The organism is Amycolatopsis sp. NBC_00348 (assembly GCF_036114655.1).
In the GTDB taxonomy this organism is placed as follows: Bacteria; Actinomycetota; Actinomycetes; order Mycobacteriales; family Pseudonocardiaceae; genus Amycolatopsis.
Genome location: NZ_CP107994.1, coordinates 9,789,591 through 9,899,035, shown reverse-complemented (window position 1 = coordinate 9,899,035; position 109,445 = coordinate 9,789,591). Strand labels below are relative to the sequence as shown.

Here is a 109,445-nt window from a genome sequence, read left to right as displayed (position 1 = left end):
CGTGTTGCCTTCGACCGCGTTGCACCAGCCGGCGTAGGCCCGCAGGCGCTCGCCGGCCGGCAGCGCCTGCGGGACGAACCGGCCGGGCCACGCCTTGTGGGTCCACATCGCGCAGCCGACATGTAGACGTGCCACTCCGTCCGCTCCCCTCGCTCGTGCGGGAAACCACTGCCCGGGCAGCAGTTTTCCACTCACGGCAACGGGAGCGGCCGGCGGCTGCGTCAGTTCCACCTCTGGTCTACGTGGTAGTGGCAGTCCCACAGCACCAGCCGGGTCCCGTTCGCGGTGCTGCCGTTGTCGGCCAGGCCGACGCACTTGCCGGAGGGCGTGTTCTTCAACGCCCACCCGCCGGCCGGCACGTCGACCCAGCTCCACTGCTGGTCGGGATTTCCGTGGCAGTCCCACAAAACCAGCTCGGTCCCGTTCGCCGTGCTGCCGTTGTTCGCCAGGCCGACGCACTTGCCGGACGGCGTGCTGCGCAACAACGGGTTACCGCCCCAGAACCAGTACTGGTCGGGGTTGAGGTGGCAGTCCCACAGGACCAGCCGCGTCCCGTTGGCGGCGCTGCCGTTGTCGGCCAGGCCGACGCACTTGGCGGGCGACACGGCCAAGCTGTGGATGGGGCGGCTGTCGGTGGCGCTCGCCGGGAGGGTGACACCGGCCGTCAACGCCAGCGCCCCGGCAAGCGCCATTATCACTCGGCTGAATCCGCGCATGGTGAGACCTTTCGCCGTTCCTGGTGGACAGGGCTTCGCACCGGAAAGCATCACCGGATCGGCCGGTGTGGCAGCCCGTCCAAGGGGCAGCACAAAGGGCGGCACCACGGGCGGGAACTCAGCGGAACGCGGCGACGTTGCGCGCGGCCCAGCCGGCGAACGGGCGCGGGGCGCGACCGAGGACCCGCTGGACGTCCGGGCTGACGCGCAGCTCGTCCGGGTTCGGGGCACCGAGGATGTCCAGCGTGTCGTCGGCGAGCTCCGCCGGCATGCTCCGGGCCATCCCGGCCTTCGCCTCCGCCCGGGTCAGCTCGTGGAACCGCACCGGTGAGCCCAACGCGGTGGCGATGGCGTCCGCCTGCCCCCGCGGTGTGATCACCTCCGGGCCGGTCAGCGCGTACACGCCGCCGGTGTGCCGGTCGTCCAGCAGGCAGGCCGCCGCGACCTCGGCGATGTCCGCGGGGTCGATGATCGGCACCCCGACGTCACCGAAGGGCGCGGCGACGACCCGTCGCTCGCGGACGGACTCGGCCCACCACAAGGCGTTCGAGGCGAACCCGCCCGGCCGCAGCACAGTCCAGTCCACATCGGACTCCCGCAGCACGTCCTCCACCGCGCGCAACGCGATCCGCGTCGCGCCGAACGGCCTGGTCGCCACGCCCAGCGAGGAGAGCAGGACGATCCGCCGGACCCCACCGGCCACGGCCTGGTGGATGACGTCGGCAGGGCTCGCTCCGGTGGCGTGCAGGTCGCCGGACAGCAGCAGGAACAACGCCTTCGCCCCGGCCAGCGCGGGCTCGAGGCCGGCCGGCTCGGCCAGGTCGGCCACCACGTGCCGGCCACCGGCCGGCGCCGGCGCCGCGTGCCGCGACACCGCCGTCACCTGCTCGCCCGCCTCGCTCAGCGCCCGCGTCAGCGGCTTGCCCACGTTCCCGGTGGCTCCGGTCACCACGATCATCTTCAGCTCCTCGGTTCGACGTCTTCTACGGCCGAACGCTAGGAGCCGGGCTAACTTTTGGTAAGGACATACCTGGAGGTAAGCTCCGGACATGACCGGAGGCGCGCAGCTCACCCCCGCCGAGGCGGGCAAGCGGTATGAGGTGTTTCACACCGACTGCCTGGCGCGTGACGTGGTCGACCACGTCACCAGCAGGTGGGGCATCTGGGTGCTGATCTGCTTGCGCAGCAACGACCTTCGGTTCTACGAGCTGCGCGAGAGCATCCAGGGCATCAGCGAGAAGATGCTTTCCCAGACCCTGCGCACCCTGGTCCAGGACGGCCTGGTCTGGCGGAAGGTCGAGCCGACGACGCCACCGCAGGTCACCTACGGGCTGAGCGAGTTCGGCCGGTACGCCAGCGAGCCGCTGACCGAGCTGTTCGACCGGATCACCGAGCGGCTGGCACCGCGCGGCACGGACTAGCGTCGACGGGAAAGGGACTCCCGGTCAGCGACGGCGGCCGGTGGCCAGGATGACGAGGAACTGACCGCCGCCCGGCTCGATGTTCGCCGTCACCGGCAGGTCCGGCACCAGCCGGGAAAACCGGTCCACGAGCCAGTCCGCCGCTTCCTGGGCGTCCTGTTTCGTCGGGCAGCGGCCCACCATCTCGCGGCCGCCCTTGCGCTCCAGCCGCCCCGCCACGGTGATCAGCGGCGCGGGCTCGGCCACGTGCAAGCGATCCGGCCAGGCGATGACCACCTTGACCGCGCCCTTGCGGGTGTTGCACCCGCGGTGCGCGAGCCGCTCGGCGATCTTGGCCTTGCGGTCGGCGGTCCGGCTGTCGACGCTGGGTCCCCGCGGGTCGTTCACCGACATGTCGGGGTCGACCGGCTCGTCGCACACCCAGCACCGCCAGCCGTCGCGCTCGGCCACGTCATCGAGGAGACTCATCCTGGCAAACTAGCCTGCGCGGCCACCGTCGTGCGCACCGCACTCGGGTGCGGCTCAGCCGATCCGGAAGCTGCCCGCGCAGGGGTAGCCCGGCACGCCGGCCGTCGCCGGCTTGGCCGGCTGCGGGTAGCCCAGCAACCACAGCTGCCCGGTCATCGCCACGTTCGCGGCCAGTGAGGTGTCGGCGAACAGGCGGAACCGCGTCTGCCGGCCGTCCGGGTGCAGCGCCCAGCCGGTCAGCTTGGCCACGCCGCGGACGCGCGGCGCGAACGGCGTGTCGAGCGCGACCCGCAGCTCCACCCAGACGTCCTCGGTGATCGGCCGGCGGATCCGCAGGACACCGGCGACCATCAGCAACCCCAGCAGCACCAGCACCGCGCTGCCGCCGGCGATGCCGCCCAGCGCGGCCGGGCCGGTGATGCCGTCGGGGTCGAACCGCACGGTCGCCACGGCGACGAAACCCGCCGCGCCCAGCACCAGGAACGTGCTCGCGGAGACGACCGTCCGCCGGATCCTGGCCGCCCGGTGCGCGGCCAGCACCGGATCGTGCCGCGGCGGCATCGGGTGGCGTGAGACGGGCTCCACGGGCGTCGCCCCGGATGTCGCGGTGTCTTCGATCCGCCCGGCCCGCAACCACATCGCGCCCGGCAGGCGGACGAACACCCGCCGGCCGCCGCCGAGCACCCACAGCCGTCGCTCGCCGGCCAGCTGCACCCGCGCCCCGCCGGGCAGCCGGGACCGCAGCCACCGCCCGTCCGGCAGCCGCACGAACACCCGCGATCCCTTCGCGAGCAACCCGTCCGGGGCGACGTCGAGCCGGTGGTAGGGCTCCCCGAACAGGCGCCGGACCCGCTGGTAGACGCTCAGGACGTAGCTCCACAGCGCCAGCGAGCCGCCGAAGACGGCGAAGTAGTAGTACGGCAGGGCGCTCCCCGGCCGTTCGAGCAGCGCGAGCAGGACGCCGAAGAGCAGGAGCGCGCCGCTGAGCCCCATGCGGACGGTGGTCGCGTTCGTCAGCTGCCGGACGTACCCGGGGAACAGCGGTTCGGCCCCCGACGGCACGAAGGGCACAGGCTCGTGGACGCGGACCCGGCCGACGTCGGAAGCGATGTCCATGGCTCGTCGTCCCCCGTCGGTCCGTGTGCTCGGCCGCGGCAGCGTACCGGGCCGGATCCGGGCTATCCCAGCTGGTCGCGGCGGCGGGTCAGGTAGGCGGTCTCGGCGGTGTTGCCCGCCAGCCCGATGGCCCTGTCGTACGCCTCGCGCGCCGGCCCGCCGCGGCCCAGCCGGCGCAGCAGGTCGGCGCGGGTCACGTGGAAGGCGTGGTAGCCGGCCAGCTTGTCCGCCAGGCGGTCGACGGCCGCGAGAGCCACCTCCGGGCCGTCCAGCTCGGCGACGGCGATGGCCCGGTTGAGGGCGACGATCGGCGACGGATCGAGCCGGACGAGCCGGTCGTAGAGGGCCAGGACCTGCGACCAGTCGGTGTCGCGCATGTCGCGGGCGGAGGTGTGCACGGCGTTGATCGCGGCGAGGATCTGGTAGCGACCCGGAGCCACCCCGGCGGCGGCCGCGGCGAGGCGTTCGCGCACCAGCCCGTGCCCCTCGGCGATCAGCACCGCGTCCCAGGCCCCGCGGTCCTGCTCGGCGAGCGCGACCAGCTCGCCGCTCGCCGAGACGCGGGCAGGGCGGCGGGCCTCGGTGAGCAGCATCAGCGCCAGCAGGCCGGCCACCTCGCCGTCGGCCGGCAGGAGCGCGCGGATCAGCCGGGCGAGCCGGATCGCCTCGGCCGTCAGGTCGTGCCGCACCGGATCGGTGTCCGGGCCGGTGGCCAGGTAGCCCTCGTTGAAGACGAGGAACAGGACGGCGAGCACGCCGGAGACGCGGGCCGGGAGGTCCTCGGCCGCGGGCACCCGGTAGGGGATGCGGGCCGCTTTGATCTTGGCCTTCGCGCGGGTGATCCGCTGCCCCATGGTGGTCTCGGCCACCAGGAAGGCGCGGGCGATCTCCGGCATGGTCAGGCCGCCGACCATCCGCAGCGTCAGCGCCATCCGGGTCTCCATCGCCAGCGCCGGGTGGCAGCAGGTGAAGATCAGCCGGAGCCGGTCGTCGTCGATGGCACCGAGAGGCTCGGGTGAGGCGTCGTCGGACATCATCTGTACCTCCTTCTGGGCCTCCTTGTGCTTGTCGTCGCGCTTGTTCTCGCGCCGGATCCGGTCGATGGCCTTGCGCTGGGCGGTGGTGGTCAGCCAGGCGCCGGGGTTGGGCGGCACGCCGTCGGCCGGCCACCGCTCGACGGCGGTCGCGAACGCCTCGGCCGCGGCCTCCTCGGCGACGTCGAGGTCACCGAAACGCCTGGTCAGCGCGGCGACCACCCGGGCCCACTCCGCGTGGTGCACCCGGGTGATCGCCTCCTCGACGTCGCTCATCGGAACGGCCGCACCTCGATCTTGCGGTCACACGCCTTCGACGCCTCCGTGGCGAGCTTGAGCGCCACGTCCAGGTCGGGGGCCTCCCACACCCAGACGCCGGCGAGGTACTCCTTCGACTCCACGAACGGGCCGTCGCTGAACACCGCCTGCTCGCCGCGGCTGTCGACGACGGTGGCCGTGTCGGTGTCCGCGAGCCCGCCCGCGAAGACCCAGTAGCCCTCGGCGATCAGGCGTTCGTTGAACGCGCTGATGGCGGGCTGCCGATCCGTGCGGCCGGGATCGTCCTTGTCGTCGATGACGGAAACCAGGTACTGCATCCGAAGCTCCTCTCCTGCGGGGTCGAGACAGTGTGGTCCGGCGGTCAGGCCTTCGAGCCGGTGGCGTACCGCGGGCGCCCGGCCGGCCGCAGGACCTGGATCGTCACGCCGTTCGAGTCCACTCGCGACTCGACCACTTCGAGCGCGAGGTCCGGACCGGTCTCCGGGAACAACCGCGTGCCCTGGCCGACGACCACGGGCACGACGATCAGCGTCAGCTCGTCGACCAGGTCGTGCGCCAGCAGCCACCGGACCAGGGTGCCGCTGCCGTGCACCTGCAGGTCGTCGCCCGGCTTGGCCTTCAGCTCGCGGACGGCCGCCTCCAGGTCACCGTCGAGCACGGTCGTGTCCGCCCAGCCCGGCGCGGTGAGCGTGGCCGAGGCGACGTACTTGGGGGCCTCGCTCAACGCCACGCCGACGGGGTGGGCGCGCATCCCGTCGACCGCTCCCCAGGAGCCGGCGAACAGCTCGTAGGTCCGGCGGCCGAACAGGAACGCCCCGGCGCGCTGGTAGGTCCGCGTGATGAACGCCCGGGTCTCGTCGTCACCCGCGCCCAGGGCCCACCCGCCGCGCTCGAACCCGTTGCGGCGGTCCTCGTCCGACGCACCGCCGTTGCCCTGCACCACGCCGTCGAGGGTGATCTGGGTGATGGTCGTCAGCTTCATGGTGGTGGTTCCTCACCTCGGCGCCGCCCCTCGTGGGCGGCCTCACCCCTGCCACGAACACCACCGGCCCGATCCGACAACCCCGCCAGGATTTCTTCGGGGAAGTTCCCGGACGCGCGCCGCCACCGCATTTTTCCCCACACGGGAGTCCGGCAACCCGCCCACCGAGGAAATTCCGGGCGATTACCCCGGCATTTCACCTGCCCTTGCCTAATGGACGTGAATTGATCACGCCGAATTCCGTCACTACGTACACTCGAAAGCGGCGAAGTCAACACGGGTGGTCTATGCTCATTTCCGGGCACACTCCGTAGATTCGTCCGCATGTCCCGCATCGGTCCCGTTTTAGCTGCCGCAGTACTGGCCGTCCTGTTGATTCCCCCCACCGCCGCCACCGCGGCGAAGTCGCCGACGCCGGGGCCGGTGTGCGACCACCAGCCGGTCGCCAACACCACCGCGCCCGCCGGGGCCGTGGTAATCGACCCCGCCGTTTCCGCCGACCTGTACCACAAAACGCAGGATTCGCCGGCCGGCACCACTTTCTGGCTCGCGCCGGGAACGCACACGCTCGCGTCGGATCCGTTCGGCCAGGTCATCCCGAAAGACGGGGACGTCTACCTCGGCGCGCCCGGCGCGGTGCTCGACGGGCAGCGGATCAACCTGGCCGCGTTCACCCAGCAGGCCAAGGACGTCGTCATCCGCGGCCTGACCGTGCAGAACTTCGTCCCGCCGCAGGACCAGGGCGTCGTCAACCACGATTCCGGGGAACACTGGACCATCGAAAACTCCACGCTGCAGAACAACGCCGGCGCCGGGTTGATGGCCGGCGCGCGGCAAGTGGTGCGGCACAGTTGCCTGCGGAACAACGGGCAGTACGGCATGAACGCCTACCGCTCGGACAACACGATCACCGGACTAGTCGTCGAAGGCAATGAAATCGCCGGGAACAACACCGACGACTGGGAAACCCGCGTTCCCGGCTGCGGGTGCAGCGGCGGGATCAAGTTCTGGTCCGTCAACCGGGCCGACATCCGCGGAAACTGGGTCCACGACAACCACGGCGCCGGCCTGTGGGCCGACACCAACAACAACGACTTCCTCATCGAACACAACCTCATCGAGGGCAACGAGGCCGAAGGCCTGTTCTACGAGATCAGCTACAACCTCGTCTTCCGCGACAACACCCTGCGGCGCAACGCCCTCGTTTCCGGCAAGTACAAAGCCGATCGCGGCGACAACTTCCCGGTGGCCAGCGTGTACATCTCGGAGTCGGGCGGCGACCGCCGGGTGCCGGCCCGGACCCACCTGATCGACATCTACGACAACACCTTCGAGGACAACTGGTCCGGGATCACCGCGTGGGAGAACGCCGACCGGTTCTGCAACAGCCCCGCCAACACCTCCAGCAACACCTGCACCAAGCTGGTCCCCGACCGGACGTCGTGCGCGGCCCCGGCGATCGCCACCCGGCCGCTCTACGACGACTGCCGGTGGAAGACGCAGCTGGTCGAGGTGCACGACAACACGTTCCGGATCGACCCCGCCCACATCGGCTGCACCAGCGCGCTGTGCGGCCGGATGGCGCTGCTGGCCAACTACGGCACCTACCCGGACTGGTCGCCCTACCGCGGCACCGTCGTGCAGGACGCGATCACGCACGACCAGGGCAACTACTGGTTCAGCAACGCCTACTACGGCCCGTGGAGCTTCGTCGCCGGCGACACCTCGCGCACGCTCACCGCGCAGCAGTGGCAGTCGACGCCGTGGGACCAGGACGACTGCGCCTCCTTCGACGGCGTGGCCGGCCCCTGCTGAGCGGGACGGCGGCTGACGGGGCCCGTCAGCCGCCGTCGCCCTGATCCGGGCGGCGGGCCAGCGACGCGAGGATGATCTCCCGCGCCGCGCGGTCGGTGGCCGCGAAGGCGGCCGGGTCCCGGCCGATGCGTTCGGCGCCCGAGCGCATGACCCCGGACAGCAGCTCCACCGCCAGCTGGACGTCACCGACGTCGCGGAACTCCCCACGCTCGATGCCGGCCCGGACGACGTTCTCCACCGCGACGACGATCGCGTGGAACGGGCTGTCCGGGCCCTTCGGCGTCCCGGCGAACGGCAGGCCGGCGCCCGGCCGGAACATCAGCTGCACGACCTGGTCGGTGAACGCGTCCAGGACGGCGACGACGATCTCGCGCAGCCGCTGCGCGGCCGGGTCCGCGGACCGCGCGGCGATCGCGGCCACCCGCTCGACCGCCGGCTGGGCCAGCCGCTGCGTCAGCGCCAGGACCAGCGCGCTCTTGTCGCTGGCGTAGTTGTAGAGGGTGTTGCGCGCGAGCCCCGCCCGGGCCGCGATGTGGCCCATGGTGATCGAGTCGTAGTCGCGTTCGAGCAGCAGCTGCCGCGTCGCCGCGGCGAGCTCGGCCCACACCACCTCGTGGTGCTCCTCGATGCTGGCTCCGCGGATCCGTGGCATCGGATCATCTTCCCATCGCCGCGCGTCAGCTCGCCTGCGCCGCGGCCAGTGCGACGCTCGACAGGTGCGGGTTGTCCTGGTGCGCCGAGGTGAGCTTGACGCGATCGAGGCGCCAGCCGGCCGCCGTCCGGACCGCCTCGTTGTCGTAGAAGCCGACCACCAGCCAGTGGTTCGGTCCCCCACCGGCTAGCTCGTCCGAGACCCAGTGGTCGGCCCGGACGTGCGCGTGGATCTTCGCCCGGTCGCCGTCGACGTCGACGACGTGGCCGGTGATGGCGTGGTGCGTCGCCGTGTAGAAGGCGAAGGCACCGCGGAGGTTCTCGACGTAGTCGGCGAGCGGCACGGTCATCGGCGGGATGTCGGCGACCGACCCGAAGTCGAGCGTCACCGGATCGGTGAAGACGCGGCCGGGCAGCTCGGTGAACTCCTTCAGGTCCGCGATGTCGGCGTAGTGGCCGAGCAGCTCGACGAGTTCGGCACGATCGCTGAGCGCGTTCATGGGGATCCCTCTCCGGTCGGTGCGGCGTCGCCTTGATGCGACAACCTGTCGTAAAGATTACGACAGGTTGTCGCGAAAAGCCAGCAGCCCGAGCTCGCGTAGGAGCTCGGCATGGCCAAGAACGCCCTCAGCGGCCTCGTGGACCGGATGGAGCGCCGCGGGCCCATGCAGCAGACCCGCTCGCAGGACCGGCGCGCGATCACGCTCAGCACCATCGATCTCGCGAAGGAGATCGTCGAGGTGCTCTACGCGGATGTTTCCGAGCGCATGCCCGGCCTCGATCGCCGAGACGCGCTAGCAGCCCGGGCCTATCGCGGGCGTATCGGAATCCGCGTACCCCCTCGCAACGGGCCCGCGGCTTCAGTGGGCGCGTGGACCACACCGAACGGAGGCCGTGTGCTCGACGGGTGGCACGGCTGGACCGGGACGTTCACGGGCGTCGCCGTCATCACGGTGGCCGCACTACCCCTGGCCGCGCTGGCCGTGTGGGTGTCGGCCCGCCGCCGGGCGTGGCGGCCGGCGCTGGCCGAGGTCGCCATCGGGTACGGGACGGTGCCGTGGGTGTGGCTGATCATGCTGCCGGGCAGTCACGCCGGCACCGTGCCCGGGCGGGTGAGCCTGGTGCCGCCGCGCGACCTGCTCACGATGCCGGTGGGCCAGATCGCCGGCAACCTGCTCGTGTTCGCGGCGCTGGGGTTCTTCGTCCCGGTGCGGTTCGCGACGTCGGTGCCGCGGGTCCTGGCGCTCGCGGCGGGGCTGTCGATCCTGCTCGAGACCGCGCAGTACGTCCTGCGGCTGGACCGGGTGTCCTCTGTGGACGATGTGCTGCTCAACGCGGCCGGCGCGGGCCTGGCCGCGTTGGCGTCACGGCGCTGGTGGGCGGCCCGCTGAGTGCGCGTGCCGGCTAGGCGTCCGGGACCGAGCGCCCGCCTGAAGCTCACCCTCAGCTACGCCGGGCTCCTCCTGCTCACCGGCGCCGTCCTGCTGGTCGTGGTGTGGGTGTTCCTGCTGCGCTACGTCCCCGACAACGACCGGGGCCTGCTCGGCGTCGCCCCCAACCGCTACCTCCTGGTGCGCGTCTTCTTCCCCGCCGCGGCCACCGCGATGGGCGTCCTGGTCGTGGTCGGGCTCGTCGGCGGGTGGGTGCTCGCCGGCCGGATGCTCGCGCCGCTCACCCGGATCGCGGACGCGGCGCGGCTGGCCTCGCGGGGCTCGCTCTCGCACCGGATCCGCCTGGAGGGCCGCAAAGACGAGTTCCGCGACCTCGCCGACGTCGTCGACGTCATGCTCGGGCAGCTCGAAGCCCACGTCGCCGAGCAGCGGCGGTTCGCCGCCAACGCCTCGCACGAGCTGCGCACCCCGCTGGCGATCTCGAAGACGCTCCTCGACGTCGCCCGCACCGACCCCACCCGGGACCGGAGCGAGCTCGTCGAACGCCTCCACGCCGTCAACGCGCGGGCGATCGACCTCACCGAGGCCCTCCTGCTGCTCAGCCGCGGCGAGCGCGGGAGCTTCACCCGCGAGGCCGTCGACCTCTCGCTCATCGCCGAAGAAGCCGCCGAGACGCTGCTTCCGCTCGCCGAACAGCGCGGGATCACGCTCGACGTCACCGGCGAGCCGACCCGGAGCGTCGGCTCCGCAGAGCTGTTGCTGCGGATGCTGACGAACCTCGTGCAGAACGCCATCGTCCACAACCTCCCCGACGGCGGCGCCGTGACGGTCCGCACCGAGGCGAGGCGCTACGCGAGTGTGCTGCGGGTCGAGAACACGGGCCGGGTGCTGCCCGCGGACCTGGTGCCGACGCTCACCGAGCCGTTCCAGCGCGGCACCCAGCGCACCCGCACCGACGAGCACGCGGGCGTCGGCCTCGGGCTGGCGATCGTGCACAGCATCGTCCGGGCCCACGACGGGCACCTGGAGCTGACCCCCCGCGCGGACGGCGGCCTGCTGGTCACGGTCCGCCTCCCCGAGACCGGCCGGGGACGCGGCTGACGCAGCCGTGTCAGGGCGGTGTCAGGTGCGTGTCAGCTCCGGCCGTGATCGTGGCTTCACCAGCCCGCCACGAAAGGCACTTCGATGACCAAGACCGCAGGCCTGCCCATGGACCGCGACGCCGGCCCCTTCGACCCGCCCCGTGAGATCACCCGGCTGCGGGAGACGCGGCCCGTCAGCCCGCTGCTCTTCCCCGACGGCCACGAAGGCTGGCTCGTCACCGGGTACGACGCCGTCCGGGCGCTCATGGCCGATCCGCGCTTCAGCTCGCGGCAGGACATCGGTGTGCTCCACGTGCCGTACGAGACGCCCGGGATGCCCGTCGCCACCGAGCCGTCTCCGCCGCTTCCCGGCGTCTTCATCGCGATGGACCCGCCGGATCACAGCCGGCTGCGGAAAAGGCTCACCGGGGCCTTCACCGTCAAGCGGATGAAGCAGCTCGAAGCGCACATCGTCGACGTCGTCGAGCGGCAGCTGGACGTGCTGGCGAAGCTGACGCCGCCGATCGACCTCGTCGCGGAGTTCGCTCTCCCGGTGCCGTCGCTGGTGATCTGCGAACTGCTCGGCGTCCCCTACGCCGACCGCGCGGAGTTCCAGGCGAACTCGGCCCAGTTCATGGTCAAGGAGCAGCCGCTCGAACAGAAGATGGGCGCCTACATCGCGCTGAACACCTTTCTCGCCGAGCTGGTCACGCGCAAACGCGCCGAGCCCGGTGACGACATCCTGTCCGATCTGGCCGGCCAGGACGACCTCAGCATCGAAGAACTGACCGGCGTCGCCTTCCTGCTGCTGCTCGCGGGCCACGAAACCACCGCGAACATGCTGTCGCTGGGCACTTTCGCGCTGCTGGAGCACCCCGCGCAGCGAGCCGAGCTGGCCGCCGACCCGGCGCTGCTGCCCGGGGCCGTCGAGGAGCTGCTGCGCTACCTGTCCGTCGCCGACATCTTCTACCGCTACGCCACCGAGGACATCGAGCTCGGCGGCGAGACCATCCCCGAGGGCTCGACCGTCGTCGTCTCGCTGCTGGCCGCCAACCGCGACCCGAAACGCTTCGAGAACCCCGACGTCCTGGACGTCCACCGCACGGCCCGCGGGCACCTGTCCTTCGGTCACGGCGTCCACCAGTGCCTCGGCCAGCAGCTGGCCCGGATCGAGATGCGCGCCGGGTTCGAGGCGCTGCTGCGCCGCTTCCCGACGCTGGAACTGGCCGTCCCCGCGAGCGAGGTGAAGCTGCGGACCGACATGAACATCTACGGCGTCCACGAGCTGCCGGTGACCTGGACGGCGGCGGACCAGTGACGGCGATCGAGGTTTCCGGGCTGCGCAAGGCGTTCAAGGACAAGGTCGTGCTCGACGGCGTCGGCTTCGACGTCCCCGAAGGCACGGTCTTCTCCCTGCTCGGCCCGAACGGCGCGGGCAAGACGACCACGGTGAACGTGCTGACCACGCTGATGCAGGCCGACGGCGGGACGGTCCGCGTCGGCGGGCACGACGTCGGGACCGCGGCCAAGGCCGTGCGCGCCCAGATCGGCGTCACCGGGCAGTTCGCGGCGGTCGACGAGCTGCTGACGGGCCGGGAGAACCTGCAGCTGATGGTGGACCTGAAGCGGGCGGACGGCCGGGTCGTCCCCGAGCTGCTCGAGCGGTTCGACCTGACGGACTCGGCGGGCGAGCTCGCGTCGGCCTACTCCGGCGGCATGCGCCGGAAGCTGGACCTGGCGATGACGCTCGTCGGCGACCCGCGGATCATCTTCCTGGACGAGCCGACGACCGGCCTGGACCCGCGCAGCCGCCGGACGATGTGGACGATCATCCGCGAGCTGGTCGACGGCGGCGTCACCATCTTCCTCACCACGCAGTACCTCGAGGAAGCCGATCGGCTCGCCGACCGGATCGCGGTGCTGGACCGGGGAAAGCTCGTCGCCCAGGGCACGCCCGACGAGCTCAAGCACCGGCTCCCCGGCACGCACGTCCGGCTCCGGTTCACCACCGCCGCCGAACTCGACGCCGCCGCGCGGATCTTCCCCGGCGCCACGCGCGACGACGAAGCCCTGGCCCTGCGGGTGCCCAGTGACGGCGGGACGCACTCGCTGCGGGCCCTGCTCGACCGGCTCGACGAGTACGCGGTCGGTGCCGAGGGGTTCTCCGTCCACACGCCGGACCTCGACGACGTCTTCCTCGCCCTGACGGGCCACAACACGAAGGTGACCGTGAAATGAGCACGCAGGTCATGGTGCGCCGCAACTTCAAGCACATCGCCCGGAACCCGACGTCGGTGTTCAACGCGGTGCTGATGCCGATCGTGATCATGCTGATGTTCGTGTACATGCTCGGCGACGCGTTCAGCGTCGGCGTCGACTACGTGGACTACGCGACGCCGGGGCTGATGCTGCTGGCCGTCTGCTACGGCCTGGGCGCGACCGCGACGTCGGTGAACTCCGACATGACGAAGGGCATCATCAACCGCTTCAAGGTCATGGACGTCTCCCGCGGCGCGGTGCTGACCGGGCACGTCGTCGCCAGCCTGCTGACGAACCTGGTCGCCATCGCCGCGCTCGTCGGGGTGGCGTTCCTGCTGGGGTTCCGCACGTCGGCGAGCCTGCTCGGCTGGCTCGGCGTGGCCGGGATCGTCGTGCTGCTGGGGGTCGCGGCCGGCTGGTTCACCGTCGCGCTGGGCCTGGCGGCGAAGTCCCCGGAGACGGCCGGGCTGGCCACCGTGCCGCTGGTCATGCTGCCGTTCTTCAGCAGCGCGATCGTCCCGGCCGAGAAGATGGGCCCGGGCCTGCGGCAGTTCGCGGAGTACCAGCCGTTCACGCCGATCATCGAGACCCTGCGCGGCCTGCTCGACGGCGCCCCGGCGGCGGCCGACGTGATCCCGGCCCTGGCCTGGTGCGCCGGGATCGCGGCGGTCGGCTACCTCTGGGCGCGGGCGACGTTCAAGAAGCGGGCGTGACCACCTCGCCTGGACCTCGGTGCCGGTGGTCGTGAGTGGTCAGGGCGGTTAGAACCGCCCTGACCACTCACGAGGGCTTGACCAGCTCGCTCCACGCCGTTTCCGTGCCCTCGCGAACCGCCTCGGCGAACCCCTCGCCGCCGAGGCGGTCTCGTGCGGCCTGCTCGAGCCGGGCCACGTCCGGGTGGGAACAGTCCTGCAGGCCGCGCAGGCCGGCGCTCGCCGTGAGCAGCCGCACGGCCTGCGCGGGGCGGTCTTCACGCAGGGCCACGTCCGCGAACCCGACGAGGACCTGGGCGATCGTCAGCGGGTGTCCCGCCTCGGTCGCCGCGCGCAGGGCCGCGGCGCGGTGGTCGCGGGACTCGGCGACGTCGTCGGCGAGGTAGCCCAGCAGGTCCCGCGTCATCGCGCGGACGCCGGGCAGCTCGGCGGCCTCGCCCAGCAACGCCTTCGCGGCGTCGAGCTGGTGGCGGGCCTGCTCGGCGTCGCCGCTCCAGCGGGCGAGCTCCGCCTTCGCCAGGGCCAGCTCGGCCAGCGCGCTCGGCCAGGCGACGCGTTCCGCGTGCCGCTGCGCCTCCGCCATGGCCGCTTCGCTCGCCTCCGCGTCGCCCGAGAGCCAGAACAGCTGGGCCTGCCTCGACCGCATCGGCACGACGTCGTCGAGCGCGCCGACCTCGGTGACGACGGCGATCGCGGCTTCGTAGTGCTCGCACGCCTGCGCGAACTCGCCGCGGGTGGCGATCCGGTTCGCCAGCTCCATCAGGGCGAACGCGATCCCCCACCGTTCGCCGAGCGCGCGGAACTCGGCCAGCGCCAGCTCGAGGTACTCGTCCGCGGCCCGCCCCTCCCGGCCGAGCTCGATCCGCATCTTGCCCAGGTGCAGCCGGGCGAGGGCGCGGACCCACGGATCTTCGTCGGCGAGCAGCGGTTCCCACGCGGGCAGGGGCTCCTCCGGCGCCTGCAGCAGCCGTTCCAGCGCGCCGACGACGCCCCAGATCGGGTGGTGGCGCGGGCTGCGCTGAGTGAACGCGTACGCCTTGTGGATCCACTCCTCGGCCCGGTACTGGTCCCCGCCCCGCCCGGAGCTCAGGAACATCGTGGCGTAGCCGTACACCGTGGCGCGGACGTCGTCGGTCACCTCGCCGGGCACGGCGGTGGCCGCCATGATCAGCTCGTTGCTCTCGGCCTTGTGCCCGCCGAGCCACCAGTACCAGGCGGCGCCCGCCGCGAGCCGCATCGCGCCTTGGGCCTCGCCGGCCGCGAGCGCGCCGCGCATCGCGGCCCCGATGTTGTCGTGCTCGGCCGCGAGCGTGGCCAGCCAGTCCAGCTGCTCGACGCGGCGAAGGTGCGGCTCCGCGGTTTCGGCGAGCTCGGTGAAGTACGCGAGGTGAGCGTGCCGCGCCTGCTCCGCCTCCCCCGCCTCGGCGAGCCGCTCGGCGGCGTACTCCTTGATCGTGCCGAGCATCCGGTAGCGCGGCGCCGCATCGTTTCCCGTGACCACCAACGACTTCTCCGTCAACGCGGTCAGCAGTTCCAACACCTGCCACGCCTCGACGGCGGCACCGGCGCAGACGCGCTCGGCCGCGTCCAGGCTCGCCCCGCCGGAGAACACCGCGAGCCGGCGCAGGACCGTCCGTTCGGCGCCGGTCAGCAGTTCCCAGCTCCAGTCGACCATCGCGCGCAGCGTGCGGTGCCGCGGCAGTGCGGTACGGCTCCCGCCGGTCAGCAGGCGGAACCGGTCGTCGAGCCGGTGGGCGAGCTGGCCGGGGGACATCGTGCGCAGCCGGGCCGCGGCGAGCTCGATGGCCAGCGGCATCCCGTCCAGCGCCCGGCAGATGCGGGCCAGCGTCGACGCCGTGGCGGCGTCGGTCGCGAGGTCCGTGCGCACCGCGCCGGCCCGGTCCCGCAGCAGCCGGACGGCCGGCGCGGCCTCGATCTCGCCGGGTCCGGCGTCGGCCGCGGGCAGGACCAGCGGCACGACCTGCCAGAGCGCCTCGCCGGTGATGCCGAGGGGTTCCCGGCTCGTCGCGAGGATCCGGAGCCGGCGGCACTCGCCGAGCACGCGGTGGGCGAACGCCGCCGCCGACTCGATCACGTGCTCGCAGTTGTCCAGGACCAGCAGCACGTCCCGGTCGCGGACCGCGGCGACGACCCGGTCCGTCGCTTCCGCGTCCGTCGCCTCGGCGAGCAGCGCGTCCCGCAGCCGCAGCGCCGACAGCGTCGCCTGGGCGACATCGCCGTTCGCGCCGAGGGCCGCGAGTTCCACCACCCAGGCGCCGTCCGGGAAGCCGCCGAGCAGCGTGCGGGCGGTTTCCGTGGCCAGCCGGGTCTTTCCCGAACCACCGGGCCCGATCAGGGTGACGAGCCGGTGCGCGGCGACGAGGTCGCGGACCGTCTCCACATCGGCGTCCTTGCCGACGAAGCTGGTCAGCTCGGCGCGCAGGTTCGTCTGCCGGGTCTCCTCCCGCCGCGCCAGCTCGCCGCGCAGCAGCGCGACGTGCACCGCGGCCAGCTCCGGTGACGGGTCGACGCCCAGCGCGTCGGCCAGGGCTTCCCGCGTGCGCTGGTAGACGAGCAGGGCTTCGGTGTCGCGGCCGGCCGCGGCGAGGGCGCGCATCAACGCGGCGACGAGCCGTTCGCGCACCGGGTGCGCGGCCACCAGGTCGGTCAGTTCCGCGACGAGGTCCGCGCCGCGGCCGGCGCCGATCTCCGCGTCCAACCGGTCCTCCACGGCGGTCAGGCGCAACGCCTCGAGCCGGGTGACGGCCGCGTCGAAGGCCTCGCTCTCCGCGAGACCGACGTCCTGCATGGCCGCGCCACGCCACAACCCGACGGCCTCGCGCAGCAGCCGCGGGTCGTCCTCGGTGCGGGCGCGGGTGACCAGCCGCTCGAACCGGACGGCGTCGACGGCGTCGGGGTCCACCTTCAGCCGGTAGCCGTCCGGCTGCCCCTCGACCGAGCCGTCCGGCAGTGCTTTCCGCAGCCGGGAAACCAGGCGCTGCAAGGCGTTCGCCGCTTCCGCGGGCGGGTGCTCACCCCAGATCCAGTCGACGAGCGTCGTCTTCGGGACCACGTGCCCCGGTTCGAGCGCGAGGGCGATCAGCAGCCCGCGCAGCCGGGCGCCCGGCACGTCGGCGGTGCCGCCGTCGTCCGTGCGCACCTCGAACGGTCCCAGCATCCCGATCTGCACCCGGCCGATCTTGCCACGGGCGCCCGGCTACGGGTGGTCCGGCAAGATTTCCGCCGGCCGGGGGTCACGAACAGTGGTGAGCCGGGTTCGCTGCGCAGCGGTCGCCGTGCACGGCGGGCCACAAGCCGGCCGCCCACGCGGTCTCCCGTTCGACGGCCGTGAAGACGCGCCCGCGAATGTCCTCATAGGACTCCAGGAACGCCGCGGAACTCCCGATCGGCGCTGATTCCGGTCGTCGAGGAAGCCGATCGACGGCCACCGGCCCATCAGCCGGGTGAGAAGGCGAAGCCGGCCCCGGCGAGTCAGTCCACTGTGGACGCCCGCGGCGTCACCGGCGCGGCTCCCAGCGGAAGAGGCGGGTGGCCAGCGCGATCGCGACGATCACCCAGGCCAGCGTGGGCGCGAGCAGGATCAGCGAGTCGCCCAGTGCGACGCCGCCGTTCCAGGCGTCGAGGATCAGTTCGGTGGCCGAGCCGCCGGGGAGCAGGCGCTTGAGCAGCGTGAGCTGCTCGGTGCCGGTGGCGCCGACCCACCCGGCCACGGCGACGACGCCGACGGTGACCGGCAGCGTGGTGACCTGGGCGTGCTCCGGGGAGTTGGTCAGGCCGGCCGTGGCCAGGCCCAGCGCGAGCATCATGACGATCGTCGAGACGACCGCCGCCACCAGCAGGAGCGGGTGGGCGGGCCGGTCGGTGACCGCGGCCAGCACCCCCAGGATCACGGTGACCTGCACCAGCGTGAGCACGGTGATCGGCACCAGCAGCCCGGCGAGGATGCCGACGTCACCGGCCGCGGTGGAGCGCAGGCGCTTGAGGAAGAGGTTCTGGCGGCGGGACGCGAGCGTCGTCACCGACGTCGTGTAGAGCCCGATGCTCACCACGAAGAACAGGGCCAGCGCCGCGATGTAACCGAGGCTGCCCACCTTGGTGAACAGCTCGTGCTGGTTGATGAGGAACGCGCTGAACGCGACCGGCAGGAGCAGGGCGGTGACCAGGACCAGCCGGTTGCGGAAGATCTGGATCAGCTCGCCGCGAGCGATCGAAAGCATGGGAAAGGCCCCTTTCTCAGGAGTTGCTGATGGCGCGGAAGACGTCGTCGAGGCGGGTCGGGCCGGCTTCGAGCCCGCGCAGCTCGACCGCGTGGTCCTGCGCCCAGGCGAGCACGGTGTGGAGGTCCTTCTGCAGGCCGAAGGTCTCGATGAGGAACCGGCCGTCCGGCTCGCGCGTGGCCTGCAGCGGCGGCGCCGGCGCGTGCGGCGGGAGGGCGAAGTGGATGGTCGAGGGCAGCGTCCGCGTCAGTTCGGCGACGGTGCCCTCGCGGTGGAAGGTGCCCTCGTGCATCAGGCCGATGCGGTCGGCGCGCTGCTGGGCCTCTTCGAGGTAGTGCGTGGTGAGCACGATGGTCGAGCCGTCCTCGCGCAGCCGGTCGACGGCGTCCCAGAGCGCGTCGCGGGACTGGATGTCCAGGCCGGTGGTGGGCTCGTCGAGGAAGATCAGCTCCGGCGTCCCGTAGACGGCGGTGGCGAAGTCCAGCCGCCGCTTCTCGCCGCCGGACAGCTGCGACACCTTCGTGCCCGCTTTGCGCGTGAGGTCGACGATGCCGAGCACGCGCTCGACGTTGTCGGCCCGCTCGGTGAGGCTGCCGATCAGCCGGACCGACTCGCGCACGGTCAGGTCCGGGGAGAACCCGCTCTCCTGCAGCATGATCCCCATCCGCGGCCGCACCGCGGCGCGGTCGCGCGGGCTCTTCCCGAACACCCGCACGGCGCCCGAGGTGGGCGCGCGGTGGCCCTCGACGGTCTCGAGGGTCGAGGTCTTGCCGGCGCCGTTCGTCCCGAGCAGCGCGTACAGCTCGCCGCGCTCGACCTGGAACGAGAGGTCCCGCACGGCGTGGAAGCCGCCGTAGGTGAGGTTCAGGTGGTCGACGTCGATGACTGGTGTCGTGGACATGCTCCGATTCCAGCCCCGTTCGCGCCCCGGCGGCAGTGTGGCCACGTCACCACAGGACATGACGTGGTGTCACTGGTGGGGCCCGCCGTGGCCGTTACGCTCGGGATATGGAGGTGACCACGCTCGCGCGCCGGGCGACCTGGACGGGCGGGGCGGTGCAGGAACGGCTGCGCCGGCTCAACCTCATCACGACGGTGCCGCCGCTGGCGTTCGTCGGGGTGCTGCTGGTGGTGCTCACCGCCCGCACCTGGTGGCACGTCGTGCTGCAGGTCATCGGCCTGGCCGCCGCGCTGGCGACCGCGGAGCGCTGGACCGCGGGCGACTTCATCCGCGTCGCGCGGCCCTGCGTGGCCATCACCGCGGCGGTCTGGCTCGCCGGGGCGATCAACGACGACTCCTCCTCGTTCTACGGCCTGTGCGTCGTCGGCTCGTTCACCATCCCGCCGCTGCCCCGCCACCGCATCGCGGCCCTGCTGGGGCTGGGCGTGCTGGTCGCCGCGCTGGGCTCAACGAACCTGTTCGTGCACCCCGGCCCCGGCCACGGCATCGGACGGCTGATGCAGTTCGTCGTCATCCCGGCCGTGTCCGTCGTGGTGTCGACCGCGTTCACGTTCGTCAGCCAGCGGTTCTACGACCTGGTGGCCGAGCTGGAGCAGTCCCGCGACCGCGAGGCGGAGCTGGCCGTCATCCGCGAACGCATGCGCTTCGCCAGCGACCTGCACGACATCCAGGGCCACACGCTGCACGTCGTCAAGCTGAAGGTCGCGCTGGCCGAAAAGCTGCTGCGCAGCGACGTCGACCGGGCCCAAGAGGAGCTACAGGAAGTGCACACCCTGGTCGGCGACACGATCGTCCAGACCAAGGAGCTCGCCTACGCCCAGCGGCGGCTCAACCTGTCCGCGGAGCTGGAGAACGCGAAGAACCTCTTCGAGGCCGCGGGCATCCACGTGCGCGTCGACCGCGAGGCCGAGGTCGACGCGCGGGCGGGCGAGCTGCTCGGCCAGGTCCTGCGCGAGACGACAACGAACATCCTGCGCCACGCCCAGGCCGAGCAGGTGCGGATCACGCTCACGGAGTCCGGGATCAGCATCGTCAACGACGGCGCGCAGGAGAGCGGACCGCCCGAGCTGAACGGCCTCGCCACGCTGCGGCAGCGGCTGGCGGAGGGCGGGGGCGAGCTGAAGGTGGAACAGCAGGACGGCCGGTTCCTGACGGCGGCCGTTTTCCCGCGACGGGGGGACGTCCGATGACGACCGTGGTGCTCGCCGACGACGAGGCGTTGCTGCGCAAGGCGTTGGCGGCGTTGCTGCCCCTCGAGGGCGAGATCACCGTGCTCGCCGAGGCCGAAGACGGCGAACAAGCCGTGAAGGCCACCCTGGAACACCGGCCGGACGTGCTCGTGATCGACCTCGAAATGCCCCACGTGGACGGGCTCGGCGCCGTCGCCGAGATCCGCCGCACGCGGCCGGACCAGGTGATCCTCATGCTCACCCGGCACGCCCGGCCCGGAGTGCTGCGCAAGGCGCTGAAGCTCGGTGTCCAGGGGTTCGTCAGCAAGTCGGCGGAACCGGCGCACATCACGTCGGTGATCAAGACCCTGCACGAGGGCAAGCGCTGGATCGACCCGGACGTCTCCGCGCTCGCCGTCGTCGACGACTGCCCGCTCACCGACCGCGAAGTCGACGTCCTGCGCGCGACCCGCGAAGGGTTCGCGGTCGCCGACATCGCGGGTCAGCTGCACCTCGCGGAGGGCACGGTCCGCAACTACCTCTCGAACGCGATGCAGAAGACCCAGACCCGCACGCGTCACGAAGCGGCCCGCTACGCCCGCGAGCACGACTGGCTCTAGACCAGCTTTTCCGTCCACGCCAGCAGTTCCGCGACGACGTCGGCGCGGTTCGTCTCGTTGAGGATCTCGTGCCGGGCGCCCGGGTAGACCTTGACCGTCAGGTCCTTGATGCCCGCGTCGCGGTAGCGCTGGACCAGGACGTCGAACAGCGCGAGGTTGCCGTTGACCGGGTCCTGCTCACCGACGGCCAGGTACATCGGCAGGTCCTCGCGCATCCCGCCGACTGCTTCGGGATCGGCCAGCCGACGGGCACCGGCGAACATCGCCTTCGTGTTCGCCGGGTCGATCCCGAAGCCGCACAACGGGTCCGCGACGTAGGCGTCCACTTCGGACTCGTCGCGGCTGAGCCAGTCGTAGTCCGTGCGCGGCGGCTGGAACGGCGCGTTGAACATCGCCAGGTCCAGCGGCTGGTCGAGGTCCAGCGCCGGCTCCAGGACGTCGAGCGCGGCCGTGCCGGTGAGGACGGCCGCGTCGACGTCCGCCGAGTGGTCGAGCAGGTACTGCTGGGCCGCGAACGAGCCCATGCTGTGCGCGAGCAGGACGACCGGCAGGCCCGGCTGTTCGTCGCGGATGTGCGCGGTGAGCACGCCGATGTCGGCGACCAGCGCCGGCCAGCCGTCCGGGCCGAGGTCGCCGGGTGTGTCCCGGATGGACGCGCCGTGGCCGCGGTGGTCCTGGCCGTAGACGGCGAACCCGCGATCGGTGAACGCGCGGGCGACCCGGTCGTAGCGGAGCACGTGCTCCCCCATGCCGTGGGTCAGCTGCAGCACGCCGACCGGCGGCCCCACCGGGTCCCAGCGGTACGCGGTCACGCTTCCGGGCAGGGTGAACGTCTCATCGGGCATCGTTGCCTCCTCGTTCCGCCCACCCTGCCTCATGCGCCCCGCCGGTTCCAGTCCTCAGCCGGCCGGGATGTAGGCCAGGCCGTGCGCGCCGGGCTCGCCGGCGCGCGGCACGGCGAGCGTGTCGACGACGGTGGGCTTCGCGGGATCCGCCAGGTCGACCACGGTGACCGTGGAACCGACCACCGCCGAGACGTACGCGCGGTCGCCGTCGGGGGACGACGTCAGCGTCAGCGGCATCGTGCCGACCTCCGCCGTCCCGACCAGCTCCAGCGCCTCGGGCGACGTGCCCTTCCAGACGGACAGGCGGCCGTCGGGGCGGTGCTGCTCGCCGGCCAGCAGCAGGCCGGTGGCCGTCCAGTGCACCGGGATGACGGCGTGGGCGGCGGGCAGGGTCCGCACGACCGTGCCGCTCCGGGTGTCGATCAGCGCGACGCCGGGCTCGGCGTCCCGCACGGCCACCGCGACGGTCGCGCCGTCCGGGCTGACGGCGATGCCCTCGCTGCCGGCCACGGCGATCTTGTCGAGCAGCTCGCCGGTGGCCAGGTCGACCACCGTGACGAACGGCGCTTCCTTGTTCGCCGCGTACCCGCGCAGGCCGTCCGGGTCGATGGCGAACCAGTGCGGGCCGGGCGCGAGGGTGTCGATGCGGCGCAGCACGCGGCGCGTGGTCGTGTCCACGACGACGACCCCGCCGGGGCCCGCCGGACCGGCCTCGACGCTGACGTAGAGCAGCCGCCGGGCCGGGTCGAGGGCCAGGCCGTGCGGCCCGTGCTCGGGCGACAGGTCGAGCACCTCGACGATCTCACCGTCGTCCGGGTCGATGACGGTGACCTGGTGGTTGTGGCCGTCGTGGGCGCCGTAGTAGCCGCGGACGTAGGCGCTGGTGCAGTAGAGCAGCCGGTGTTCGGCGTCGAAACACAGCTCGTGCGGCTCGGCCGGCACGGTCAGGACGGCGCCGGCCTCGTGGGTGACGGCGTCGAACAGGGTGACGGTGGGACCGCTCTGGCTGACGACGGCGATCCGGTCGCCGGGGCGGGGGTAGGTGGACATCTTGGTTTCTCCTTCGTTCGTTCTGGTCCCACCTTGCGTCGTGCGGCGGGATTGCCACAATAGGAATGTCGGCACGGGATAGTTGCTCAGATCGGAACGATGCTGGTGAACATCGATGCGAACCTGCTGGTGGCGCTGGACGCGTTGCTGGCCGAACACAGCGTCACGCGCGCGGCGGAGCGGCTGCGCACGTCCCCGGCGGCGATGAGCCGCACCCTGGCCCGGCTGCGGCGGCTGCTGGGCGACCCGCTGCTGGTGCGCGCGGGGCAGGCGATGGTGCCGACGCCGCGAGCGGAGGCGATGCGCGACGAGGTGGCGGCGGTGGTCCGCCGCTGCGGGGCGCTGCTCTCCCCCGGCGAGGACGTCGACCCGCTGACGCTGCACCGGACGTTCACGGTCCAGGCGGCCGACATCGTCGCCGCGGCGCTGGCCCCGGGCCTGCTGGACCTCGCGGCTGCGGAGGCACCCGGGGTGTCGGTGCGGTTCCGGGCCGAGGAGCTGGAGGGCGGCCCGGCCCTGCGCGACGGCCAGGTCGACCTCGAGGTCGGGGCCCTGGACCACGCGGACCCGGAAACCCGCACGGAACCCCTGGTCACCCTGCACATGGCGGCGGGGGTCCGCGCGGGCCACCCGCTGACCGAGGGGCGCCTGACACCGGCCCGCTTCGCGGCGGCGTCGCACGTGGTGGTGAGCCGCCGGGGCCGCTTCACGGGCCCGGCGGACGCGGCCCTGGCGGACGTCGACCTGCGACGGCGGGTGGTGGCGGTGCTGCCCAGCCACCTGACGGCGATGACGCTGGCGGCGCGGACGGACCTGGTGTGCCTGGTGCCGGGCGGCGAGACCGGCCCGATGACGGAGGCGGCCCGCGCACTGGGGCTGCGGCTGCTGGAGGTGCCGCTGCCGCTGCCACCGGTGGTGATCGGCATGGCGTGGCACCCACGGAACTCCGCAGACGGCGGGCACTCCTGGCTGCGCTCGGCGGTACGGCGGGCGCTCGGTGAGGAACTCCGCTAGGCAGCGCGCTGCCCCATCGGCACAGGCGCCGGGATAATCACCCGGTGACCGACTCCGGGGTAGCCGAACCGATCACCGTGCCGTCGTGGCTGGGTCGGCACTGGTGGCGGATCGCACTGGTCGTCGCCGCCGGCGTCGTCGCCGCGTTCTCCTGGGAGCACCCCTTCGCGGCCTTCTTCGGGATGCTCCCGATCATCGCCTGGTGCTTCCTCGCGACGGCACCGCGAACCGGCGTGCTCTTCGGGCTGGTGCTGCTGCTCCTGCTGGCCTGGTTCACGGTGCCGCGCGGGCTCGAGCTGGCCGGGCCGTGGGTGCCCGCGGCGATCGAGGTCTACTGGTTCCACACCGCTCTCGCGGCCGTCGTCGGCGCCGTCGGGATGCTCGTCGAACGGCAGCGTCCCAGCTCGCTGCTGCTCACCATGGTGGTCGTCGGGTTCGTGGCGGCCGGCGTCGTCGTGTTCTCGGAGTGGGAGGCGCCGCCCGGGGACGAAGGCGTCGCGCCCGGGCCGTCGCAGCTGACGGTCGTGCGGACCGTCGGCTGCGGGTCCGGCGGGTGCTGGGGTGTCCTGGACGCCACCGGCGACCGCGCCACCGACGTGATGCGCGGCTACCTGGTGCCGCACGGTTTCACGCCGGCGAGCGAGATCGACGGGGTGCCCCGGCTCTGCCGGCGCACGGGCGTGCTCGTGACGCACGAGGTGTGCGCGGAGCTGCGGACCCGGTCGGCGACGGCCGTCCGGGTCGAGTGGTACGTGAACTGACGCGCGGCGGCTCGCCGGGGAGCCACCGCGCGTCCGGTTCAGGCCGGCGCGACCGCGCGGCCCGTCTGCGGGGAGATCATCCCCGCGCACAGGCCGCGGGAGGCCAGCCCCTGCGCGATGCGCGGGATCGCCGTCCGGGTGTTGGCCGGCCACTCGTGCATCAGGATGATCTGGCCGTTCTGCAGCCGGGCGTTGGCCGCGACGATCGCGTCCACGCTCGCGCCGTTCCAGTCCTGCGAATCGACGTCCCAGATGATCTGGGTGAGACCGTACTTCGCTTCGACCGTCCGGAGGGTCGTGTTGGTCTCGCCGTACGGCGGCCGGAACAGGCGCGGGGTGCCGCCGCCCGCGCCGGCGATCGCCTGCTGCGTCCGGGAGACCTCCGAGTCCACTTGGGACTGGCTCTGCTGGATCAGGTGCGGGTGCGTGTAACTGTGGTTGCCGACCCACATCCCGGCGCTCACCTCCGCCCGCACCTGCGCCGGGTACGCGGCCGCGTACTGGCCCTCGTTGAACATCGTCGCGCGCAAGCCGTTCTGCCGCAACGCGTTCAGCAGTGCAGGAGTGTTGCCGTTGGACGGACCGTCGTCGAAGGTGAGCCCGACGTACCCGGAACAGGCGGCCGCGTGGGCCGGGGTGACGGAGATCGTGCTCGCCGCGGCCAGCATGGCGGCGGCCACCAGGGATTTGCGCATGATCAGCCCACCGTCAGGTTCGAGTTGCCGCTGCTCTGGTAACCCTCGGTCGCGAGGATCATGTAGTAGCTGAAGTTGCCGAGCCGCATGCCGTAGCGCGCCCACGCGTCGAAGTGGTTGCCGGTGGTGATGGTGCCACCGGTCCGCTTCTGCTGCCGCACGCTCCAGTACTGGTTGAAGGTCTTGGTCCCTTCGACGGACGGCGCGTTGTACCGCGTCGTCTGGTAGACGTCGTAGGTGCCGCCGTCGCTGGTGACGGTGCCCTTGTAGGTACCGGTCGGCCGGTAGGTGCCCCAGTTGTCGACGATGTAGTACTCGACGAGCGGGTTCGACGTCCAGCCGTAGAGCGCGAGGTAGCCGTTGCCGGAGGGGTTGAAGCTGCCGGAGTAGTTCACGGTCCGCCGGCTCCCGTTGCTCCACCCCTTGCCGGCGACGAAGTTCCCGGTGTTGCTCCAGGAGGTGCGGTAGTTGCCACCGGAGCCGAGCGTCATCGAAACCGAGCCACCACCATCGGTCCAGAAGGAGTAGTAGTAGCCGTTGCTGGTCCCGGTCTGGTTGGTGGTGACAACGGTGTCGGCGTGGGCGACACCCGGCGTCAACGCGGCGATCAGCGCCAGGGCGACCCCGCCGGTCAACGCCCTGAAGCGGCCGTGGTTCTTGGTGCGCATGCTTCCTCCTCATTGAGGCTGGCAGGCAAGCCAGGATGACGGAAGCATGATTTCCGCACGGTTGGTTGGGCAATAACTTTCGAAGATTTTCGAGAGTTTCGAGCCGCGCGCAGCGGCTATTGCGAACGCCGTTGACTGCGCAGGTTGTGTGGCCGTACCGCGGGCTGGGCCGCGAGGATGCCGGCGGTCCCTCGCCGACCACGCTCGGGTCGCTCGCGCGCTGGTGGCGTTGGTCCGGTCCCTGGCGGCGACCGGGAAGCACACCGAAGCGGCGACCGAATCCCGTCAGACGATCGCGCTCGTCGCCGAGCTGGACGAGAAGGTCCGTGCCCATGTCCGCGAACACTTCTCCAGGCTGGGTCTGTGGCCGGCGGCCGATCCCGGAAGCGGCTGAGGCCGTGCGGCGGCCCGCGAATCTCCGCCCTGCTGCGGTACTGACTGCAGCAGGGCGGATCCGCGGCTACTCCCGCAGCCCGATGGCGTCGATCGGCTTGGCTCGCAGCGCTACCCGGGTCGACAGGCCCATCGACAGCAACCCCAGCAACACCGCACCCGCGATGATTCCCAAGTAGACGGTCGGCGAGCCCGACGGCACCACGGTCCCCCTCAGGCCCATGTTCAGCAACGCCAGCGGTACCAACGGAACCAGCGTTCCCACGACCACCGCGACCCCGACCGTGGCCAGTGCCTCCAGGCGCATCATCCGGATCACCTGGCCGCGCGTTGTGCCCACCAAGCGCATCAACGCGAACTCTCGGCCGCGCTGGGCGGTGCTCATCACCAGGGTGTTGGCCACCGAAATCGCGACGTAGCCGATCAGCACGCCGACCGCCACCAGGTTCAAGTAGAACTGGGCCTGACGCTGGCCGCCCGTTTCCGGGGACGCCGCGGTGAAACCCAAACCCGGGTAGCGCTCGGCGACCGCGCCCAAAGCCGCGGACACGGCCGAGGGATCCGCGGTGGGCGAACGGCGGACCAGGACCGAGTCGTCCAGCTGGTCGCCGGTGTGCGCACGAGCCAGCGACGCAGGCAATACGAAGTCGCCGAAGGCCAAGTCGTGTGTGTACGTCGCTACCAGGCGGAGGGTGGCCGGAACCCCGTCTCCGTAATAGAACTCCACCTGGTCGCCGATCTTCTTGCCCAGCCAGCTCGCCTCCGACTCGCTCAGTGCCACCGTGTCGCCCCGCAGGTCCGCCAGGCGGCCGGCCGAGATGCCCAGGTCCAGGGTCGCGCCGGCCTGGTCGCCCAGCAGGCCCTGCGCCGGCAGGCTCTGGACGTCGATGTCTTCGCCCGTGGGCGTCGCCACGATCACCTGGGTGCGCACCACCGGCGTCGCCGCCGCCACGCCCGGGACGCGCCGGACCGCCTCGGCCACCTCCGGGGAGATGCCGCCCGCCGGGCTCGTGAGCACGTAGTCCGCCGTGGTCGATCGCGCCGTCTGCTGCTCGGCGGCCGCCGAGGCCGACGTCTGGCTGTAGAACATCGACAGCGCGAACGCGACCGCCAGCATCAGCGGGGTCACCGCCGCCGCCAGCCGGCGCGTGTTGGCCTGGCTGTTCGCCGCGGCCAGGTAACCGCTGATCCGCGACACCCGCGACAGCACCGGCGCGAGCACCCGCACCATCAGCCCGACCACCTGCGGCCCCACGACCGCCAGCCCGATGACGGTCACGAGCGTCGCCATCGACGACGCCGCCGTGCCCGCGTCGCCGTGCACGAACAGCGGGACCGCCGCGCCGCCGAGGCCGATCAGCACCAGCGCCCAGCCCGTGACGAGCCGGACCTTGCCGAGCTCACGCCGCTCCACCGCGGCCTCGCCGAGCGCTTCGACCGGCTTGATCGTCGACGGCCGCCGCGACGCCGTCCAGGCCGCCAGCCGCGCCGCGCCCAGGCCGAGAACCACCGCCGCCACCAGCGGGAGCGGGCCGATCACCAGGCCGAAGTCCGCCGGGATGACGCCGATCGCGGCGAACGCGTCGCGCATCCCGGCGGCGACCGCCAGCCCCAGCAGGCTGCCGAGCACGCCGGCGACCAGCGCGATGAGCGTCGTCTCGACGCCGATGAGCTTGCGGATCTGCTTCGGCGTCGCCGCGACGGCCCGCAGCAACGCGAACTCGCGCCGCCGCTGGTTGATCGTGAGCGCGAGGGTGCTCGCCACCACGAACACCGCCACCATCAGCGCGAACCCGCCGAACGAGCCGGCGATCGCGAGCAGCAGCGTGCGGGTCTGGCTGACGTCGAGGAACTCGACGGTGCTGCGCTCGACGCCGCTGGTCACCTCGACCGGCGCCCCGGCCGTCGCGGCCCGCACGCGGTCGGCGAGCGCGTCCGGAGCGACGCCCGGGCCGGCCAGGACGCCGATCGCGTTCACCTGGCCCGGCCGAGCGGCCAGGTGAGCGGCCTGGGACGTCGTGAAGAACAGCGCCGACTGCCGCGACAGGCCGGCGGCGGTGGCGACGCCGGACACCCGGAACGGCACCGGCGTCGACCGCGTCATGACGCGCACCTGGTCGCCGACGACGACGCCGGCGCGCTGGGCCAGGTCGGCGTCGAGCACGACCTCGCCGTCGGTCGCCGGCGCCCGGCCGGCGCTCAGCGTGAACGGCGCCAGGACCGCCGCGTCCCAGTTGTGCCCGAGCGACGGGACGCCGGTCAGCACCTGCCCGTCGCGGGTCACCACCTGCGCCGGGAAGCTCTGCTCCGCCACCGCGGCGCGGACGCCGGGGACCGCGGCGAGCCGGCCGGCCAGGTCCGCGGGCACGGTGGCCTGCTCGCCGACCTGCTCGGACGACAGCGCGTCGGCGCCGGGCGGCCGCACCGACTGGGTGCCGCCGACGACGACGGCCGTGGCCGCGTACCGCTGCGTCGGCACGCCGGCGCGCAGGCCGGACTCCATGAGGATCCCGCACGCGGCCACCAGGGCCGCGCCGCACAGGATCGCGATGAACGCGCCGGCGAAGCCGCCGATGCGCGTCCGGATCGTCTGCAGGGCCAGGGTCAGCACGGTCACCACTCCCCGAGGTGCGTCATGCGCTCCGCGACCCGCTCGGGCGTGGGCTGCGTGAGGTGGCCGGCGAGCTTGCCGTCGGCGAGGAACAGGACGCCGTGCGCCGCCGAGGCCGCGACCGGGTCGTGCGTGACCATCAGGACGGTCTGGCCCATGCCTTCGACGACGGCGCGGAGCAGGTCGAGCACCTGCCGTCCGGTGCGGGTGTCGAGGGCGCCGGTCGGCTCGTCGGCCAGCACGACCTCGGGCCGGGTGACGAGCGCCCGCGCGATCGCGACACGCTGCTGCTGCCCGCCGGACAGCTCCGAAGGCCGGTGTTCGAGCTTCTTCGCGATGCCGACGCCTTCGACGATTTCGCGCAGCCAGCGCGGGTCCGGCTTGCTGCCGGCCAGCCGCGTCGGCAGCGTGATGTTCTGCAGCACGTTCAGCGACGGCAGCAGGTTGTAGGCCTGGAAGACGAACCCGATCCGGCTGCGCCGCAGCTGCGTGAGCGCGGTTTCCTTCAGCTTGCCGATCTCGGTGTCGCCCAGCAGCACCCGGCCCGACGTCGGCCGGTCGAGCCCGGCCGCGCAGTGCAGGAACGTGCTCTTGCCGGAACCGGACGGCCCCATCACGGCGGTGAACGTCCCTCGCGGCACCCCCACGGACACCCCGTCGAGCGCGGTGACGGCGCCGTCGCCGCGGCCGTATACCTTCCGCACCTCGGCCAGCTCCAGCGCATACCCTGTGCTCATCACGATCCCTTTCGTTCTGTAGCACCAAAACTAGGTTCGTGGCGGTGTCCGTTCGATCCCGTGGGGAGGTGGATCGGGGGTAGCGCCTGCACCACCACGGCGGTGGGGTGTGCCTCGGTGGGACACTGGCGGCGTGACGACCCGCTTGCGTGCCTGCTGGTCGGCGGTGCGCTACCTGCTGGCCGGGGCGGCGACGTCGCTGTTGTCGATCTTCGCCCTCGTCGGCCTGTTCGTCGTGCTCGTGCTGTGCCCGTTCGGCATCGGGATCCCGTCGGTGGCGCCCGCGATCCGGCTGTCGCGCAAGGTCGTCCGGCTCGATCGCCGCCGCGCCGCCCGCGCGCTCGGCGAGCCGATCCCCGAGCCCTACCGCGACGGCAACCCCGTGACCGACCCGGCGACGCGCCGTGACGTCGCGTGGCTCGCGCTCCACGCGGCGACCGGGATGCTCATCGGCGCGCTGGCGATCGGCCTGCCGCTCGGCGCGGTCCAGCAGGTCGTCACGGCCGCCGTCTGGCCGGCAGTGCCCGGCGGGATCGAGGCGTCGATGGGGATCCTCGTGCACTCGTGGCCGACCGCCGGGCTGGCCGTGCTCAGCGGCGTCGTGATGGCCGCGGTGACGCTGTTCCTCGCGCCGCCGGTCGCGCGCTGGCAGGCCCGCACCGCGCGGTCGCTGCTCAAGCCCGGCGCGGGCGTCGTCCTGGCCGACCGCGTCGCCGAACTGACGGCGACCCGGGCCGCCGCCCTGGAGGCGCACGGTGCCGAACTGCGCCGCATCGAGCGTGACCTGCACGACGGGACGCAGGCGCGGATCGCCGCCGTCGTGCTCCAGCTGGGCATCGCGGGCCAGCTGTACGAGCGTGACCCGGACACCGTGCGGGACCTGCTGGTCAAGGCGCAGGACACCGCGACCGACGCACTGGCCGAGCTGCGGACGGTCGTGCGCAGCATCTACCCGCCGCTGCTGAGCGAACGCGGGCTGGCCGGCGCGGTGCGCGCCCTCGGCGAGCGCAGCCCGGTGCCGGTCGCGCTCACCGTCGAGAACGACGCCGGACGGCCGGCGGCGGTCGAGGCCGCCGCGTACTTCGTCGTGGCCGAGGCGCTGGCCAACGTGACCAAGCACGCCGACGCGTCGAAGGTCGAGATCACCCTCGGCGGCGCCGCGGGCCTGCTGTCCATCGACATCCGCGACGACGGCCGCGGCGGCGCCGTGGAGACCGGCGGCAGCGGGCTCGCCGGGATCCGGCGGCGCGCCGAGGCCTTCGACGGGACCCTCACCCTGACCAGCCCACCCGGTGGGCCGACCGAGCTGCGAGTGGAGCTGCCATGCGGGTCGTGATCGCCGAGGACGACGCCCTGTTGCGCGAAGGACTTTCGCTGCTGCTGAAGACGTCGGGCATCGAGGTGGCCGCGACGTTCGACAACGCCGAGGACTTCCTCGAGTTCGTCGGGACGGACCGGCCGGACGCCGTCGTGATGGACGTCCGCATGCCGCCGACGCACCGCGACGAGGGGTTGCGCGCCGCCGTCCGGGCCCGCGAGATCCACCCGGGCCTGCCGGTGCTGGTGCTCTCGGCCCACGTCGAGACGAGCTACGCGGTCGAGCTGCTGGCCGACGGCGTCGGCGGGGTCGGCTACCTGCTCAAGGAGCGGGTCGGCAAGGTCGAGCGGTTCCTCGACGCGCTGCAGCGGGTCGCGAAGGGCGGCACCGCGATGGACCCCGAGGTGATCGGCCAGCTGATGGCCCGCAGCCGCGCGAAGGACCCCCTGGACGCGCTCACCGCGCGCGAGCGCGAGGTGCTGGCGCTGATGGCCGAGGGCTACAACAACGGCACCATCGCCGAACTGCTGGTCGTCAGCGACGGCGCGGTGCTCAAGCACATCCGCAACATCTTCCAGAAGCTCGACCTGCCCTCGGACGAAGGTGGCCACCGGCGCGTGCTGGCCGTGCTCGCCTACCTCGGCCGCGACAGCTGACGCGCAGCGGTAGTGCAGGCGCTACCCGGATCCCGGGTGCTGAACCCATCGAGCCGGCCGTCGCGCCGCTTTAGCGTTCTGGTCATGGAAAACAACACCATCACCCCCGCCCGCACGATCGCCCCGATCCTCTGGGTCGTCCTCGTCATCAGCGCCGGAGTCAACGGCATCGGTTCCGCGACGGGACTGGATTTCACCCTCCGCATGGTCGCCGGCTCGGTCGCCCTGGTCTGCACCATCCTGCTGATCACCCATTACGTCCGCCGCCGCAAGGCCAGGTAGTCGCCGAGGCGCGCCGACGCGTCGAGCATGGCGACACCCTGGGCCGTGAGCCTCGTCTGCCAGCCGGCCAGCGCGCGGGACAGCTCCTCGGTGCCGCCGGCCGTCCGGATCTGCTCGACCACCGTGGCGATGTGCCCCAGCGGGTAGCCGCCGCGGCGCAGGAGGTGGGCGAGGTCGGCGTCGCGGACGTCCTCCGCGCGGTAGACGCGGTAGCCCGCGGCGTCGCGCGCGGGCGTCAGGATGCCGGCCTGCTCCCAGTTCCGCAGGGTCGCCGGCGTGACGCGCAGCCGGTGCGCCAGCTCGCCGATCGTCCGGGCGCCGGGGTCCGGCGCGGGTTCCGCCGTCAAGTCGCCCACCGCGCGGCGCACCGAGCCGAGGGTTTCGCGGTCCCGCAGCAGCCGGGCGTGGCCGCGGTCGATGGCCAGCAGGGCGTCGTCGAGGTGGCCGTCGTGGAGCGCGAGCATCACGCGACCGGCCGTCGGGTGGCCGTATCCCCTGATCAGGGCCAGGTAGGCGCGCAACGCGGCCGCGTGCGTCCCGGTGTAGATCCGGTAGCCGCTCGGCGTGCGGTCCGCGGGCGGGAGGAAGCCGTCCGCCTCGTAGTTGCGGACGGCCTGGGTCGAGAGGCCGTGCTCGCGGGCCAGGTCGGCGGGTCTCATCGGGTTGAGACTTTACCGGGTCCGGCTCCGGCCAAGTCTCAACTGTTCTTTCAACGATACGCTTGAGCCTCATGAGTCAGGACATCCGAGACTTCGCCCCTGCGTCGTGCACCCTGCTGGGTTACGGCGAGCCGTCGCACCAGGAACCGGCGTTTCCCTTGCGGCGCAACGCACTCTTCGCCCAGCTGGCCGGGCACGGCTTCCGTTCGATCGCCCTCGAGACCGACCGGGTGGCCGCGCTCGCCGTGGACGGTTTCGTCCGCGACGGCGCCGGCACCCTCGACACCGCGATGAAGGAAGGCTTCTCGCACAGCTTCGGGGAGCTGGACGCCAACCGGCGCCTGGTCGCCTGGATGCGCGAGCACAACGAGCCCCTCCCGGCCGCGGAACGCCTGGCGTTCCACGGTTTCGACGCGTCCACCGAGATGATGAGCGCGCCCAGCCCGCGGCGCTACCTCGAACACGCCCGCGACTACCTGGGCCTCGACGTCGACGTCGCGAGCCTGGCCGGCGACGACGACCGGTGGAGCCGCACGGAAGCCGTCATGGACGCGGCGGCCTCCCCCGGCGCCACGCCGGCGGCCGACGCCCTGCGCGCGCTCGCCGACGACCTGCTGACCACGCTCTACAGCCGCGCGCCGGAGCGGATCGCGGCGACGTCACGCGCCGAGTGGGTCCGCGCGCGGACGCACCTCACCGCCGGGCTCGGCCTGCTGCGCTACCACAAGCAGGCGGCGATCGACGGCGCCGAACGGTATTCGCGCCTCAGCGGCACCCGCGACGCGATCATGGCGCAGAACCTGCTCGACATCCGCGACCTCGAAGCCCAGCGGGGGCCGACGATGGTCTTCGCCCACAACAGCCACCTGCAGCGCGGCACGAGCACCTGGAACTCGGCGGTGGCGAACCTCGTGTGGTCCGGCGCCGGCGCCATCGTGGGGTCGTTGCTGGGCGAGCGGTACGTCTTCGTCGCCGGGAGCGTCGGGCGCAGCGAGGCGCTCCGGCTCGGGGAGCCCGAGCCGGAGACCTACGAGGCTTCGCTGCAGCACCGCGTCGACGGCTGGGGCCTGGTGCGCGCGGTCGAGCCCGGCCGCACCCGCACGGACGCCATCCCGGAGACGGGTTACTTCCCGCTCACCCCCGAGGTCCTCGACGGCGCCGACGCGATCCTGCACATCAGCGCGACCACCTGAGCGATCGCGATCAGGACGACCGCCGTCCGGACCGGCGCCGCCACCGCCCCGAGCACCGGGCCGGCGGCGGCGCCGACGTTCAGCGCCGCCGTCGCGTACGAGCCCGCCATCGTCGGCGCGCCCGCGGCCAGCCGCAGGATCCGCGCGATCACCGTGCTCCCGACGGCGAACGACAACGCGCCCTGCGTGAAGGCCAGGACGGGCAACGCGGCCGGGACCAGCGCCAGCACGACCCAGCCCGCGAGCAGCAGGAACCCGCCGATCGTGACGACCCGGCCGGGCCACCGGTCGGCGAGCCGGCCCGCCGCGGTCACGCCGGCGAAGCAGCCGGCGCCGAAGATCGCGAGGACCAGCGGCACCGGCGCGATCCCGGCGGACAGCTGCGCCAAGGCCGTGAAGACGCCGAACGTGGCCGCGTTGACCAGGGCACCGAGCAGGAGCGTCCCGGCGAGCGTCGGTCGTCGCAGCTCGGCGAGTTCCTTACGCAGCCCGGACGGCTTCGCGGTCGCGGAAGTGCCGGGGATCCGCGCGACTCCCGCGACCGCGGGCACGCACAGCAGCGCGACGGCCCAGAACGCCGCGCGCCAGCCGAACGCGGCGCTCAGCAGCGCGCCGCCGGGAATGCCGGCGACGCAGGCGAGCGTCGTGCCGCCGAGCAGGACGGCCAGCGCGCGACCCGTCCGGTCCGGCGGCACGAGACCGGCCGCCGCGGTCAGCGCGACGGCCAGGAAGCCCGCGTAAGCCACCGCGGCCACCGCCCGCGTCACCAGCAGTACGGCGAACGATCCGGTGAGGCCGCCGACGACGTGCGTCGCGACGAACACCGCGAGGAAGCCCAGCAACGCCGTGCGACGCCGCCACGAACGGGCCACGGCGGCCATCAGCGGCGCGCCGGCGACCAGGCCGACGGCGAACGCGGACGTCAGGAATCCGGCCTGCGCCGGGGAAACCCCCAGCGCGCCGGCGATGTCGGGCACCAGCCCGGCGAGCATGAACTCGGACGTGCCCATGGCGAACACGGCCAGGGCGAGGAAGTAGACAGGAATGGGCACAACAGGCTCCAGGGATCACGAGATCGGCAGACGACTTCGTGGTCACCCGGGGACCCGGGCACGCGGGTGGTGAAAGGAGCGAGCTACCGGGCTGCCGGGGCGACCGACAGCCCGGTCCTGGACGCTTCGGGGCTCGACACGCGTCCGACGATACCGTGGGCCCATGTTCGAGCAGGAAGTCGCACGCGTGGACGCCGTCCTGGAACCGATCGCGAACAGCCCGTACGACGGGAAGCCGTTCGAGGTGGTCCTTCCGCCCGGCGCGCGGGAAGTGCTGCGCGCCCTGCTGGACCACTACGCGACCGGCGACGACGACGCCCGGGCCGAGGTCCGCGCGTTGTTCGAGCGGTACCCGTCGTTCCGCTGGGCGGTGTCCCTGCCCGACGCGGACTTCCGCACCCGGCTGCTGCACATCTCGGCCTGCGACCAGGGCGCCGACCCGCGCGACGAACTCGTGGCGCTCAACGCCCTCTGCACCGCGGCCCGCGCCGACGGCGTCGACATCCGGCCGGTGCTGCGGGAGGTAGCGGCACTGTCGAGCCCGGTGGACAAGTACGGCATGGGCTCGACCCGGGATTTCCTCTTGCGCAGCGCAGGTTAGCTACGCCGTCCTCGCGCCGGGTGGTCTGCCGCGGCTTGTCGTGAGTGTTTAGGGCGGTTAGAACCGCCCTAAACACTCACGACCGGAAGCTGGCCCGGTAAGCGTTCGGGCTTGTTCCGACGACTCGCTTGAACCGCTCCCGGAACGCCGTCGGTGAGCCGAAGCCCACCTCGCCCGCTATCCGGTCCACCGCGTGGCCCGTCGCCTCCAGCAGGTGCTGCGCGCGCCGGACGCGGACCCGTAGCAGCCACTGCAGCGGCGTCGTGCCCGTCTGCTCGCGGAAGCGGCGGTTGAGCGTCCTCGTGCTCATCCCGGCGTACGCGGCGACGTCCTCGAGGGTCAGCTCCTTCGCGCAGTTCTCCTCCATCCACGTCAGCACCGGCTCCAGCGCCGAGCCGCGCGGGGTCGGGGGCTGGTCGTGGACGATGAACTGGGCCTGGCCGCCTTCGCGCTCCAACGGCATCACCGACAGCCGGGCCGCGTCGGCCGCCACCGCCGAGCCGTGGTCGCGGCGGATCAGGTGCAGGCACAGGTCCAGGCCGGCCGCCGCGCCCGCCGACGTCAGGAACTGACCGTTGTCGACGTAGAGGACGTCCGGGTCGACGTCGATCGCCGGGTGCCGCCGGGCCAGCTCGGCCGCGCCGACCCAGTGCGTGGTCGCGCGGAGGCCGTCGAGCAGGCCGGTCTCGGCCAGGATGAACGCGCCCGAGCAGATCGACGCGATCCGCGCGCCCCTCGCAGCGGCCCGCCGCAGCGCGTCGAGCACTTCGGGAGCCACCGGCGGGTTCGCGTCGCGGCCCGGCACGATGACCGTGTCCGCGTCGTCGAGCCCGTCGAGGCCGAACGGCGGCCGCAGGGTGAACGCGCCCGCGTCGACCTCGGAGCTCGCGCCGCAGATCCGGACCTCGTACCCGGGACGCCCGCTCGGCAGCAGCGTCCGGGAGAACACCTCGATCGGCGTCGCCAGGTCGAAGGGGACGACCCGGTCCGGCGCGAGGACGGCCACGATGTGCATGCCGTCCACGATAGGCCCGGCCTACCCGGCCGCCGGCGGCTCCGGGCGGAGGCTGCGCAGCATCAGGTTGGCGAAGTGCTCGCCCACCTGCTCACCCGACAGCTCACCCTCGGCGTGGTACCACATGCCGAGGCGGTGGATCGCGCCGTAGTGGTAGTTGATGACCAGGTCGGCCGGGACGTCTTCGCGGAAGGCGCCCGCTCGCTGGCCTTCCTCGACGAGGTCGCGCACCCGCTCGTGGTAAAGCCGGCGTTCGGCACGCACCTGGACCTGTTTGGACTTTTCGAGCAGCGGGAACGACTGGAAGAACACGGTCGCCGCGTCGAGGTCCGCAATGGACGTCACCACGACGTCGGCGATGATGGCGTGCAACCGTTCCGGCAGCGGCATGTCCGATTCGGCGATGGTCCGCATCCGCTGGGTCTGCATCCGCAGCATCGCGCTGTAGATCTCGAACAGCAGGTCGTCTTTGGACTCGAAGTAGTGGTACAGGCCACCTTTGGTGACGCCGGCCGTCTCGACGATCTCGCGGACCGTCGTGGCCTCGAACCCCTTCTCGGCGAACAACCGCACCGCGGCCCGCATGACCTTTTCCCTGACCGCCATGTCTTCACCTTAAGTGAGGGGGTGGGCCGGCTCGCGCGGCGCCGCGAGCCGGCCCACGTTCCTCTACTTCCCCAGCAGGTTCACCTGGTCGGGGGTGGCGCGTTCGCCGCTGTACGGCGTGATCGCGCCGGTGCCCCGGTCGGTGACGGCCGGTTGCTGGATCACCGTCGTGGTCGTGTCCGGGTTGATCTTGAACACGTACCCGCCGGTGTACCCCGAGTGCGAGTCCTTCGAGAATCCGAACGGCGTCAGGCCCGGTCCTTTGAGGGAACCGGAACTCATGGCTTCGACGATCTTCTGCCGCGTCGGGTCGGGCCCGGAGGCCTTGAGCGCCTGCGCGAACGTGTAGGCCAGCACCATGCCGTAGAACAGCGTGTTGGTGAGCTGCTCCTTGGGGATGTACTTGTCGTGGATGCCCTTGAAGTAGGCGACCCACGGGTCGGACGTCTGCGCGACGTCGGGCAGGTAACCGGTGCCGATCAGCCCGTTCAGCAGCTGCGCGCTCGACACGCTCGCGCCGCCGCGCTTGGCGAAGTCCTGCAGCAGCCCGGAAAGCGTCGCCGGGTCGGCGCCGATGCTGCTGACGACGAACTGCGGCTTGTAGCCGATCTTCGCCGCGGCCAGGATGGACAGCGCGGTGAACGCCGGGATGCACTCGCACACGACGACCTCCGCGCCGGCCGCCTTGAGCGCGGACAGCTGCGGTGTGACGTCGGTGTTGGCGCTGTCGTAACCCTGCTTGGCGACCGTCTGGTCCTTGATGAACTGGTCGAGGCCGGCCTGGGTGTCGCGGCCGACGTCGTCGTTCTGGGTGAAGTAGCCGACCTTCTTGCCCGCGAAGGTGTCCTTGATGTACTTGCCCTGGATCTTGCCCTCCCGGGTGTAGTCCAGTTGGTACCCGAAGGTCATCGGCGCCTTCTGCGGGTTGTCCCAGGCGAGCGCGCCCGACGACACCAGCAGGTCCGGCACGCCTTCGGTGTTCAGGTAGTCGACGACCTTGGAGTGCGTCGGCGTGCCGAGGCCGCCGACGATCGCGAACACCTTGTCCTGCAGCACGAGCTTCTTGACGACCTCGACGGTCTTGGTCGGGTTGTAACCGTCGTCCTCGACCTTGTAGTCGATCTTGCGGCCGTTGATCCCGCCGCCGTCGTTGATCGACTGGAACACCGCGCGGGCGCCGACGGAGATCTTGCTGTAGCCCGGCGCGGCCGGCCCGGTGAGCGGCTGGTGGGTGCCGATCACCACGGAGTCCTTGGTGACGCCGACCGCCGAGTCCGCGGCCTGCGTGCCGCTGGTGTCGGACTCCCCCGCACCGCCGCACGCGCTCAGCGCCAAGGCCAGGACCGCGATTCCCGCGACGGTTCTAGTGCTTCTCATGGGTCTCCTTTTGCTCGGCGGATCGACGGAGAAGTCCTCGCAGCCGGCTGAAACCGCCCTGGATGCCGCGCGGGAAAGCGAGCACGACGACGATGAGGATCACGCCGTACACCGCGAGCGGGAGGTTGTTGGCCACGTCGGTGTTCAGGTGCAGGGCGTCGGCGAGATCTTCGGACCACGCCTGGAAGTAGACGAGCGCGATCGCGCCCCACAGCGCGCCCCAGAGCGACCCGAGCCCGCCGAGGACCACGGCGGCCAGCAGGCTCAGCGACAGCGCGGGGGTGAACGAGCCGGGCGCGGCGGTGCCGAGCAGGAACGCCTGCAGGCCACCGGCGAGCCCGCCGCACACGGCGCTGATGAGGAACGCCAGGATCTTCGTGCGCCCGACGTGGATCCCGCTCAGCGAAGCGGCGACCTCGTCGTCGCGGACGGCGCGGAAGGTGCGGCCGAGCTTGCCGCGCACGATGTTCACCACGAACACCAGCGCGATGAGCACGCTGAGCCAGACGATCCAGGTCTGCCAGCGCAGTTCCGGCACGACGCCGACCAGGCCGGCCGGTCTGCTGTGGACGGTGAAGCTCAAGCCGTTGCTGCCGCCCAGGAAGTCCTGGAACCGGCGGGTCAGCGCGGGCAGGCCGACGGCCAGCGCGAGCGTCGCCCCGGCGAGGTAGGGCCCGCGCAGCCGGGCCGCGGCGGCCCCGGCCAGCAGCCCGCCGAGACCACCGGCGACCGCCGCGAGCAGCAGGTCGGCCCACAGCGGGAACGCCGGGACCCGGCGCACCAGCAGCGCGACGGTGTACGCGCCGATGAACATGAACGCGCCGTGACCCAGGGAAACCTGGCCGGTGAGGCCGGTCAGCAGCGTCAGCCCGGCCACCGCGATCAGGTAGTAGCCCACGGTCGCGATCCGCAGGTTGGTGAACTCGTCGGTGACCAGGGAGAGCACCACGACGACGGCGAGCGCGCCCAGCGCGGCCAGGATGTGCAGGACCAGGGGCGGCAGCCGGCGCTTGCCCGCGCGGGCGGGCGAACCGGCCGGGGCCTCCGGGAGACTCGTGCGCACGCTCACACCCGCCTCGCCTTCGCGCGGCCGAACAGGCCGGCCGGCCGCAGCGTCAGCACGATCACCAGGATGGCCAGTGCGGCGATCGTCACCGTCTCCGGTCCGAAGTAACCGGACACGTAGGACAGTCCGACGCCGAGCACGAACCCGCCGGCGATGGTGCCCAGCGGGTTGTCGAGCCCGCCGAGCACGGCCGCGGTGAGCGCGTAGACGAAGACGCCGTCCAGGACGTTCGGGAACAGGAACGGCGGGGTGGCCAGCAGCCCGGCCAGCGAGCCGACGGCCGCCGCCATCCCCCAGCCGACGGTGAGCATCACCCCGACCCGCACGCCGAGGGTGCGCGCGACGTCGGGGGCGAACGCGGCCGCCCGCATCCGCAGGCCGAGCGGGGTGTACTTGAACACCACCAGCACGAGCGCGGCGATCGCGAGCACCACCAGCACCACGAAGAGGTCGTTGGCGGAGAACCGGCCGACGAAGTCGAAGGCGTACGGGTACGCCAGCGGCTCGTTGGACCAGATCATCCCGGCGACCGCCTGCAGCACCAGCAGCAGCCCGAGGGTGACGATGATCGAGCTGAGCTCGGAGCGGTGGCGCAGCGGGCGGATCAGCAGCCGTTCGGTCACGACGCCCAGCAGCGTCCCGGCCACGATCGCGACGGCGAAGCCGAGCCAGTAGCTGCCCGTCCCCTTGGTCACCGAGTACGCGAGGTACGTCGAGATCAGGGCGAGCGCGGGCTGCGCGAAGTTCACCACCCGAGTGGCCCGGTAGATGATGACCAGCGCGAGCCCGAGGGCCGCGTAGACCGCACCGGCGGAGATCCCGCCGAGGGTCAGGTCGAGGAATTCCTGCATACCGGACCGTTCACCTCCCGTTTGATGGTCAGCAGCGTCAGAAGCCGAGATAGGCGTGGCGGAGGCCGTCGTCGGCCAGCAGCTCCGCCGCGGTGTCGACCGCCACGACGCTGCCGAGCGCGAGGACGTACCCGTTGTCCGCGATGGACAGCGCGCTGTGCGCGTTCTGCTCGACGAGCACCACGGTGAGCCCGGTCGAGGCCCGCAGGTCACGCAGGATCCGCATGATCCGCGCGGTGATCAGCGGCGCGAGGCCGAGCGACGGCTCGTCCAGCAGCAGCAGCTGGGGCCGGCTCATCAGCGCCCGGCCGATGGCCAGCATCTGCCGCTCGCCGCCGGAGAGCGTCGCGGCGAGCTTGGCCGAACGTTCTTCCAGCGGCGGGAAAAGCTCGAACACCTCGCGTTTCGCGGCCGCGCGGTCGGCGCGGTCCCGCCGCCACAACGCACCGAGGCGCAGGTTCTCCTCGACGGTCAGCTCGGTGATCACGCCACCGCCTTCGGGCACGTGCGCGACGCCGCCACGCGCGATGCGGTCCGGCGCCCGGCCCCGCAGTTCCGTGCCGTCCCAGGTGATCCGGCCTTCGCGGGCCGGTTGCAGGCCGCTGATCGTGCGCAGCAACGTCGTCTTGCCCGCGCCGTTCGCGCCGAGCACGGCGGTGATGCCGCCGCGGTCGACGGTCAGGCTGACGCCGTCGAGCGCGCGGACGGCGCCGTAGGCCACGGAAAGGCCTTCGATCTCAAGCACCGGTCGCCTCCTCGGCGGGGAACGCGTCGACGTCGAGCACCGGACGCCGTCGCGGCCGGATCGCGGGGGCCCTTCGCGGCCACCCGGGGTCGGCCAGGCCGGCCGCCAGGCCGTCGAGCACCCGGCCGCTCCCCGGCCGAGCCGCCGTGCCTTTCGGGACTGCGTTGTGCGCCAAGGAAAAGCCCTGCACCTCAAGCACCGGTCGCCTCCTCGGCGGGGTCGCCGAGGTAGGCCTCGGCCACGCGGGGGTCGGCCTGGATCTCGGCCGGGGTGCCCGCGGCGATCACCTCGCCGAAGTTGAGGACCACGACGCGGTCGCAGACCTGCATCACCAGGTCCATGTGATGCTCGACGAGCACCACCGCCATGTGCCGCCGCAGCGACAGGATCAACGTCGTGAGCTCGACCAGCTCGGCGGCCGAGAGCCCGCTCGCCGGTTCGTCGAGCAGCAGCAGGTCCGGTTCGGCGACCAGCGCGCGGGCCAGCGCGACGCGCTTGCGCACGCCGTAGGGCAGCACACCGGGCAGCCGGTCGGCGAGGTTGGCGATGCCCAGCTCCGCCAGGGTCGCCCGGGCCCGGTGGGCGAGGTCGGCCTCGTCGCGGGCCGAGCGGCCGATACCGGCGAGGGCCGGGAGCACGCCGGAGCGAGCGTGCCGGCCCGCGCCGGCCATCACGTTCTCCAGCACGGTCAGCCCGGCGAAGAGGCCGAGGCCCTGCAGCGTGCGGACGATCCCGAGCCCGGCGAGGTGCTCGGGGCGGTGCCGGACCAGCGGCGTCCCCCGCCAGAGGACGCGCCCGGACTGGGGGCGGACGAAGCCGCAGATGACGTTGAACAGCGTCGTCTTGCCGGCACCGTTGGGGCCGATGACGCCGACGACCGTGCCCTCGTCGACGCTCAGCCGGACGTCGCGCAGCGCGGTGAGACCACCGAACCGCACGGTGAGGCCGTCGACCACGAGCAGGCCCTCGCCGGGAAGTGTCATCGATGACCCCTCTAGTTCTCACCATGTGGACCAGTCCGTACCGCGCGGTCGGTATGAAGAGGGTGGGGCGCGGCGCCAGCCGTGTCAAGGTACGAACCGGCAACATCCGGATCTTCCGGGCCGGTCCGAAAATTTCGCGAAGCACGGCCTCGACGGGAAGCGGCGACGTCCGCGAAACGACCGAAGGCGGGTGCGCAGAGTGCGCACCCGCCTTCAGCGGTGGAAACCCCCGGGATCAGCCGGTACCGGACTGCGGCGCGATCATCTCCGAGGCGTCGACCTTCGTCTGGATGATGCCCAGCTGCTGCAGCAGGTCCGGCACGCGCTGGATGCGGCGGGCGTCGAGCGTGGAGCCGAACGTGGGCATCACCATCAGGCTCGCGACGTCCTGGTCCACCCGGGCGTTGCGGACGACCAGCGGCTCGATCCGGCCGCGGTCCACCGAGTCGCGGGTGGCCTTGAGCATCGCGCGCTGGAACGCCGCCATCGTCCTGGGGTGCTCCTGGACCCACTTGCCGGTGGCACCGAAGCCGGTCAGCGGGAACGACTGGGTGCTCCCGCTGGCGGCGTCGACGACCGGGTACGCGCCGGCCACCTTTGCGGCCTGGGTGAGGAACGGCTCCGGCTGGTACGCGGCGTCGACCTTGCCCTGGGCCAGCGCGGCGCCCATCTCCGGCAGCGGCATCGGGACCCACTGCACCTTGCTGAAGTCGATGCCGTGGTCGCGCATCACCGACCGGGTCAGGATGTCCGACGCGGCGTTCTTCGAGCTGATCGCGATCCGCTTGCCACCCAGGTCGTTCACGGTCTTCACCGGCGAGTTCGGCACGGTGACGACCTCGTTGCTGAGCGGGCTCGCCGAAGTCGCGTCGGCCACCAGCCGGACGTCGGCGGAACCACTGCTCTTCGCCAGGAAGAACAACGTGTACGTGGACAACGCGATGTCGTCCTGGCCCTTCGTCATGCGCGTCAGCGATTCCTGGCCGCTGGCGGCGAGGTCGGTCTGCACGTCGAGACCTTCGGCCTTGAAGTAGCCGCCTTGCTGGGCCAGCCACAGCGTCGCGAGGTCGACGGCGGTGAAGATGGCGACCCGGATGGCCGGTTTCTCGACGTCGCCACCCGCGGAACCGCTTCCGCCCGCCTGGTTGCAGCCGGCCAGCAAAAGCCCGGCGGAAAAGAGCACAGCGAACCGCCGTAACGAGGCGCGTCGGAACATGACACTCCCGGAAAACACTGGACAGATCAGGGAAACCGGCCGGTATGGCCGTGATCTGCCGGACTGTAGATGACGCTTTCCACAGTCGCAAACGTGTTGCCGACAAAAGAGAACACGTTATTTCCGGAAAAGGATCACCGGACATCGTTCAGTGCGGAGCACGCAAGCAACCCACCAATACACCGCCACGGAAATGAGCAACGGCAAATTGCAATCGGCGTTTTCCCGTCGAGGACGATCCCGGTGTGCGCGCGGTCGGTCATCGGCTGACCCGCGCCCGGCGCAGGCGGCGCGTCCACCGGGCGACCAGCCGGCCGAGGCGCTCCTCGGCCCGGCGGCGGTCCCGCTCGTTCTGGCAGGTGACGGTCCACAGCTGGCTGACCGGGATCATGACGGCTCCTCTCGCCGGGGGCTTCCGGCAGGACGACGCCGTGGTCCGCCCGGATCGACAGGTCGCCGAGAAAGTTTCCGGGACCCTGTCGATTCCGGCCCGCGGCCGCGTCGGGTGGGTGAGAAGCTGCACCGGACGATCAGGAGGAGCCTTGCGGTACATGCTGATGATCTGCGACGACGGCGCGGAGCTGTTCAGCCCGCCCGAGATCGACGCCCAGCCCGAGTTCGTCGCTTGGCTGCGCGACGTCGAAGCCCGCGGCGCCACCCACAAAGGGACGCTGCTGCGGCCGCCCGCCGAAGCCGTCACCGTGCGGGTGCGCGACGGGCAGCGGCTGACGTCGGACGGCCCGTTCGCCGAGACGAAGGAATGGGTCGCCGGCTGCGAGGTCGTCGAGTGCGAGGACCTCGACGAGGCCATCGCGATCGCGTCCGCCCACCCGTCCGCCGGGCGGTTTCCCATCGAGATCCGGCCGTTCTGGGAGGACGAGCGATGAAGTTCCTGATGTGGGTGTGCGTCGACCCCGAGCTCGTCGGCACCGCGGAAGAAGACCCGGGCGACTGGGTCGCCGAAGCCGGCGCGCGGCGGCTCGAAGGCAACCAGCTGCGGCCGGTCGGCGACGCGACGACGCTGTGGCCGCGCGACGGCGGCACGTTCGTCTCGGACGGCCCGTTCGCCGAGACGAAGGAGCAGATCGCCGGGTACGACATCCTCGAGTGCGCCGACCTGGCCGAGGCGATCGACGTCGCCGCGGCGCACCCGGTCGCGAAGTTCGGCGCGATCGAGCTGCGGCCCGTGTGGGAGTGACCGAGCCCGTCGCCACGGCGGTCGACGAGGCCTTCCGCACCGAGTGGGGCCGCGTCGTCGCCACCCTGATCCGGGTCACCGGCGACTGGGACCTGGCCGAGGAGTGCGCCCAGGAGGCGTTCGCCAAGGCACTGGCCACCTGGCCCCGGGACGGCGTGCCGCGCCGTCCCGGGGCGTGGCTGACGACGGCCGCCCGCAACCGGGCCCTGGACAAGCTGCGGCGCGGCACCGCCGAGGCGAACCGGCTGCGCGAGCTGGCCGTCACCGCACCCGTCGACGACGCGCCACCGGAACCCGACGACGTCCCCGACGACCGGCTGCGGCTGATGTTCACCTGCTGCCACCCGGCGCTGCCGCTGGAAGCGCAGGTCGCGCTGACGCTGCGGACCCTCGCCGGCCTGACGACCCCGGAGATCGCCCGCGCGTTCCTGGTGCCCGAACCGGCGATGGCGCAGCGGATCGTGCGGGCCAAGCGGAAGATCCGCAACGCCCGGATCCCCTACCGCGTCCCGCCCGCCGAGCTGCTGCCCGAGCGGACGGCGGGTGTGCTCGGCGTGCTCTACCTGCTGTTCAACGAGGGCTACTCGGCCAGCGCGGGCGCCGACCTGGTCCGCCAGGCCCTGACGGCGGAGGCGATCCGGCTCGCGCGCGTCGTCCTCCGCCTGCTGCCGGACGCGCCGGAAGCCGGCGGACTGCTGGCGTTGATGCTGTTCCACGACGCCCGCCGCGCGACCCGCACCGACGACGACGGCGACCTGATCACCCTCGCCGACCAGGACCGCACCCGCTGGGACCGCACGCTGATCGACGAAGGCGTCGCCGTCCTGGACGAGGCGCTGGCGCTCGGCCGGCCGGGCCCGTACCAGCTGCAGGCGGCGATCGCGGCGTGCCACGCGACGGCGTCACGCGCGGCGGACACGGACTGGGCCCGGATCGCCCGGCTGTACGAGCTGGTGGCGAAGCTGAACCCGTCCCCGGTGGTCGAGCTGAACCGTGCGGTGGCGGTGGCCATGGCCGACGGGCCGTCCGCCGGCCTGACTCTGGTCGACGCGCTCGCGGACGGCGGGCAGCTGGCGGGTTACCACCTGCTCCCGGCCACGCGCGCGGACTTCCTGCGTCGCCTGGGCCGGGCCGGCGAAGCGGCCGAGGCGTACCGGGCGGCGCTGGAGCTGGCGCCGACCGACGCGGAGCGCCGTTACCTGGCCCGGCGAATCGGCGAATTGCAGTAACAAACCACCCGGCCGCGGAGACTCTGGCCGCGAATCGCGACGCGCGAAGAGGGTGGGGAACGATGAACGACTCCTGGAAGTACCGGCCGCCGCTGCTGTCTCCCAGGTTCGGCCACGAGGTGGCGCGCGCCGGCGACGACATCTTCGTCATCGGCGGCACCGACGGGAGCACCGGCCACAGCTCCGTGGAGACCCGCAAGGTGACGGGCCGCGGCGAGTGGCGCCACGTCAGCCCGCTGCCGGCCCCGCGCCGCGACCACGCCGTCGGGGTGGCCCGCGGCCGGGTCTACGTCGCCGGCGGCACCGTCGGCGACCGCCCCACCGACGCCGTCGACCGCTACGACCCGCAGCTCGACGAGTGGAGCCCGGCGCCGCCCCTGCCCGTCCCGCTCGCCGGGGCTTCGGCCGCCGGTCTCGGCGACCTGCTCTACGTCGCGGGTGGCAGCGCCGGGGACAGCGCCTCGGACGCGGTCCTCGTCTTCGACCCGGAGGAGAAGCGCTGGGACCCGGTGGCCCCGATGCGCACCCCCCGAACCCGGTTCCGGCTGCTCGCGACGGAAACCCACCTGTACGCCATCGGCGGGCTGGCCGGCGGGCCGCAGGACATGCTCGACTCGGTGGAGCGGTACTCGGCCGAGACGGACACGTGGGAAGCCGTGGCCCCGATGCACAAGCGGCGCGTGCTCCCCGGCGTCGCGCTGCTGGGCGACCGGATCGTGGTCGTCGGCAGCGAACCGGCGGCCGAGGACCCGATCGCGCGCGACCGCACGACCGAGGTCCTCGACCTGGGCACGGGTGCGTGGCACCTGCTCGCCACGCTCCTGCCCCACGGCCGGTCGTCGGTGGTCTGCACCGCCGGCGCACCGCACCGGGTCCTGGCGATCGGCGGCCGCGCGAACCCCTACGGCCAGCGGATCACGGTGCCCGGCGTGCTCTCGCTGAAGGTGCTGTGACTCAGCAGAACCAGCCGGACTGGACCCAGCCTCTCTTGTTGACGTTGCCCATGGCGTAACCCTCGGCCCAGTCGCCGCTGGGCGAGTACCGCGACAGCTCGAAGTGGTCGCCGCGGTAGAGCGTCCCGACGATGACGCCGGCGGGCTGCGTCCGGACGTACAGGTCGGTGGCGCAGATCTCGTGGACGGTCCCCGCCGAGGCGGCGGGGGCGAGGGTGATCGCCGCGGACACGGCGAGCGTCGCGGCCGCGAGACCGCCGGCGATGCGTGCTGTGGTCATGTCTTTCTCCCGTCAGTCCAGTGAAAAGCAGCTGCGGAGCAGGAAGCCCCACTTGCTCGCGCCGTGCCAGAAGACGTCGGCCGAGTTGTGGTCCGACGTGATGTACCGGACGCCGATGTAGTTGCCCTGCACGAGCGTGTCGATCGGGTCGGAGTGGCCCTGCCCGGCGGTGTAGTTGCCGAAGAGCGTGGCGGACGAGCACGTGATGTGGGCGGCGCGCGTCGGCACCCACGGGTCGCTGATGGTGCCGCTTCCACTTTGGACGGTCGTGGTCCCGGCTTCCGCGGGGGCGACGGCGAGGCCGCCCGCCGCCGCGGCCAGTGCGACCACCGCGCAGACGCGTTTGACGCTGGTGAACGTCATCATCGGTCCTTTCCTCAGCGGTTTCTCCGCTGCTCGGAAAAGAACTACCGAGTCGGCCGTCCCGGCGGAAGCCCACGTCGTGACCGTGCGTGCACACTTCGGGTCTCACCGTGCAACCGCGCAGGTCAGCGCGGCTCGCCCGACGGCAGGCGCGGCCCGCCGGGCCGGACACCGGCGGCCGGTCCGGCTCCGGCGGATGTGCCTCCGCCGGGACGGGACGACATACTGGTGCCATGCCCCGTCCGAAGCACGTCCCCGCGAGCGATCTCCGGCTCCCGGACGCACTGGAGCCGGGGCGGCCGAAAGGCGACCAGCTCCGCGAGATCATCGAAGGCGTCGCGACGGAGGCGGGCCCCGGCAGGCTGATGCCGTCCGAGCGGTTCCTCGCCGAGCACTTCCAGGTCGCCCGCGGCACCGTCCGCCAGGAGATCAACCGCCTGGTCGCCGACGGCGTCCTCTACCGCCAGCACGGCACGGCGACCTTCACCGCCCAGCGCCAGGCCGCGCACATCGACATGCTGACGTCGTTCACCGAGGACATGAGCGCCCGGGGCGTCGTCCCGAAGACGAAGGTGCTGCACGCCGAGATCGAGAGCGCGGGCCCGCGCATCGCCGGCCGCCTGAACGTCCCCCCGGGCGCGCGGGTGTTCCGCCTGGAGCGGCTGCGTTACGTCGAGGACGAGCCGTTCGCGGTCGAGCGCACCAACCTGTCGGTCGACCGGTTCCCGGACATCGAGCTTTTCGACTGGGAGACGCAGTCCCTGCACCGCACGCTGGAGGAGCGCTGGGGCGTCCGCGCGGACTGGAACGACACGGCGATCTCCGCGGTCCTCCCGAACACCCACGACGCGGGCCTGCTGGGCATCGAGGCCACCCAGCCGTGCCTGATCATCGAGGGCACGCTCCACGACCAGAGCGGCGGCGTCATCGAGGCGGGCCGGTCGCTCTACCGCGCGGACCGCTACACGGTCTTCACCCAGGCCCGCCGCAGCGGTTAGGCGCTGTCCTGCAAGCGGTTGACCTGGGTATCCGGTAATCGTGTGCGGTGGCCGGCCGAGGAGAACCGGCAGACCGGGCGTGGGCAGTGATCGAACCGCTGCCGCCGCCCGCGGCAAAGCGGTGGCCGAAGTCGGCGGGATCACCGTCAGGTGATCAACGCGATCCTGTGGAAACTCCGCACCAGTGCTCCGTGGCGTGACCTGCCAGAACGCCACGGCCATTGGAAAACCGCGCATGAACGACTGCGGTTGTGGACCAAGGACGGCACCTGGGATCGGATCCTTGACCACGTCATCGTCAAAGACGACGCCGTCGGTGACCTCGAATGGGTCGTCTCGGTGGACTCGAGCGTGGTCAGGGCGCATCAGCACTCCGCCGGGGCCCGGAAAAGCAGCATCGCCCGGACCGGGCCAGGCCGGCCACGATGTCAGCCGAACGCGATGACCAGATCGCCCGCCCCGCAGCCAAAGGCTCCAGCGGCAGGCGACCATCCGCCTTCGATGCCGAGGACTGCAAGCAGCCCGACGTCGTGGAGCGGTGCTCCAACCGGCTCGAACAGTTCCGTGACCCGGCTCCGATGACTTACAGGACAGTGGCTAGGCGTAGTGGCTCTTGAGCGCCTTCGCGCAGTGCGCCACCAGCACCTCCGCCGCGTCCGGGCCGAAGAGCGTCACGTACGACTCGTAGATCCCGTCGCGGTGCCCGTTCGCGTCCGGCAGGTACCCCAGGTAGCCGTCGGTGTAGCCGATCACCCGCGTGTGCCGGAACGGGCTGCCCTCGCGAATCCGCAGGCCCAGTGACGCGAACAGCTCGAACGGCGTGTGCAGCCAGGCGATCTCCCCCACCGACACCACGCTGACCGGCACCTCCGCGCACCCCGTCGGCCGGTCGCTGGCCGCCATCACGGCGAGCATCGCGCAGCCCTCGTAGCGGGTCTGGGCGATCCGGACGGCCGGGTGGTCCGAGCCGTGGCGGGACAGTTCGCGCTGCCACTCGCCTTCGGCCGACTCGCGCAGCTCCAGACTGTCCTCAATGGACGGTACGTCGCGGTAGGGCAGGTACAGCGACGAGCGGGTCAGCCGGACCGGGCCGGTGGCCGGGGCCGACGACGTGGCCGCGAGCGTCCGGGCGATCGACGTCGCCAGGTGGCCGCCCAGCGTGCGGACCTCGTCGTGGTCGCGGCCGCGGCGGACGAAGCGGGAGCTGGCGTCGCCCGCCGCTCCCTGGAGGAACGCCGCGACCGGGCGGCCCATCAACGCCGCCAGCTCGCGGCGGGTCGCGCCCGGCCAGTCCGCGGACCAGCGCAGGTTCTCCGGGCCCAGCACCGTGGGGTGGCTCGCGTAGTCGAACAGCAACGCGGCCGGGGTGTCGTCGTCGCGCCGCAGTTCGAGCACACCGAACGACGTGTCGTGCGGGCCGTCGGGGTCGTAGCGGTTGCTGCCGACCGCTTCCGTCTCGCCCGCGTGCCACCGGGCCCGGACCCGTCTTCGGCAGGCGCGCAGCAGGGCCGCGGCGCCGGTGACCTTCTCCGTCATGCGCTCGACCAAGCCGGTGTCCCGCTGCCCCGGCAGCCCGGGGTGCAGCGGCCCGGTCCAGCCCTCGGGCCCGGAGTGCGTGTGCGACGCGCAGACGAGCACGCGCTCGGCGTCGATGCCGACCACGTCGGCGACGGCGTCGGCCAGGGTGCGGGTGAGCCCGGCGTCCACGGCCAGCGCGTCCAGCGCCACCCACAGCACGCCGGGGTCGTCGTCGGTGGACAGCCAGATCAGCGACGCCTCGAGGTCGTCGTGGGTGCCGGTCGCGACGCCGTTGCGGGCCAGGTAGCCGCCCAGCGGGTGCCCGGGTCCCGGGGTGATCCGCACGTCCTGCGCGGCGAGCAGGAGCGAGGCGGTCACCAGGTGGATTCCAGGACGTCGACGACGCCGTCCCGGCCGGCGGCGCGTGCCACCCCGGCCAGCTCGGTGACGTCGGCGGCGGGGTGCAGCAGGACCTCCAGCAGCATCGGCAGGTTCAGCCCGGACACCAGCTCGACGCGGGCCGGCCCCTGCGCGGAAAGGGTGCGGACGGCGTTGAACGGCGAGCCGCCGTGCAGGTCGGCGAGCACGAGCAGCTCGGTGGCAGCGCCGGCCAGCTCCCGCAGCCGGGCGCCGAAGTCCTCCGGGCGGTCGCTCGGGTTCAGCTCGCAGACCTTCAGCCGCGCCTGCGGGCCGAGGATCATCTCGGCCGCTTCGCCGACGCCCGAAGGCAAGCTGCCGTGCCCCGCGAGGATGATCGGGATCGACATGACGGGCTCCTAACTCTTCGCAGGCCCGGCGGGTGCGAACCAGCCGAGCCACCCCAGTGCGACGCCGACGACCATGACGACCGCGATGATCCAGATCGGCCGCATCCGGGCCTTCGCCGCGAGCAGGTACACCCCCGCCGTGACCAGCACCGGCAGCAGGAACGGCACCAGCTCGTCGAGCCGGTCCTGGATCGCCACCGCCTGCGTCACCGCCTGCCCCTGCACGGTGGTGGTCTGCCGGTAGGTCAGCGTGGTGACGACCTTGACGATCGACGGGATGAACCCGCCGAGCACCACGAACCCGAGCACCGTCGCACCCTGCGCGACGCGGGCCAGCGCGCCGGCCGCGAGGTGCCCGGCCAGCCGCTTCCCTTCACGGTACGCGAACCCGAACTGCCACCGCCGGATGAGCGCGTAGGGCACGAGCACCATGACGGCGGCGAACGCCGGGCCGAGCCAGTTGCCCTGCAGCGCCCACGACGCGCCCATCGTGAAGATGATGCTGTTGTACAGCGCGAAAACGAGGGTGTCGCCGATGCCGGCGAGCGGGCCCATCAACGCGACCTTGGTGCTGGTCGCGGAAGTCGGTGTGCCCGCTTCCTCGAGCGCGACGGCGGAGCCGAGGATCAGCGGCCCGCCGACGAGCACAGAGGTGTTGAAGAACTGCATGTGCCGCTGCAGCCCGGCGGCGTAGTCGGCTTTGTCCGGGTAGAGCCGGCGCAGCACCGGTTCCATCGAGTACGCGAAGCCGAGCGCCTGCATCCGCTCGTAGTTCCAGGAGATCTGGCTCGACCAGAAGTACCGGCGGTAGGCGCGGCGCAGATCCTGCTTCGTCAGCCGAGGGTCCACAGTGGACTCTTCGGCTTCCGAAGCGGTCTCCGGCACGGCCGCCGGCTCTTCGCGCTTGAACGTCACGAACAGCATGGCCACCGCGACGCCGACCAGCGCGACGCCCAGCACCGGCAGGTGCAGGTAGGCGAACGCGACGAAGCCGATGAGCAGCAGGTACCAGTACTTCCGCAGCTCCATCATGCCGAGCAGCAGCGCGAACCCGACCGCGGGCAGCAGCGAGCCGGCCAGCGTCATGCCGTTCACGAAGCCGGTGGGGATGCCCGCCGTGATGTCCTTGACCAGCCCGCCGGACGCGGCGAGCGCGGCGAGGAACGTCGGGATGGCGCGCACCGCGACCCACGGGATGAGACTGACCCAGTGGATCATCGCCATCCCGCGCGCGTTGCCGTCGGCGGCGTAGGCGTCGGCGCGGTGCACCAGCCCGGTGGTCACCATCTTGCCGACGGGGTCCAGCGCGGAGAGCAGGACCGCCGCCGGCAGCCCCACACCGAGACCGACCGCGACCTGCGCGGACGTGCCCCCGGCGGCGCCCGCGGCCAGCGCGGTGCCGACGATCGCGCCGGTCTGGTAGTCCGGGATCGTCGCGCCGCCGTAGGTGTAGACACCGAGCGCGGCCAGCTCCAGCGTCGCGCCGATCAGCAGGCCGAGCAGCGGGTTGCCGGTGATCAGGCCGGCGACCGAACCGGCGATCAGCGGGCGCTGGGCGTAGATGAGGAACGGGCCGAGCCCGTCGTAGGTGCAGTAGACGGCCCAGACGGTCAAGGCCAGCGCGACGAGCATGCCGGGCTCACAGCCCCTTTCGATCGAGCAGCGCGACGAAGTCGGCGGGTTTGTCCTGGGGCATGAGCTGGGTGACGAGCGGGACGCCGGCCGCGGCCAGCTTCCGGTAGCCGGCGGCCTCGTCCGCGGTGACCGCGATCGAGCGGGTGACCATGGTGTAGCCGTCGCCGGGGCGGGGCGCGGCGTTGCCGACGTTGACGACCTCGGGCCGCAGCCCGCCCTCGACGAGGCGGAAGACGTCTTCGGGGTGCTTGGCGATGATCATCACGTCGGCGGCGGCGGGCGCGAGCAGCGTGTCGGCCACCGAGAGCACCTCGGTGGGCAGGCCGCGCGCGGCCTGCGGGAGCAGCATCCGCTGCAGGTCGTCGGCGGCGACGTCGTCGTTGCAGACGAGCAGCCGGCGCACGCCGAGACGACGGGTCCAGGCGACGGTGACCTGCCCGTGGACCAGCCGGTTGTCGATGCGAACGTGCGCCCCCGCCATGTTTCTCCTCCCAGATGGCAGGAGACATCCTGGTTCGTCGCAGTAGTGAAGTCAATACTCCGGGTGACCGGCCGCGGGTGACCGGGAAGCGCGTGTGACCGAGAAAACAGCCTCGCGCGGGCCGACGGCAGGACCCCTCAGACCTCCCGTCGGCCCCGAGCGCGCGAAGCCCTCTTTACGTATCCCGGTGTGAAATCCCCGGACCCTCCCATAAAGGTATATACCAGTATGGACCGTCTAGATCGACTGTCAAGACCCGTACCGCTCAGCGGACCGGGTCCGCCGGGCCGGCCAGCGTCGATCGGTGACCGGTTCACCCCAAGCTGTCCGTTCTTGTCAGTGACAGCCATCGGGCCCGCTTCTATCATTCCGAGTGGTCTAGACCGCCTGCGTACTTCTCGTCCACTGCCGCATCGGGAAGGCGGAATCCTCGTGACCGCAAGAACCTGGCGCCTCGCCGCACTCAGCACCGCCTTCGTGTTCGCCACCGCGTTGCTGCCATCGGCCGGGGCCGCCGGCAACGACGGCACCGAACAGCTCCCCGATCACCTCCGGACGCCGGCGGCCACCGCCGCGGCGCCGCTGTCGACCGTCTGCGACGGCGACGGCACCAGCGGAAAGCGCGTTCAGGCGCTCTACGTCCGCGGAAATGGGCAGACCGACCGGTATTCGCAGTTCGCCGCCCAGTTCCAGACGTTCGCGAGCCAGATCGACGACGCCTTCGTCGAGGCCGCGGGCCGGCTCGGCGGCGGCGTCCGGCACCTGCGGTACGTCACCGACACGAGCTGCCGCGCCACCGTCGCGAACGTGACGATCGCGCAGGCCGACATGGCCACCGTCGACACGATCACCAACGCGATCAAGGCACAGGGCTACAACCGCGCCGACCGCAAGTACATCGTCTGGTACGACAAGGACGGCTGCGGCCTGGCGTTCGGCAACGGCGGCAACGACAGCCCGGGCGCGAGCAACCCGTACAACGCCGGCCCGCACTACGCGACGGTCGGCACCGGCTGCTGGACGTGGCAGGCGACCGGCCACGAACTGCTGCACACGCTCGGCGCCGTCCAGGGCAGCGCGCCGCACTCGACGCCGTACGGCCATTGCTGGGACGACGAGGACATCATGTGTTACGACGACGGCGGCATCCCGAACCCGCCGGGCGGCCTGGTGAAGGTCTGCCCCGGCGCGCCGGAGAACCAGATCGACTGCGGCGGCGACGACTACTTCACCACCAACCCGCCGGCCGGCAGCTACCTGGCGACCCACTGGAACGTCGCGAACAGCGCGTACCTGATCACCAGCGGCACCGCCGGCCCGGCGGGCGCGATCACCGGGATCGGCGGCAAGTGCGTCGACGTCAGCGCGTCGAACACCGCCAACGGCACGGCGATCCAGCTGTGGACCTGCAACGGCACGGGCGCGCAGCGCTGGACGTCGCAGAGCGGGACGCTGCGGGCGCTCGGCAAGTGCCTGGACGTCGCGTCGAGCGGCACCGCGGACGGCACGCTCACGCAGCTCTGGGACTGCAACGGCACCGGGGCGCAGACGTGGCAGGCCCGCTCCGACGGCACGCTGCTGAACCCGCAGTCGGGCAAGTGCCTCGACGCGACGGGCGGCTCGTCGGCCGACGGCACCCGGCTGCAGATCCGGACCTGCGCGGCGACGGCGAACCAGCGGTGGCAGGTGCCGGCCTGATCTTTCCGTGATTTTCTCGCGAAGAGGTTCCCATTCGGACGGAAACTGGCAGAATGCGGATTGACCTGCCGGTTTCCGTCCTTACCGAGAACCCGCCGAGAAGTCGTCGGGAACTCGTCGAAATCCCGGCGGAAAGCGCGCAACCTGGCCGCGCCCTCGTCGTTAAGCGCAACGCCGGTCAGAACCCGCTCACGTGGGAGACCGACACGCTGCGAAGCCGGGCCGTTACGGCTTCGCTCAGGGAGGGAAAGCAATGCCGGCCGTTACCGCGAACATCGTCCCGCTCCGGCACGCGCGCCCGGGGGTCGTGGCGTACGTGAAGAGCCCGGACGAATGGTTCGTCGCCAACAGTGGCTGGATCCAGGGCAGCGAAGGCGTCGTGTTGATCGACACGTGCGGCACCGAGCAGGCCACTTTGGAACTGGTCCGCGACGTCCGCAAGTACGCGCCCGAAAGCGCGCAGCAACTCACCGTGGTCGTCACGCACGCGCACGGTGAGCACCACAACGGTGTCGGGGTCGCGCTGCGCGACGGCGGGACCGTGCTCGCCGCGCCCGCGAGCGTCGAGGTCGTCAAGGCCGGGCCGCAGACCTACGGCAACGTCTTCACCTGCACCCAGTGGGGCGTGCTGGAGCCGCCGGAGCCCGCTGCGGTCCACCCCGTCATGGGCTGGAAGCGGCTCGACCTCGGGGGCGCGGCCGCCGACGTCGTGGCCGTGCCGGGCACCGCGCACACCGCCGGTGACCTGGTGGTGCACGAACCGCGCTCGGGCACGCTGTTCACCGGCGACCTGGTGTTCATCGGCAGCACGCCGATGGCGGTGCACGGCTCGATCCCGGGCTGGCTCGACGCGCTCGACTGGCTGCAGGACACGTTCCGCCCGCGGACGCTCGTGCCCGGCCACGGGCCGGTCGCGAACCCGGGCCACAGCGCCGTGCACGCGATGCGCGTCTACCTGGAGTGGCTCCTGGACGCGACCGCGCGCAGCCGGGACTTCTCGAAGCTGGCGACCCAGGCGTCGCTGCGCTGGCCGACGTGGACCAACCCGGAGCGCCACATCGGCAACCTGATGCGCGCGTACGCCGACCAGCACGGCCTCAAGCTCGACGTGGACCTCGCGGTCGACGCGGTGATCGCCGCCGCGGGCGGCCGCATCGACCTGGACTACCTGCTGGGCGCCGAGCCGGTCCGCCGGATCTCCTAAGCGGGCCCGAGGCTTTCGAGGAGCTTCCGCAGCATCTCCGCCAAGTCCTCCCGCTCGTCGTCTTCGAGCGCAGCGAGGACGCGGTGTTCCGTCGCGACGTGATCCGGCAGCGCGCGATCGATCAGCTCACCGCCGGCGTCGGTCAGCTCGACCCGCACACCCCGGCCGTCGGCTTCGTCGGGCGTGCGGCGGACCAAGCCCCGCGCTTCCAGCTTGTCGAGGCGCTGGGTGATCGCGCCGGAGGTGACCATCGCCGAGCGCATCAGCTCCGTCGGCGTCAGCCGGTACGGCGGGCCGGTGCGGCGCAGGGTCGCCAGGACGTCGAAGGTCGCGTGGTCCAGGCCGTGCCGGGCGAAGGTCCGCCGCAGCTCGGCGTCGACCAGCACACCCAGCCGGGACAGCCGGCCGATCACGGCCATCGGGGAGACGTCGAGGTCGGGACGTTCGGCGTGCCACTGCTCCAGCACCCGGTCCACGTGGTCGGCCATCGGCCCAGCGTAACCGATGTCTTAGCGGTAAGTGAGCGGTAGCGATTTACCTTAGCGCTGAGCTATATTGCCTTAGTGCTCAACAATCGACTTCTGGTGGTCACCGCCCTCGCCCCGGTCATCTGGGGCTCCACCTACCTGGTCACGACCGAGCTGCTCCCGCCCGGCCGGCCGCTGCTGGCCGCCGTCGTCCGGGCGCTGCCCGCCGGGCTCCTGCTGGTCGCGCTCACCCGGCAGCTGCCCCGCGGCAGCTGGTGGTGGCGATCGCTCGTGCTCGGCACCCTGAACATCGGCGCGTTCTTCGCGCTGCTGTTCGTCGCCGCCTACCGGCTGCCCGGCGGCGTCGCCGCAACCCTCGGCGCCCTGCAGCCGCTGCTCGTCGCGGGCCTGTCCACCGGCCTGCTCGGCGAACGGCTGACCCGGCGCACGCTGCTCGCCGGCGTCGCGGGCGTCGCCGGCGTCAGCCTGCTCGTGCTGCGGTCGGACGCCCGGCTCGACGCGCTCGGTGTCGCCGCGGCGGTCGGCGGCGCGGTCGTGATGGCCACCGGCGTCGTGCTGAGCAAGCGCTGGACGTCGCCCGCTCCCCTGCTGGCGACCACGGGCTGGCAGCTCGTCGCGGGCGGGCTGGTGCTCGTGCCGCTCGCGCTCGCCGTCGAAGGGCCGCCGCCGTCGACGCTGTCCGCGGCGAACTACGCGGGTTACGGCTACCTCGCGCTGATCGGCGCCGCGCTGGCGTACACGCTGTGGTTCCGCGGGATCCGCGCGTTGTCGCCGACGCACGTGACGTTCCTCGGGCTGCTCAGCCCGGTGGTCGCGACTCTGCTCGGCTGGCTCGTGCTCGGCCAACGTCTCGGCGGGTGGCAGCTGCTCGGCGGCGCGGTCGTGCTCGCCGCCGTCGTGACCGCTCAGCGACGGACGCTGGGCCGGACGGCTGCTAATAATTATCAGCCTTTGACAACGTCTCCGCGTGCCACCGACTCTGAAGTGGTCTGAACAACTCGTGATCACCGGCCTCGACGAGGAGGCGCCCCGTGCGTCCGAGATCCCCCTTCCGACGGCGGTTTTCCGCTCTGGCCGCGACGCTCGCCGTCGCCGCCGGGCTCACGACCGCCGTCGCCCCGGCCGCCGACGCGGTCCCGGCCACCATCCCGTTGAAGATCACCAACAACTCCGGTCGCGGTGATCAGGTCTACGTCTACGACCTGGGCACGAACCTGGCGACCGGACAGCAGGGCTGGGCCGACGCCAACGGCACGTTCCACGCCTGGCCGGCCGGCGGCAACCCGCCCACCCCGGCGCCCGACGCGTCGATCCCCGGGCCCGCGAACGGCGGCTCGAGCACCATCCGGATCCCGAAGTTCTCCGGCCGGATCTACTTCTCCTACGGGCAGAAGCTGGTGTTCAAGCTGACGACCGGCGGCCTGGTGCAGCCCGCGGTGCAGAACCCCTCCGACCCGAACGTCAACATCCTGTTCAACTGGTCGGAGTACACGCTCAACGACGCCGGCCTCTGGATCAACAGCACCCAGGTGGACATGTTCTCCGCGCCGTACGCGGTCGGCGTGCAGCCGACCGGCGGCACGACGAAGACCACCGGGCACCTGAAAGCGGGCGGCTACAACGGTTTCTACACCGCACTGCGCGGCCAGCCCGGCGGCTGGGCGAACCTGATCCGGACCCGCTCGGACGGCACGGTGCTGCGCGCGCTGGCGCCGAGCCACGGCATCGAGGCCGGCGCGCTGCCCGCGACCGTGCTGCAGGACTACATCAACCGCGTCTGGACGAAGTACAGCTCGTCGGCGCTGACGGTGACGCCGGTCGCGGACCAGCCGAGCGTGAAGTACACCGGCCGCGTCTCGGGCAACGTCATGAACTTCACGAACACCTCGGGCGGGTTCGTGACGGCGTTCCAGAAGCCGGACTCCGACAGCATCTTCGGCTGCTACAAGAACCTCGACGCCCCGAACGACGTCCGCGGGCAGATCTCGCGCACGCTCTGCGCGGGCTTCAACCGCTCGACGCTGCTGACGAACGCCAACCAGCCGGACACCAGCTCGGCGGGCTTCTACCTGGACAGCGTCACGAACCACTACGCGCGCAAGATCCACGCGCAGATGGCGGACGGCAAGGCGTACGCGTTCGCCTTCGACGACGTCGGCAACTACGAGTCCCTGGTCAACGACGGCAACCCGGCGACGGCCTACCTCACGCTGGACCCCTTCAACTGAGGACGCCCCAGCCCTCGTGAGTGGTTAGGGCGGTTAGAACCGCCCTAACCACTCACGACAAGCCGCGGCAGGACGTCAAGACCCGACGTAGGCCGCCAGGTGCTCGCCGGTCAGCGTGGACCGCGCCTCCACCAGCTCCCGCGGGGTGCCTTCGAAGACGACCGTGCCGCCGTCGTGGCCGGCGCCGGGGCCGAGGTCGATCAGCCAGTCCGCGTGGGCCATCACGGCCTGGTGGTGCTCGATCACGATCACCGACTTGCCCGAGTCCACCAGCCGGTCGAGCAGGCCGAGCAGGTTCTCGACATCGGCCAGGTGCAGGCCGGTGGTCGGCTCGTCCAGGACGTAGACGTCACCCGCGGAACCCAGGTGCGTGGCCAGCTTGATCCGCTGCCGCTCACCGCCGGACAACGTCGTGAGCGGCTGGCCCAGGGTCAGGTAACCGAGGCCGACGTCGCCGAGCCGCTCGAGGATCTTGTGCGCCGCGGGCAGCTTGCCGCTGAAGAACTCCGTCGCCGCGGCCACCGACATCGACAGGACCTCGCTGATGTCCTTGCCGCCGAACTTGTAGTCCAGCACCTCGGCCTGGAACCGCTTGCCCTCGCACACTTCGCACGGCGTCGCGACGCCGGCCATCATGCCCAGGTCGCTGTAGATCACGCCGGCGCCGTTGCAGTTCGGGCAGGCGCCTTCGGAGTTGGCGCTGAACAACGCCGGCTTGACGCCGTTCTCCTTCGCGAAAGCCTTGCGGATCGGCTCGAGCAGCCCGGTGTAGGTCGCCGGGTTGCTGCGCCGCGAGCCGCGGATCGCGCCCTGGTCGATCGAGACGACGCCCTCGGCGCCCGCGACCGAACCGTGGATCAGCGACGACTTCCCGGACCCCGCCACGCCGGTGATGACGGCGAGCACGCCGAGCGGGATGTCGACGTCGACGTCACGCAGGTTGTGCGTCGACGCGCCCCGGACCTCCAGCGCCCCTTCGGGCTTCCGCACTTCGTCCTTGAGCTTGGCCCGGTCGTCGAGGTGACGGCCGGTCATCGTGTCGCTCTTCCGCAGTCCCGCGACGGTGCCCTCGAAGACGACCTCGCCGCCTTCCGAACCGGCCTTGGGCCCGAGGTCGACGACGTGGTCGGCGATCGCGATCGCCTCCGGCTTGTGCTCCACGACGAGCACCGTGTTGCCCTTGTTCCGCAGCTGCAGCAGCAGTTCGTTCATCCGCTGGATGTCGTGCGGGTGCAGCCCGATCGTCGGCTCGTCGAAGACGTAGGTGACGTCGGTGAGCGACGACCCGAGGTGCCGGATCATCTTGGTCCGCTGCGCCTCGCCGCCCGAGAGCGTGCCCGACGGCCGATCCAGCGAGAGGTAACCGAGGCCGATCTCGACGAACGAGTCGAGCGTGTGGCCCAGCGCTTCCAGCAGCGGCGCCACCGACGGTGCCTTCAGGCCGCGGACCCAGCCGGCCAGGTCGCTGATCTGCATCGCGCACGCGTCCGCGATGTTCACCTTCCCGATCTTCGACGACCGGGCCTCCGGGCTCAGCCGCGTGCCGTCGCACTCCGGGCAGGTGGTGAACGTGACCGCCCGCTCCACGAACGCGCGGATGTGCGGCTGCATCGCGTCGACGTCCTTGGCGAGCATCGACTTCTGGATCGACGGCACCAGGCCCGTGTACGTCAGGTTGATGCCCTCGACCTTGATCTTGGTCGGCTCCTTGTAGAGCAGGTCGTCGAGCTGGCGCTTGGTGAACTTCTTGATCGGCTTGTCCGCGTCGAAGAAGCCGCAGCCGCGGAAGATGCGGCCGTGCCAGCCCTCCATGCTGTAGCCGGGGATGGTGATCGCGCCCTCGTTGATCGACTTCGTCTCGTCGTAGAGCTGGGTGAGGTCCATGTCGTTGACCGCGCCCCGGCCCTCGCACCGCGGGCACATGCCGCCGAGGACGCTGAAGCTGCGACGCTCCTTCGTGGTGCGGCCGCCCTTCTCGAGGGTGACCGCACCGGCGCCGCTGATCGACGCGACGTTGAAGGAGAACGCCTGGGGCGAGCCGATGTACGGCTTCCCGAGCCGGCTGAACAGGATCCGCAGCATCGCGTTGGCGTCGGTCGCCGTGCCGACCGTGGAGCGCGGGTCGCTGCCCATCCGTTCCTGGTCGACGATGATCGCCGTCGTCAGCCCGTCGAGGACGTCGACGTCGGGGCGCGCCAGCGTCGGCATGAACCCCTGCACGAACGCGCTGTAGGTCTCGTTGATCAGCCGCTGCGACTCCGCGGCGATCGTGCCGAACACCAGCGAGCTCTTGCCCGAACCGGAGACCCCGGTGAACACGGTCAGCCGGCGCTTCGGCAGCTCGACCGTGACGTCCTTGAGGTTGTTGACGCGCGCGCCGTGCACCCGGATCAGGTCGTGGCTGTCGGCTTCGTGGCTGGCCTTGCTCATCGTGTCTCCATCTTGTCCGGGCGGGCCTGAGAGCGATCCAACCAGGTCAGCTGTCCTGCAGCACACCCAGAACGTTGCCGTCGGCGTCGGCGAAGGTGGCCACCAGCCGGCCGCCGCCGACGTCCTTCGGGGCGTCCTTCACGGTGCCGCCGGCCGCGGTGACCTCGGCGAGCTTCGCCTCGATGTCGTCGACGTGCCAGTAGCTCACCGGGCCGGTGCCCGGTGCGGCGCCACCCGGCACCAGCCCGATGTGCTGGCCCTCGACGTCGTAGCCGACGTAGTAGGCCGAGTCGGCGGTCGGCTCGGCGCCGAGCAGCGCGGTGTAGACGGCCTTGGCCTTCTCCAGGTCGGAGACGGGGTGCAGCACGGTCTTGATCCCCTGGGTGCTCATGGTCACTCCTCGTTGTCGTCTTCTGTGCCACCGACGCTACGACCGGGGCGATGACCTGCGCTTCTCGATTCCTGATCGGTCTCGCGCGTGCATGATGGAGGTATGCGGATCACGGCTTGGTGGCGCGGCATCAGCCCGCGACGGCGCCTGATGCTGAGCGGCGTGGCGGTCGTCGTGGTGGCCGTGGTCGTCGCGGCGGTCGTCGTCACCTCCGGTACCAGCGCCGCGCCGCAGGCCGGGACACCCGACCAGGACAAGCCGGGCCCGGTGCTGCTCGTGCCCGGTTACGGCGGCGGCCAGGGCGCGCTCAACGAGCTGGCCGCGCACATCCGGCAGACCACCGGACGCACCACCGAGGTGCTCACCCTGGCCGGCGACGGCACCGGTGACCTGCTCGAACAGGTCGCCGTGCTCTCGGCGGCGGTCGAACGCGCGTACGCGGCCGGCGCGCCCTCGGTGGACGTCGTCGGCTACTCCGCGGGCGGCGTCGTGGCGCGGCTGTGGGTCGGCCGCGAGGGCGGCGAGCACCAGGCCCGCCGGGTGGTGACGCTCGGCGCGCCCATGCACGGCACCGGCCTGGCCGCGGCGGGCGGCGCGCTCGTGCCGGGTGCCTGCCCGACGGCGTGCGTCCAGCTGGCACCGGGCAGCGCGCTGCTGCAGGAGATGGCGAAGGACCCGATCCCGTCGACCCTGCCGTGGCTGTCGGTGTGGACCGAGCGCGACGAGACGGTCACCCCACCGGACTCGGCCCAGGTGGACGGCGCGGTCAACGTGGCGCTGCAGCAGGTCTGCCCCGGCAACCAGGCCGGCCACGGCGACCTGCCCACCGATCCCGCCGTCACGGAGCTGGTGCTGCAGGCGCTGGGCACCACGCCGCTGGAAGCGCCCGCGGAGTGCCTCAGCTCGTGACGTCCTTGGTCGCGAAGTTCGCCCAGGCCGCGCCGAAGAACACCACGATGTAGCCGGCCTGCAGCAGCAGGCCGTGGTCGATGTTGCGCCACAGCACGGGATCGCGGAAGAAGTCGATCCACGACAGCCAGTAGTGCGTCGGCAGGTACGGCTTCACCGACGCGGCCGCGTCCAGCGTCTCCAGCACCGAGCTGGTGATCAGCACGGCCAGCCCGCCCAGCGCGGCGCCGAGCGAGGAGACGGTGACCGTCGAGAGGAACATCGTGATCGCGGCGAACCCCAGCATCGACACCACGATGTAGGACACCGCGCCGAGCAGCCGCAGGCCCAGCCCGGACGAGCTGAGCGACTGCCCCGACAACGACGTCACCCCGGCGGGCTGCCCGCCGGGACCCGCGACGCCGGGGTTGCCGCCGGTGCCGAACAGGATCACGCCGAGCACCAGCGACGTCAGCACCACGATCACGATCGCCGCGGTGACGTAGACGGCGATGGCGACCATCTTGGCGCTGAGCAGGCGCGTCCGGCCGACCGGGCGCACCAGCAGGTACCGCAGGGTGCCGCCGGACGCCTCGCCCGCGATCGCGTCACCCGCGACGACGGCGACCGCGATCGGCAGGAACAGCGGCAGCACCAGGGCGAGCGCGGCCGCCGGGTAGAGCGCGCCGTCGTTCACCACGGCCGACAGGAACGCCCCGCCCTGCCCGGGCGGCGGCGCGAAGTCGGCCGTCGCCAGGAAGATCCCGACGATCGCGGGCAGCAGGCAGAGCAGCAGGATGCTGACCCAGATCCGCGGCCGCAGCACGAGTTTCCGCAGCTCGACGCCGATCATCCGGCCGCCACCTCCCCGAAGCGGTCCGAGCCGGGGCCGGTGAACTCGAGGACCACCTGTTCGAGGGTCCGCCGCTCGGCGTCGATGGACGACACGCGCACGCCGGCCTGGACGAGCATCGCGTTCAGCGCCGCCGGGTCTTCGTGCCGGATCACCAGCCGGTCACCGTCGCGGGACTCGAGCTGCCCGTCGAGGACCGCGGCGGCCGCGGCCGGGTCCGGCGTGCCGACGAGCACCCGGCCGGTCAGCGCGCGCAGCGACGTCAAGTCTTCCTCCAGCACCAGCCGGCCGCGGTCGACGACGCCGACGCGGGTGCACAGCTGCTCGACCTCGGCCAGCAGGTGACTCGACAGGAACACCGTGGTCCCGCCCGCGTTCAGCTCGACCAGCAGCTCGCGGATCTCCTTGATGCCCTGCGGGTCGAGGCCGTTGGTCGGCTCGTCGAGGATCAGCAGCCGCGGCTTGCGCAACAGCGCGCCGGCCAGCCCGAGCCGCTGCCGCATGCCCAGCGAGTACGCCTTGATCGGCCGCTGGTCGACCGCGCCCAGCCCGACCTGCTCCAGGGCGTCGTCGATGCGACGCCGCCGGGTGCGCCGGCCGCCGCCGCGCCCGGCGGCGTCGAGCAGCGAGAGGTTCCGGCGGCCGGACAGGTGCGGGTAGGCGGCCGGGCCCTCGACGAGCGCGCCGACCTCCGGCAGCACCTCGGCGACCCGTTTCGGCACCGGCTTCCCGAGGACCTCGATCTCGCCGCTGGTCGCGTAGACGAGCCCGAGCAGCATCCGGACCAGCGTGGTCTTGCCCGAGCCGTTCGGGCCGAGGAAGCCGTAGCGGTCGCCTTCGCGCACGTCCAGGTCGACGGCGTCGACGGCGAGCACCCGGCCGTAGCGCTTGGTCAGGCCGCGGGTGACGATCATCGGCCGCTCCGGCGCAGCCGCGACAGCTCGTCCGCGACCGTGCGCAGCACGTCCGGCGTCACCGTCCCGGCCAGCAGGTACGAGCGCCGGGAGAACGACGACCGCACGATCGCCAGCGACAACGGCGTGAGCGACAGCTGCACCACGCTCCCGGCCGTCAGCTTGACCTCCACACCGCCTGCCTTCCCGGCCGCGTCGCTCGCGGCGTTCCCGACGTTGCGCGGCACGGCGATGACGGCGAAGGCCGCCAGCCCGGTGCCGTAGAGCGCGGCGCCGGTGACCCCGCCGAAGTTCGACGACGCCACCGGCCGCCCGCCGAGCGTGTTCGGCAGCACGGCCTGGCCCAGCGCCCCGAGGGCGTCGGTGACGTCCGGGGCGCTCGTGACGGAGAAGCCGGAGCCGAGCACCGGCCGCGGCGCCTCGACCACCGGCGTCGTCTGCTCGACCTGCTGGAACGCGGTGCTGAGGATCGGTGCCTGCTGGCCCCGCGCGGTGACCTCGACGCGAACCGGCAGCCCGGTCGCCGGGTCGGCCCACAGGTCCACCTGACCGATCGTGGTGTCCGGGTCGGCCGGGACCAGTCGCAGCCCGGACGCGTCGACGTCGGCGACGCGCCGCGCGGGCAGCGTGCTCACCGAGTCGTTCTTCGCCGCCTGCAGGACCCGCCGCGCGAGCTCCGGCGGCAGCAGATCCCCTGCTCGCGGCAGCCGGACGCTCGGTTCGCCGATCAGCTCGGTCAGCGTGTTGGTGCCGTAGTCCCAGGTGTACTCGCCGTCGGGCAGCCGGTAGACGTCGTGCTCGCCCGCGGTGCCGAGGGTGTCGACGCGGTAGCGGTCGGGCCCGGCGTACCAGGCGCGCATCCGCGTCGTCCCGGCGAAGAGCGCGGCGACGTCGGCGAGGTTCGGCAGCTCCGGCAGGGCGAGCGAGCCGGAGCTCTCGGCGTACCCCTGGTACGGCCGGCCGGCGGAGGCCAGCACCAGCGTGCGCAGGCGCGCCGGGTCGATCGACTCCCCCGCGGACGGCAGGGCGGCGACGACGGCGGGCACCGACACGAGGACAAGGGTCACCGCGGCGACCACCGCCCACCGGCGCCGCGTTTCGTGCCGCACCACCGAGGGCGTCATCCGGCATCACCTCTGTCGTCCTTTGTACGCCATGGCACCCGGAAGATCAGCCGCCGAGTTCTTACGAATCCTGTGGATCGCGGCGGTACGCTCGCCCGGTGACGACCCCCGTTCATGCTGCTGTCTTGAGCTAGTTCCGGCTGCTCCGGCAGTCCCGAACCCCTCACCCCGCGCCGCGCGCGGGCACTCCGCCACGCGCGCGGCCGCAGCAGAACGGAATTCCGTGCCTCACCTCGTCATGCCCGGCGAACCCGGCCGCATGCTCTTCGCCCCGCCCTCCCGCTCCGACGTCCCTGCCGTTCCCGCCGACGAAGCGCTCTCGGCGGACGCGGCACTGCGCAGCTTCTCCGCCGGCGTCGCCCTGCTCTGGAGCGGCGGCTACCCGGCCGCGCGGCAGCTCCTCGACGCCGTGTCCCGGCGGCTCCCGCCCCCGCCGACGGACGACTACCCGGCCCACCGGGCGCACCGCGCGCACCGGGCGCGGCTGCTCTCGCTGCTGTACGTGCCCCTGGACCCCGGGCACGTCGTCCCGCTGCGCCGGGCGCCGGACGTCCGGGAGGCGTGCACCGGCGTCTACGGCACGCTCGAAGTCGCGGCCGCGGTCCCGCTGCGGGAGCTGCTCGGCGTCCTCGGCGCGGCCGGGTGGCGCCGGACCGGGATCGCCGTCCCCGCGCTCGGCGCGCGGATCCACCCGTACTACGGCGTTTTCGCGCCGGTGCGCCAGGAGTACGTCCGGCTGGTCGCGGAAACGCCGTTGCCCGCCACGGATGTCGCGTTCGACGTCGGCACCGGGACCGGCGTGCTCGCCGCCGTGCTCGCCCACCGCGGGGTGGCGCGGGTGGTCGCGACGGACGCCGAGCGCCGGGCCGTCGCGTGCGCGGCGGACAACCTGGCCCGGCTGGGGTTCTCCGCGCGCACCGAAGTCGTGTGCGCGGACCTGTTCCCACCCGGCCGGGCTTCGCTGGTGGTGTGCAACCCGCCGTGGCTGCCGGGGCGGCCCCGGACGTCGCTCGACCACGCCGTGTACGACCCGGGCAGCCGGATGCTGCGCGGCTTCCTCGACCGGCTGCGCCGGCACCTGACGCCGGGCGGTGAGGCGTGGCTCGTGCTGTCCGACCTGGCCGAACACCTCGGCCTGCGCACCCGCGGCGAGCTGCTCGGCTGGATCGACGCGGCCGGCCTCGACGTCGCGGGCCGGACCGACACGGCACCACAGCATCCCCGCGCGGCCGACCCCGACGACCCGCTGCACCGGGCCCGCGCGTCGGAAGTCACGTCGCTGTGGCGCCTGCGCGCGGACTGAGCACCACGGCCGGAGTCACGACTCGGTCCGGAATGCCGGATCCGGGCCGTGCCCCGGTTATTCTCGGGCCCAGCGCAACCGACCATGGGGGACGAAGTGAGCACGACCAGCGAGGGCACGCCGCAGAGCAACGCCGAGGCGATGATCGCCGAGGCCAAAAGGGCTTTGTGGGTGATGGTGGGCCTGCTGGCCGTGATGTGGGTGCTGCAGATCGTCAACGCCCTCGACGACAACGGCCTGAGCCACGAGTTCGGCATCGAAGCACGCGACCCCGCGTCGCTGCCGGAGATCTTCAGCGCGCCGTTCTTCCACTTCGGCTGGGACCACATCGAGGCCAACTCCGGCCCGCTGTTCGTCTTCGGTTTCCTCGCCGCTTATCGCGGGGTGAAGAAGTGGCTGGGCGTGAGCGTGCTGATCATCATCGCGAGCGGCCTGGGCGTCTGGTTCATCTCCCCGTCGACCGCGGTCACCGCCGGCGCCAGCGGCCTGGTGTTCGGCTACTTCGGCTACATCATCGTGCGCGGCCTGTTCGACCGCCACCCGATCGACATCGTGATCGGCCTGGTGATGGCGTTGTGCTTCGCCTACCAGTTCTCGTCGTTGCTGCCGTCCGACGAGCAGGTCAGCTGGCAGGGCCACATGTTCGGCTTCGCGGGCGGCATCATCGGCGGCTGGCTCTTCCGCGACCGCCGCCCCAAGACCGTCACCGGCCCGGACGCCACCGACCCGGCGACCGTGCTGCTCCCCAAGGACCTCAGTTAGGACCTGCCCGAGCCCGGCCGCCGCGGCCGGATCGTCCACAGTGGATTCCTGGGTGCGGGGTGTGAACCGCTGTGAGAACGCTGTGGATCCGGCTCCGCGAGATGCCGGTCCGGCGCGGCTGTGGTGATCTGGATCGGTGGCGAACAGTTTCCTCCGGACCGCGGTCCTCGCGGCGGCGTCGACGCTGGTCCTGGGGACCGGCGTCGCTCTCGGCGCGAACTCGACCGCCGACGACGCCTACGCCGCGGCCGCCCCGGTCAGCACGCCTGCCCTCGCACCCATGTCCATACCTGAAGCCGCGGCGCCCGCGACCACCTCACCGGTCGGCGCGCTGTTCGCGAACGGGAGCCACTTCTGCAGCGCCAGCGTCGTGCACTCCGGCGCCGGTGATCTCGTGCTGACCGCCGCGCACTGCGTCAAGGACGGGATGGCCTTCGCGCCCGGTTATCACGACGGCGTCGCGCCGCTCGGAATGTGGACCGTGACGGACGTGGCCGTCGCGGCCGGCTGGACGTCGGCCGCGGATCCGGATCTCGACTTCGCTTTCCTGACCGTTCACCAGGCCGGGAACACCGCTTCCCTGGAAAGCCTGACCGGCGCGAACACCCTCGGAATCGATCAGGGATTCGACCACGAAATCACTCTTACGGGCTACCCCGACACGACCGATTCCCCGGTCGTCTGCAGCGGCGAGACGACCCGTTCCGACACTTATCAGCAACGGATCGCGTGCCCCGGTTTTCCGGACGGGACCAGCGGCGGGCCGTGGGTGACGAACGGCGTGGTCGTCGGCGTGATCGGCGGTTACCAGCTCGGCGGCGACACCCCGGACGTCTCCTACAGCGCCTATTTCGACGACGACATCCAGCAGCTCTACACGTCGGCCGCGGGCTGAACGCGAACCGGGCCCGCGTCCCTGGCGGAGGACACGGGCCCGGCTCATCTCACGTGAACCTTCAGCAGGTCACGATGAGCCCGGTGAGCGCCGAGCACGTCTTCGACGCGCTGTCGTTGGCGCTGGTGGGGTCGGTCGGCGCGCTCGTGGTCTTCTGCACCGTGGTGGTGTAGGAGCCGAGGGCCAGCAGGCCGCCGTTGACCGAGAACTTCGCGGTCGTGGACGCGCCGGAGGCCAGCGAGGCGACGTCGCAGTTCAGCGTCCGGGTGGTGCCCACGTGGGCGCACCCGGTCGAGCTCGCGTACGAAAGACCCGACGCATACGTTGCGACGACCCGGATCCCGGACGCGGCCGACGGGCCGGTGTTCGTCACGGTCAGCGTGTAGTCGATGCGCGCGTTCAGGCCGCCGTGGCCGGTCGCGGCGAGCGCGACCTTGACGTCGGCGATGTTCGACGCCTCACCGATGGTGACGACCGGGCCGTCGAGGGTCTCGAAGGCGTAGTTGTCGCCGACGAACTGGTGCTGCAGCGTGAACTGGCCCGGCGTGATCGTTTCCTTGGCGCGCAACGTGAACACCGCGGTCCGGGTGCCACCGGCTTCGAGGTCGCCGAAGGGCGCGCGGTAGCTGCTGCCGGCCTGGAAGCAGCCCAGGTCCGTCACGCCGGTGCAGGAGACGAGGTCCGCGACGTCGGTGATGGCGGTCGGCGAGCCGTAAATGGCCGCCTTCGCGAACGTCACCGTGAAATCGCGGTCGTTGTAAATGGTTTCCGAGACGGTGAATGTCTGCCCCGGCAGTACCGTTGTGGGACTGACTTCGACAGAACTGGAGGGCGGGGCCGCGTCCGCGGCGGGCGCCATCGCGATGAACGCGGTGGCCAAAGCGGCCACCGAAGACAGAATCGTTGTCCGTCGCCAGCTTCTTCGCATAGTGGTGTTCTCGCCGTTCAGTCGAGGAATGCCGCTCTGACAGATGCTGCTGTTCAGTCGTCGCGTCCCCACAATTCGTTACCTCCATCCGGCGGCGCCCCGGAACCGCCGTCAGGACTGACGCCAGCGGCCGTTCATCTCACCCGGGCGCGGCGGTGGACCCGGCAGGTCCGGGCCGTCACCCGCCGCCAGCCCTTCCAGGAGCAGCGCGAGGTACCGCTGCCGCAGCTCACTGGTGCGCACCGGGTCGTCGACGCGGATCGCCGCGCAGCACTCGAGGATCATGCCGACGTCTTCGGTGACGGCGTCACGGCGCAGGCGCCCGCTCTCGTGCGCGCGGGCGACGAGCCCGGCGGCCAGCTCGTTCGCGCGCTGGGCGTCGAGGCCCATCTCCCGGGTCGGCGTGAACGTGCCCGCCAGGTGCGTGGTCAGCGAGTGCACGTCGGCGTCGACCACCCGGCCGAGGAAGCCGGTGAGGGCCGTCCAGGCGTCCGGCTCCTCGACCGAGACCTCGGCCTCGGAGATGAACCGGCGGAGGCCGTCGTGGCAGAGCCGGCAGAGCAGCAGCTCCTTGCTCGGGTACCGCCGATAGAGGGCACTGATGCCGACGCCGGCGCGCTCGGCGACGGCCGAGACCGGCGCCTTCGGATCCAGCAGGAAGACGTCACGGGCGGCGTCGAGGATCACGACGTCGTTGCGGGCGGCCTGGCCGCGGCGGCCGGGCAGTGCGGTCTCGGACGGAGCGCTCTCGGACATGACCTGAGGGTAGCACTGGAACGGATCGTTCCGCTCTGCTATTGTACGGAACGAAGCATTCCGTTCCAGTCGGCCCGAGGAGCAGTCATGACGGTCCCCGCCCTTCGCCCGTTCCGCGCCGAGATCCCGCAATCCGCCCTCGACGACCTGCGGGCGCGACTCCAGCGCGCCCTCTGGCCGGACGACCTGCCGGCCGGGTACGGCGTCACGAACGAGCGGGTCCGCGCGCTGGCCGAGCACTGGCTGGAGCGGTTCGACTGGCGGGCCTTCGAGGCGCGGCTCAACGCGTATCCGCAGTTCACGACCGAGATCGACGGCGAGACGATCCACTTCCTGCACGTCCGGTCGTCCCGCGCCGACGCCACCCCGCTGGTGCTGACACACGGCTGGCCGGGGTCGGTCGCCGAGTACCTCGACGTCATCGGCCCGTTGACCGAGCCGGAGTCACCCGAGGCGCCGGCGTTCCACCTGGTGATCCCGTCGCTGCCGGGCTTCGGGTTCTCGGGCCCGGTGAAGTCCGCGGGCTGGGGCACGCACCGCACCGCGGCGGCGTGGGCCGAGCTGATGAGCCGGCTGGGCTACGAGTCGTACGGCGCGGCGGGCAACGACGCCGGTTCGATGATCTCGCCGGAGATCGGCAGGCTCGCGCCGGAGAAGGTCGTCGGCGTGCACGTCACGCAGCTGTTCTCGTTCCCGTCTGGCGACCCGGCGGAGATGGCGGACCTGAGCGAGGCCGACCAGGGCGCGCTGGCGCACCTGCAGTGGTTCTACGAGAACATGTTCTCCTTCAACCAGCTGCACAGCCAGCAGCCGCACACGCTGGCGTTCGCGCTCGCCGACTCGCCGCTGGCCCTGCTGGCGTGGAACGCGCAGCTGTTCGGCGAAAGCCTGGACGCCGACTTCGTCCTGGCGAACGTGGCGCTGTACTGGCTGACGGGGACCGGCGGCTCGTCGATCCGCTTCTACTACGAGGACGCGCAGAGGCCGGCGCACCTCGCGGAGCCGACCACGGTCCCGACAGCGCTGGCGATGTTCAAGGGCGATTTCCAGTCGATCCGCCGGTTCGCCGACCGCGACCACGCGAACATCGTCAGCTGGAACAGCTACGACGCCGGCACCGGCAACGGCGGAGGCCCACGCGACGCCGCCGGCCACTACGCGGCACACGAGGCCCCCGAGATCCTGGTCGCCGACATCCGCCGGTTCTTCGCCGGCCTTTCCCGCCCCTGGCCGGTCCTGGACCAGGCCCACGCCGCGCTGCGCTCGGCGATCGAAGGCGTCGAGGACTGGTCGGCCCCGACCCCGTGCGCGGACTGGGACGTCACCCAGGTCCTGCAACACGCGGCGGCCGACCAGCTGGGCTACGCCGCGTTCATCACGGGTGAGCCGGGCCCGGACTTCAACCCGTTCGCCCCGTCGGGCACCCTCACCGAGTCGCCGAGCGCCTTCCTGGAACCCAAGCTGGCGGCGGCCAAGGCCGCGTTCGCGACGATCACCCCCGACACCACCGCGGTCCCGACCCCCCTCCCCCAAGGCGCACTGCCGGCCCCGGTAGCGGTCGGCGCGGCAGCCCTCGACGCGGCGGTCCACGCCTGGGACATCGCAACCGCAACGGGCCGGAAGTCGTTGCTGACACCCGAACTGGCGGAAGCGTTGCTGCCGGTGGCCAAGGAACTGGCCGAGCCACTGCGAGGGTTCGCCTACGCCCCAGCCCTACCGTCACTGACCGAAGACGACGCGGTGTCGACACTGCTGAGGTACCTGGGCCGCAACCCCCACTGGACGGCCTAAGGCACCGCGGGGTTGGGCCCCTCGCCGCCACAGCCCCCACAGCCGACCCTGCTCGACCAGTTCGCGGCGGCGGCCGCCCTCGGCTGAAGCCAAGCACCACGAGACCGCGCAAGGCTCCCCAGCCACACCACCACCAACACCCCGGCGGCGGCTACCCCAGCCAACGGCAGCAGCACCGCCACCCGCAACGGCAACCAAACCGACGGCCCACCAAGCCATCACCGACCGCCGACCAGCAGCCATCAGCTCGCAAGCCGACGGCCGGCAGCCATCACCCACCCGCCGCAAGCCGCGCTCAGACCGCCGAGGCCCACCAGTTCACGACGGCAGCCACACCCGGACAACGCATCTCGCGCACCTCTCCGCTCAGCCGACAGCCAGCAGCCATCACCGCCTTCCGGCGCACCTCCACCCGGCCGACGGCAGCACCAGCACCCCACCACCCACCGCACAGCCGACCGGCCAGCAGCCCAGCAGCCACCTGCCACCTGCCACCTGCCATCGGCGATCGGCGATCGGCGATCGGCGATCGGCGATCGGCGATCGGAACACGCTGCTGCCCACCACCATGCCGGGTTCATACAGTTCGGAGCGGTCGTCACCGGCGTGGTCTCGGTCGAGGCCATGTTCAGCTGGCCCGGCCTCGACCATCCGACGTACCCGGACCGGCGACCGGCCAAGCCACCACCGACCCGCCACGGCGTCCCCTCAAAACTCAGGCCCAACCGGCTCGCGGCGGCAACCACCCTCCGCGCGTCCAATGCACCACCGGCCGCCGAACATCCACAGTGGACCACCCACCACCCGGGATCACCATGAACGAACCCACCGAGACCACGCGAAAATCCGTTGCCCCGCAAGGAACCGCGATCTTAACCTCGAGCCATGACGAACCGGCCCTTCCGTTGGGACCTCGTGCGTCCCGACCAGGTCGGGACGCTCCTCGACCACGCCCGGGAGCCGCGCCTCTGGTTCCTCCCCCAGCTCACCGAAGCCACCGGGAAGGTGCTGGCGCGCTGCGGAAACGGCGAGCTGCACTTCGTGGGCCGCTCGCTCGACAGCATGCACGACCTCCTCGGCGGGGCCCTCGAACGCACCTCCTGGCACGACCGCGTCCACCAGCTGCCGATGTCCCTGAAACCACTGCGGGACTTCACGAAACACGACACCACGCTGCTGCGGGAGCACCTCGCGGCCGCCGGCATCACGCCGTACCGGCTGACGCGGGGCACGCGGCCCACGGTGTTCGTCGACCTCGTCCACGAAGGCGAGACCTTCACCGAGCTCTACCGGCAGCTGCGCCTTTGGATCGTCGAAGACCGGGAGGCCTGGCCGGTGATCCGGCGGAAGCTGCGGTTCCTCGGCGTGACGCCCCGCAACCTGTCCTGGCGGTGGCGGGAAGACGCGGGCTGGCCGGCCGAGCTGCCGGCGGCCGCGGTCCGCAACGTTTCGCTCGACCGCGACGTCTGGTACTACTTCGGCGACCACCAACCGAAACTCACGCCGTCGTTCCCGCGGCAGCGGTGGACCGACGAGAGCGTCCGGTCCCCCGACCGCGGGAAAGCCACCCGGAGTGCCCTGGCCGAAGCGTTCGCGCTGGTCGACGCCGGCCGGCAGGCCCGGACGAGGGAGCAGCTCGTCCGGGCCGTCACCGGGGAGCCGGCGATGGCCGGGTCGTGGCTGCGGACGCTGATCACCGAACTGCGGTACTGACCGATCGGTCAGCAGGCGGTACGGTGAGCCGCATGGCGCGGAAGTCGGTGTCGGTGCGGCGGGAAGAAATCGTCCTTGCCGCGCTCGAACAGGTCCGCGCGCGGGGCATCGCCGGGGTCCGGGCGGCCGACGTCGCGAAAGCCCTCGACGTCAGCACGGCCCTGATCTTCTACCACTTCGGCACCCTCGAAACCCTCATCATCGAGGCCTTCCGGCAGGCCGCCGAGACCAACCTCGCGGTCCTGCGCGGCGAACTCGACCGCGGCGGCCCGGCCGGCGAACGACTGCGGGCCGTCCTGGCGCTGTACGGCCCCACCGAGCCCGCGCACGGCTGGAAACTGTGGATCGAGGCGGGCGCCGCGGCGATGCGCGACACCCAGCTGCGCGCCGTCCTGCAACGGCTGGACCTGCGGTGGCGCGACGCCGTCGTCGCGCTGATCGCCGAGGGTGTCGGGGCCGGCGAGTTCCGGTGTCCCGACCCGCACGGCGCCGCGTGGCGGCTGACCGCGTTGCTCGACGGGCTGGCCATGCAGGTCGTCGCCCGCGAGGGCACCGTCACCGCCGACGACTGCGCCCGGTGGATCGAGCAGGCCATGACCCTCGAACTGGGCCGTAACTGACTCACCGATCAGGAGGGGTGATGACCGAACCCGCGTTCCTCGAGGTGACGTGGACCGACCCCGGCACCGGGTGCCGCGGTTACCTGGTGATCGACCGGCTGGTCCGCGGCGTCGCCAGCGGCGGGCTGCGGATGCGCCGCGGCTGCACGCTGTCCGAGGTCCGCGGCCTGGCCCGGGGCATGACGCTCAAGGAAGGCCTCAACTACGACCCGGCCGGCCGGTACGTCCCGCTCGGCGGCGCCAAGGGCGGCATCGACTTCGACCCGTACGACGAGCGGGCCCGCGACGTCGTCGCCCGCTACCTGCACGCCATGCGGCCGCTGATCGAGCAGTACTGGACGCTGGGCGAAGACCTGGGCCTGCGCCAGGACGTCATCGACAGCGTCATCACCGAAATCGGCCTGCAGAGTTCGATCCAGGCGATCTACCCGCTGCTCGAAGACCGGGAAACAGCGGTCGAACGGCTCGCGGCCGCGTTCAAGATCGAGGTCGGCGGCCTGGGCCTCGACGAGCTGGTCGGCGGCCTCGGCGTCGCGCAGGCCACGCTGACCGGTCTCGAAGTGCTGGGCCTCGACGGCCCGAACCGCGTGGTCGTCCAGGGCTTCGGCTCGATGGGCGGCGCCACCGCGCGCTTCCTCGCCGAAGCCGGGCTCGCCGTCGTCGGCGTCTCGGACGTCCACGGGGTCGTCACCAACCCGGACGGCCTGGACGTCGAGAACCTGCTTCGGCACCGGGACCGGTTCGGCGGCATCGACCGCGACCACCTGAAGCCCGGCGACGAGCTGAGGCCGCCGGCAGCGTGGCTGGACGTGCCGGCCGAGGTGCTCGTGCCCGCGGCCGTCTCCTACTGCGTCGACGCCGGCAACCAGGCCCGGATCGGCGCGAAGCTCGTCGTCGAGGCGGCCAACATGCCGGTGACGGCGGAGGCCGAGCAGCTGCTCGGCGCACGCGGGATCCGGGTCGTGCCGGACTTCGTCGCCAACTCGGCGACCAACTCCTGGTGGTGGTGGACGCTCTTCGGCGACGTCGAGGCGGACGCCGAAGCGGCCTTCGCCAAGGTCCGCACCCGCATGCGCGAGCTGGTGACGGACACGGTCGAGCGGGCAGCTCGCGACGGCCTCGGCCTGCGTGCCGCCGCCCTGGCGCTGTCGGAGAAGAACCTCGAAGCCATCCAGGCGAGGTTCGGGTGACCCACCCCGGGAACGAATCGGACCGAAAGATAGTTGAACGCTCTATGAAACTCGGTATCTACAGCTTCGGCGACCGGCCGCCGGACCCCCGCACCGGTGACCAGGTCTCCGTGGCCCAGCAGCTGGCCAACACCCTCGAGCGGATCAAGCTCGCCGACGAGCTGGGCCTGTCCTTCTACGGCCTCGGCGAACACCACCTCGACCAGTACGCCATCTCGAACCCGGCCACCGTGCTGGCCGCGGCCGCGAGCGTGACGGACCAGATCACCCTGAGCTCCGCCGTGACCGTGCTGAGCACCGAGGACCCGGTGCGCGTCTACCAGCAGTTCACGACCCTCGACCAGCTCAGCCACGGCCGCGCCGAGCTGCTGGCCGGGCGCGGGTCGTTCACCGAGTCGTTCCCGCTGTTCGGCAACGACCTCGGCGACTACGACGAGCTCTTCGAAGAGAAGCTCGCCCTGCTCCTGCGGATCGACCGCGAAGACCCGCTCACCTGGTCCGGCAAGTTCCGGCCGCCGCTCGACAACGTGCGGATCCTCCCCCGGCCCTACGGCCGGCGGCTGCGGATCTCCGTCGGCACCGGCGGCAACCCCGAGTCGTCGATCCGCGCGGGCCTGCTCGGCCTGCCCGTGGTCTACGCCGTGATCGGCGGCCGTCCGGAGCGCTTCGCGCCGCTGGTCGACCTCTACCGCCAGGCCGGCGAAGCGGGCGAGCACCAGCGTGAAGACCTGCACGTCACGATGAGCGCCATCGGGCTCATTGCGCCGAACTCGCAGGACGCGAAGGAGAAGTTCTACCCGTACTGGCTCGAGACGATGAAGTACGGCGCGAAGGCCCGCGGCTGGGCGATCCCGACCCGCGCCGAGTACGACACGTACGCCCAGGGCGCGCAGGCGTTGTTCGTCGGCAGCCCGCAGGAGATCGCCGAGCGGCTGATCTCCGTCGGCAAGCTCACCGGCGCCGACCGGTACGCGCTGCAGATGGACTGGTCGGGTGTGCCGCACCAGGACGTCATGAAGGCCATCGAACTGCTCGGCACCGAGGTGCTTCCGCTGGTGCAGAAGGAGTTCTAGACGTCGTTCGCGGCGATGTAGCCGAACGTCATCGCCGGGCCGATGGTCGAGCCCGCGCCCGCGTAGCTGTGGCCCATCACGGCCGCGCTGGCGTTGCCGGCGGCGTAGAGACCGGGGATCACCGAGCCGTCCGGGCGCAGCACGCGCGCCCGGGCGTCCGTGCGCATGCCGCCCTTCGTGCCCAGGTCGCCCGGGACGAGCTTGAGCGCGTAGAACGGCGGTGCCCACAGCGGCGCGAGGCAGGAGTTGGGCAGCACCAGCGGGTCGGTGTAGTAGTGGTCGTACGCGCTCGCGCCGCGCCGGAAGTCGCGGTCGACGCCCGCCCACGCGAAGCCGTTGAACCGGTCCACTGTGGACTTCAGCGCCGCCGCCGGCACGCCGATCGCCGAGCCGAGCGCTTGGATGCTCGACGCCTTGAAGACCGCGCCCGCGCTGTACCAGGCGTCCGGGAACGGCAGCAGCGGCAGGATGTCGCGGAACAGGTACTTGCTGCGGTAGCTCTGGTCGACGATGAGCCACGCGGGGATGTCCGGCGCCGAGGGGTTCTTGTCGTACATCGTGTGCACGACGTCGCTGTAGGGCGCGGCTTCGTTGACGAACCGCTGCCCGGCCTGGTTGACGATCAGGCCGCCGGGCAGCGTCCGCTCGGCCAGGCAGAAGTACGGGTCGCCCGGGGTCGGGATCGCCGGGCCCCACCACGCGTCGTCCATCAGGTCGAGCGCGGCGCCGGCCCGCTGGCCCGCGCGGTGGCCGTCGCCGGTGTTCTCCTTGGCGCCGACCGTCCAGGCCGTGCCGATCGGCTGCCGCTGGTACTGCGCGCGCATGGCCGCGTTGTGCTCGAAGCCGCCCGAGCCGACGATCACGCCGCGCCGCGCGCGGATCAGCCCCTGAGGCACCAGAACCCCGGTGACCGCGCCGTTTTCGACGTTCAGGTCGGTGAGCGGGGTGTTCAGCAGCACCGGGACGTTCGCGGCGAGCAGCCCCGCCCGCAGCCCGGCGGCCAGCGCCTGACCCATGGTGAGCGGCTTCTGCCCGGCGAGCGCGGCGGCCGTCCCCCGCGCGAGGCACGTGGCGGCCACCGCGGCGCCCTTCGCGTTGACCGCGGCGAGGTTCAGCCACTTGTAGTCGGCGCTGAACACGACGAGCCCGGCCGGCGTCGCGAGGTACGCGGGGTTCAGGTTCGCCAGCTCGGCGCCCAGCAGGTTCCCGTCGAACTGGTCCGGCTCGATGGACCGCCCGTTCGGCAGGCCGCCCGGCAGCTCCGGGTAGTAGTCGCTGTAACCCTCCATCCAGCGGAACCGCAGCGGGCTGTTGGCCATGACGGACGCGATCATCGCGGGTCCGTTGCGCAGGAACGCTTCCTGCCGCGCGGCCGGCACGTCCGGGCCGACGACGGCGGCGAGGTACTGCGCGGCTTTCGTCGGCGTGTCCGGCACGCCGGCGGCGAGCAGCACGGGGTTGTTCGGGATCCAGATGCCCGCGCCGGACCGCGCGGCGGACCCGCCGAACGTCGGCGCCTTCTCGACCACGACGACGCTCAGCCCACGCTTGGCCGCCGTCAGCGCGGCGGTCATCCCGGCCGCGCCGGAGCCGACCACGACGACGTCGTACTCCCCCACGAGCGGCGCCGCCCCGGCGGCCGGCGCCCCCGCGATTCCGGCGGTCACGGCGAAACCCACGCCCGCCGCGGTGCCGCGCAGGATCTGGCGGCGGGTCAGGTCGGCATCCATGGCGCACTCCTCGCTCGCGGAACGGCGAACGTCATGGTGTCGGTACCGGCCAGAAACTGGAACATGTTCTACCCGCTTGGAGCAGCCGCCACCGTCTCGAATGGACCGGTAGCGCCAACCGTTGACGACATTCGGCGCACCGGTCGCTAAGTTGACGACTCCCTCATCTTCTGGCTAACTTGAGAGCAGTCTCAAGTTCTCTCCCGAGGAGGTCCTCTTGTCGAAAGTGCTCGCCGTCCTGGGTGTCGGTCCCGGGCTCGGCCTGTCGATCGCGCACCGGTTCGGCCGCGAAGGCTTCACGACGGCGCTGGTCTCACGCACCGACGCGCGGCACGCGACCTACCGCGCGTCGCTCGCCGAAGCCGGCGTCACCGCGCACACCTACACCGCCGACGTCACCGACAAAGCCCAGGTCGACGCCGTCCTCGCCCGCATCACGGCCGACGCGGGCGAGATCGACACCGTCTACTTCGGCCCGGCGGACCTCGGCGTCGGCTCGGCCATCGCACCGCTCACCGAAGCCGGCGCCGACCACCTGCGCGTGCCGTTCGAGTCGATCGTGCTCCCGGCGGCGCAGCTGACCCAGGCCGTGCTGCCGCGCATGCTGGAACGCGGCACGGGCTCGCTCCTGTTCGCCGGCGGCATCAGCGGCAAGTACCCGATCCCGCTGCTGGGCAGCTTCGCCCCCGCGGCGGCGGCGCTGCGCATGTACGTCCTGACGCTCAACGCGGCCGTGCGCGACCAGGGCGTCTACGCCGGGACACTCACCATCGGCGGAGTGATCGAACGCGGCGACATCCACCGGATGTTCACCGAGCAGGCCCCGGATTCCATGCCGGGCACGCTGGATCCCGACGACATCGCCGAGCGGGCGTGGCGCCTGCACACCGAGCGCGACGAGGCCGAAGCGGAGTTCAACGCGCTGGCGGTTTAGCCTGGCGATCGTGTACACCTCCGGGGAGCGGGACCTGTTGCGGGACAAGCTGATCGAGGTGGCCCGCGCGGACGACCGCGTCACCGGGGCCGCGCTCACCGGCTCGGGGGCGCTCGACGCCGAAGACACCTGGTCCGACATCGACCTCGCCTTCAAGACGGCCGCACCCGAGCCCGTGCTCGCGGACTTCACCGCGCTGATGTACCGCGAGCGCGGCGCGCGGCACCACATGGACGTCGTGTTCGAGCAGACCGTCTTCCGGGTGTTCCTCTTGGAGAACACGCTTCAGGTCGATCTGGCGTTCTGGCCCGAGGCGGATTTCGGTGCGACGACGCCGAAGTTCCGGCTGCTGTTCGGCACCGCGAACGAGCGCGAACAGGCACCGCCGCCGGACGCGCGGCGGCTGGTCGACCTGGCCTGGCTGCACGCCCTGCACGCGCGGTCGAGCATCGCCCGCGGCCGCCACTGGCAGGCCGAGTACATGATCGGCCGGGTTCGCGACCACGCCCTCGCCCTGGCCTGCGTGCGGCACGACCTGCCTGCGGGCGAGGGCCGCGGCCTCGACCGGCTGCCCGCCGCGGTCACCACGCCGTTCGAGGAAACCCTGGTGCGCGGGCTCGACGACCTCGGCCGGGCCTTCCGCGCCGTCACCGGGCTCCTGATCGCCGAGATCCAGGAAGTCGACGTCGAACTGGCCGGACGGCTGGCTCCGCTACTACGCGCGCTGACTTCCTAGGTATGCGAGTTCCGGGTGCGCGGCAACGTAACCGTCGAGCAACCGGCGCGCCACGGACACCGAGTCGACCAGCGGGTGCAGCGCGAACGCCCGCAGCGCCGCCTCGCGCGAACCCGTCGTCGCCGCGTCGATCGTCGCCCGCTCGACGGCTTTCACCGCCGTCACCAGGCCCAGCGCGTGGTCCGGCAACGGCCCCGCGCCGACCGGCCGCGCACCCTCGGCATCCACCACGCATGGCACCTCGACGACGGCGTCGGCCGGAACGCCCGGGAGTGCGGATCCGTTGCGGACGTTGAGGATCAGCGTGGCGCGCTCGCCGCCGGCGAGGGCGCGCATCAACGCCAGCGCGACCTTCTCGTAGCCGCCACCCTCGAGATCCTCGCGTTCGCCGTCGCGCGTCTCGGCCATGTACGTCTCTTCGCGCTCCAGCCGCGTCCGGTCCCACGACGCCAGCGACGGCGCCGCGTAGAACGGCTTTTGCTGCTCCAGCAGGAAAGCCCCGCGTGACGCGACACCGAGGGCTTCGCGGGTGAAGTAGTAATAGTGCAGGTACTCGTTCGGCAGGGAACCCAGCGCACGCAGCCAGTCCGCGCCGAAGAGTTTCCCTTCTTCGAACGACTCCAGTGCGTCCACATCGGACAACAACCGCGGCAGGACGTCCTCGTCGCCGACGTGCACGGCCCGCAGCCAGCCCAGGTGGTTCAGGCCCGCGTAGTCGAACCGCACGGTCGCCGGATCGACGCCGAGGGCGCGCGCCACCCGGCGGCAGAGCCCGACCGGCGAGTCGCAGATGCCGATCACCCGGCCGCCGAGCACGCCGGCCATCGCCTCGGTGACCAGGCCGGCCGGGTTCGTGAAGTTGACGACCCACGCGCGCGGCGCCACCTCGGCGATCGTGCGGGCGAGCGCGACGGCGACCGGAACCGTCCGCAGCCCGTACGCGATCCCGCCCGCACCCACGGTTTCCTGCCCCAGCACGCCTTCCGCGAGCGCGACCTGCTCGTCGAGCCGCCGGCCGCGCATCCCGCCGACCCGGATCGCGGAGAACACGAAGTCCACATCGGACAGTGCGGTGCGCAGGTCCGTGGTCGTGCGCACCCGTGGCGCGCCCGGGACACCGGCCGCCTGCTCGGCGAGGACGCGCTCGATCGCGGCGAGGCGCCCGGCGTCGACGTCGTGCAGGATCAATTCGGTGATCTCGCCCCCGGCCAGCAGCGCGCCGTGCACCAGCGGGACGCGGAACCCGCCGCCGCCGAGCAGCGCGAGCCTCATCGCAGCACCTCGACGCCGGCCTCGCCGAGCGCCACGCACGTCGGTTCGTCGGCTCCCGCGCTGGTGACGACGATGTCGAGCGCCTCCGGCCCGCAGACCTTGGCGAGCCCGGTGCCGGGGAACTTGCCCGCGTCGGCCAGCAGCACCACGCGGTCGGCCGCGGCGACCATCGCCCGCTTGACCGGCACCTCGACGACGGTCGAGTCCATCACCTGACCGTCGCACCGCACGCCACTCGCACCGAGGAAGACGGTGCCGGCGCGCACCTGGCGCAGCGCGTCCTCGGTGAGGAACCCGACCATCGAGTGGTAACTGCGGCGCACCACCCCGCCGAGCAGCACGAGCTGGACGTCTTCGGCGTCCTTCAGCTCTTCGTAGACGGCGAGGCTGCTGGTGATCACGGTCAGCGCGCGGTCGCGCAGGTGCCGGGCCAGCCGGTGCGCGGTGGTGCCGATGTCGAGGAGCACCGTGTCGCCGTCGGCGACCAGCGCGGCCGCACGGCGGGCGACGGCTTCCTTGTCGTCGGCGCGTTCGGCCGCGACCTGCGCGAACGGCTCGTCGTCGTCCGCGCACGCCACCGCACCGCCGTAAACGCGGGTCAGCCGGCCTTCGCGGTCGAGGTGCACCAGGTCGCGCCGCACCGTCGCCGGGCTGACGCCGAGCCGCTCGGCCAGCACGCCGACCGGCGCCGGCCCCTCCACGCGCAGGGTCCGCAGGATCAGGTCGTAGCGGCGCTGGGGCAGCATCCGGCGACGATAGCAGTCAAACCTGCTCACCACACGGACGAGTTTGCGCAGGTCTTGCGAAATCTGCGCGACTCAAGCAGTCTCGTGCGCAAGCTTGCGCAGCTCTGGAGGCGCCCGTGACGGCTGAACCCGACGTCGACGTCTTCCTGTCCGGTCTGCTGTTCTTCGACCTGGTCTTCACCGGTCTGGAAAAGCCGCCCGCACCAGGGGAAGAGGTGTGGACGGGCGGCATGGGCTCGGGGCCCGGCGGGATCGCGAACTTCGCCGTCGCGCTGAGCCGGCTCGGGCTGCGGACGTCGCTGGCGGCCGCGTTCGGCACCGACGTCTACGGCCGCTACTGCTGGGACGTCCTTTCGCGGCAGGAGAACATCGACCTCTCGCGCTCGCGGCGGTTCCCGCAGTGGCACTCCCCCGTCACCGTCTCGCTCGCCTACGCCGGCGATCGCGCGATGGTCACCCACGGCCACCCGCCGCCCGTGCCCGTCGCGGAGCTGGCCGGTTCGCCGCCGCCGAGCCGCGCGACCGTCGCGCACATCGGGCTCGACACCGCCGACTGGGTCCACACCGCGCACCAGTCCGGCAGCCTCGTGTTCGCCGACGTCGGCTGGGACCCGTCCGAGGCGTGGTCGCGGGCGCTGCTGGACCAGCTGGCGTGCTGCCACGCGTTCCTGCCCAACGACATCGAGGCCATGCGCTACACCCGCACGGACACGCCCGAAGCGGCGCTGTCGACACTCGCCGACCTCGTGCCGATCGCCGTGATCACCCGCGGCGGCGCGGGTGTGCTGGCCGTCGACAGCACCACCGGCGAGACGGCCGACGTGCCCGCGCTGCCGGTCGACGTCCTCGACGCCACCGGCGCGGGCGACGTCTTCGGCGCGGGGTTCGTCGCCGCGACGCTGACCGGCTGGTCGCTGGCGGACCGGCTGCGGTTCGCGTGCCTGACCGCGAGCCTGTCGGTGCAGCACTTCGGCGGCGCGCTCGCCGCGCCCGGCTGGCACGAGATCGCCCAGTGGCACGCGCGCACCCGGCGCCGCGACTACGCGTTCCTCGACGAGGTCCTGCCCGCCGACACCGAAACCGGCACCTCCCGGCGCGGGCCGGTGACGCTCGGCTTCGGCACCGAGGACGGCTGGGGGTAGCCGTGCCGGACCGCGCCGCCCGCTACACCGCGTCCGGGCTGCGGACGTCGTTGCTGACGGTGCCGGGCGCGGTCGGCGCCGAGGCGGTGGGGCTGCGGCCGATCGGCGAGGTGATGGGCTGCGTCGTCGAGCACGCCGGCGTCGACGATCCGGCGGCGTGCCTGCGCCGCGGGTACACCACGGCGCTGGACCGGCTGCGCGCGGAAGCCCGGGCCTTAGGCGCGGACGGCGTCCTCGCGATCCGGTGCACGGTGACCCGCGCCGGCCGGACGCGGGAGTTCGTCGTGCTGGGCACGGCCGTCCGCGCCACCGGCGGCAAGCGGCCGGGCCGGGTCTTCACGACGAGCCTGTCGGGCCCGGACGTCGCGAAACTCCTGCCGGCGGGCTGGGTCCCGGTGACCCTGGCGATCGGCCTCGACGGCGGCACGGTCTACGACCTCGCGATGCCGGACCGCCCGGCCCGGGAGATCGCGGCGCCGACGGAACTGGTGACGCGCGTGCGGGCGACGGCCCGCGCGGAGTTCCTGGAGGCGGTCCGGCTGTCGGGCGCGGACGGCGGCCTGGTGTCGGCGACAACGCTGAGCGCGTGGCCCCTCGGCCGCACCGGCGCGGCGGCGGTGGCGGGCGTGTTCGGCACGGCGATCGCCCGCTGCGGTGACGGTCCGGCGCCCCGGGACGCGCTGGCCGTGCTGCCCCTGGACCGCCGCGGCTGACCAGGCGCACGCAAGATCCTTCCCCTGAACCGGGAGCTTCCGGACTGATCACCCCGGCTCCGCCGCCCCGGGTGCGGATCCGTGCCACGATGGCGGGAGAAGCCGGCCGAAGGAGGTCCGAAGTGCCCGAGTGGGACGGTCGTGGCCTGCCTCCCGTCGCGCGGGCCCGTGTCGAGCGTTACGCCGCGTCCGGGCTCAAGACGTCGCTGATGAGCGTGCCCAGTGCGGTCGGCGCCGAAATCGCCGGCTTCACCGCGGTCGGCGAGGTGATGGGCTGCGTCGTGCAGCAGGTCGGCTGGGCCGGCACCGCCGTCTTCGCCGACGACCAGGTCAAGCTGATCTCCGGCATGATGCGGCAGGGCTACTCGACCGCGCTCGACCGGCTCGCCCAGGAGGCGACCGCGCTGGGCGCCGACGGCGTGCTCGGCATCGGGTTCACCGTCACCTCGCTCGACGGCGTGATGGAGGAGTTCGTCGCCCTCGGCACCGCCGTGCGCGCGGAGACGAAGCAGCGGCCGCGGCGGCTGTTCACCACCGACCTGCCCGGCCAGGACGTCGGGAAGCTGATGCAGGCGGGCTGGGTGCCGGTGCGCCTCGCGGTCGGCATCGCCGGGCGCGCGCAGTACGACTACAACATGCAGTACCAGACGACCACCTGGGCCGGGAACACCGAAGTGGACGCGCCCACGCGGGTCGTCACCGAAGTCCGGGCCGCCGCGCGGGCCGAGTTCGCCCGCGCGATCCGCGACTCCGGCGCCGACGGCGGCATCGTCTCCGGCATGACCCTGCGGACCTGGCCCGTGCAGGAGGTCGCGATGGCCGGCATCGCGTCCGTCACCGGCACCGCGATCGCCCGCTTCCACACCGGGCGCGCCGCCCCGACCAGCGCGCTCAAGATCCTTCCGTTGAACCGTTCCTGAGGAGGCTTCGTGACCACCGCGGACCCCGCCGGGCAGCACATCCCCGAGGATGCGATGCGCCGGCTCGCCGAGATGCGACCGGGCCAGAAGACCAGCCTGTTCACGTCGGACCTGAGCGTCAACGAGTTCCTGCTCGTGCGCGAAGCCGGGTTCCGGCCGCTCGGGCTGGTGCTCGGGTCGAGCATCTACCACGTCGGGTTCCAGATGGGCCGGTGGAGCAAGAACCAGGAGCTGGACCGGCTTTCCCAGGCGATGTACCACGCCCGCGAGCTCGCGATGTCCCGGATGGAGGCGGAGGCGGACGTGCTGGGCGCGGACGGCATCGTCGCGGTCCGGCTCGAGATCGAGTTCAAGGAGTTCGGCAGCGACCTCGCCGAGTTCATCGCCGTCGGCACCGCGGTGAAGGCCGACGAACCCGGGCAGTGGCGCAACAACACCGGGAAGCCGTTCACTTCGGACCTGTCCGGGCAGGACTTCTGGACGCTGGTGCAGGCCGGGTACGCGCCGCTGGGCATGGTGATGGGCACCTGCGTCTACCACATCGCGCACCAGCGGTTCCGGCAGATGATGGGCAACATCGGCCAGAACGTCGAGATCCCGCAGTACACCGAAGCGCTCTACGACGCGCGCGAGCTCGCGATGTCGCGGATGCAGACCGAGGCGGAACAGCTTGAGGCGGAAGGGATCGTCGGCGTGCAGCTGCTGTCGCTGCCGCACCGCTGGGGCGGGCACACGACGGAGTTCTTCGCCATCGGCACCGCGGTGAAGCCGTTGCGGGAGGACCACCACATCGCCAAGCCGCAGCTCGTGCTGCCCCTCACCGACTGATGGGCGCCGAGCTGGAGTTCCACCTGCTGGTGGCGGCACTGCGCACGGACCGCGCGGACGTCGAGTCCTACCACCGGGTCCTGTCGGAAACACTGGGCGACGCGCTCCCGCCGGGCATGGTCGAGGTGACGCGGCGCAAGACGTTCGCCGACCGCGTCGCGGGCCGCGACGGGCAGGTGGTTTCGGTGCAGGTGACCACCCCGGACCGGGTTTTGGTGCTGAGCGCGGGCAAGCACGGCGGGGTCGCGGCGGAGATCCGCCAGGTGGTGCGCGGCGTGGTGATCAGCCGTAAGGAAGCCGCGGTCGACGACTGGCTGGCGGCGCTGGCCCAGGAGCTGACGACGCTGGCCGAGAAGGACGCGAAAGCCCGGGACGCGCTCTCACGCCTCCTCGGCGGCTGAGAAGTCCTTGCCGCGCAAGGGAAGTGGCGTCGGGGACGGGATGAGCACCCCCGAATACACAGCCTAGCCGCGGGGTACGACAGAACCGGGCGCCACGCCAGCGCTCGGGCGCCAGCGCTCAGGCGTCAGCGCTCAGGCGTCAGCGCTCCGGACGTCAGCTCAGCACCCGGCCCAGGAAGCCGCGGATGTAGCCGGCGATCGCGTCCAGGTGTGTCTCCAGGGCGAAGTGGCCCGCGTCGACCAGGTGGATCTCCGCGTCCGGCAGGTCGCGGGCGTACGCGCGGGCGCCGTCGGCGATGAAGATTCCGTCGTTGCCGCCCCAGACCGCGAGCACCGGCACCCGGCTGGTGCGGAAGTACTCGTGGAACTTCGGGTACAGGCCGATGTTGTGGTGGTAGTCCGCGAGCAGCGCCATCTGGATCTCCGCCGCGCCCGGCCGGTCGAGCAGCGCCTGGTCGTGGATCCAGACGTCCGGGCTGACCAGCTCCGCGTCCGGTGAACCGTCGAGGTACTGCCCCTTGGTCGCTTCCAGGGTGACCATCGCGCGCAGGTCCTCGCCGGTCAGCGTGCCGGCGGCCAGCTTCTGCGGGAGACCTTCACCGAGGCCCTCGACGTACGCGTTGCCGTTCTGGGTGACGATCGCCGTGACGCGGTCCGGGTTCGCCGTGGCGATCCGCAGGCCGACCGGCGCGCCGAAGTCCTGGATGTAGAGCGCGAACCGGGTCAGGCCGAGCTGGTCGAGCAGGCCCTGCGTCAGCTCGGCGAGCGCGTCGAAGGTGTAGGTGAACTCGCCGACCGGCGGCGCGTCGGAGGCGCCCGCGCCCAGGTAGTCCGGCGCGATGACGTGGTAGCGATCGGCCAGCGCCGGGATCAGGTGCCGGTACATGTGCGAGCTCGTCGGGAAGCCGTGGAGCAGCACGATCGTGGGTGCTTCGGCGGGCCCGGCCTCGCGGTAGAAGAGCCGGTGGCCGGCGACGGTGGCGTGGCGGTGGTGCACGGCGGTCATGGTTGCTCCTCGCGTCTCATGTTTACTTCTTCATTTATCCATGAGACGCGGTACGCTGTCAACGGTCGGGGAAACTGGAGCCCGGACTCGGGAGGCGAACGTGGTCACTGCGGCACCCGGCGAGGAGCTCTCGCTCGCGCTGGCACTGGTCAACACCCAGCGGGTCGGGGACGTCGACGACCTCGACGACCCGCTCCCCTGGTTGCACGCGCACGGGCTCCGGGTGACGTCGGTGGCCGACGTCACCCCGCTCACCGACCTCCGCACGGCGGTCCGCGAGCTGCTGGCCGCGCTGGCCGAGGACCGGGCGCCGGCCGCGGCCGCCGTCGACGCGGTGAACGCGGCCGCCCGCACCGACGCCGCCGCGCCGCAGCTCACCTGGGCCGCCGGCCCGCGCCGCGAGTGGCGCAGCACCCGGCCGGGCAGCGTCGACGAAGCCGTCGCGACCCTGGCCCGCGACGCGATCGACGTCGCCGGCGGCGACCTGGGCCGGTTGGTGCGCCCGTGCGAGGCCCACGGCTGCGTCCGGTTCTACCTCCGCGAGCACGCCCGCCGCCGCTGGTGCTCCACGACGTGCGGCGACCGCGTCCGCGCGGCGCGGCACCAGCAGCTGGTGGTCGAGCGGCGTACCGTGTGAGCCCGCCGACGAAGGGACGCACCATGGACTGGACGCTCGAAGTGATCGTGGTACCGGTGTCCGATGTGGACCGGGCGAAGGCCTTCTACACGGACAAGCTCGGCTTCCACCTCGACCACGACACCGCGCCCGTCGAAGGCGTCCGGATCGTCCAGGTGACCCCGCCGGGCTCGGGCTGCTCGGTCGTGTTCGGCCGCGGCGCCGTGCCGGACATGCCGCCGGGCTCGATGAAGGGGCTCCAGCTGGTCGTCGGCGACCTGCCGAAAGCCCACGCGACGCTGGTCGAGCGCGGCGTCGATGTCGGTGACATCCAGGTCGTCGGCGCGGGTCCCTGGGACGGCAAGGCCGACCTGAACAACGTCGGCTTCGTGTTCTTCGCCGACCCCGACGGCAACGAGTGGGCGATCCAGCAGATCACCGCCCGCGGCTAGCCGGCCAGGGGCGCCGCGCGGCCCCGGGTGGTCACGGCCGTGGGACGCCCATCGGGTTCGGGACCGGCACCAGGCCCGCGTCGATCACCGCGCGGCTCAGCGGGACCGCCAGCTCCAGCACCCGCGCCACCCCCTCCTCGCCGAGCGCCTCGACCGGCGCCGACGCCAGCCGGTCCGTGTCCTCCTCGATGCCGCGGCGCAGCGCTGCCCCCGACGGCGTCAGGTGGCCCGCGGCGTCGAGCACGCCCCGGTCCCGCAGGCGATCGACCGCCGTGTCCCAGTCGTCGTCGGACCAGCCACGGTGCGGTTGGACGTCGCCGCGGCCGATGACGCCGTCGCCGATGTGGGTCAGCGTTGTCTCCAAGCCCGACAGGCCCGCGTGGACCGCCGACAGGACGTGGCCGTCGCCGCGGTGCTCGCGCAGGATGGTCGCCGCCAGCCACAGCCGGCCGGACACGCCGGACGGGCGCGGCACCGCCGACCACGCCGCCGCCAGCGGACGCCCGTCGAAGCGGCACGCGTCCGCCGCGCGCTCCAGCAGCGAAGCCAGCTCGTCGACGGCGGGCAGCACGCGAGACAACGCCTTCTCCACCGCGGAAAGCCGAGCCTCGAGGACGTCGGACGGCGACGCGAACGACCACGCGTCCGGCAGCGCCCGCGCGACCATCGCCGGGGCGAAGCCGAACAGCACCGACGTCGCCGCCGCCGGGCCGATCGGGCCCAGCGGGGCGAGCCGGCCGGCGAAGTAGCCCATCCAGTAGCCGCGCAGGCCGACGGCCTTCGCCGCGGCCGCCGTCTCCGGCGCGAAGTAGACGACCGCGTGCAACGGCTCCACCGCGGCCCACAACCGGCGGGGCAACGTCATCGTGTGCTCCTCACGGGGTCAGCCGGTGCAGGTCGCGCGGGAACAGCGTGACCTCCCGGATGTTGGCGACTCCGAGGAGCCGCGCCGTCCACCTTTCCAGGCCCAGCGCGAAACCGCCGTGGGGCGGCATGCCGTGCGCGAACACCGCCAGGTAGTCGCCGTAGTCCGCGACCTCACCGCCGAGCGCCGTGACGTAGTCGGCGTGGCGGTGCAGCCGCTGGCCGCCCGTCACCAGCTCCAGCCCGCGGAACAGCAGGTCGAAGCTGTTCGAGTACGCGGGCCGCGCCGGGTCCGGGTGGGTGTAGAACGGCCGTTTCGCCATCGGGTAGCCCGTGACGAACAGGAACTCCGACCCGTGCTCGCGCACCGCCCAGTCCGACAGCCACCGCTCGTCGGCGGGCGCCAGGTCGGGCTCGTCCTTCCCCAGCATCTCCTGGGCGTCGGCGAAGTGCAGCTCCGGGATCTCGGCGGGCACCTCGGGGACGGCGACGCCGAGCGCCGCGACCGACGCGGCCATCCCGGCGAGCACCTCCCGCAGCACGGCCATGACGTCGCGGTGGTCTTCGATGAACCCGAGTTCGGCGTCGAGGCTGGTGTACTGGGCCAGGTGCCGCGCGGTGTCGTGCGGCTCGGCGCGGAAGACCGGGCCGACCTCGTAGACGCGCTCGAACACCCCGACCAGCGCCTGCTTGAAGAACTGCGGCGACTGCGCGAGGTAGGCGCGGCGGCCAAAGTAGTCGATGCCGAAGACGTTCGCACCCGACTCGGTGGCCGACGAGACGATCTTCGGCGTGTGCGTCTCGGTGAAGCCGAGACCGTCCAAAGTGGACCGGAACCCGGCGACGGCGGCCGCGGACACCGCGAACCGCGCCTTCAGCAGCGGATGCCGCAACGCGACCGGCGCGTGGTCGAGGATCGTCGGCAGCGACGCCGAAACCGCGGGCCGGTAGAGGTCGAACGGCGGTGGCGACGCCGGTTCCGACAACGGGACCACTGACGCCGACGTCAGCTCGACGCCGCCGGGCGCGCGCGGATTCGCCGTCACGGTCGCGCGCACCTCGACCACGGTCTCCTCCGGCGGCGGCACGACGTCGGAGCGCAGCACGACCTGCGCGGTGCCGGACCGGTCGCGGACCACGAGGAACGTAACGGATTTCAGGCGGCGACGGCGGTGCACCCACCCGGCGACGCGGACGTGGGTGCCGACGTGCCGGGGCAGGTCGGCGGTCAAACAGCGGGAGATCATCGTGGGCCCTTCGCAGGCGACGTGACCCCTTGGGAGTGCGGGCGATAAGGGAACTCGCGGTGCCACCGCACTTTCACCGTCCGGGGACGGCCTCTCGTGGCCCGTGACGGGGGCCGGCCGGCGGGGCATTTCCTCCCCGCACTCCGGAGGGTCTTCACCGCGGGACACGGGACCGCCTTTCCAGCTGCCGGCGGCTCTCTGGACCCGTGCGCTCCCGGGGCTACTCGGCTCCATCAGCGCGTTGGCCGGGAGGTTAGCCCGGCCGCGGCGCAGCGCGCACGGCATTTTCGGGCGTGGCCGACGTCACGCCACTATTGAATGAACGTTCAGTTGACAGTCTTGGCCGGCAAGGCCTACCGTCGCTGTTGAATGAGTATTCAGTCAGGAAGGGACACCCCATGACCGGCAAAGTCTGGTTCGTCACCGGCTCGTCTCGCGGCCTCGGCCGGGAGATCGTCGACGCCGCCCTGGAGCGGGGCGACTCCGTCGTGGCCACCGCCCGCGACCCGCGCAGCCTCGGCGACCTGCCGGCGGACCGTGCGCTGGCCGTCGCGCTCGACGTCACCGACGAAGCCGCCGCCGACCGGGCCATCGCCGCGGCCGTCGAGCGGTTCGGCCGCATCGACGTCGTCGTCAACAACGCGGGTTACGCCGACTTCGGGTCCATCGAGGACACCCCGGCGGCGCAGTTCCGCGCCCAGATCGAGACGAACCTGATGGGCGTGGTCACGGTGACCCGCGCGGCGATCCCGGTGCTGCGCGAGCAGGGCCACGGGCACATCATCCAGATCTCCACCGTCGGCGGCCGGATCGCGCCGGGGGTCGGCCTGGCCGCGTACTCGGCGGCGAAGCACGGCGTCGAAGGCTTTTCCGGCGTGCTGGCCAACGAAATGAAGCCGTTCGGCGTCAAGGTGACCATCGTCGAGCCGGGCGGGATCCGCACCGACTGGGCCGGCTCGTCGATGTCGTTCGTCGAGCCGAGCGCGGCCTACAGGCCGGTGCTGAACCCGATGATCGAGCACATCCGCGGCCCGGAGCAGCTCGCCACCAGCGACCCGGCCAAGGCCGGCCGGGTGATCACCGAGCTCGCCGACCTGGCCGAGCCGCCGCTGCGGCTGCCGCTGGGCTCCGACGCGGTGATGCTGATCCGCGCCACCGACGAGGCCAAGATCGCCGAGATCGACGCGTGGGCCGAGACGTCCCGCCGCACCGACGCCGACGACGCCACGCAGCGGGACTTCAGTCGCCTCGCCCGAAACTGAACCCGGAACTAGGGTTGCGTGACTGTTCCACCCCAGGCGACCGGTAGCTCACGAACGCCGTAGACGAGCGTGTTGTGCTTGTACGCCAACGACTCCCGCGGCACCGCGAGCCGCAGGTCCGGCACCCGGCGGAACAACCGCGTCAGCGCCTCCTGCAGTTCGACGCGCGCCAGCTGCTGGCCGATGCACTGGTGCGCGCCGAACCCGAAGGCGACGTGCGTGCGCGGCGACTCGCGGTGAAAGTCGAGCTTGTCGGCCGCCGGGAACAGCTCCTCGTCGCGGTTGGCCGAGTTCAGCGCGGCGACCAGCCACTCCCCCGCCTTCACCGCGCGGGCCCCGACCTGGACGTCTTCGGTGGCGTAGCGCAGCACCCCGAACTGCACGACCGACAGGTACCGCAGCAGTTCCTCGACCGCGCGCTCCGGTGCCGCCAGCACGACTTCGCGCTGCTGCGGGTGATCCAGCAGCACCAGGGTGCTGAGCGCGATCATGTTGGCCGTCGTCTCGTGCCCGGCCACCAGCAGGCTGAGCCCGAGCATCACCAGCTCTTCCATGGTGAGCGCGTCACCCGTCTCACGACCCCGGGCGATCAGCCGGCTGAACAGGTCGTCCTGCGGATTCTCCTGCTTGTCCACGAAGAGCGCGGCCAGGAACCCGGAAAGCTCTTCGTAGGCCTGCTGTCCTTGTTCACGGGTGGTGTCGGTGCTGACGAGCGTCGAGCTCTGGCGCTGGAACCGCTCGCGGTCGGCGTACGGGACGCCGAGCAGCTCGCAGATCACCAGCGACGGGATCGGCAACGCGAAGTCCCGCACCAGATCGGCTTCGCCGGGCTTCGCGAGCATCGCGTCGAGGTGGCTCTCGACCAGCCCCTGGACGTAGGTCCGCATCGCCTCGATCCGCCGCACGGTGAACTCCGCGAGCACCATCTTGCGCAGCCGCGAATGGTCCTTGCCGTCGAGCTGGATGATCGAGCCGGGGGCGACCTCGATGTCGAGGTCACGTTCGGCGCCGGCGTTCACGTGCACCGAAGACGCGCCGCGCGAGCTCATCGTGCGGTCGGCGAGCACCGCGCGCACGTCGCTGTAGCGCGTGACCAGCCAGGCGTCCATGCCCGCCGGGCAGCGGACCTGCGACGTCGGCGCTTCTTCGCGCAACGTCGCGTAGTTCTCGGGTGGGTCGTACGGGCATCCGGCCGGTCGCGTCGTCGGGAGGGCCGGGGTGTCGGATGCTGCCGTCACAGCGGATCACGCCTCTCTACCGGTGGTCTGGACACTTCCACCATGGAGACGTCCGGCGCCGTCGTGGGACGTCCGACCCACATCCGACCCGGATGGACCAGTCCGGACGGCGTTCGTTAGAGAACTTTACGAATAGCTCTTGACGCGCCGACGCCGCACCGCGAACCTGGACGCACGCCGCAGTCATCGTCCGTCCACTCCTTCCGGAGGCAGCATGACCCGGCGCGCTTTCGTGCTCGTCGTGACCCTTTTCCTCGCTTTGGCCGGCGCCCTCGCCGGCGGCACCCCGGCGAGCGCGGAGACCACGCAACCGACGTTCCTCACCTTCTACGGCTGGTGGGACAACACCCCGCCCGGCGGCGACATCGCCTACCCGCAGATCCACGACACCGCCGGTGGCAAGGGCACCTACACCGACCCGATCACGTTCGCCACCAGCACGTCCGAGCTCAAGGCCGGCACCAAGGTCTGGGTGCCCCGGGTGAAGAAGTACTTCATCATGGAGGACGGCTGCGACGAGTGCTCCGACGACTGGAACGGCCAGGGCCCCAACGGCGGCCCGAACCTGCGCCACATCGACCTCTGGCTCGGCGGCCAGGGCGGCAGCGCCTTCGACGCGATCGACTGCGAAGACGCCCTGACGCACTACAACGCCGACAACACGCCGGTCCTGGAACCGGTGGTCGTCGACCCGCCGTCGTCCGAACCGTACGACGCGACGCCGATCTTCAACACCAGCACCGGCGCGTGTTACGGCGGCGCGCAGCCGAACACCACGGTCGGCCAGTACCGCAACAACTCCACCAGCACGTGCCTCGAGGCGCCGAGCAGCGGAACCACGCTGAAGGTCGCCGCCTGCACCGGAAGCGACGCCCAGCGCTTCACCTTCCACGGCGCGTTCCTCGTGCACAACGACAAGTGCGCGGGCATCTCCGGCAGCTCGATCGTGCTGCAGACCTGCACCGGCGGCCCGGCGCAGCAGTGGTCGATCAACCCGGACGGCACCATTTCCGACATCCAGACGAGCAAGAAGTACTTCCGCGCTTCGGGCACGGCACTCACCGCGGGCAGCTGCTCCGGTGACCAGGCCCGCTGGACGTTCACCGCGGCCGGCAGCTCCACCGGCATCAGCGTGACGCCGTCGGCGGTTTCGGTGGCGCCCGGCGCTTCGGTGACCGCCACCGTGACGGCCACCGGCGCGGCGTCCGGCACGTTGTCCGCGAGCGGCGCCCCCGCGGGCGTCACCGTGGCCTTCTCCCCGACGTCCGTGCCGGCCGGCGGCACCTCGACCGCGACGGTCACCGCCGCCGCGAACGCCACCCCCGGCTCGGCGACGATCACCATCACCGGCGGCACGAACACCGCGTCACTCGCGGTCACCGTGACCGGCGGGGGCGGCGGTCAGGAGACGCTGCTTTCGCAGGGCAAGACGGCGACGGCGTCGTCGACCGAGTCGACGTCCTACCCGGCGAGCGCGGCCTTCGACGGCAACCTGACCGGCACCCGCTGGGCCAGCAAGGAGACCGCGGCGGAGTGGCTGCGCGTCGACCTCGGCGCGACCAAGGCCGTCTCGCACGTCAAGCTGACCTGGGAGGCCGCGTACGGGAAGGCGTACAGCATCCAGACCTCGCCGGACGGCACGACCTGGACGACGATCTACAGCACGACCACCGGCAACGGCGCCACGGACGACCTCACCGGGCTCGCCGGCAGCGGCCGGTACGTGCGGATGAACGGCGTCACGCGCGGCACGGCGTACGGTTACTCGCTGTACGAGATGCAGGTGTACGGCACCGCGTGAGTTGCCGAACCGGCAACTGGATTTGCCTTCCCGGGGACGTTCTCCGCATGGTGGGAGGACGTCCCCGAGGAGGAACCATGGCCCACACCCACGAGCAGCCGGTGACCGTCGAGAACATGCTCAAGCAGGAGTTCTGGGAAGCGCTCTACCAGCGTGACGAGCACCGGATCTGGAGCGGGAACGTGAACCGCAACCTGGAGAGCGAGGTGACCGGGCTGAAACCCGGGCACGCCCTCGACCTCGGCAGCGGTGAAGGCGGCGACGCGATCTGGCTGGCCCAGCAGGGCTGGACCGTCGACGGCGCCGACATCTCGACCCTCGCGCTGTCCCGCGCCGAAGCCGCGGGCAAGGAACGCGGCGTGGACGTCCAGTGGCTGCACCGCGACATCCTCACCTGGCGGCCCGAGGAGACCTACGACCTGATCTCGGCGCAGTACATGCACCTGCCGCCGGACCTGCGGAAAAACGTGTTCACGGCGGCCGCGGCGGCGGTCCGGCCCGGCGGTTCGCTGCTGATCGTCGGGCACTCGCCGAGGGCGATGCGGGAGTTCGGCGGCGAGGCGCCGCCGCAGGAGCTGTTCTTCGAGCCGGAGGAGATCACGAACTACCTGGGCGACGCGCGGGAGTGGGTCGTCGAGACGTGCGAGACACGCGGCGAGGGCCACCACACCGACGCCGTCTACCGCGCGAAGCGCCTCGAATCCTGACAGCGACTCCCGAAAGCGGCACTTTCACGTGAAAGTGCCGCTTCCCGAAATGCCGCGAGGGCCTCTTCACGCGCCCTCGACGCGTGTGAAGAGGCCCTCGCGGGTGTTCCACCGGAGTGTGGATCAGGCGAGCTCGAGGCCGTAGCTCGAGAGCTCCAGGGTGAGCGGGTAGAAGTAGCTGGTCACGGTGTCGCCGCCGGACAGCGTGCCGAGGCCCTTCGAGCCGTCGTACGCCGGGCCGCCCGAGTCACCGTGGTCGGTGTGCGCGGTCGTGCCGAACTCGTGGTTGAGGACACCGACGTCGAAGTTGACCGACTCGTCGACCGAGGTGACCTCGCCGCTGCCGCCACCGGTGGTCGAGCCCTGCTTCTCCATCTGCTCGCCGACCGTCGGCTCCGCGGCGCTGGTGATCGCCTGGCCGGTGTTGATCTCGCTCGGGCCGGTGCCGTTCGGGCGGGTCAGCAGGCCGGAGTCGGCGTCGGGGCAGTCGCTCTCGACGACCGTGGCGCCGGAGACGTCACCGCCGGCCCAGGTGCCGCCGAGGTTGGTGCAGTGGCCCGCGGTGAGCAGGAAGGGCTCCCCGCCGCGCGTCACGTTGAAGCCGAGCGAGCAGCGGCCCTGGTCGTTCTGGATCGCGTCACCGTCGGCGATGTGCAGTTCGAGCTTGCCGGTGCGGTGCTCGACCCGGACGCTGTCGCCGTACTGCGCGGCGGCCGCGGTGACCTTGTCGGCGGTCTCCTTGCTGGCCGAGTCGTAGACCTTCACCACGACCTGGTTGGTCTTGGTGTCGATGCCCCACGTGGTCTGCGGGACGTTCTTCACGGCGTCCAGCGAGTTCTTGACGCCGGTGAGCGCGGCGAAGGTGTGCTTGACCTTCTTCGCGGTGAGGCCCGCGGCCTGCACCTTCTGCGCCGACGCGTCGTCGGTCACGTTGACGACGGCCTTGCCGTTCTCCAGGTAGATGCCACCGGAGGTGGCGCCGAGCGAGCCCGCCACCTGCGTGGCGTTGCTGACGGCGTTGGCCTGCATCTCGGAGAAGGCCAGTGGGGACGCGGTGGCCGCCGACGCGCACACGCCGGACGTCAGCGCCGCGGCCGACAACACGGCGAAGGTCTTGAGAGCGGTCTTCCGGGGAGTCATCAACTTCCTCCAGTTTGCCGGTTCGAAGCCTGCGCCGGTCACTTTGGTTGCCGAGCAACCAACGCACCACCGACTAAGGTTGGTTAATAACCAGCAGAACCGGACATACCTCGCACTCAGGACGCGGCGACTCCGTGCCACTACTGCGTTCGGCGTAACAAACGCCTGGTGTAGTCCCTTCGGCTCAAGACCCGGACGGCCAACGGACGTGCGCCTCGTAGTCCGGGTGCTTCCGGAGGTACCCGGCGATGAACGGGCAGACCGGCACGATCGTCCCGCCCTTCGCGACGACGTCGTCGAGCGCGCCCGCCGCGAGCACCTTGCCCAGGCCCTGGCCGGCGAAGGCGTCGTCGATCTCCGTGTGGGTGAACACAGTCAGGTCGCCCCGCTGGTCGTACGCGGCGAAGCCCGCCAGTTTCTCGTCCGACCACACTTCGTAACGGCTCTCGCCGGGGTTGTCGGTCACCTTGGTCATCGGCACTCCATTCTCTCTGCGGCGTGAACACCGGACGGCCGCCAAGCCTTCCCCCATCGTGCGACGCCGACCCGGCCACCGCTGCCCCCGCGTCGAAGGCCACTGGGCCGCCCGGGGGACAGCGGCTTCCCGTTCGTGTGCAACCCGACCGAGACCCTTGGCTCGCCCGGCGTCGTTTGGTTGCCTCATCGTGTCGGAATCCGCCGTAGCCGCAACGGAAAGGCCTCACCCGCGTGCCGCAGCAGCCGTTCGTCCTCCCCGAGTTCTACATGCCCTACCCGGCGCGGCTGAACCCGCACCTCGAGGGCGCCCGCGAGCACAGCAAGGCCTGGGCGTACGCGATGGACATGATCGACGTCCCGCAGCACGGCACGGTGATCTGGAACGAGCACGACCTCGACTCCCACGACTACGCCCTGCTCTGCGCCTACACCCACCCGGACGCCGGCGCCGAAGAGCTCGACCTGATCACCGACTGGTACGTCTGGGTCTTCTACTTCGACGACCACTTCCTCGAGCTGTACAAGCGCACCGGCGACATCGACAGCGCGCGCGGCTACCTCGACCGGCTGAACCTGTTCATGCCCGCCGAGGGCGCGATCACCGACACCCCGGAGAACCCGGTCGAACGCGGCCTCACCGACCTCTGGAACCGGACGATCCCGCACCGCTCCGCCGGCTGGCGGCGCCGCTTCATCGAGAGCACGAAGGCGCTGCTCGAAGAGTCGCTGTGGGAACTGGCCAACATCAACGAAGGCCGCCTTTCCAACCCGATCGAGTACATCGAGATGCGCCGGAAGGTCGGCGGCGCGCCGTGGTCGGCGAACCTCGTCGAGCACTCGGTGCACGCAGAGGTGCCGGACGCGATCGCCGCGGCCCGGCCGATGGAGGTGCTGCGCGACTGCTTCGCCGACGGCGTCCACCTGCGCAACGACCTGTTCTCCTACCAGCGTGAGGTCGAGGACGAGGGCGAGCTGTCCAACGGCGTGCTCGTGTTCGAGAAGTTTCTCGGGCTGACGACGCAGCAGGCGGCCGACGCCGTCAACGACCTGATCACCTCGCGGCTGCACCAGTTCGAGCACACCGCGCTGACCGAGGTCCCGGCGCTGTTCGACGAGCACGCCGTCGACCCGGCGTCGCGGATGGCGACGTTCGCCTACGTCAAGGGCCTGCAGGACTGGCAGTCCGGCGGGCACGAGTGGCACCTGCGCTCCAGCCGCTACATGAACGAAGGCGCCCTGGAATCCCGCGGCGGCCCGGAGCTGGGCACGGCCACCGGGCTCGGGACGTCGGCCGCGCGCATCTTCTCGTCGGTCCTCGCGACGGCGCCGCAACGGCTGCGGTCGTACTCGAGCACGCCGTTCCGCGCGGTCGAGATCGAGCGGCCGCCGGTCGAGCTGCCGTTCCCGCTGCGGCTGAGCCCGCACCTGGACGCGTGCCGCGTCCGCAACGTCGACTGGGCGCGGCGGATGGGCTTCCTCGACGGCGTGGTGTGGGACGAGCGGAAGCTGCGCGCCACCGACCTCCCGCTGTGCGCGGCGGGCATCCACCCGGACGCCGCGCCCGACCAGCTCGACGTCACCAGCGACTGGCTGACCTGGGGCACGTTCGCCGACGACTACTACCCGATCGTGTTCGGCGCGACCCGCGACCTCGCCGGGGCGAAGGCGTGCAACGCGCGGCTGTCGCTGTTCATGCCGGTGGACGGCGAACCCACGCCGACGCCGACGAACGCGCTGGAGGTGGGGCTGGCCGACGTCTGGCCGCGCACCACCGCCGGGATGTCGCCCGAAAACCGCCGCACGGTGCGGAAAGCCGTCGACTCGATGACGTCGAGCTGGCTGTGGGAGCTGGTGAACCAGGCGCAGAACCGCATCCCGGACCCGATCGACTACGTCGAGATGCGGCGCCGGACGTTCGGCTCGGACCTCACGATGAGCCTCTCGCGCTTCTCGCACGGCCGCGCGGTGCCGCCGGAGCTGTACCGCACGCGCCCGGTCCAGGCGATCGAGCACGCGGCGACCGACTACGCGTGCCTGGTCAACGACGTCTTCTCCTACCGCAAGGAGATCCAGTACGAGGGCGAGCTGCACAACGCGGTCCTGGTCGTGCGGAACTTCCTCGACTGCTCCGAGGAACGCGCGTTCGGCGTCGTCGACGACCTGATGAAGGCCCGCCTGGCGGAGTTCAAGCACGCGGCGGCGATCGAGCTGCCGGCGCTGTTCCGCGACTACGCCATCGACCCGGACGTCCAGGAGATGCTGCTGGAGTACGTCGAGGAGTTCCGCGACTGGCTGGCGGGCATCGTCAACTGGCACGAGAACGTGGGCCGTTACACGGAGAAGGAGCTGAACTACCACCCGATGGCGGCCTCGGCGTGGCAGGGCCCGACGGGCATCGGCACGTCGTCGCTGCGCATCTCGTCCCTGCTCCCCAGCGGGCGGTGACGTGCCGGGCTCCCCGACCACGAAACAGTGCGAAATCGCCCGGCTGCTGCGCGCGGTGGGCATGCACCGCGAGGCCGAGCAGGCGCTGCGCACCGACCTCCGGGCGCGCTTGCGCCGAGCCCGAAGACGCCTGCGGGTCCGGCTGATCCGATCGTCCCGCAGGCTCCGCCGCCGAGTCCGGGTGTGACGGAACCGCCGGCTCGCGTGACCGGGGAGTCAACTCGCGTGATTGGCGGGTCAACTCGCGTGATTGAAGGGTCGACACGGCGCGCAGGCTCCCGTGTCGCCGTGTCGACCCTCTAATCACGCGTGTCGACCTCCCAGACACGCGAGCCGACCCTCCAGACACGCGTGTCGGCGTTCTGATCACGCGTGTCGGCGCTCTGATCACGTGCGGCGGCGCCCGGATCACATCGGTCGCGTCGTTCGCGCCACTCCGCCGGGCATTCCCGGCGCGAGAAGGCGATACTCAAGGGCGTGAGCGGCTTTAACCTGCGTTTCCTCGGCCATTCCACCGTCCGGCTCGAGCTCGGTGACCGCGTCGTCCTCACCGATCCCGTGCTCACCGCCCGGGTCGGCGGGCTGACCCGGGTCGTGCCGCCGCCCCCGCCGGACGCGTACGCCGGCGTCGATCTCGTGCTGCTGTCGCACCTGCACGGCGACCACCTGCACGTGCCGTCGCTGAAGCTGGTCGGCCGGCGGACCCGGATCGTCGTGCCGCGCGGGGCCGGGAGCTGGCTCGCCAAGAAGGGCTTCACCGCCGTCGAGGAGATCGCGCCCGGCGAGACGCTCACCGAGGGCGGCCTCACCATCACCGCGACCGAGGCCATCCACTCCGGACACCGCTGGGGCCCGCGCCTCACCCACGGCCCGCAGAGCCCGGCCATCGGCCACCTGATCGACAGCGAGGGCCTGCGCGTCTACAACGCCGGTGACACCGACCTCTTCGACGGCATGGCCGCGTTCGGCCCGGTCGACGTCGCGCTCCTGCCCGTCTGGGGCTGGGGGCCGAACCTCGGGCCCGGCCACCTGAACCCGGCCCGGGCCGCCGAGGCCGCCGGCCTGCTGCAAGCCCGCGCGGTCGTGCCGGTGCACTGGGGCACGCTCGCCCTCCCCGGGATCCGGCGCACCACGCGCATGCGGCGGCTGCTCGCCGACCCGCCGCGGGAGTTCGCGGCCCACGTGGCCGCGGCGAAGATCGCCACCGGCGTCCTGTTCACCGAGCCCGGCGCCGACGTCGTGCTCCCGGCCTCGACGGACCGAGCGTGAACTGGACCGACCCGGCCGCCATCGGGTACCCGGTGCTGTTCGGCGGCGTGCTGCTCGGCTCGATCATCCCGATCGTGCCCACCGGCGCGGTGGTCGGCGCCGCGGCCGCCGTCGCGACCACCACCGACCACCTGTCGCTGCCGCTGGTGATCGTCCTGGCCACGCTCGGCGCGTACGTCGGTGACGTCGTGACGTTCGGCGTCCCGCGCCTGGGCAGCGAAGCCGCGTTCCGCTGGATCAGCCGCCGCCAGCCCGCCGAACGGCTCGAGAAGGCGCGTGACCAGTTCGCCCGCCGCGGCTGGCAGATCGTCGTGATCGGCAGGCTCGTCCCGGCCGGCCGGATCCCGGTGCTGCTCGCGGCGGCCGCGCTGAGCTACCCGTGGCGGCGCCTGCTGCCCGCCGCGCTCGTCGCGTGCGTGCTCTGGGCGGTCGCCTACAGCTTGCTCGGCATCGTCAGCGGGGGCATCTTCGACTCACCTCTCATCGCGACATTGCTGGCGACGGTGCTCGTCCTGCTGGTCACCGTGCTGCTGAACCTGATCGCCCGCCGGCGGCGCACAAAAGCCGAGGCGAAAGAGAAGACGGGAGACCGAGCTTGACGACGACCGCGCCGAAGGGCCGGCTGCTGCGGGGCGGCCGGGTCGTCGCCCGCGTCCTGCTGGTGTGGGTGGCGGTGACCGGCGCGCTGCGCCTGCTCGACGTGCTGCTGTCCGGCTTCCGGATGACGCACTGGTGGCAGCCGACGGTGTGCGCGCTGCTGCTGGGGGTGCTGGCGGCGTTCGTCTGGCCGCTGGTCATGCGGATCGCCTACCCGCTCGCGTTCTTCACCTTCGGCCTCTTCGGATTCCTGCTGCTCGGCGCGGGCACGCTCGCCGTGTTCAAGACGGTCCCCGGCGTCGAGATCGTCGGCTTCCGGACCGCGGTGATCGTCACCGTGGCCATGGCCGGCGTCGGCGCGGTGATCTCCAGCCTGCTGGCCATCGACGAGGACGAGATCTTCTTCCGCCGCGCGAACCGCCGCCGTCGCCGGCACGCCGCCGGGCCCGGCGACGCCGAACAGCCGCCCGGCGTGGTGTTCCTGCAGATCGACGGCCTCGGGTACGACACCGTCCGCCGCGCGATCCGCGACGGTGACATGCCGACGTTCGCCGCGTGGCTCGCCGAGGACAGCCACGCGCTGACGCAGTGGCACACCGACTGGAGCTCCCAGACCGGCGCGAGCGTCTGCGGCATCCTGCACGGCTCCAACCACGACATCCTCGGGTTCCGCTGGTACGAAAAGGACCGCGACCACGTGATGGCGTGTGCGCACCCGACCGACGCGGCCGAGATCGAACGGCGCCACTCCGACGGGCGCGGCCTCCTCTCGGGCGACGGCGCGAGCCGCGGCAACCTGTTCTCCGGCGACGCCGACCACGTCAGTCTCACCATGAGCTCGATCCCAGTGCTGGTCCCCAAGGGCCTGCGCCACCGGCACCGCGACCGCCTCGGCGCGGGCTACTACGCCTACTTCGCGAACCCGGTCAACGCACTGCGGACGTTCGTCGTCGCCCTCGCCGACGTCTTCCGCGAGATCAGCGCGTCGGTCCGCCAGCGCCGCGCCGGCGTCGTCCCGCGGATCCCGCGCGGCGGCTGGTACCCGCTGGCCCGGCCGGGCACGACGGTGATCGCGCGCGACGTCGTCGTCTCGGCGATCCTCGGCGACATGCTGGCCGGACGGCCGGTCGTCTACGCCGACTTCCTCGGCTACGACGAGGTCGCGCACCACTCCGGCATCGAGCGCTTCGACACGCTGTCGGTGCTGCGCTCGATCGACCAGCAGATCGCCCGGCTGCACCGGGCGAGCCGGCTTTCCTCGCGCCGCTACCACGTCGTCGCGCTGTCGGACCACGGCCAGACCCAGGGCCAGGCGTTCTCGCAGCGGTTCGGCGAGACGATCGAGGCGTACGTCGGCCGGCTGTGCGGCGGCTCGCCGTCGGCGGCTTCGGGGAAACGGCGCCAGGCCGAGAGCTGGCAGATCAACGCGGCGCTCGCGGAGGCCACCAAGAGCGGCGGCCTGATCGCACGCCGGCTGCGGGGCCGCGTCGAGAACGCCGAAGGCGGCGAGGACCGGCCGCGCACGGAGTCCGGCTCCCCCGGCGCGGTCACGCGCGTGGCGCCCGGCGTGGTCGCGGTCGTGTCCGGGCACACCGCGATGGTGTCGTTCACCGAGCACGAAGGCCGCGTCGAGCTGGAGACGATCGAGCGCGAGTTCCCCGACCTGCTGCCGTCGCTGGTGGACCACCCCGGCGTCGGGTTCCTGCTGGTGCGCAGCCGCGAGTTCGGGCCGGTGGTGCTGGGCCGCGACGGGCTGCACCGGCTCGCCACCGGCGTCGTCATCGGCGAGGACCCGCTGCTGCGCTACGGCCCGCACGCCGCGGACCTGGTGCGGCGCGTCGACACGTTCCCGCACTGCGCCGACGTGATGATCAACAGCAACTACGACCCGGAGACGGACCAGTCGTCGCCGTTCGAGACGCACGTCGGCTCGCACGGCGGCCTCGGCGGCCCGCAGCAGCGCGGCTTCGTCGTGCACCCGCGTGAGTTCCCGCCGCCCGGCGACGTCGTCGGCGCGGAGGCCCTGCACCGGGTGTTCCGCGGCTGGCTGACGCACCTGGGCCACCCCGCCCCCGCTCCTGCCCCCGCCCCGGCTTCGGCCGAAACCCCTGTCGCTTCGGAGGTCGCTTCGTGAAACTGACGGTCTACGGCGCTTCCTGGTGCCCGGATGTCAAGCGCAGCCGCGCGTTGCTCGACCGCGAAGGCGTCGAGTACTCCTATGTGGACGTCGAGGCGGACGCGGCCGCCGAGGCGCGCGTCCGCTCGCTGCAGGACGGCGAACGACGCATCCCGACGATCGTCTGGGACGACGGCACCTTCCTGGTCGAGCCGTCCGACGCGGAACTGGGTTCGCGGTTGTGAAACTGCTGCGAGAGCTGCCGATCGGGACGCGGGTCGTGGCGCGCTACCGCATCGAGGGCGGCCTCACCGACGCGCTCGGCCTGCTGGTCGCCCGCGACGAAACGACGTGCACGATCGAAACCCGCCGCGGCCCGGTCGTGGTGGACTTCGACGCCGTCACCCTGGCCAAGCCGGTACCGCCGCCGCCGGCGCGGAAATCGGCTGGCGGCGCGCCCCCGGCTTTGTGACGATCGGGACCATGTTCGACGAACTGGTGGCCGAAGCCGACGCGGTGTCCGTCGACGGCTGGGACTTCTCGTGGCTCGACGGCCGCGCGACCGAGCAACGCCCGTCGTGGGGCTACCAGCGGCTGCTGGGCGAACGCCTCGCCGACGTCCACGCGGCCCTCGACCTGGAAACCGGCGGCGGCGAAGTCCTCGACGGCTGCCCGGCGCTGCCGCCGCTGATGGCGGCGACGGAGTCCTGGCCGCCGAACGTCGCTGTCGCGTCGGAGTTGCTGCGGCCGCGCGGAGTCGTCGTGGTGGCGACTTCGGACGAACCGCCGCTGCCGTTCGCGGACGACCTGTTCGACCTCGTGTCCAGCCGCCACCCGGTCCGGACGTGGTGGGCCGAGATCGCCCGCGTGCTGCGCCCGGGCGGGACGTACTTCTCCCAGCAGGTCGGCCCGGCGAGCGTGTTCGAGCTGGTCGAGTACTTCCTCGGCCCGCAGCCGGCCGACGTCCGCGAGGGCCGCCACCCGGACCACGCCGTCGCCGCGGCTTCGGAGGCCGGTCTCGAGGTCGTCGACCTGCGCTCGGAGTCGCTGCGCACCGAGTTCCGCGACATCGGCGCGGTGGTCTACTTCCTGCGCAAGGTGATCTGGATGGTCCCGGGATTCACGGTCGAGCAGTACCGGCCGCGCCTGCGGGAGCTGCACGACCTGATCGAGCGCGACGGCCCGTTCGTCGCCCACACGACCCGGTTCCTCATCGAGGCCCGGAAGAACGAGGCCCGGAAGAACGAGGGTCGGAAGATCGAGGCTCGGAAGCCCTGACGATCGCCGCCTCGACGCCGTCGAGCAGCAGCTCCAGCCCCGCCTCGAACGACAACCGCGCCTCGCGCTCCAGGTAGGGCTCGCCGTCCGGGACCGCGGCCATGTCCGCGCCGAGGGCCGACACCGTCGGGAAGCGGGCCGGGAGGTCGGGGACCAGCTCGCCGAGCAACGCCGACCGGGCGTACCACCAGTCCTCTTCGGACTGCCCCGTCTCGCGCGACGCCTGACGCGACTCCGCCGCCGACTGGACCGAGCCGCGCACGACGTTGAACAGCGCCGACACCACCCAGCGCACGCGCGGCAGCGGAAGGCCCGTCTCCGCCAGGACGCGCAGCAGCGTCTCCTGCACGTGGAACTCCCCCGGCCCGAGCACCGGCCGCGCCGGGGAGACCTGCAGCAGCCACGGGTGACGCAGGTGCAGGTCCCACAGCTCGTCGGCCAGGGCCAGCGCCGCCGCCCGCCAGCCACTTGCCAGGTCGGGGTCCCCGGGCAGCTCGCCGAGCGTCCGGTCGTACATCAGGTCGACCAGCTCGGTCTTGCCCGGCACGTACGTGTAGAGCGCCATCGCCGTGCGGCCGAGCCGCTCCCCGACCGAGCGCATGGACAGTGCCGCCATGCCGTCGGCGTCGGCGATCCCGATCGCCGCGCCGACGATCGCCTCGACGCTCAGCCCCGGCTTGGGCCCGGGACCGGTGCGCGGGGCGCCGACGCGCGGGCCCCACAGCAGCTCCATGGACCGCCGGGCGTCGCCCTGACCGGCGAAGACGACCACCTTGCCGACTCCTTACAGCCTAAAGTATTGTTACCAGAGCAATCACCTTACAGCCTAAAGTATCAAGAAGGACGGTATGACCTCACCCAGGCGGGCCGCCGACACCCACGACGTGATCGAGGTCCGGGGGGCCCGGGAGAACAACCTGACCGGCATCGACCTGGACATCCCGAAACGCCGGCTGACGGTGTTCACGGGCGTGTCCGGCTCCGGCAAGTCGTCCCTCGTCTTCGGCACCATCGCGGCCGAGTCCCAGCGCATGATCAACGAGACCTACAGTGCCTTCCTCCAATCGTTCATGCCGAACCTCTCGCGCCCGGACGTCGACCTGCTGGAGAACCTGAGCGCCGCCATCGTCGTCGACCAGGAGCGGATGGGGGCCAACTCCCGCTCGACCGTCGGCACCGCGACCGACGCCCACACGATGCTGCGCATCGCCTTCTCCCGGCTCGGCGAACCGCACGTCGGCACGTCCGGCGCGTTCAGCTTCAACCTGCCCGAGGGCATGTGCCCGGTGTGCGAGGGCCTCGGCCGGGTGTCCGACCTCGACGTCCGCGCCCTGCTCGACTTCGACAAGTCCCTCAACGACGGCGCCATCCAGGTACCCGGCTTCACCCCGGACACCTGGTACGTCCAGACCTACCTCGCTTCCGGTTTCTACGACCCGGACGCCAAGATCCGGGACTACACCCCGCAGCAGCTCGACGACCTGCTGCACAGGGACTCCTGCAAGGTGAAGGTCGGCAAGACCAACGTCACCTACGAGGGCCTCGCGGTGAAGGTCAAGCGCCTCTACCTGCACAAGGACACCGAGTCGCTGCAGCCGCGCCTGCGCGGGTTCATCGAGAAGGCGGCGGCCTTCAGCACCTGCGCCACCTGCGGCGGCGCCCGGCTGAACCAGGCCGCGCTCTCGTCGACGATCGACGGCCGGAACATCGCCGACTGCTCGGCCATGCAGATCAGCGACCTCGCCGAGTTCGTCCGGAAGCTCGACGAGCCCTCGATCGCGCCGCTGCTGGGCAACCTGCGCGACACGCTCGACTCGCTGGTCGAGATCGGCCTCGGCTACCTCTCGCTGGACCGTGAGTCGGGCACGTTGTCCGGCGGCGAGGCGCAGCGCGTGAAGATGGTGCGCCACCTGGGTTCGAGCCTCACCGACGTCACGTACGTCTTCGACGAGCCGACCGTCGGCCTGCACCCGCACGACATCGAGCGGATGAACAACCTCCTTCTCTGCTTGCGGGACAAGGGGAACACGATCCTGGTCGTCGAGCACAAGCCGGAGACCATCGGGATCGCCGACCACGTCGTCGACCTCGGTCCCGGCGCGGGCAAGGCCGGCGGACGGCTCTGCTACACCGGCGACCTCGACGGCCTCCGCGCGTCCGGCACGCTCACCGGGCGCCACCTCGACCACCGCGTCACCGTGCGCCCGGAGGTCCGCGCGCCGGCCGGGCACCTCCGGATCACCGGCGCCAGCCTGCACAACCTGCGCGACGTCAGTGTCGACGTCCCGCTCGGCGTGCTGACCGTGGTCACCGGTGTCGCCGGGTCCGGGAAGTCGTCGCTGATCCACGGTTCCCTGGCCCACCGCGACGGTGTCGTGGTGGTCGACCAGTCGGCGATCCGCGGTTCGCGGCGGTCGAACCCGGCCACCTACACCGGCGTGCTCGACCCGATCCGGACGGCGTTCGCCAAGGCCAACGGGGTCAAGGCGAGCCTGTTCAGCGCCAACTCCGAAGGTGCCTGCCCGAAGTGCAAGGGCCTCGGGCTCGTCTACACGGACCTGGCGATGATGGCCGGCGTCGCGTCGGTCTGCGAGGAGTGCGAAGGCAAGCGCTTCACGCCCGACGTGCTGACGTACACCTTGCGGGGCAAGAACATCAGCGAGGTCCTGGCAATGCCGGTCAGCGAGGCGCGTGAGTTCTTCCCGTCCGGCAACGCGCGGGCGGTGCTGAACCGGCTCGCCGACGTCGGCCTCGGCTACCTGACGCTCGGGCAGCCGCTGACGACCCTGTCCGGCGGTGAGCGGCAACGGCTCAAGCTGGCGATCCGGATGGCCGAGCACGGCTCGACGTACATCCTCGACGAGCCGACGACCGGGCTGCACCTGGCCGACGTCGACCAGCTGCTCGCGCTGCTCGACCGGATCGTCGACGCGGGCAACACGGTGATCGTCATCGAGCACCACCAGGCCGTGATGGCCCACGCCGACTGGCTGATCGACCTCGGCCCCGGCGCCGGCCACGACGGCGGCCGCGTGGTCTTCGAGGGCACGCCGGCTTCGCTGGTCGCCGACGCCACCACCCTGACCGCCCGCCACCTGCGCGAGTACCTGGGGAAGCCGTGACGGGCCTGCTCGAAGTGACGGCGGTCCGCCGGGTGACCCCGCGCACGGTGCGCGTCACCTTCACCGGCGAGTACTTGGAGGCTTTGGAGGCGTGGCCGGACCAGCAGCTGAAGCTGATGTTCCCGCCGCCGGGACGCCCGGTGCGCCTGCCTTCCGCCGACGGCGACGTCATGCGCTGGTACCAGGCGTTCCTGGCGATCCCGGCCGAAGAGCGGCCGGTGATGCGCAGCTACACGGTGCGCGACCGGCGACCGGCGCTCGCCGAGATCGACGTCGACTTCGTCCTGCACGGCAACGCGGGCGGCCCGGCCACGAGCTGGGCCCGCACGGCGGCTCCGGGTGACGTCCTCGGCCGGTACGGCCCGGACGCGGCCTACCGCCGTCCGCTCCCCGTGGCCGACACGGTGCTGCTGGCCGGGGACGAGACGGCGATCCCCGCGGTCTCGTCCCTGTTGTCCGAAGTGGACAACGCGGTGGTGTTCCTGGAGGTCCCGGACGCGGCCGAGGAGCAACCGCTGCCCGGTGACGTCCACTGGCTGCACCGGGACGACGCCCCGCACGGGGCTGCGCTGCTGGACGCGGTGCGCGAGGCGAAGCTCGGCGACGGCTCGGTCTCGGCGTGGCTCGCCGGCGAGGCGGGGATGGTCCGGGCGCTGCGCCGGCACCTGGTGGGCGACCGCGGGCTCGGCAAGCGGGACATCGAGTTCACCGGTTACTGGCGCCGCAAGCTCACGCAGGACGACGCGCCCACGCCGGAAGATCTGGCGGACGCCGCCGAAAAGCTCGGCTAACGGGCTCGCGGGCGAAGCTGAACACTGCCCGGGTTTGCCGCAGTTCCCGCCCATCGCCAGAGGTGCGCGGCAGTTCTCGCACAACTGCGGCCGCCGGCCGGTTGTCTCCGCGCTACTCTGGAGGCGATCGACCGGCGGGCCGGGCTGGAACTGGCGCCACGACAGGACATCGACGCGCGTCTCACCGGCCACCTGACCGCGGATCTCGACGTCGGTCGGAGCGCGCCCTGACCGGGCGCGGTGCAGGAACCGGAACACGCGGCGGAGAATCGTTGTCGTCACGAATCCCACGTTACCGAACACGTGTGCGAACACCATCGCTAAACCGGGTGATCCTCGCGAACGCCGAGCACAGCGAGAATTCCGTTGCGGCGCAGGCGAATCAGCAGCTCAGGAGCGACGAGAAGCCCCCGAATTCCAGGCTACCGGTGAGCACCGACAGAACCGGAATCCGAGAGAGCCGGAATCCGCCAGAATCCTCACCACGTGACCGGCAGCGAATGGACGCCGTAGACCAGCATGTCGTTCTTGAACTCCAGTTCCTCGACCGGAACCGCCAGCCGCAGCGAGGGAATCCGGCGGTAGAGCGTGCCGTAGACCACCTGCAGCTCGACCCGGGCCAGCGTCTGGCCGAGGCACTGGTGCACGCCGTAGCCGAAGGCGACGTGGTGGCGGGCGCCGCGCGTGACGTCCAGCTCGTCCGGCGTCTCGAACACCGAGTCGTCGCGGTTCGCGATGTCCGAGGCGCCGATGATGCCGTCGCCGGCGTGGATGACCTGCCCGCCGAGCTCGAAGTCTTCGACGGCGACGCGGCGGCGGCCCGAGTGCGTGATGTTCAAGTACCGCAACAACTCTTCGACCGCGCTGCGCAGCAGTTCCGCGTCGCCGGACCGGACCAGCTCCAGCTGGGCCGGGTTCTCCAGCAGCGCCACCGTGCCGAGCGCGATCATGTTCGCCGTCGTCTCGTGGCCCGCCACCAGCAGCAACTGGCCCATCCCGGCGATCTGCTCGGCGGTCATCGTACCCAGCTGCGAGACCGCCAGGCGGCTCAGTACGTCGTCGCCCGGGGACGCCGCTTTCTTTTCCACCAAGCGGGAAAGGTAGGCGAGCAGCTCGTCGGTGGCCTTCACGGCCTCTTCGGGCGCCGCGTCCATCGAGATCATCACCTTCGTGATGTCCTGGAAGAACTCGCGCTCCTCGTACGGCACCCCGAGCAGCTCGCAGATCACCAGCGACGGCAGCGGCAGCGCGAACGCCGGCACGAGGTCGACCGGCTTCGGGCCCGCCAGGAGGTCGTCGATCAGGCCGTCGACGATCCGCTGGATCGCCGGACGCAGTGCCTCCATCTTCTTGACCAGGAAGTCGCCGGTCAGCAGCTTGCGCTGGGCCGCGTGCTCGGCGCCGTCCATGTTGATGAACGACTTGACGCGGTTGCGCCGCGCCGCCGACGCCGCACTCTGGTGCGGGTAGCCGGGCCGGTCGGAATCGGCGCTCACCCGCGGGTCGCGCAGGATCGTGCGCACGTCTTCGAAGCGCGTCACCAGCCACGGCGTGCTGCCGTTCCACAGCTTGACGCGGGAAACCGGTTCGTCACGCTGCAGTTCCCCGAGCTCGG

114 protein-coding genes and 1 pseudogene (2 of these 115 cut by a window edge) are annotated in these 109,445 nt (G+C 71.8%); 59 read left to right on the top strand and 56 right to left on the bottom strand.

The window, feature by feature from the left end; genetic code table 11:
* The 3 genes from OHS58_RS44795 to OHS58_RS44785 all read right to left on the bottom strand — a co-directional run.
* On the bottom strand, positions 1 to 108 hold the 5' portion of the coding sequence (locus OHS58_RS44795; RefSeq protein WP_328649962.1) for a DUF72 domain-containing protein. It extends 717 nt beyond the left edge of the window; 108 of the gene's 825 nt are visible here — the first part of the coding sequence; it begins with the start codon at positions 106 to 108; the stop codon falls past the left edge of the window.
* 113 nt (positions 109 to 221) lie between these two features.
* Entirely contained in the window at positions 222 to 692 is a 471-nt protein-coding gene (locus OHS58_RS44790; protein WP_328646307.1) for an RICIN domain-containing protein, read from the bottom strand.
* 142 nt (positions 693 to 834) lie between these two features.
* The gene (locus tag OHS58_RS44785) at positions 835 to 1,674 is read right to left on the bottom strand and encodes an SDR family oxidoreductase (protein ID WP_328646306.1); all 840 of its coding nucleotides are present in this window, start codon (positions 1,672 to 1,674) and stop codon (positions 835 to 837) included.
* A 91-nt stretch (positions 1,675 to 1,765) separates the two neighbouring features.
* Between OHS58_RS44785 and OHS58_RS44780 the strand changes: the two genes are divergently transcribed.
* On the top strand, positions 1,766 to 2,137 hold the full coding sequence (locus tag OHS58_RS44780) for a winged helix-turn-helix transcriptional regulator (RefSeq protein WP_326946626.1): 372 nt from the start codon (positions 1,766 to 1,768) through the stop codon (positions 2,135 to 2,137).
* Between the two features lie 24 nt (positions 2,138 to 2,161).
* On the opposite strand, the gene OHS58_RS44775 is transcribed toward OHS58_RS44780, so the two are convergent.
* The 5 genes from OHS58_RS44775 to OHS58_RS44755 form a co-directional block, all read right to left on the bottom strand.
* Positions 2,162 to 2,605 (bottom strand): hypothetical protein, encoded by a 444-nt coding sequence (locus tag OHS58_RS44775; protein WP_326955613.1) that lies wholly within the window; start codon positions 2,603 to 2,605, stop codon positions 2,162 to 2,164.
* A gap of 54 nt (positions 2,606 to 2,659) precedes the next feature.
* Complete coding sequence (locus OHS58_RS44770) at positions 2,660 to 3,721, bottom strand: hypothetical protein (RefSeq protein WP_328646305.1); 1,062 nt, start codon at positions 3,719 to 3,721, stop codon at positions 2,660 to 2,662.
* Positions 3,722 to 3,783: 62 nt separating this feature from the next.
* Positions 3,784 to 5,031: an RNA polymerase sigma factor gene (locus OHS58_RS44765; protein ID WP_328646304.1), complete on the bottom strand. Its 1,248-nt coding sequence runs from the start codon at positions 5,029 to 5,031 to the stop codon at positions 3,784 to 3,786.
* Positions 5,028 to 5,351, bottom strand: coding sequence for a YciI family protein (locus tag OHS58_RS44760; protein ID WP_326946623.1), 324 nt, complete (start codon positions 5,349 to 5,351; stop codon positions 5,028 to 5,030). Before OHS58_RS44760 ends, OHS58_RS44765 begins: the two co-directional genes overlap by 4 nt.
* 44 nt (positions 5,352 to 5,395) lie before the next feature.
* Entirely contained in the window at positions 5,396 to 6,016 is a 621-nt protein-coding gene (locus OHS58_RS44755) for a dihydrofolate reductase family protein (RefSeq protein ID WP_328646303.1), read from the bottom strand.
* Positions 6,017 to 6,340: 324 nt separating this feature from the next.
* Here OHS58_RS44755 and OHS58_RS44750 point away from each other — a divergent pair, with 324 nt between their 5' ends.
* Positions 6,341 to 7,831: a right-handed parallel beta-helix repeat-containing protein gene (locus OHS58_RS44750; RefSeq protein ID WP_328646302.1), complete on the top strand. Its 1,491-nt coding sequence runs from the start codon at positions 6,341 to 6,343 to the stop codon at positions 7,829 to 7,831.
* 25 nt (positions 7,832 to 7,856) lie between these two features.
* Here OHS58_RS44750 and OHS58_RS44745 read toward each other — a convergent pair whose 3' ends face one another.
* Together OHS58_RS44745 and OHS58_RS44740 are read right to left on the bottom strand one after the other, a co-directional pair.
* Complete coding sequence (locus tag OHS58_RS44745) at positions 7,857 to 8,483, bottom strand: TetR/AcrR family transcriptional regulator (RefSeq protein ID WP_328646301.1); 627 nt, start codon at positions 8,481 to 8,483, stop codon at positions 7,857 to 7,859.
* 25 nt (positions 8,484 to 8,508) lie between these two features.
* Positions 8,509 to 8,982, bottom strand: a complete 474-nt coding sequence (locus OHS58_RS44740; protein ID WP_328646300.1) for a nuclear transport factor 2 family protein — start codon at positions 8,980 to 8,982, stop codon at positions 8,509 to 8,511.
* 111 nt (positions 8,983 to 9,093) lie between these two features.
* Here OHS58_RS44740 and OHS58_RS44735 point away from each other — a divergent pair, with 111 nt between their 5' ends.
* The 5 genes from OHS58_RS44735 (at position 9,094) to OHS58_RS44715 (ending at position 13,927) form a co-directional block, all read left to right on the top strand.
* Positions 9,094 to 9,873, top strand: coding sequence for a VanZ family protein (locus tag OHS58_RS44735; RefSeq protein ID WP_328646299.1), 780 nt, complete (start codon positions 9,094 to 9,096; stop codon positions 9,871 to 9,873).
* Positions 9,874 to 9,879: 6 nt separating this feature from the next.
* Positions 9,880 to 10,974: a sensor histidine kinase gene (locus OHS58_RS44730; RefSeq protein WP_328646298.1), complete on the top strand. Its 1,095-nt coding sequence runs from the start codon at positions 9,880 to 9,882 to the stop codon at positions 10,972 to 10,974.
* Positions 10,975 to 11,058: 84 nt separating this feature from the next.
* Positions 11,059 to 12,273 (top strand): cytochrome P450, encoded by a 1,215-nt coding sequence (locus OHS58_RS44725; RefSeq protein WP_328646297.1) that lies wholly within the window; start codon positions 11,059 to 11,061, stop codon positions 12,271 to 12,273.
* On the top strand, positions 12,270 to 13,193 hold the full coding sequence (locus tag OHS58_RS44720) for an ATP-binding cassette domain-containing protein (protein WP_328646296.1): 924 nt from the start codon (positions 12,270 to 12,272) through the stop codon (positions 13,191 to 13,193). The genes OHS58_RS44725 and OHS58_RS44720 overlap by 4 nt, the downstream gene beginning before the upstream one ends.
* Positions 13,190 to 13,927, top strand: coding sequence for an ABC transporter permease (locus OHS58_RS44715; RefSeq protein WP_328646295.1), 738 nt, complete (start codon positions 13,190 to 13,192; stop codon positions 13,925 to 13,927). The genes OHS58_RS44720 and OHS58_RS44715 overlap by 4 nt, the downstream gene beginning before the upstream one ends.
* Positions 13,928 to 13,994: 67 nt before the next feature.
* Here OHS58_RS44715 and OHS58_RS44710 read toward each other — a convergent pair whose 3' ends face one another.
* The 3 genes from OHS58_RS44710 to OHS58_RS44700 all read right to left on the bottom strand — a co-directional run bounded on the left by OHS58_RS44710 (position 13,995) and on the right by OHS58_RS44700 (position 19,066).
* Complete coding sequence (locus tag OHS58_RS44710; RefSeq protein WP_328646294.1) at positions 13,995 to 17,117, bottom strand: BTAD domain-containing putative transcriptional regulator; 3,123 nt, start codon at positions 17,115 to 17,117, stop codon at positions 13,995 to 13,997.
* A 328-nt stretch (positions 17,118 to 17,445) separates the two neighbouring features.
* Positions 17,446 to 18,165, bottom strand: coding sequence for an ABC transporter permease (locus OHS58_RS44705; protein ID WP_247061517.1), 720 nt, complete (start codon positions 18,163 to 18,165; stop codon positions 17,446 to 17,448).
* 16 nt (positions 18,166 to 18,181) lie between these two features.
* Entirely contained in the window at positions 18,182 to 19,066 is an 885-nt protein-coding gene (locus OHS58_RS44700) for an ABC transporter ATP-binding protein (protein WP_328646293.1), read from the bottom strand.
* Positions 19,067 to 19,173: 107 nt separating this feature from the next.
* Between OHS58_RS44700 and OHS58_RS44695 the strand changes: the two genes are divergently transcribed.
* Positions 19,174 to 20,316, top strand: coding sequence for a sensor histidine kinase (locus OHS58_RS44695; RefSeq protein WP_328646292.1), 1,143 nt, complete (start codon positions 19,174 to 19,176; stop codon positions 20,314 to 20,316).
* Positions 20,313 to 20,915 (top strand): response regulator transcription factor, encoded by a 603-nt coding sequence (locus OHS58_RS44690; RefSeq protein ID WP_326955626.1) that lies wholly within the window; start codon positions 20,313 to 20,315, stop codon positions 20,913 to 20,915. The genes OHS58_RS44695 and OHS58_RS44690 overlap by 4 nt, the downstream gene beginning before the upstream one ends.
* Here the strand turns inward: OHS58_RS44690 and OHS58_RS44685 are convergent.
* A complete protein-coding gene (locus tag OHS58_RS44685; protein WP_328646291.1) occupies positions 20,912 to 21,760 on the bottom strand; it encodes an alpha/beta fold hydrolase in 849 nt (282 codons plus the stop codon). The genes OHS58_RS44690 and OHS58_RS44685 overlap by 4 nt on opposite strands.
* A gap of 54 nt (positions 21,761 to 21,814) precedes the next feature.
* On the bottom strand, positions 21,815 to 22,810 hold the full coding sequence (locus OHS58_RS44680; protein WP_328646290.1) for a YncE family protein: 996 nt from the start codon (positions 22,808 to 22,810) through the stop codon (positions 21,815 to 21,817).
* A gap of 99 nt (positions 22,811 to 22,909) precedes the next feature.
* Here OHS58_RS44680 and OHS58_RS44675 point away from each other — a divergent pair, with 99 nt between their 5' ends.
* Both OHS58_RS44675 and OHS58_RS44670 read left to right on the top strand, forming a co-directional pair.
* The gene (locus OHS58_RS44675; RefSeq protein ID WP_328646289.1) at positions 22,910 to 23,824 is read left to right on the top strand and encodes a LysR substrate-binding domain-containing protein; all 915 of its coding nucleotides are present in this window, start codon (positions 22,910 to 22,912) and stop codon (positions 23,822 to 23,824) included.
* 44 nt (positions 23,825 to 23,868) lie between these two features.
* Positions 23,869 to 24,585 carry a hypothetical protein gene (locus OHS58_RS44670; RefSeq protein ID WP_328646288.1) on the top strand — a complete coding sequence of 239 codons (717 nt, stop codon included), beginning with the start codon at positions 23,869 to 23,871 and terminating at the stop codon, positions 24,583 to 24,585.
* 38 nt (positions 24,586 to 24,623) lie between these two features.
* Here the strand turns inward: OHS58_RS44670 and OHS58_RS44665 are convergent, their stop codons facing one another.
* Positions 24,624 to 25,280: a polysaccharide deacetylase family protein gene (locus OHS58_RS44665; protein WP_328646287.1), complete on the bottom strand. Its 657-nt coding sequence runs from the start codon at positions 25,278 to 25,280 to the stop codon at positions 24,624 to 24,626.
* A gap of 2 nt (positions 25,281 to 25,282) precedes the next feature.
* The gene (locus OHS58_RS44660) at positions 25,283 to 25,948 is read right to left on the bottom strand and encodes a glycoside hydrolase family 11 protein (protein WP_247061506.1); all 666 of its coding nucleotides are present in this window, start codon (positions 25,946 to 25,948) and stop codon (positions 25,283 to 25,285) included.
* 223 nt (positions 25,949 to 26,171) lie between these two features.
* Here OHS58_RS44660 and OHS58_RS44655 point away from each other — a divergent pair, with 223 nt between their 5' ends.
* A complete protein-coding gene (locus OHS58_RS44655; protein ID WP_328646286.1) occupies positions 26,172 to 26,342 on the top strand; it encodes a hypothetical protein in 171 nt (56 codons plus the stop codon).
* A gap of 66 nt (positions 26,343 to 26,408) precedes the next feature.
* On the opposite strand, the gene OHS58_RS44650 is transcribed toward OHS58_RS44655, so the two are convergent.
* Together OHS58_RS44650 and OHS58_RS44645 are read right to left on the bottom strand one after the other, a co-directional pair.
* On the bottom strand, positions 26,409 to 28,952 hold the full coding sequence (locus OHS58_RS44650; protein ID WP_328649961.1) for an FtsX-like permease family protein: 2,544 nt from the start codon (positions 28,950 to 28,952) through the stop codon (positions 26,409 to 26,411).
* Positions 28,953 to 28,954: 2 nt separating this feature from the next.
* Entirely contained in the window at positions 28,955 to 29,689 is a 735-nt protein-coding gene (locus OHS58_RS44645; RefSeq protein ID WP_328646285.1) for an ABC transporter ATP-binding protein, read from the bottom strand.
* 133 nt (positions 29,690 to 29,822) lie between these two features.
* On the opposite strand from OHS58_RS44645, the gene OHS58_RS44640 reads away from it, so the two are divergent.
* From OHS58_RS44640 to OHS58_RS44630, 3 genes are all read left to right on the top strand, one after another.
* Positions 29,823 to 31,025: a sensor histidine kinase gene (locus OHS58_RS44640; protein WP_328646284.1), complete on the top strand. Its 1,203-nt coding sequence runs from the start codon at positions 29,823 to 29,825 to the stop codon at positions 31,023 to 31,025.
* A complete protein-coding gene (locus tag OHS58_RS44635; protein WP_326946598.1) occupies positions 31,013 to 31,663 on the top strand; it encodes a response regulator transcription factor in 651 nt (216 codons plus the stop codon). Before OHS58_RS44640 ends, OHS58_RS44635 begins: the two co-directional genes overlap by 13 nt.
* 84 nt (positions 31,664 to 31,747) lie before the next feature.
* Positions 31,748 to 31,945 (top strand): hypothetical protein, encoded by a 198-nt coding sequence (locus OHS58_RS44630; protein WP_328646283.1) that lies wholly within the window; start codon positions 31,748 to 31,750, stop codon positions 31,943 to 31,945.
* On the opposite strand, the gene OHS58_RS44625 is transcribed toward OHS58_RS44630, so the two are convergent.
* Entirely contained in the window at positions 31,918 to 32,604 is a 687-nt protein-coding gene (locus OHS58_RS44625; protein ID WP_326955634.1) for a TioE family transcriptional regulator, read from the bottom strand. The two genes, OHS58_RS44630 and OHS58_RS44625, sit on opposite strands and share 28 nt — an antisense overlap.
* Positions 32,605 to 32,675: 71 nt before the next feature.
* Between OHS58_RS44625 and OHS58_RS44620 the strand changes: the two genes are divergently transcribed.
* Entirely contained in the window at positions 32,676 to 33,797 is a 1,122-nt protein-coding gene (locus OHS58_RS44620) for an erythromycin esterase family protein (RefSeq protein WP_328646282.1), read from the top strand.
* Here the strand turns inward: OHS58_RS44620 and OHS58_RS44615 are convergent.
* Positions 33,728 to 34,849 (bottom strand): Cmx/CmrA family chloramphenicol efflux MFS transporter, encoded by a 1,122-nt coding sequence (locus OHS58_RS44615; protein WP_328646281.1) that lies wholly within the window; start codon positions 34,847 to 34,849, stop codon positions 33,728 to 33,730. The two genes, OHS58_RS44620 and OHS58_RS44615, sit on opposite strands and share 70 nt — an antisense overlap.
* Before the next feature lie 163 nt (positions 34,850 to 35,012).
* Here OHS58_RS44615 and OHS58_RS44610 point away from each other — a divergent pair, with 163 nt between their 5' ends.
* The gene (locus tag OHS58_RS44610; protein ID WP_328646280.1) at positions 35,013 to 35,450 is read left to right on the top strand and encodes a hypothetical protein; all 438 of its coding nucleotides are present in this window, start codon (positions 35,013 to 35,015) and stop codon (positions 35,448 to 35,450) included.
* 76 nt (positions 35,451 to 35,526) lie between these two features.
* On the opposite strand, the gene OHS58_RS44605 is transcribed toward OHS58_RS44610, so the two are convergent.
* The 10 genes from OHS58_RS44605 to OHS58_RS44560 all read right to left on the bottom strand — a co-directional run bounded on the left by OHS58_RS44605 (position 35,527) and on the right by OHS58_RS44560 (position 43,700).
* The gene (locus tag OHS58_RS44605; RefSeq protein ID WP_328646279.1) at positions 35,527 to 36,465 is read right to left on the bottom strand and encodes a GlxA family transcriptional regulator; all 939 of its coding nucleotides are present in this window, start codon (positions 36,463 to 36,465) and stop codon (positions 35,527 to 35,529) included.
* 21 nt (positions 36,466 to 36,486) lie between these two features.
* On the bottom strand, positions 36,487 to 37,071 hold the full coding sequence (locus tag OHS58_RS44600; RefSeq protein ID WP_328646278.1) for a TetR/AcrR family transcriptional regulator: 585 nt from the start codon (positions 37,069 to 37,071) through the stop codon (positions 36,487 to 36,489).
* 63 nt (positions 37,072 to 37,134) lie between these two features.
* Positions 37,135 to 38,448 carry an ABC transporter substrate-binding protein gene (locus tag OHS58_RS44595; protein ID WP_326946590.1) on the bottom strand — a complete coding sequence of 438 codons (1,314 nt, stop codon included), beginning with the start codon at positions 38,446 to 38,448 and terminating at the stop codon, positions 37,135 to 37,137.
* The gene (locus OHS58_RS44590; protein WP_328646277.1) at positions 38,435 to 39,511 is read right to left on the bottom strand and encodes a branched-chain amino acid ABC transporter permease; all 1,077 of its coding nucleotides are present in this window, start codon (positions 39,509 to 39,511) and stop codon (positions 38,435 to 38,437) included. The genes OHS58_RS44595 and OHS58_RS44590 overlap by 14 nt, the downstream gene beginning before the upstream one ends.
* Before the next feature lie 2 nt (positions 39,512 to 39,513).
* Positions 39,514 to 40,365 (bottom strand): branched-chain amino acid ABC transporter permease, encoded by an 852-nt coding sequence (locus tag OHS58_RS44585; RefSeq protein WP_247061486.1) that lies wholly within the window; start codon positions 40,363 to 40,365, stop codon positions 39,514 to 39,516.
* A 37-nt stretch (positions 40,366 to 40,402) separates the two neighbouring features.
* The gene (locus OHS58_RS44580; RefSeq protein WP_326946589.1) at positions 40,403 to 41,110 is read right to left on the bottom strand and encodes an ABC transporter ATP-binding protein; all 708 of its coding nucleotides are present in this window, start codon (positions 41,108 to 41,110) and stop codon (positions 40,403 to 40,405) included.
* Positions 41,103 to 41,309, bottom strand: a complete 207-nt coding sequence (locus OHS58_RS44575) for a hypothetical protein (RefSeq protein ID WP_328646276.1) — start codon at positions 41,307 to 41,309, stop codon at positions 41,103 to 41,105. The genes OHS58_RS44580 and OHS58_RS44575 overlap by 8 nt, the downstream gene beginning before the upstream one ends.
* Positions 41,302 to 42,093: an ABC transporter ATP-binding protein gene (locus OHS58_RS44570; RefSeq protein WP_328646275.1), complete on the bottom strand. Its 792-nt coding sequence runs from the start codon at positions 42,091 to 42,093 to the stop codon at positions 41,302 to 41,304. The genes OHS58_RS44575 and OHS58_RS44570 overlap by 8 nt, the downstream gene beginning before the upstream one ends.
* A gap of 235 nt (positions 42,094 to 42,328) precedes the next feature.
* On the bottom strand, positions 42,329 to 43,309 hold the full coding sequence (locus OHS58_RS44565; RefSeq protein ID WP_326946586.1) for an ABC transporter substrate-binding protein: 981 nt from the start codon (positions 43,307 to 43,309) through the stop codon (positions 42,329 to 42,331).
* Positions 43,310 to 43,568: 259 nt separating this feature from the next.
* Positions 43,569 to 43,700 carry a hypothetical protein gene (locus tag OHS58_RS44560; RefSeq protein WP_328646274.1) on the bottom strand — a complete coding sequence of 44 codons (132 nt, stop codon included), beginning with the start codon at positions 43,698 to 43,700 and terminating at the stop codon, positions 43,569 to 43,571.
* A gap of 160 nt (positions 43,701 to 43,860) precedes the next feature.
* On the opposite strand from OHS58_RS44560, the gene OHS58_RS44555 reads away from it, so the two are divergent.
* The 4 genes from OHS58_RS44555 (at position 43,861) to OHS58_RS44540 (ending at position 46,689) form a co-directional block, all read left to right on the top strand.
* Positions 43,861 to 44,196, top strand: coding sequence for a YciI family protein (locus OHS58_RS44555; protein ID WP_328649960.1), 336 nt, complete (start codon positions 43,861 to 43,863; stop codon positions 44,194 to 44,196).
* The gene (locus tag OHS58_RS44550) at positions 44,193 to 44,507 is read left to right on the top strand and encodes a YciI family protein (protein WP_326946584.1); all 315 of its coding nucleotides are present in this window, start codon (positions 44,193 to 44,195) and stop codon (positions 44,505 to 44,507) included. Before OHS58_RS44555 ends, OHS58_RS44550 begins: the two co-directional genes overlap by 4 nt.
* Entirely contained in the window at positions 44,504 to 45,736 is a 1,233-nt protein-coding gene (locus OHS58_RS44545; RefSeq protein WP_328646273.1) for an RNA polymerase sigma factor, read from the top strand. The genes OHS58_RS44550 and OHS58_RS44545 overlap by 4 nt, the downstream gene beginning before the upstream one ends.
* A gap of 62 nt (positions 45,737 to 45,798) precedes the next feature.
* A complete protein-coding gene (locus OHS58_RS44540) occupies positions 45,799 to 46,689 on the top strand; it encodes a Kelch repeat-containing protein (RefSeq protein WP_328646272.1) in 891 nt (296 codons plus the stop codon).
* 1 nt (position 46,690) lies between these two features.
* Here OHS58_RS44540 and OHS58_RS44535 read toward each other — a convergent pair whose 3' ends face one another.
* Both OHS58_RS44535 and OHS58_RS44530 read right to left on the bottom strand, forming a co-directional pair.
* Complete coding sequence (locus OHS58_RS44535) at positions 46,691 to 46,969, bottom strand: hypothetical protein (RefSeq protein ID WP_247061473.1); 279 nt, start codon at positions 46,967 to 46,969, stop codon at positions 46,691 to 46,693.
* Positions 46,970 to 46,981: 12 nt separating this feature from the next.
* On the bottom strand, positions 46,982 to 47,332 hold the full coding sequence (locus tag OHS58_RS44530; protein ID WP_328646271.1) for a hypothetical protein: 351 nt from the start codon (positions 47,330 to 47,332) through the stop codon (positions 46,982 to 46,984).
* 233 nt (positions 47,333 to 47,565) lie between these two features.
* Here OHS58_RS44530 and OHS58_RS44525 point away from each other — a divergent pair, with 233 nt between their 5' ends.
* Positions 47,566 to 48,330 (top strand): GntR family transcriptional regulator, encoded by a 765-nt coding sequence (locus OHS58_RS44525; RefSeq protein WP_326946581.1) that lies wholly within the window; start codon positions 47,566 to 47,568, stop codon positions 48,328 to 48,330.
* Between the two features lie 47 nt (positions 48,331 to 48,377).
* Positions 48,378 to 48,720 (top strand): annotated as a pseudogene (locus OHS58_RS44520) (IS5 family transposase); the annotation flags it as partial.
* A 207-nt stretch (positions 48,721 to 48,927) separates the two neighbouring features.
* Here the strand turns inward: OHS58_RS44520 and OHS58_RS44515 are convergent.
* From OHS58_RS44515 to OHS58_RS44500, 4 genes are read right to left on the bottom strand one after another with little or no spacing between them, the layout of a single operon-like run.
* The gene (locus OHS58_RS44515) at positions 48,928 to 50,226 is read right to left on the bottom strand and encodes a hypothetical protein (protein ID WP_326946579.1); all 1,299 of its coding nucleotides are present in this window, start codon (positions 50,224 to 50,226) and stop codon (positions 48,928 to 48,930) included.
* Positions 50,223 to 50,615, bottom strand: coding sequence for a PTS sugar transporter subunit IIA (locus OHS58_RS44510; protein WP_326955643.1), 393 nt, complete (start codon positions 50,613 to 50,615; stop codon positions 50,223 to 50,225). Before OHS58_RS44510 ends, OHS58_RS44515 begins: the two co-directional genes overlap by 4 nt.
* A 9-nt stretch (positions 50,616 to 50,624) precedes the next feature.
* The gene (locus OHS58_RS44505; RefSeq protein WP_328646270.1) at positions 50,625 to 52,247 is read right to left on the bottom strand and encodes a PTS system mannose/fructose/sorbose family transporter subunit IID; all 1,623 of its coding nucleotides are present in this window, start codon (positions 52,245 to 52,247) and stop codon (positions 50,625 to 50,627) included.
* A 7-nt stretch (positions 52,248 to 52,254) separates the two neighbouring features.
* Positions 52,255 to 52,731, bottom strand: coding sequence for a PTS system mannose/fructose/N-acetylgalactosamine-transporter subunit IIB (locus OHS58_RS44500; protein ID WP_326955645.1), 477 nt, complete (start codon positions 52,729 to 52,731; stop codon positions 52,255 to 52,257).
* Between the two features lie 432 nt (positions 52,732 to 53,163).
* On the opposite strand from OHS58_RS44500, the gene OHS58_RS44495 reads away from it, so the two are divergent.
* Together OHS58_RS44495 and OHS58_RS44490 are read left to right on the top strand one after the other, a co-directional pair.
* Positions 53,164 to 54,429, top strand: coding sequence for a ricin-type beta-trefoil lectin domain protein (locus OHS58_RS44495; protein WP_328646269.1), 1,266 nt, complete (start codon positions 53,164 to 53,166; stop codon positions 54,427 to 54,429).
* 253 nt (positions 54,430 to 54,682) lie between these two features.
* The gene (locus OHS58_RS44490) at positions 54,683 to 55,633 is read left to right on the top strand and encodes an MBL fold metallo-hydrolase (RefSeq protein ID WP_326955647.1); all 951 of its coding nucleotides are present in this window, start codon (positions 54,683 to 54,685) and stop codon (positions 55,631 to 55,633) included.
* On the opposite strand, the gene OHS58_RS44485 is transcribed toward OHS58_RS44490, so the two are convergent.
* On the bottom strand, positions 55,630 to 56,121 hold the full coding sequence (locus OHS58_RS44485) for a MarR family winged helix-turn-helix transcriptional regulator (protein ID WP_328646268.1): 492 nt from the start codon (positions 56,119 to 56,121) through the stop codon (positions 55,630 to 55,632). The genes OHS58_RS44490 and OHS58_RS44485 overlap by 4 nt on opposite strands.
* 75 nt (positions 56,122 to 56,196) lie before the next feature.
* On the opposite strand from OHS58_RS44485, the gene OHS58_RS44480 reads away from it, so the two are divergent.
* Complete coding sequence (locus OHS58_RS44480; RefSeq protein ID WP_326946572.1) at positions 56,197 to 57,114, top strand: EamA family transporter; 918 nt, start codon at positions 56,197 to 56,199, stop codon at positions 57,112 to 57,114.
* 38 nt (positions 57,115 to 57,152) lie between these two features.
* Entirely contained in the window at positions 57,153 to 58,349 is a 1,197-nt protein-coding gene (locus OHS58_RS44475) for a glycoside hydrolase family 64 protein (protein ID WP_328646267.1), read from the top strand.
* A 75-nt stretch (positions 58,350 to 58,424) separates the two neighbouring features.
* On the opposite strand, the gene OHS58_RS44470 is transcribed toward OHS58_RS44475, so the two are convergent.
* Both OHS58_RS44470 and OHS58_RS44465 read right to left on the bottom strand, forming a co-directional pair.
* Positions 58,425 to 60,779, bottom strand: coding sequence for an excinuclease ABC subunit UvrA (locus OHS58_RS44470; protein WP_328646266.1), 2,355 nt, complete (start codon positions 60,777 to 60,779; stop codon positions 58,425 to 58,427).
* A 46-nt stretch (positions 60,780 to 60,825) separates the two neighbouring features.
* Positions 60,826 to 61,170, bottom strand: a complete 345-nt coding sequence (locus OHS58_RS44465) for a VOC family protein (protein WP_326946569.1) — start codon at positions 61,168 to 61,170, stop codon at positions 60,826 to 60,828.
* 102 nt (positions 61,171 to 61,272) lie between these two features.
* On the opposite strand from OHS58_RS44465, the gene OHS58_RS44460 reads away from it, so the two are divergent.
* Positions 61,273 to 62,079 carry a PGAP1-like alpha/beta domain-containing protein gene (locus OHS58_RS44460; protein WP_326946568.1) on the top strand — a complete coding sequence of 269 codons (807 nt, stop codon included), beginning with the start codon at positions 61,273 to 61,275 and terminating at the stop codon, positions 62,077 to 62,079.
* On the opposite strand, the gene OHS58_RS44455 is transcribed toward OHS58_RS44460, so the two are convergent.
* From OHS58_RS44455 to OHS58_RS44445, 3 genes are read right to left on the bottom strand one after another with little or no spacing between them, the layout of a single operon-like run.
* Positions 62,069 to 62,911, bottom strand: a complete 843-nt coding sequence (locus OHS58_RS44455; protein ID WP_328646265.1) for an ABC transporter permease — start codon at positions 62,909 to 62,911, stop codon at positions 62,069 to 62,071. The genes OHS58_RS44460 and OHS58_RS44455 overlap by 11 nt on opposite strands.
* Complete coding sequence (locus OHS58_RS44450; RefSeq protein WP_326955655.1) at positions 62,908 to 63,825, bottom strand: ABC transporter ATP-binding protein; 918 nt, start codon at positions 63,823 to 63,825, stop codon at positions 62,908 to 62,910. Before OHS58_RS44450 ends, OHS58_RS44455 begins: the two co-directional genes overlap by 4 nt.
* Positions 63,822 to 64,949: a hypothetical protein gene (locus tag OHS58_RS44445; protein ID WP_328646264.1), complete on the bottom strand. Its 1,128-nt coding sequence runs from the start codon at positions 64,947 to 64,949 to the stop codon at positions 63,822 to 63,824. Before OHS58_RS44445 ends, OHS58_RS44450 begins: the two co-directional genes overlap by 4 nt.
* A gap of 259 nt (positions 64,950 to 65,208) precedes the next feature.
* On the opposite strand from OHS58_RS44445, the gene OHS58_RS44440 reads away from it, so the two are divergent.
* The 3 genes from OHS58_RS44440 (at position 65,209) to OHS58_RS44430 (ending at position 67,909) form a co-directional block, all read left to right on the top strand.
* Positions 65,209 to 66,252 (top strand): class I SAM-dependent methyltransferase, encoded by a 1,044-nt coding sequence (locus OHS58_RS44440; protein ID WP_328649959.1) that lies wholly within the window; start codon positions 65,209 to 65,211, stop codon positions 66,250 to 66,252.
* 141 nt (positions 66,253 to 66,393) lie between these two features.
* A complete protein-coding gene (locus OHS58_RS44435) occupies positions 66,394 to 67,014 on the top strand; it encodes a rhomboid family intramembrane serine protease (RefSeq protein WP_328649958.1) in 621 nt (206 codons plus the stop codon).
* 136 nt (positions 67,015 to 67,150) lie between these two features.
* The gene (locus OHS58_RS44430) at positions 67,151 to 67,909 is read left to right on the top strand and encodes a serine protease (protein WP_328646263.1); all 759 of its coding nucleotides are present in this window, start codon (positions 67,151 to 67,153) and stop codon (positions 67,907 to 67,909) included.
* 61 nt (positions 67,910 to 67,970) lie between these two features.
* On the opposite strand, the gene OHS58_RS44425 is transcribed toward OHS58_RS44430, so the two are convergent.
* Positions 67,971 to 68,768, bottom strand: coding sequence for a hypothetical protein (locus OHS58_RS44425; protein WP_326951787.1), 798 nt, complete (start codon positions 68,766 to 68,768; stop codon positions 67,971 to 67,973).
* Between OHS58_RS44425 and OHS58_RS44420 the strand changes: the two genes are divergently transcribed.
* Positions 68,671 to 68,877: a hypothetical protein gene (locus OHS58_RS44420; protein ID WP_247064529.1), complete on the top strand. Its 207-nt coding sequence runs from the start codon at positions 68,671 to 68,673 to the stop codon at positions 68,875 to 68,877. The two genes, OHS58_RS44425 and OHS58_RS44420, sit on opposite strands and share 98 nt — an antisense overlap.
* A 71-nt stretch (positions 68,878 to 68,948) precedes the next feature.
* Here OHS58_RS44420 and OHS58_RS44415 read toward each other — a convergent pair whose 3' ends face one another.
* Positions 68,949 to 69,593, bottom strand: coding sequence for a TetR/AcrR family transcriptional regulator (locus OHS58_RS44415; protein WP_328646262.1), 645 nt, complete (start codon positions 69,591 to 69,593; stop codon positions 68,949 to 68,951).
* An 87-nt stretch (positions 69,594 to 69,680) separates the two neighbouring features.
* On the opposite strand from OHS58_RS44415, the gene OHS58_RS44410 reads away from it, so the two are divergent.
* From OHS58_RS44410 to OHS58_RS44390, 5 genes are all read left to right on the top strand, one after another.
* Positions 69,681 to 71,384, top strand: coding sequence for a TIGR03086 family metal-binding protein (locus OHS58_RS44410; RefSeq protein WP_328646261.1), 1,704 nt, complete (start codon positions 69,681 to 69,683; stop codon positions 71,382 to 71,384).
* An 885-nt stretch (positions 71,385 to 72,269) separates the two neighbouring features.
* Positions 72,270 to 73,097: a hypothetical protein gene (locus tag OHS58_RS44405; RefSeq protein WP_328646260.1), complete on the top strand. Its 828-nt coding sequence runs from the start codon at positions 72,270 to 72,272 to the stop codon at positions 73,095 to 73,097.
* 32 nt (positions 73,098 to 73,129) lie between these two features.
* The gene (locus OHS58_RS44400; RefSeq protein WP_326955664.1) at positions 73,130 to 73,717 is read left to right on the top strand and encodes a TetR/AcrR family transcriptional regulator; all 588 of its coding nucleotides are present in this window, start codon (positions 73,130 to 73,132) and stop codon (positions 73,715 to 73,717) included.
* Positions 73,718 to 73,737: 20 nt separating this feature from the next.
* Complete coding sequence (locus tag OHS58_RS44395) at positions 73,738 to 74,907, top strand: Glu/Leu/Phe/Val dehydrogenase dimerization domain-containing protein (RefSeq protein ID WP_328646259.1); 1,170 nt, start codon at positions 73,738 to 73,740, stop codon at positions 74,905 to 74,907.
* A gap of 44 nt (positions 74,908 to 74,951) precedes the next feature.
* The gene (locus tag OHS58_RS44390) at positions 74,952 to 75,980 is read left to right on the top strand and encodes an LLM class flavin-dependent oxidoreductase (RefSeq protein WP_247061447.1); all 1,029 of its coding nucleotides are present in this window, start codon (positions 74,952 to 74,954) and stop codon (positions 75,978 to 75,980) included.
* Here the strand turns inward: OHS58_RS44390 and kstD are convergent.
* The gene (kstD, locus tag OHS58_RS44385; protein WP_328646258.1) at positions 75,977 to 77,710 is read right to left on the bottom strand and encodes a 3-oxosteroid 1-dehydrogenase; all 1,734 of its coding nucleotides are present in this window, start codon (positions 77,708 to 77,710) and stop codon (positions 75,977 to 75,979) included. The two genes, OHS58_RS44390 and kstD, sit on opposite strands and share 4 nt — an antisense overlap.
* Before the next feature lie 226 nt (positions 77,711 to 77,936).
* On the opposite strand from kstD, the gene OHS58_RS44380 reads away from it, so the two are divergent.
* Together OHS58_RS44380 and OHS58_RS44375 are read left to right on the top strand one after the other, a co-directional pair.
* Positions 77,937 to 78,644: an SDR family NAD(P)-dependent oxidoreductase gene (locus tag OHS58_RS44380; RefSeq protein WP_328649957.1), complete on the top strand. Its 708-nt coding sequence runs from the start codon at positions 77,937 to 77,939 to the stop codon at positions 78,642 to 78,644.
* Positions 78,645 to 78,654: 10 nt separating this feature from the next.
* A complete protein-coding gene (locus tag OHS58_RS44375; RefSeq protein ID WP_328646257.1) occupies positions 78,655 to 79,380 on the top strand; it encodes a nucleotidyltransferase domain-containing protein in 726 nt (241 codons plus the stop codon).
* On the opposite strand, the gene OHS58_RS44370 is transcribed toward OHS58_RS44375, so the two are convergent.
* Positions 79,360 to 80,652, bottom strand: a complete 1,293-nt coding sequence (locus OHS58_RS44370) for a 6-phospho-beta-glucosidase (protein WP_328646256.1) — start codon at positions 80,650 to 80,652, stop codon at positions 79,360 to 79,362. The genes OHS58_RS44375 and OHS58_RS44370 overlap by 21 nt on opposite strands.
* The gene (locus OHS58_RS44365) at positions 80,649 to 81,398 is read right to left on the bottom strand and encodes a DeoR/GlpR family DNA-binding transcription regulator (protein WP_326946554.1); all 750 of its coding nucleotides are present in this window, start codon (positions 81,396 to 81,398) and stop codon (positions 80,649 to 80,651) included. The genes OHS58_RS44370 and OHS58_RS44365 overlap by 4 nt, the downstream gene beginning before the upstream one ends.
* Before the next feature lie 116 nt (positions 81,399 to 81,514).
* Between OHS58_RS44365 and OHS58_RS44360 the strand changes: the two genes are divergently transcribed.
* The 5 genes from OHS58_RS44360 to OHS58_RS44340 all read left to right on the top strand — a co-directional run bounded on the left by OHS58_RS44360 (position 81,515) and on the right by OHS58_RS44340 (position 85,402).
* The gene (locus OHS58_RS44360) at positions 81,515 to 82,540 is read left to right on the top strand and encodes a carbohydrate kinase family protein (protein WP_328646255.1); all 1,026 of its coding nucleotides are present in this window, start codon (positions 81,515 to 81,517) and stop codon (positions 82,538 to 82,540) included.
* 2 nt (positions 82,541 to 82,542) lie between these two features.
* Complete coding sequence (locus tag OHS58_RS44355) at positions 82,543 to 83,253, top strand: heavy metal-binding domain-containing protein (RefSeq protein ID WP_328646254.1); 711 nt, start codon at positions 82,543 to 82,545, stop codon at positions 83,251 to 83,253.
* A gap of 122 nt (positions 83,254 to 83,375) precedes the next feature.
* The gene (locus tag OHS58_RS44350; protein ID WP_328646253.1) at positions 83,376 to 84,173 is read left to right on the top strand and encodes a heavy metal-binding domain-containing protein; all 798 of its coding nucleotides are present in this window, start codon (positions 83,376 to 83,378) and stop codon (positions 84,171 to 84,173) included.
* Between the two features lie 9 nt (positions 84,174 to 84,182).
* Positions 84,183 to 85,001: a heavy metal-binding domain-containing protein gene (locus OHS58_RS44345; RefSeq protein ID WP_247061439.1), complete on the top strand. Its 819-nt coding sequence runs from the start codon at positions 84,183 to 84,185 to the stop codon at positions 84,999 to 85,001.
* Positions 85,001 to 85,402: a hypothetical protein gene (locus tag OHS58_RS44340; RefSeq protein WP_326946550.1), complete on the top strand. Its 402-nt coding sequence runs from the start codon at positions 85,001 to 85,003 to the stop codon at positions 85,400 to 85,402. Before OHS58_RS44345 ends, OHS58_RS44340 begins: the two co-directional genes overlap by 1 nt.
* A 154-nt stretch (positions 85,403 to 85,556) precedes the next feature.
* Here the strand turns inward: OHS58_RS44340 and OHS58_RS44335 are convergent, their stop codons facing one another.
* Positions 85,557 to 86,408 (bottom strand): alpha/beta fold hydrolase, encoded by an 852-nt coding sequence (locus OHS58_RS44335; protein WP_328646252.1) that lies wholly within the window; start codon positions 86,406 to 86,408, stop codon positions 85,557 to 85,559.
* Positions 86,409 to 86,508: 100 nt separating this feature from the next.
* Here OHS58_RS44335 and OHS58_RS44330 point away from each other — a divergent pair, with 100 nt between their 5' ends.
* Both OHS58_RS44330 and OHS58_RS44325 read left to right on the top strand, forming a co-directional pair.
* On the top strand, positions 86,509 to 87,045 hold the full coding sequence (locus tag OHS58_RS44330; protein WP_328646251.1) for a CGNR zinc finger domain-containing protein: 537 nt from the start codon (positions 86,509 to 86,511) through the stop codon (positions 87,043 to 87,045).
* A gap of 23 nt (positions 87,046 to 87,068) precedes the next feature.
* On the top strand, positions 87,069 to 87,476 hold the full coding sequence (locus tag OHS58_RS44325; protein ID WP_326946547.1) for a VOC family protein: 408 nt from the start codon (positions 87,069 to 87,071) through the stop codon (positions 87,474 to 87,476).
* A 31-nt stretch (positions 87,477 to 87,507) separates the two neighbouring features.
* Here the strand turns inward: OHS58_RS44325 and OHS58_RS44320 are convergent, their stop codons facing one another.
* Both OHS58_RS44320 and aspS read right to left on the bottom strand, forming a co-directional pair.
* Positions 87,508 to 88,341, bottom strand: a complete 834-nt coding sequence (locus OHS58_RS44320) for an SCO6745 family protein (protein WP_328646250.1) — start codon at positions 88,339 to 88,341, stop codon at positions 87,508 to 87,510.
* A 10-nt stretch (positions 88,342 to 88,351) separates the two neighbouring features.
* Positions 88,352 to 89,587 (bottom strand): aspartate--tRNA(Asn) ligase, encoded by a 1,236-nt coding sequence (aspS, locus tag OHS58_RS44315; RefSeq protein WP_328646249.1) that lies wholly within the window; start codon positions 89,585 to 89,587, stop codon positions 88,352 to 88,354.
* A 398-nt stretch (positions 89,588 to 89,985) separates the two neighbouring features.
* Here aspS and OHS58_RS44310 point away from each other — a divergent pair, with 398 nt between their 5' ends.
* On the top strand, positions 89,986 to 90,849 hold the full coding sequence (locus OHS58_RS44310; RefSeq protein ID WP_328646248.1) for an SDR family NAD(P)-dependent oxidoreductase: 864 nt from the start codon (positions 89,986 to 89,988) through the stop codon (positions 90,847 to 90,849).
* An 8-nt stretch (positions 90,850 to 90,857) separates the two neighbouring features.
* Here the strand turns inward: OHS58_RS44310 and OHS58_RS44305 are convergent, their stop codons facing one another.
* Complete coding sequence (locus tag OHS58_RS44305; RefSeq protein WP_326946542.1) at positions 90,858 to 92,087, bottom strand: cytochrome P450; 1,230 nt, start codon at positions 92,085 to 92,087, stop codon at positions 90,858 to 90,860.
* A 214-nt stretch (positions 92,088 to 92,301) separates the two neighbouring features.
* Between OHS58_RS44305 and OHS58_RS44300 the strand changes: the two genes are divergently transcribed.
* Both OHS58_RS44300 and OHS58_RS44295 read left to right on the top strand, forming a co-directional pair.
* The gene (locus OHS58_RS44300; protein ID WP_328646247.1) at positions 92,302 to 93,888 is read left to right on the top strand and encodes a discoidin domain-containing protein; all 1,587 of its coding nucleotides are present in this window, start codon (positions 92,302 to 92,304) and stop codon (positions 93,886 to 93,888) included.
* A 77-nt stretch (positions 93,889 to 93,965) separates the two neighbouring features.
* Positions 93,966 to 94,595 carry an SAM-dependent methyltransferase gene (locus OHS58_RS44295; protein ID WP_328646246.1) on the top strand — a complete coding sequence of 210 codons (630 nt, stop codon included), beginning with the start codon at positions 93,966 to 93,968 and terminating at the stop codon, positions 94,593 to 94,595.
* A 123-nt stretch (positions 94,596 to 94,718) separates the two neighbouring features.
* Here the strand turns inward: OHS58_RS44295 and OHS58_RS44290 are convergent, their stop codons facing one another.
* Complete coding sequence (locus tag OHS58_RS44290) at positions 94,719 to 95,735, bottom strand: S1 family peptidase (RefSeq protein WP_328646245.1); 1,017 nt, start codon at positions 95,733 to 95,735, stop codon at positions 94,719 to 94,721.
* A gap of 184 nt (positions 95,736 to 95,919) precedes the next feature.
* Positions 95,920 to 96,210, bottom strand: coding sequence for a GNAT family N-acetyltransferase (locus tag OHS58_RS44285; protein ID WP_247061423.1), 291 nt, complete (start codon positions 96,208 to 96,210; stop codon positions 95,920 to 95,922).
* A 269-nt stretch (positions 96,211 to 96,479) separates the two neighbouring features.
* On the opposite strand from OHS58_RS44285, the gene OHS58_RS44280 reads away from it, so the two are divergent.
* From OHS58_RS44280 to OHS58_RS44245, 8 genes are all read left to right on the top strand, one after another.
* Positions 96,480 to 98,657 carry a terpene synthase family protein gene (locus OHS58_RS44280; protein ID WP_328649956.1) on the top strand — a complete coding sequence of 726 codons (2,178 nt, stop codon included), beginning with the start codon at positions 96,480 to 96,482 and terminating at the stop codon, positions 98,655 to 98,657.
* 1 nt (position 98,658) lies between these two features.
* The gene (locus tag OHS58_RS44275) at positions 98,659 to 98,844 is read left to right on the top strand and encodes a hypothetical protein (RefSeq protein ID WP_326955678.1); all 186 of its coding nucleotides are present in this window, start codon (positions 98,659 to 98,661) and stop codon (positions 98,842 to 98,844) included.
* A gap of 290 nt (positions 98,845 to 99,134) precedes the next feature.
* Positions 99,135 to 99,926 carry an MBL fold metallo-hydrolase gene (locus tag OHS58_RS44270; protein ID WP_326946535.1) on the top strand — a complete coding sequence of 264 codons (792 nt, stop codon included), beginning with the start codon at positions 99,135 to 99,137 and terminating at the stop codon, positions 99,924 to 99,926.
* Positions 99,923 to 100,525 (top strand): DedA family protein, encoded by a 603-nt coding sequence (locus tag OHS58_RS44265; RefSeq protein ID WP_247061421.1) that lies wholly within the window; start codon positions 99,923 to 99,925, stop codon positions 100,523 to 100,525. Before OHS58_RS44270 ends, OHS58_RS44265 begins: the two co-directional genes overlap by 4 nt.
* Positions 100,522 to 102,657: a phage holin family protein gene (locus OHS58_RS44260; protein ID WP_328646244.1), complete on the top strand. Its 2,136-nt coding sequence runs from the start codon at positions 100,522 to 100,524 to the stop codon at positions 102,655 to 102,657. Before OHS58_RS44265 ends, OHS58_RS44260 begins: the two co-directional genes overlap by 4 nt.
* Positions 102,654 to 102,884, top strand: a complete 231-nt coding sequence (locus OHS58_RS44255) for a glutaredoxin domain-containing protein (RefSeq protein ID WP_247061419.1) — start codon at positions 102,654 to 102,656, stop codon at positions 102,882 to 102,884. The genes OHS58_RS44260 and OHS58_RS44255 overlap by 4 nt, the downstream gene beginning before the upstream one ends.
* Positions 102,881 to 103,111 (top strand): putative acetyltransferase, encoded by a 231-nt coding sequence (locus OHS58_RS44250; RefSeq protein WP_326946533.1) that lies wholly within the window; start codon positions 102,881 to 102,883, stop codon positions 103,109 to 103,111. The genes OHS58_RS44255 and OHS58_RS44250 overlap by 4 nt, the downstream gene beginning before the upstream one ends.
* An 11-nt stretch (positions 103,112 to 103,122) precedes the next feature.
* Positions 103,123 to 103,917: a methyltransferase domain-containing protein gene (locus tag OHS58_RS44245; protein WP_326955682.1), complete on the top strand. Its 795-nt coding sequence runs from the start codon at positions 103,123 to 103,125 to the stop codon at positions 103,915 to 103,917.
* Here OHS58_RS44245 and OHS58_RS44240 read toward each other — a convergent pair.
* Entirely contained in the window at positions 103,850 to 104,689 is an 840-nt protein-coding gene (locus OHS58_RS44240; RefSeq protein ID WP_328646243.1) for a TetR/AcrR family transcriptional regulator C-terminal domain-containing protein, read from the bottom strand. The two genes, OHS58_RS44245 and OHS58_RS44240, sit on opposite strands and share 68 nt — an antisense overlap.
* Positions 104,690 to 104,765: 76 nt before the next feature.
* Here OHS58_RS44240 and OHS58_RS44235 point away from each other — a divergent pair, with 76 nt between their 5' ends.
* Positions 104,766 to 107,039 (top strand): excinuclease ABC subunit UvrA, encoded by a 2,274-nt coding sequence (locus OHS58_RS44235; protein ID WP_328646242.1) that lies wholly within the window; start codon positions 104,766 to 104,768, stop codon positions 107,037 to 107,039.
* Positions 107,036 to 107,830, top strand: a complete 795-nt coding sequence (locus tag OHS58_RS44230) for a siderophore-interacting protein (RefSeq protein WP_328646241.1) — start codon at positions 107,036 to 107,038, stop codon at positions 107,828 to 107,830. Before OHS58_RS44235 ends, OHS58_RS44230 begins: the two co-directional genes overlap by 4 nt.
* Before the next feature lie 479 nt (positions 107,831 to 108,309).
* On the opposite strand, the gene OHS58_RS44225 is transcribed toward OHS58_RS44230, so the two are convergent.
* Positions 108,310 to 109,445 carry the 3' portion of a cytochrome P450 gene (locus OHS58_RS44225; RefSeq protein ID WP_328646240.1) on the bottom strand. Its footprint extends 58 nt past the window's final position, so 1,136 of the gene's 1,194 nt are visible here — the last part of the coding sequence; its start codon lies beyond the right edge, outside the window — the gene reads right to left on this strand; it ends in the stop codon at positions 108,310 to 108,312.

Excerpts from the sequence above, each read along its gene's own strand:
- OHS58_RS44335 (WP_328646252.1), bottom strand. The coding sequence starts at position 86,408 with ATGACCGCCGTGCACCACCGCCACGCCACCGTCGCCGGCCACCGGCTC.
- OHS58_RS44390 (WP_247061447.1), top strand. The coding sequence starts at position 74,952 with ATGAAACTCGGTATCTACAGCTTCGGCGACCGGCCGCCGGACCCCCGC.
- OHS58_RS44490 (WP_326955647.1), top strand. The coding sequence starts at position 54,683 with ATGCCGGCCGTTACCGCGAACATCGTCCCGCTCCGGCACGCGCGCCCG.
- OHS58_RS44465 (WP_326946569.1), bottom strand. The coding sequence starts at position 61,170 with ATGAGCACCCAGGGGATCAAGACCGTGCTGCACCCCGTCTCCGACCTG.
- OHS58_RS44595 (WP_326946590.1), bottom strand. The coding sequence starts at position 38,448 with ATGAGAAGCACTAGAACCGTCGCGGGAATCGCGGTCCTGGCCTTGGCG.
- OHS58_RS44775 (WP_326955613.1), bottom strand. The coding sequence starts at position 2,605 with ATGAGTCTCCTCGATGACGTGGCCGAGCGCGACGGCTGGCGGTGCTGG.
- OHS58_RS44755 (WP_328646303.1), bottom strand. The coding sequence starts at position 6,016 with ATGAAGCTGACGACCATCACCCAGATCACCCTCGACGGCGTGGTGCAG.
- OHS58_RS44780 (WP_326946626.1), top strand. The coding sequence starts at position 1,766 with ATGACCGGAGGCGCGCAGCTCACCCCCGCCGAGGCGGGCAAGCGGTAT.
- OHS58_RS44280 (WP_328649956.1), top strand. The coding sequence starts at position 96,480 with ATGCCCTACCCGGCGCGGCTGAACCCGCACCTCGAGGGCGCCCGCGAG.
- OHS58_RS44620 (WP_328646282.1), top strand. The coding sequence starts at position 32,676 with ATGAGTCAGGACATCCGAGACTTCGCCCCTGCGTCGTGCACCCTGCTG.
- OHS58_RS44300 (WP_328646247.1), top strand. The coding sequence starts at position 92,302 with ATGACCCGGCGCGCTTTCGTGCTCGTCGTGACCCTTTTCCTCGCTTTG.
- OHS58_RS44665 (WP_328646287.1), bottom strand. The coding sequence starts at position 25,280 with ATGCGCAAATCCCTGGTGGCCGCCGCCATGCTGGCCGCGGCGAGCACG.
- OHS58_RS44760 (WP_326946623.1), bottom strand. The coding sequence starts at position 5,351 with ATGCAGTACCTGGTTTCCGTCATCGACGACAAGGACGATCCCGGCCGC.
- OHS58_RS44705 (WP_247061517.1), bottom strand. The coding sequence starts at position 18,165 with ATGCTTTCGATCGCTCGCGGCGAGCTGATCCAGATCTTCCGCAACCGG.
- OHS58_RS44630 (WP_328646283.1), top strand. The coding sequence starts at position 31,748 with ATGGAAAACAACACCATCACCCCCGCCCGCACGATCGCCCCGATCCTC.
- OHS58_RS44320 (WP_328646250.1), bottom strand. The coding sequence starts at position 88,341 with ATGACGTTGCCCCGCCGGTTGTGGGCCGCGGTGGAGCCGTTGCACGCG.
- OHS58_RS44285 (WP_247061423.1), bottom strand. The coding sequence starts at position 96,210 with ATGACCAAGGTGACCGACAACCCCGGCGAGAGCCGTTACGAAGTGTGG.
- OHS58_RS44310 (WP_328646248.1), top strand. The coding sequence starts at position 89,986 with ATGACCGGCAAAGTCTGGTTCGTCACCGGCTCGTCTCGCGGCCTCGGC.
- OHS58_RS44365 (WP_326946554.1), bottom strand. The coding sequence starts at position 81,398 with ATGCTGCCCCAGCGCCGCTACGACCTGATCCTGCGGACCCTGCGCGTG.
- OHS58_RS44425 (WP_326951787.1), bottom strand. The coding sequence starts at position 68,768 with ATGGCGCCCGCCGCGGACGCGGCCCCGCCCTCCAGTTCTGTCGAAGTC.
- OHS58_RS44450 (WP_326955655.1), bottom strand. The coding sequence starts at position 63,825 with ATGATCGTCACCCGCGGCCTGACCAAGCGCTACGGCCGGGTGCTCGCC.
- OHS58_RS44745 (WP_328646301.1), bottom strand. The coding sequence starts at position 8,483 with ATGCCACGGATCCGCGGAGCCAGCATCGAGGAGCACCACGAGGTGGTG.
- OHS58_RS44245 (WP_326955682.1), top strand. The coding sequence starts at position 103,123 with ATGTTCGACGAACTGGTGGCCGAAGCCGACGCGGTGTCCGTCGACGGC.
- OHS58_RS44600 (WP_328646278.1), bottom strand. The coding sequence starts at position 37,071 with ATGGCGGTCAGGGAAAAGGTCATGCGGGCCGCGGTGCGGTTGTTCGCC.
- OHS58_RS44790 (WP_328646307.1), bottom strand. The coding sequence starts at position 692 with ATGGCGCTTGCCGGGGCGCTGGCGTTGACGGCCGGTGTCACCCTCCCG.
- OHS58_RS44295 (WP_328646246.1), top strand. The coding sequence starts at position 93,966 with ATGGCCCACACCCACGAGCAGCCGGTGACCGTCGAGAACATGCTCAAG.
- OHS58_RS44700 (WP_328646293.1), bottom strand. The coding sequence starts at position 19,066 with ATGTCCACGACACCAGTCATCGACGTCGACCACCTGAACCTCACCTAC.
- OHS58_RS44235 (WP_328646242.1), top strand. The coding sequence starts at position 104,766 with ATGACCTCACCCAGGCGGGCCGCCGACACCCACGACGTGATCGAGGTC.
- OHS58_RS44785 (WP_328646306.1), bottom strand. The coding sequence starts at position 1,674 with ATGATCGTGGTGACCGGAGCCACCGGGAACGTGGGCAAGCCGCTGACG.
- OHS58_RS44695 (WP_328646292.1), top strand. The coding sequence starts at position 19,174 with ATGGAGGTGACCACGCTCGCGCGCCGGGCGACCTGGACGGGCGGGGCG.
- OHS58_RS44395 (WP_328646259.1), top strand. The coding sequence starts at position 73,738 with ATGACCGAACCCGCGTTCCTCGAGGTGACGTGGACCGACCCCGGCACC.
- OHS58_RS44435 (WP_328649958.1), top strand. The coding sequence starts at position 66,394 with ATGATCGCCGAGGCCAAAAGGGCTTTGTGGGTGATGGTGGGCCTGCTG.
- OHS58_RS44445 (WP_328646264.1), bottom strand. The coding sequence starts at position 64,949 with ATGACGCCCTCGGTGGTGCGGCACGAAACGCGGCGCCGGTGGGCGGTG.
- OHS58_RS44500 (WP_326955645.1), bottom strand. The coding sequence starts at position 52,731 with ATGGCGGGGGCGCACGTTCGCATCGACAACCGGCTGGTCCACGGGCAG.
- OHS58_RS44505 (WP_328646270.1), bottom strand. The coding sequence starts at position 52,247 with ATGCTCGTCGCGCTGGCCTTGACCGTCTGGGCCGTCTACTGCACCTAC.
- OHS58_RS44420 (WP_247064529.1), top strand. The coding sequence starts at position 68,671 with ATGGTTTCCGAGACGGTGAATGTCTGCCCCGGCAGTACCGTTGTGGGA.
- OHS58_RS44400 (WP_326955664.1), top strand. The coding sequence starts at position 73,130 with ATGGCGCGGAAGTCGGTGTCGGTGCGGCGGGAAGAAATCGTCCTTGCC.
- OHS58_RS44765 (WP_328646304.1), bottom strand. The coding sequence starts at position 5,031 with ATGAGCGACGTCGAGGAGGCGATCACCCGGGTGCACCACGCGGAGTGG.
- OHS58_RS44740 (WP_328646300.1), bottom strand. The coding sequence starts at position 8,982 with ATGAACGCGCTCAGCGATCGTGCCGAACTCGTCGAGCTGCTCGGCCAC.
- OHS58_RS44410 (WP_328646261.1), top strand. The coding sequence starts at position 69,681 with ATGACGGTCCCCGCCCTTCGCCCGTTCCGCGCCGAGATCCCGCAATCC.
- OHS58_RS44725 (WP_328646297.1), top strand. The coding sequence starts at position 11,059 with ATGACCAAGACCGCAGGCCTGCCCATGGACCGCGACGCCGGCCCCTTC.
- OHS58_RS44440 (WP_328649959.1), top strand. The coding sequence starts at position 65,209 with ATGCTCTTCGCCCCGCCCTCCCGCTCCGACGTCCCTGCCGTTCCCGCC.
- OHS58_RS44470 (WP_328646266.1), bottom strand. The coding sequence starts at position 60,779 with ATGAGCAAGGCCAGCCACGAAGCCGACAGCCACGACCTGATCCGGGTG.
- OHS58_RS44370 (WP_328646256.1), bottom strand. The coding sequence starts at position 80,652 with ATGAGGCTCGCGCTGCTCGGCGGCGGCGGGTTCCGCGTCCCGCTGGTG.
- OHS58_RS44565 (WP_326946586.1), bottom strand. The coding sequence starts at position 43,309 with ATGTTCCGACGCGCCTCGTTACGGCGGTTCGCTGTGCTCTTTTCCGCC.
- OHS58_RS44510 (WP_326955643.1), bottom strand. The coding sequence starts at position 50,615 with ATGTCGATCCCGATCATCCTCGCGGGGCACGGCAGCTTGCCTTCGGGC.
- OHS58_RS44770 (WP_328646305.1), bottom strand. The coding sequence starts at position 3,721 with ATGGACATCGCTTCCGACGTCGGCCGGGTCCGCGTCCACGAGCCTGTG.
- OHS58_RS44455 (WP_328646265.1), bottom strand. The coding sequence starts at position 62,911 with ATGATCGGCGTCGAGCTGCGGAAACTCGTGCTGCGGCCGCGGATCTGG.
- OHS58_RS44660 (WP_247061506.1), bottom strand. The coding sequence starts at position 25,948 with ATGCGCACCAAGAACCACGGCCGCTTCAGGGCGTTGACCGGCGGGGTC.
- OHS58_RS44530 (WP_328646271.1), bottom strand. The coding sequence starts at position 47,332 with ATGACGTTCACCAGCGTCAAACGCGTCTGCGCGGTGGTCGCACTGGCC.
- OHS58_RS44735 (WP_328646299.1), top strand. The coding sequence starts at position 9,094 with ATGGCCAAGAACGCCCTCAGCGGCCTCGTGGACCGGATGGAGCGCCGC.
- OHS58_RS44685 (WP_328646291.1), bottom strand. The coding sequence starts at position 21,760 with ATGCCCGATGAGACGTTCACCCTGCCCGGAAGCGTGACCGCGTACCGC.
- OHS58_RS44560 (WP_328646274.1), bottom strand. The coding sequence starts at position 43,700 with ATGATCCCGGTCAGCCAGCTGTGGACCGTCACCTGCCAGAACGAGCGG.
- OHS58_RS44605 (WP_328646279.1), bottom strand. The coding sequence starts at position 36,465 with ATGCACATCGTGGCCGTCCTCGCGCCGGACCGGGTCGTCCCCTTCGAC.
- OHS58_RS44485 (WP_328646268.1), bottom strand. The coding sequence starts at position 56,121 with ATGGCCGACCACGTGGACCGGGTGCTGGAGCAGTGGCACGCCGAACGT.
- OHS58_RS44585 (WP_247061486.1), bottom strand. The coding sequence starts at position 40,365 with ATGCAGGAATTCCTCGACCTGACCCTCGGCGGGATCTCCGCCGGTGCG.
- OHS58_RS44715 (WP_328646295.1), top strand. The coding sequence starts at position 13,190 with ATGAGCACGCAGGTCATGGTGCGCCGCAACTTCAAGCACATCGCCCGG.
- OHS58_RS44675 (WP_328646289.1), top strand. The coding sequence starts at position 22,910 with ATGCTGGTGAACATCGATGCGAACCTGCTGGTGGCGCTGGACGCGTTG.
- OHS58_RS44550 (WP_326946584.1), top strand. The coding sequence starts at position 44,193 with ATGAAGTTCCTGATGTGGGTGTGCGTCGACCCCGAGCTCGTCGGCACC.
- OHS58_RS44645 (WP_328646285.1), bottom strand. The coding sequence starts at position 29,689 with ATGAGCACAGGGTATGCGCTGGAGCTGGCCGAGGTGCGGAAGGTATAC.
- aspS (WP_328646249.1), bottom strand. The coding sequence starts at position 89,587 with ATGATCTCCCGCTGTTTGACCGCCGACCTGCCCCGGCACGTCGGCACC.
- OHS58_RS44525 (WP_326946581.1), top strand. The coding sequence starts at position 47,566 with ATGCCCCGTCCGAAGCACGTCCCCGCGAGCGATCTCCGGCTCCCGGAC.
- OHS58_RS44540 (WP_328646272.1), top strand. The coding sequence starts at position 45,799 with ATGAACGACTCCTGGAAGTACCGGCCGCCGCTGCTGTCTCCCAGGTTC.
- OHS58_RS44625 (WP_326955634.1), bottom strand. The coding sequence starts at position 32,604 with ATGAGACCCGCCGACCTGGCCCGCGAGCACGGCCTCTCGACCCAGGCC.
- OHS58_RS44460 (WP_326946568.1), top strand. The coding sequence starts at position 61,273 with ATGCGGATCACGGCTTGGTGGCGCGGCATCAGCCCGCGACGGCGCCTG.
- OHS58_RS44290 (WP_328646245.1), bottom strand. The coding sequence starts at position 95,735 with ATGACTCCCCGGAAGACCGCTCTCAAGACCTTCGCCGTGTTGTCGGCC.
- kstD (WP_328646258.1), bottom strand. The coding sequence starts at position 77,710 with ATGGATGCCGACCTGACCCGCCGCCAGATCCTGCGCGGCACCGCGGCG.
- OHS58_RS44555 (WP_328649960.1), top strand. The coding sequence starts at position 43,861 with ATGCTGATGATCTGCGACGACGGCGCGGAGCTGTTCAGCCCGCCCGAG.
- OHS58_RS44690 (WP_326955626.1), top strand. The coding sequence starts at position 20,313 with ATGACGACCGTGGTGCTCGCCGACGACGAGGCGTTGCTGCGCAAGGCG.
- OHS58_RS44680 (WP_328646290.1), bottom strand. The coding sequence starts at position 22,810 with ATGTCCACCTACCCCCGCCCCGGCGACCGGATCGCCGTCGTCAGCCAG.
- OHS58_RS44325 (WP_326946547.1), top strand. The coding sequence starts at position 87,069 with ATGGACTGGACGCTCGAAGTGATCGTGGTACCGGTGTCCGATGTGGAC.
- OHS58_RS44635 (WP_326946598.1), top strand. The coding sequence starts at position 31,013 with ATGCGGGTCGTGATCGCCGAGGACGACGCCCTGTTGCGCGAAGGACTT.
- OHS58_RS44415 (WP_328646262.1), bottom strand. The coding sequence starts at position 69,593 with ATGTCCGAGAGCGCTCCGTCCGAGACCGCACTGCCCGGCCGCCGCGGC.
- OHS58_RS44610 (WP_328646280.1), top strand. The coding sequence starts at position 35,013 with ATGTTCGAGCAGGAAGTCGCACGCGTGGACGCCGTCCTGGAACCGATC.
- OHS58_RS44405 (WP_328646260.1), top strand. The coding sequence starts at position 72,270 with ATGACGAACCGGCCCTTCCGTTGGGACCTCGTGCGTCCCGACCAGGTC.
- OHS58_RS44535 (WP_247061473.1), bottom strand. The coding sequence starts at position 46,969 with ATGACCACAGCACGCATCGCCGGCGGTCTCGCGGCCGCGACGCTCGCC.
- OHS58_RS44570 (WP_328646275.1), bottom strand. The coding sequence starts at position 42,093 with ATGACACTTCCCGGCGAGGGCCTGCTCGTGGTCGACGGCCTCACCGTG.
- OHS58_RS44750 (WP_328646302.1), top strand. The coding sequence starts at position 6,341 with ATGTCCCGCATCGGTCCCGTTTTAGCTGCCGCAGTACTGGCCGTCCTG.
- OHS58_RS44340 (WP_326946550.1), top strand. The coding sequence starts at position 85,001 with ATGGGCGCCGAGCTGGAGTTCCACCTGCTGGTGGCGGCACTGCGCACG.